The organism is Vibrio sp. 1S139 (genome assembly GCF_041439475.1).
GTDB classification, from domain to species: domain Bacteria; phylum Pseudomonadota; class Gammaproteobacteria; order Enterobacterales; family Vibrionaceae; genus Vibrio; species Vibrio crassostreae_C.
This window is the reverse complement of the sequence record NZ_JBGOOD010000004.1, coordinates 1-115343: the sequence shown is the minus strand read 5'-3', so window position 1 is coordinate 115343 and position 115343 is coordinate 1. Positions and strand designations below refer to the sequence as shown.

Genomic DNA, 115343 nt, shown 5'->3' with positions numbered 1-115343 from the left:
GGCAGCTATGAAGACTACGCTGGTTTGGCGCTAGAAACCCAGTTCTTACCTGACTCTCCTAACCACCCAGAGTGGAAGCAGGACAGTTGTATTCTCAAGCCTGAACAAGAATATAACTACAGTACCTGTTACCAGTTTGAATTTTCGGGGGATTCTTCAAACTAGTACGCTCTAGCTCAAAGCGGTTACGTCAATATCTTTTGTTTGTGAATAGGACGATGTGAATTATCGCGTTGTTCTTGGGGGATGAGCAAAAGTGGCGATCAACAAGAGTGCGGTTTATTAAGCGCGATTGTTGAGTATCTGAGTAAGGTAGGAAAGCCCTAACAGAAGCGATTCTGTTAGGGCTTTTTTTGTTTATTGCTTGATGAGTCGACCAGAACCTAGACTTTCTCTACCGAATTACGGCGTACCAGAGTTGGAGAGAACATCATTGGTTCAGTTGAGGTGTTTTCACCTTTGGCTAAGTGCAACGCGAGTCGTGTCGCTTTCTCTGCCATCATCTGAATCGGGTAGCGAATAGTGGTGAGCTTTGGATGAACATAGCGGGCAATCAAACCATCATCGAAACCGATGATCGACATTTTGTCTGGCGCTTGAATACCGTTTTCATCAAGGACAGACAAAGCACCAGCTGCCATGTAATCGTTGTACGCCACAATGCCAGTGATTGGCAGTGACTTAGTCAGAAGGTTAGTCATGGCGTATTCGCCACCGTCACTGGTCGGCGCTGAGTATTCAATATAGCTGTCAGAGAGCGCTATTTTGTAATCTGAGAGTGCCGCAAAGTAACCTTGGATACGCTCATCGGCATCTTCAATGCTATGCGATGAGGCGATACAGGCAATGTTCTTATGGCCATGGCGGATCAGATATTCCGTCGCAAGATACGCACCTTTTTTGTTGTCTAAGAAAATACAGTGGTTGGCAATCTCAGCAATATAACGGTTGATCAGTACTAAGCCTTTGACCTCTTTTGCATAGGCAATCAGTTCTTCGTCGGTGAGGCCTTTAGAGTGGATCACCAGGGCGTCACAACGGCTGTTAATCAGCAATTCAATCGCTTGTCTCTCTTCTTCACGATCGTGCGAGCCATTACCGACAAGGATATGTTTTCCGTTCTCACGAGCGACATTGTCGACAGCCTTAACCAGCGTGCCAAAAAAGGGATCGGAGATGTCACCGACCAATACACCAACAGTGTTCGTGCTTTGGCTTACCAGCGCTCGAGCATTGGCATTCGGTCGATAGCCAAGTTTAGACATCGCTTTAGTTACAGACTCTACCGAGCTTGCACTCGCCTTGGGAGACTTGTTGATCACTCGAGATACGGTTGCAACAGAAACACCAGCTTCCTTTGCTACATCTTTAATTGTTGCCATTTTTAACCTCTATACATTGCTTCATCTATTTAACACCGACAATGATAGTAAGGCAACGAAACTCTCATTTTACTTCCAGTAATGAGATCTTTACCGCTTGTAATTATTAGGCTTAATGCTAGTGTAAACATTTACATTTTACTTAATTTTAGTAAATGATTTAATGAGTGAAAATAAACCAATATAGGAAGTGAGAAATGGATACTGTCTCTTATGGTGACTTTGCTAAGTTAGAAATGCGTGTGGGTAAGATCATTGAGGTTGTGCGTCATGAAAACGCCGACAAGCTTTACATAGTGCAAGTGGATGTTGGTGACAAGACACTGCAAACGGTGACCAGCCTAGTCCCTTACTACACAGAAGAAGAGTTGATGGGTAAGCAGGTTGTTGTTTTGTGCAATCTAGCGAAGGCGAAGATGAGAGGCCACACTTCTGAGTGCATGTTGCTTTGTGCAGAAACGGAAGATGAATCTGAAAGTGTATTGCTAACACCTGAACGTGCGATGCCAGCAGGTATTCGTGTCGTTTAAGCTCACTTTAGGTTGGTGAGTCAATGTGTTCACCAACCTAAATCAACTAGCTGCGTACAGTTAGTATCAAGCCATCAATCACACTGTGATGGTGATCGGAAACCCCAGCAAGGTTGCCGTATTTAGGCTGGTGGCGATCATTTTCTAATGGGTGATGCCAACCTTGTGTGTGTTTAACGAAGTGCGCCGCAAAGCTTTCAGACACCTCTAAACATCCTGCCAATACCGTATCGACATAGGTTTGGACGATAGGGCTGTTTTCGCAAGGTGCTTCAATCTCGTCTTTGATGTAAACCCAGATCGGTTGATCCTGTTTGAACTCATCTTGGCTTTCTATCTGAGAGGCCTTTAACTCGATTCGGTGATAACCACGCTCACGGCGATCAAACTCAGCCAGTGCAATATCATCCACCTCAAGCAACACACCATTCACTTGTCCCTCGCCGAGATTGACGATCAAAGGTGATAACACATAGCTGTCATCGATCTTGCTCCAATGGCGAATTAAGCCATGAACAATCGCAGGGATCGCTTGCCCTGTCTGACCGGTAAGCTGGCGTGAAGATGAGTTGATTAAACTGCCATAACCAAAAATATACATCGCATTCCTTGTCTGAGTTGTTCCATTTAAGTCTAGTCTTACTATATGTGGCGAGATACCAAAAGTCAGTAAGTTTCTATTTATACATCTATATGTCTTTATGACTCTTTTGGTTGTGTTTTTTTGACTTGTTTATTGGCTAGTGAATCTCGTGAGTCGCTGTTTTTACTGGTTTTATCTAATTGGCGCGTTTCATGCAGTGTTATCTGCATATTGCATCGGATTTGATGCATACAAAATTTGGTTTAGGTAATACCTTGGCCGCTTATCTGAGAATTAGGAGCGAGTTTGTTAAATATCACAGATAAAAGTGTAGAAGACGCGATTCCAGCCTACCTGCGTTTAGGCTTTCGACCTTTCTTCTTTTTAGGCAGTCTCTATGCCGTGATTGCGATTGTAGCTTGGGTCATCATGTTCCAAAACGGTCAACCTGAGATTTTAAAAGTTCCCGCACTGTGGTGGCACGTGCATGAGATGCTGTTTGGTTTTTCGATGGCGATTGTTGTCGGCTTTGTGCTCACTGCCGTGCAAACCTGGACGGGTGTCAATGGAACCAAGCACTATCGGTTGGCAATTCTTGTGGGCTTTTGGCTCGCACCTCGTATTCTGTTTTGGACCCCCGCTCCGTTATGGCTGATCTCGTCGGTTGAGGCGCTGTTCTTAATCTTCGCCGCCTACGAAATTGGTTTTCGAGTCGTGAAGTCGAAAGGCTGGAAGAACCTGTTTTTTGTGCCGCTGTTTATATTGGCTATCGTGGCGAACTCTGCTAGTTACGCGACCATTAAGGGAATGCCTCCATTTCCATCGTCTGCGGTATGGCACGCAATGTTATGGTGGTTTACCTTGCTGCTATCAGTGATGGGTGGGCGAGTTATTCCATTCTTCACTGCGCGTCGCTTTGATTTTGAAAAAGCACAACCACTAGTTTGGTTAGAATGGTTAGCGAATCTACCTTTGGTTGGCTTATTTGTATTGAGCTTCTTCCCATTGACCTTTGCTCAAGTCGGCAATGAGTTGATTGTATTTGCAGGTGTGACTCAGTTGGTGCGCTTTATCCGCTGGAAGCCTTGGACTACGTTATCTGAGCCCTTGGTGTGGTCGCTGCATGCGGCTTACCTATGCATCCCTTTAAGCTTGCTGCTACGAGGTTTATTAGACAACCCGTTCGCAAGCCACAACATGCTGCACTTGTTTGCGATTGGCGGTTTGAGTGGATTAATTCTTGCGATGATTACGCGCGTGACAATGGGGCACACGGGTCGTGCAATCTATAAAGGGCCAAGTATGGCGTTAGCGTTCTCGGCTATTTTTATCGCGGCTTTGGTTCGCAGCGTAGGTGTGACTTTCTTCCCTGCGTATTTATTTGAGATGGTGAACATCAGCGCGGGTTTATGGACGTTAGCGTTCGGTCTATTTATCTGGAAATTTGGGATGATGCTGTTAACGCCAAGAGTGGATGGTCACCCGGGCTAAGCCAATTAGTTATCTATTGATATAGATAGGGAAGCTCAGAGCTTCCCTTTTTGATCTTGATAACTCATTAAGTACTCGCAGCAAGGTATTGGCGTACCTGTGTGATGAGATCTTCCTTGGCGTGAGGCGAGATAAAACTGGCTTCGATGGCATTAATACTGAACTGCGCCAATTCGTTTTTGGTCACTGGGTGAGCATTGGCGACGGCGAGGAAGTTATCATTCATATAGCCGCCGAAGTAAGCCGGATCATCGGAATTGATGGTGACGCACAGCCCTTTTCTCAGCAACTCGACGATGTTGTGCTCTTGCATGGTCTCAAACACCTTGAGCTTGGTATTCGACAGCGGGCAGACGGTCAGTGGTGTACGTTTTGCTATTAGCTGTTCCATCAACTCTTCATCTTCTACACAGCGAACGCCATGATCAATTCGGGTAATGCCTAGCAAGCTCAGTGCGTCGCTAATATTTTGTGCTGGGCCTTCTTCTCCGGCGTGCGCGACAGTCAGAAAGCCTTGGTTGATCGCTTCTTGGAATACATGTTTAAACTTCTCTGGTGGATTGCCCTGTTCTGATGAATCTAACCCAACGGCAATGATCTTATCTTTATAAGGAAGGGCTTGTTTGAGTGTTTCAAAAGCGCTGTCTTCATCGAGATGACGCAGAAAGCACATGATCAGTTGGCTGCTGATACCAAGCTCTTGCTCCACTTGATTCAAAGCTCGAGTAATCCCGCCAACGATGACTTCAAAGTCAATGCCGCGTTCAGTGTGAGTCTGAGGGTCGAAGAAGATCTCAGTATGAACCACATTATCTTGCTGACACTTCAACAGATAAGCCCACGTCAGGTCGTAGAAATCTTGTTCATGAATCAGTACGTTTGCACCTTGGTAATAGATATCGAGAAAGGATTGAAGATTGTGGAACTGGTACGCGTCTCGAACTTGGTCTGGGGTCTCAAAGGGAATCGACAGGTTATTACGCTTGGCGAGTTGGAACATCAGCTCTGGCTCTAATGTGCCTTCTATATGTAAGTGCAGCTCAACTTTGGGTAAATTTTTGATGAAGCTATCCATAGCAACTCCTTAGCTATTTTAATTATGAGCGGAGTAGGTGAGACAGTAGAGTCTATAAACCTGAGCAAGCAGGTATCTCTTTCATTTATCTCTGTTTGAGCATAGTTCATTTCATTGTTATCGATAAAATAGGATAGAAGTTGATGGTGAACCGAGAGTTATGAACCGATTGAAATTAGGCGCAAACGATTTGCAGCATTGGAGTGTGATCCGCTGCAAATATTTGCAGCAATATTCATTGATTTGTGCTCTAATACCGCGCTTACCAAGGGATGGTGTTAAAAGATGCTCACTTAGATGGAGTTATCAAAGTTGACCGATCCCTTAATGATCTCCCTTAGGAAAAAATAGAACATGTCTAAGAACAAAAAATTTGATATCCGCCTTACAGAAAAACGCAACGGTTGGTGTGCAGAGATTACTCGTCAAGTAACGTCTCGCAGCACTACAGTATCTAAGCGTGAGTCTGGTTTCGAAACTGAAGCTCTAGCACAAGAGTGGGCAGAGAAAGAGCTAGCATCTTTCATCGCTAACCAAGCTGAACGTAACGAGCGTAAATCAGAGCAACGTAAAGAGCGTGACGAACTACGTCACACTAAAGAGCTTAAAGCTGAGCAAGCACGTGAAGCGCGCGCTAAAGCTCGTGCAGAAGAGCAACAAGACGCTGAATAATTCAGTGCATGACTAATTTATAGATCCCTTAATTTTAAGATAAGGGATTTGTGAAAAAAAAGCCCCGATACAACTTTTTTCTTTCGAGTTAAAAGTGTTTTGGGGCTTTTTAGTTTGTGGAGTTCTGTTTTATTGTGTTTAAGAGCTCGGTTTGGCTTCTCGCTTTTAACGTCGAGCTCTTAAACTGTTAAGCATTGTCTGATCAGTTATTCAGTGCAGTTAGCCAATCGTCTTCTGCCACTTCTTCAATGTAGCTTTCTACTGATTGTCCTACTTCTTCATCGTCTTGCTTGAAGTAAGCGATGTGGAACACAGCATCACCTTCGTTGACCAAAGGCAGAGTTTGCTGACCAATCACGATACCGCCTTTGGTTGTGATCACTTGGCCTTCTTGGTGACCCAATGGAGAGCTGATGTAAGCAAGGGTTTGTCCTGCTTCAACCTGTTCGCCAAGTCTTACCATGTTACGCAAAATACCGTCTGATTCAGCGCGGATCCAGCTGGTGGATTTACTCAATACTGGCTCTGGTAACTTCTTACGGTTAGGGCGCAGCATGCCGATTTCTTTCATCACTTGATGCACGCCAAGGTAACCCGCACGAATCGCGAGGTGATCAAAACGCAGCGCTTCACCACCTTCGTAAGTTAATACAGGAATACCCAGTTTTTCCGCTTCGCTGCGCAGTGAACCATCACGCAGTGGAGAATCTATGATCACGGGTGTTGCGAACGCTTTTGCGATGCGCAGTGTTTCAGGGTTCGACAGGTTTGCACGGATCTGTGGCAAGTTAGTACGGTGAATCGCACCCGTGTGAAGATCCAAAATGTAATCACAGTGCTTCGCTACGTTCTCAAAGAAGGTGTGAGCGATGCGTGATGTCAGTGATCCTTTCTCACTTCCAGGGAAGCAACGGTTCAGGTCACGACGGTCTGGTAGGTAACGAGACTTATGGATAAAACCAAATACGTTAACGATAGGCACAACAAGTAGTGTTCCTTTCAGTTTCTTTGGATCAATCGCATTGGTCAGCTGTCGTGCAATCTCAACACCGTTTAATTCATCTCCGTGGATCGCCGCGTTTACCATCAGTGTTGGGCCCGCTTGGCGACCATGAATAATTTCAATCGGGATTGAAAGTGGAGAATGCGTGTAAAGCTGAGCCGCTTGCAGTTCAATCTCCATTCTCTGTCCTGGCTGAACAGTATAACCAAGTAATTCGAAGGGTTGATTAGGTTTTAGTCTTGCCATTTAGGTTGTTCTCAACATGGTGATAATTCGTTAACACGGAATGTATCAATCGTTGATTTTTAGTACGAATCAATCGCTTTACGGTGACGACAAAACTTTTTTATGGAGGCGTTTCTTAATTGGTTTCTGTTTTTGATTTGGCTAGTTAGAAGGGGTTTAGAATTGTGAATTTCCTGACAATACATTGATTTAACGCTGATATTTATTGTTCGGTTGGTTGGTATTATTCATCGCCATTTTTTGGCGGCCAAATTCATATATCGAGATAAAAATGAAAAAAACAATTTCAAAAGTCGTTGCACTGGCGGTGGTTTCTGTCGCTTTATCTGGCTGTGTTGGTAGTAACGCAGTAACCGGTTACCTAATGAAGTTTAACGTTAAGGCTGTTGATAACCGTTACGCACGTGGTGGCTTGAACATGCTACTAGCGCCTGCTTACGGCCTAACAGTTGCTGCCGATTACCTGGTATTCAACTCACTAGAGTTCTGGACTGGTAGCAACCCACTAACTGGTTCTCCGCACATCTTTGATACAAAGACTGATACTTACCTAGACATCAACCACCAACTTGATCCGTCTCTAACGGAAGCGCCAGTGGGTCCTATCACGAGTGCAGATGTGATCGAAAAAGGTCAAATGCAGCAGATTGATGAAAACACGATCCAAATGGACATTACTTACCAGTCTGGTGAGCGTGCGACGTTAATCGGTGTTCGTGATGGCGAGATGGTGACGTACTTCATCGATGGCGAAGTTGTGGCACAAACTTCAATTGATGAGCTAGAAAGCTACGCGGCTTCACGCGCTTAATTGTTTATTTAGTCACAAGTAGTAGCTACAAAGATTAGATACAAAAACAGGTACTCATTGAGTACCTGTTTTATTTTGTCTCAGATAAACGGTGTTTACTGTAAAACACCATTTACTGAACAAACATAGCTTATCGAATTAAGCTTTTTCTGGGATCGCTTCAAGCAATGCAACCATTTGGTTCCAGAATAGCTCAACGGTGTCGATCTTCACTTTCTCATCAGGAGAGTGCGGAAACTTGATGGTTGGGCCGAAAGAAACCATATCCATGTTCGGGTAAGGTTCTTTGAATAGACCACACTCAAGACCAGCATGGATAACCATGATGTTTGGCTTGTGACCGTAGATACCTTCGTACATGTCACGGAAGATATGCATGATTTCTGAATCTGCGTCTGGTTTCCAACCTGGGTAAGCACCAGAGAACGCGATGTTAGCGCCTGCTAGTTCAGCAACAGAGTGAAGCATGCTTTCTACTTGGCTACGACCTGAATCGATAAGAGAGCGGATCAGGTAAAGTACTGTGATTGAGTTCTCTTCTGTTGTGATAACACCTACGTTTAGAGACGTTTCCACAACACCTTCAATCTCGTCACTCATACGAATCACGCCGTTTGGACATGCGTTAAGTGCCGCGATAAAGCGAGCTTGGTCTGCTGACGCAAGTGCGCCCATTTCTACAGAAGCTTCTTCATTGAAAGTCACGATGCTGTCTTCTACTTTACCTAGCTCTGTTGAAAGCAGCTCAGTGTAGTAGTTGTATAGTGAAGCCAGTTTTTCTTGGTTTGCCGCAGGAACAGCAACCGTTACGAAACCTTCACGAGGGATCGCGTTACGAAGGCTACCACCTTTGAATTCGACGATGCGAAGGTCTAGCTCTTTTGCGTGACCCGCTAGGAAGCGAGCAAGCAGTTTGTTTGCGTTTGCACGACCTGTGTGGATGTCACAACCAGAGTGACCGCCTTTTAGGCCTTTTAGCGTTAGCTTACGTGTTACGAAGTCAGCTGGAATCGCATTACGAGCAATTTCAAATGTCATTGCGCCGTCGATACCGCCAGCACAACCCATGTACACTTCGCCTTCTTGCTCTGAATCGGTGTTAAGAAGGATATCGCCTTCTAACCAACCCGCTTCAAGACCGAAAGCACCAGTCATGCCTGCTTCTTCATCTACTGTTAGTAGAACTTCGATAGGGCCGTGCTGAATTTCGTTTGAAGCAAGAACCGCTAGGCAAGAAGCCATGCCCATGCCGTTATCAGCGCCAAGCGTTGTGCCTTTAGCTGTAACCCACTCACCATCAATGTATGGTTGAATTGGATCTTTAGCAAAGTCATGAACTGTGTCTTCGTTCTTTTGTGGAACCATATCGATGTGAGCTTGTAGCACTACACCTTTTTTGTTTTCCATACCCGCCGTTGCTGGCTTTTTGATGAATACGTTACCCGTTGGGTCACGACGTACATCTAGGCCTTGCTCTGTTGCCCAAGCAATAATGTATTGAGCAAGCTCTTCTTCATGCTTAGAAGGGTGTGGGATTGAGCAAATCTTATCGAAGAACTGCCAGATAGGGGCAGGGGATAATTTACTGATCTCAGAATGGAATTCAGACACGGATGACTCCTTTTTTATTTAATAACCATATATTTAGGTTTTGTATGGGGAAAAACCTAGAACAAAAATCTAAAATATGGGTCTGTTTTGATGGCAACAGCATACCACTTGAGCGTTTTGACGAGTAGCGGTTCTAAACCTCAAATAGCTCAAATTTTGAAAGCGATCTTGTCCATCTGATCACAGCTAAGCGCCTTGATGCTTATAAATGGAGCAGGCAAACGTTTGTTTAATTCTATTCTGTAATTTTATTACAAAAATAAGTTTGCAAAATAACCGTAAATGGCCAAAAATGTGACGTATAGCAAAAAATACTTGTAATCTTTTTTCTTTAGGGTATATTAATAACCAACTTCTGAGATGAAGAGTAAATGCTCAAAGGATGAGTCCGTTTTATCGCCTCCAAGGAACCGAGAAATCAAATTCGTTTTTTATTGATTTATTAAGGTGATAGTTATGAAAGGTTTACCATCTGCAATGTTCTGGATTAACAGCTCTGTTTACACTAGCAACTTTGCATACCCTACAAGCTTTGGTTACTAATACCGTAAGCATGTAACTCGAACAGTTTTGTTCACCCCTATATATTGGAATTCTTTTACAGCCCTTTTGGTTGACAGATTCTACCGCCACTCAGTTTTGAGTGGCGTTTTTTTTGCCTGCTACTTTTCCAAACCGCTTTCGCTTGTCACTTTCCTTGCTGTTCTGCGTGGTTGTTTTTTTAACGCCGAAATATCAATTTGCGCCTTATTACTGATCCTGTTGAAAAATACATAACTATTGTGAGTTTGAATTCAGAATTTACTGGCTAGATTATCAATGAAAATAACCGATGGTAGAAAAAACAACCAACTAGTTTTAGTGAGTCTATTGTTGTTAATTGTTTGTTTTTAATGGTTATTTATCGATGATATCTTCATTTTTAATCGCTTTGTTTCATACGGCATTCTGATAAATATCGATTAGAGCCTTAATTCTATCTGGAATTTGTTATTTGATAACTTTATAATCCACAGCCAATCGATTACGCAACCGTTTACTTTTTACCCTTATAGGATTCGATAATGTTCGAAAAGCTATTCAAACTCAGTGAAAATGGCACCAATGTGCGCACTGAAATCATCGCAGGTCTAACAACCTTCCTAACAATGGCTTACATCATTTTTGTAAACCCAATGATTCTAGCTGATGCTGGTATGGACCATGGCGCTGTATTTGTAGCAACCTGTTTAGCGGCTGCTATTGGCTGTTTCATCATGGGCTTTGTTGCTAACTACCCAATTGCTCAAGCTCCAGGCATGGGTTTGAACGCATTCTTTACCTACGCTGTTGTAATGGGTATGGGTTATACGTGGCAAGTTGCTCTGGCAGCGGTTTTCGTATCAGGCGTAATCTTCATCTTCTTAAGCATCTTTAAGATCCGTGAATGGATTATCAACTCGATCCCTATGTCTCTGCGTGTTGGTATCTCTGCAGGTATCGGTCTTTTCCTAGCGTTTATTGCGCTTAGCAATGCAGGCATCGTTGTTTCTAACCCAGCAACTAAAGTTTCACTGGGCGACATTACCGCGATTGCTCCTATCCTAGGCTCAATTGGTTTCTTCCTAACGATTGCTCTTGTTCACCGTGGCGTGAAAGGGGCAGTAATGATTGCGATTCTAGCTATCACAGCTCTTGGCATTGTTATTGGTGACGTTCAATACGGCGGCATCATGTCTACACCACCAAGCCTTGCTCCTACATTCATGCAGCTTGATTTCTCTGCTGTATTTGAAATCGGTATGATTTCAGTGGTATTCGCGTTCTTGTTCGTCGATTTGTTCGATACAGCGGGTACTCTGGTTGGTGTTGCAACGAAAGCAAACCTAATCAAAGAAGACGGCAAACTACCTCGCTTGAACAAAGCACTGCTTGCTGACTCTACAGCAACATCTATTGGTGCACTGCTAGGTACATCAAATACTACTTCTTATGTTGAGAGTGTTGCGGGTGTTGCTGAAGGCGGCCGTACCGGTCTAACGGCTGTTGTTGTTGGTATCTTATTCCTACTGGCTCTTTTCTTCTCGCCACTTGCAGGTATGATTCCGGCTTACGCAACATCAGGTGCACTTTTCTATGTAGCAATTCTGATGATGTCTGGCCTAGTTGGCATTGATTGGCGTGATCTTACGGAAGCAGCACCAGTCGTGGTAACATGTCTGCTTATGCCGCTGACGTACTCTATCGCTGAGGGTATCTCACTAGGTTTCATCGCTTACGCTGCAATTAAGCTGCTAAGTGGTAAAGGTCGCGACGTTTCACCTGCTGTGTGGGTAATGTCGGCTATCTTTATTCTTAAATACATTTTCGCTTAATCGTCTAGATTTCTGCTTAATCGCTGAAGAGGCTATGTTTGAAATAGCCTCTAATAATATGACAAAATTATTAGGTTTTATACTATGAGCAACAAATTCGTTATCACTTGGGACAACATGCAGACTTACTGCCGTCAACTTGCTGAAAAGCAAATGCCAGCAGAGCAGTGGAAAGGCATCTGGGCAGTAAGCCGTGGTGGTTTGGTTCCTGGTGCAATCTTGGCTCGCGAACTGGGTATTCGTCACGTAGATACGATTTGTATTTCTAGCTACGACCACGATCACCAACGTGATATGACAGTCGTTAAAGCACCTGAAGGTGACGGCGAAGGCTTCCTAATCGTTGAAGATCTTGTTGATAGTGGTGATACTGCACGCAAGCTTCGCGAAATGTACCCTAAAGCGAAATTGATCGCTGTATGTGCTAAGCCATCTGGTGCTGATTTACTAGACGAGTACATTGTTGATATCGCTCAAGACACATGGATTGAGCAACCTTGGGATACTAGCCTAAGCTACGTAGAGCCAGTAAATCGCAAGTCAAAATAAGCGTAAACTTAGTTTTTTGAGAAATGACCCTTTATAGGGTCATTTTTTTTTATATTATTAGTGACAACCATTTCTTATTAAGTATCCCAATGTCTGAACCAGAAGAAACGAGCTCGAACCTTTCGGAAACTTTGTTTGTAAAGCACAAGCAAGCGAAAGAGACCTCAATGTTGACACAATACATGCCAAGCTCTGAAGCGCTATTGGATGAGAAACGTGAACAGCAAAACTCATCATGGTATCGAAACCTAAGACGTCTTCAGTGGGTATGGCAAGGCGTTAATCCAATAGAGCAGGAAGCGGTATTGGCTCGCATCGCGTCATCAGATAACTCTCGTACAACCGATGAGTGGCTTGATACGGTGATGGGCTACCGCAGTGGTAACTGGGCATACGAATGGACCAAGCTGGGTATGCAGCATCAAAATCGTTCTAATGAGAAGAATGGTGAAGAGATGGCTGAAGAGCTATTTTCCGCATCGTTGTGCTTCAGTATTGCGGGTTACCCACACCTCAAGAACGACAACTTGGCAGCTCAGGCTCAAGTGTTGGCCAACGCAGCGTATTCTGAAGCGATCAAGCACACTAAGTTGATCGTCAAGCAGATTGATATTCCATACCAAAACAAGAAGATCAAAGCGAACTTGCATCTAACCAAGACAGATAAACCACAACCGGTTGTGATTGTCAGCGCGGGTCTAGATAGCTTGCAAACCGATATGTGGCGCCTGTTTAGGGATTATTTAGCACCTAAGAACATTGCTATGTTAACGGTAGACATGCCATCAATAGGGCACAGTGCACATTGGCCGTTAACAGAAGACTCATCTTGTCTTCACCAAGCAGTGCTGAATGAATTGCCTAACATCCCATGGGTCGATCACCACAAAGTCGGCTTGTTTGGTTTCCGCTTCGGTGGCAATGCGATGGTGAGATTATCTTTCCTCGAGCAACATAAGATTAAAGCGTGTATTTCTTTAGGCGCGCCAATTCACGATATCTTTGTTCATGCAGACAAACTTAAGCAGATGCCTAAAATGCATCTAGATGTGTTGGCTTCGCGCCTTGGTAAAGGGGCGGTCGATATCAATAGCCTTTCTGGGCAGTTGATGGCGTGGTCACTCAAGGTACAAGGTTTGCTGTCAAACAGTAAAACCAGTGTTCCTATCTTGGCATTGGCTCTGGAAGGCGACCCGGTTTCACCGCCAATGGATAATCAACTGGTTGCTATTTACAGTGATTACGGAAAAGCGAAGAAAATCAAAGCTAAGTCAATTACACAAGGTTATGAGCAATCCCTCGAATTGGCGATAAAGTGGCTTGAGGATGAATTATTTAGATGACATTTCTCCTAAATTAGTTAAGCATGAAAAATGTACAAACTAAGTACCTGATACTCAGAGGTCATTTATAAAATCCAAATGCGTAGTTTCTACGTATAACAGTCTGAGTAACGTCATTCTTAACATTGAAAATGGAGATTCAATATGTCAGAAGTGACACAACAACCTACGCATTACCGCTTGTTGAATGTTTTAAAGGCGATCGGGCCTTACTTAAGGGAACCGCAATCAGAAGAAGGCCACTATATCTTTGATTGCTTGTCTGTATGTGTGAACGATAAAAAATCACCAGAAGAACGCGAGTTCTGGGGCTGGTGGCTGGAATTGGATAAGTCGGAAGAGGGATATTCGGCGAAGTACAATATCGGCAAGTACAACATCGATGGTAACTGGGATTCTTTGCCGTTACCTAAAAAGGCGGTCGCTGAGGTCTCTCGAACTCAAGAAGCCTTCCACAAGAAACTGGTTGATGAACTTCAAAGTAAGTTTGAAATCAGTATCCAATTAGACGAAGAGTCTGTCGAATTCGTCTAATTTTAAAGGTTACTCTTCTATATAAAGCAAAAAGGTGCGATTTCGCACCTTTTCTGCTTGTGAATTCCCCTTTTGATTGCTAAAACATCACCTCTTATTTGTTTTATCCATAAAAGACTTCATGACAACAAATCATCAAAGCGGGACAACAACACAGCGTAAAACTGTCGTTGTTAAACTGGGTACCAGTGTCTTAACTGGTGGAACATTGGCATTAGACCGCGCTCATATGGTTGAGCTGGTTCGTCAATGTGCTGAATTAAAAAAACAAGGCCACTCTGTGGTTATGGTTTCGTCTGGTGCAATTGCAGCAGGACGTGAGCACCTTGGTTACCCCGCACTTCCCAACTCAATGGCGAGCAAACAGTTGCTTGCGGCAGTTGGGCAAAGTCAGTTGATTCAAGTTTGGGAGTCTTTGTTTGCTATCTATGGCCTTAAGATTGGCCAGATGCTACTGACTCGTGCTGATCTCGATGATCGCGAGCGTTTTCTTAATGCACGTGACACGATCAACGCACTGGTTGAGCACGATATTATTCCGGTAGTAAACGAAAACGACGCAGTAGCAACCAACGAAATTAAAGTGGGCGACAATGATAACTTGTCGGCCTTAGTGGGTATTTTGTGCGGTGCTGATAAGCTTTTGCTACTAACAGACCAAAAAGGCCTGTTTACGGCTGACCCTCGTAAAGATCCAAATGCTGAGCTCATCAAAGAAGTGAAAACCATTGATGACACGCTGCGTAAGATCGCAGGTGGCAGCGGTACTACGTTGGGTACTGGCGGCATGGCGACAAAACTGCAGGCGGCTGACATTGCTCGTCGCGCAGGCATCGAAGTGATTATTGCTGCGGGCAGTGCTGAAAATGTGGTGTTTGATTCACTGAGTGATAACCCACAAGGCACACGTTTCTTGCCTTTAGCGGAAGCGCTTGAAAACCGTAAACGCTGGATTTTAGCGGGCCCTGCTTCAGCAGGTGACATCGTGGTTGACGACGGCGCAGTAAACGCAGTCAACACCAAAGGCAGCAGCTTGTTGGCGAAAGGGGTTGTTCGAGTTAAAGGCGAATTCTCTCGTGGTGAAGTTACCCAAGTCACAGACAGCAAAGGCAAAGTAATTGCGCGTGGTATCGCCAGTTATTCAAGCCAAGACCTAGCAAAAATTGCAGGCAAGCACAGTAAAGATATTGGCGACATCCTTGGATACGATTATGGGTCAGAAGTCATTCACCGTGACGACCTAGTTGTAATCCAAGAGTAGCTCGTGATGATAAGGTGAATCACCTTTTTGCATCCAAAGACAGACAGAATTTAGGGAGAGTTAAACGTGGATTTAACTAACATGGGTATCGCAGCAAAAGACGCTGCTTTCCACCTAGCGACCGCATCTACGGCGCAAAAGAATAAAGCATTGGCGATTATCGCTGATGAGCTAGAAGCAAACGCAACAACGATTTTAGAAGCGAACGCGAAAGACATCGAACTGGGTCGTGAAGCGGGTTTAACTGACGCACTGCTCGATCGTCTACTTCTTAACGAAGAGCGCTTAACCGGTATCGCTAACGATGTTCGTAACGTGATTAGCCTGAATGACCCAGTTGGCAGCGAAATTGACAGCAAAGTACTAGAAAACGGTATGTCACTGTCTCGCCGCCGCGTGCCACTTGGTGTGGTGGGTGTTATCTATGAAGCGCGTCCGAACGTAACCATCGATATTGCAGCTCTGTGTCTGAAGACAGGTAACGCAAGCATTCTACGTGGTGGTAAAGAGACGTTTTTCTCGAACATGGAACTGGTTAAGGTTATCCAGTCTGCATTAGAGAAAGCGGAGCTTCCAGCCGCTTCTGTTCAGTACATCGAGAAGCCTGATCGTGAACTCGTTTCTCAACTGCTTAAACTGGACGACTACGTGGATATGATCATTCCTCGTGGCGGCGCTGGTCTGCACAAGATGTGTAAAGAGAACAGCACCATCCCAGTAATCATCGGCGGCTTTGGTATCAGTCATATCTTCGTTGATGAAAGCGCTGATCTTGAGAAATCTGTCGATGTGGTCGAAAACTCAAAAGTTCAACGTCCATCGGCGTGTAACTCGTTAGATACACTGCTAGTGCATGAAGCGGTTGCTGAAGCTTTCCTAACTAAGCTGAAACAGCGTTTAGCCGGCAAGGTAACCTTAGTTGCTGATACCAGTGCAAAATCGCTGCTAGCGGGTTTTGAAGACCAACGTGATGCGGTTGAAGGCGACTTTGACACTGAATGGCTAAGCTACACGCTAGGCGTGAAAGTGGTAGCGGATGTGGCAGAAGCGATTGACCACATGCGTGTACACAACGCGAGTCATTCAGATGCGATCATGACCAATAGCTTAGAGAGCTCAGAGCGTTTCATTAACTCTGTTGGTTCTGCAGCGGTTTATGTGAATGCATCAACACGTTTCACTGATGGAGCACAGTTTGGTTTAGGTGCTGAAGTTGCCGTGTCTACTCAGAAATTGCATGCTCGCGGCCCAATGGGCTTAGAAGAGCTGACAAGCTACAAATGGGTAGGTAAAGCGAACTATTTAGTCCGCGGTTAACGCTGGTCGTTAATTTTACTCCTCAGCTCATTTTTGAAATGGCGGTCGAGTAGCAATAATCAATGAATCACCACACAAAAGGGCCTTAATTGGCCCTTTTTCTTTCCTAACGTTTGGCAATTCCGTTACACTGATATTCAATTATTTGGAGGTGATATGCATTGTCCTTTTTGTTCAGAGAACGACACTAAAGTAATCGATTCAAGACTGGTAGCCGATGGCCATCAGGTTCGTCGTCGCCGTCAATGCCTTGCATGTAGTGAACGTTTTACTACGTTCGAATCGGCAGAACTTGTGATGCCTAAAGTCATAAAGTCGAATGGAAACCGCGAACCATTTAATGAAGATAAAATGGTGGGTGGTGTACAGCGCGCCCTAGAAAAACGCCCAGTGAGTGCTGACGCGATTGAACTTGCGATCAGTACGATTAAGTCACAACTCCGTGCAACTGGTGAGCGTGAAGTACCAAGCGAGATGATTGGTAATCTTGTGATGGGCCAATTGAAAGAATTGGATAAAGTGGCGTACATTCGTTTTGCCTCTGTTTACCGCAGCTTTGAAGACATCCGAGAGTTTGGCGAAGAAATCGCTAAATTAGAGGATTAACTCCTCAATCATGTCAAACTTTACTCCCCTAGATTTTCAAATGATGTCGCGTGCTATTCAGTTAGCAAAACGCGGCATTTACACTACTGCGCTAAACCCTAATGTGGGTTGTGTCATTGTACAAACCGACGGTCAGATCGTTGGTGAAGGTTTTCATGCCAAAGCTGGCGAACCTCATGCTGAAGTACATGCCATGCGAATGGCAGGCGACAAAGCAAAAGGTGCGACGGCTTATGTCACGCTAGAGCCTTGTTCTCATTACGGTCGAACGCCGCCTTGTGCTGAAGGTTTGATTAAGGCTCAAGTAGCCAAAGTGATTTGTGCCATGCAGGACCCAAACCCAAAAGTCGCAGGTCGTGGTATCAAAATGCTACGCGATGCGGGTATTGAGGTTGAAATCGGTTTGCTAGAGCAAGACGCTCTCGACTTGAACCCTGCATTTATCAAGCGTATGCAAACTGGCATGCCATTCGTTCAGTTAAAGATGGCCGCTAGCCTTGATGGGCAAACGGCATTGGAAAATGGCCAAAGCCAGTGGATCACATCGCCAGAAGCACGTCGTGATGTTCAGAACTACCGAGCAAAATCAGGCGCTGTGTTGTCAACTAGCCAGACGGTGATTGAAGACAACGCGTCGTTGAATGTTCGTTGGGCAGAGTTGCCAAGCAGTATCAAAGGTCATTACGCTGAAGACGAGCTGCGTCAGCCGATTCGCGTGATTCTTGATCGTCAAAACCAACTGCGTCCTGAACTCAAGTTATTCCAGACTCCAACATCGGTGTTGAGAGTTGCCGAAGCATCTGCTGATATTGAAGTCGCAACCACAGATGCAGGTCAGCTCGATTTGCACGATCTGATGCGTCAATTACCTGCCAATCATATCGACCATATTTGGGTCGAAGCGGGCGCAACATTGGCAAAAAGCTTGATTGAAGAGCAGCTGGTGGATGAGCTAATCCTTTATTTAGCACCTAAACTTATGGGCAGTGACGGACGAGGTTTGATGGGTGCATTAGGGCTCACTTCAATGTCTGACGTTATTGACCTAGAAATTAAAGATGTTCGACAGGTTGGTGTGGATATTCGCATCGTTGCGAAACCCGTATTTCGAAACAGATAGTAACGAAACCACAGTTGAAATAGTTACTCCAACTACATACGTGTCGTTGACAACAAAAAGAGTTTTAAAATGTTTACAGGAATTGTAGAAGCCGTAGGTACATTGAGTGCAATCACTCCCCGCGGAGAAGACATCACCGTAACGGTTAATGTTGGTAAGCTTGATATGGCTGACGTTAAGTTAGGCGACAGTATCGCTACCAATGGTGTGTGTTTGACAGTTGTTGAATATAACGACCACAGCTACAGTGCAGATCTTTCGCTTGAGACCCTGAAAAAAACGGGTTTTGTCGATTACCAAGCGGGCGATAAAGTTAACCTTGAGAAAGCAATGTTACCAACCACGCGTTTCGGTGGACATGTAGTGTCTGGTCACGTTGATGGCGTGGGTGAGATTGTTGAACGTAACCAAGTTGGCCGTGCGATTGAATTCTGGGTAGAAATGCCAGCAGAAATCTCAAAATACGTGGCTCAAAAAGGCTCAGTAACAGTTGATGGCATTAGCCTGACTGTGAACGATTTACGTAAGAACGCATTCAAGCTGACTATCGTTCCTCATACTTCTTCAGAAACCACCATCGACCAATTCAATGTCGGTCGTAAAGTGAATCTAGAAGTTGATGTATTAGCACGTTACATGGAGCGTTTACTGCAAGGTCAGCAACAAGAATCTGAGCCTGAATCTCGATTAACGATGGAATTCTTACAGCAGAATGGTTTTGCCTAACCGTTGATACAAAGTGCGTTAAGCGAGACTTTGTAAAGCGAAGCAATATCATCAGGTTTAAATAGTGTCGGTTCTAGGAAGCAGAACCATTTCAAAGGATATAGAACAATGCCAATTAGTACTCCTCAAGAAATTATTGAAGACATTCGCCTAGGAAAAATGGTTATCCTGATGGATGATGAAGATCGCGAAAATGAAGGCGATCTGATCATGGCAGCAGAACATGTGACGCCAGAAGCGATTAACTTCATGGCGATGTACGGCCGTGGTTTAATTTGTCTGACGCTAACCAAAGAGCGTTCAAACCGCATGGGTCTAGCGCCTATGGTTCAAGATAACAACGCACAGTACACCACTAACTTTACTGTTTCGATTGAAGCGGCAGAGGGCGTAACAACGGGTATCTCTGCATCAGACCGTGCAGTGACGGTTCAAGCGGCAGTGGCGAAAGATGCGAAAGCGGCTGATCTTGTTCAACCTGGTCATATTTTCCCACTGACAGCGCAAGATGGCGGTGTTCTGACTCGCGCAGGACACACAGAAGCAGGTTGTGATTTAGCACGCCTTGCAGGCTGCGAGCCAGCATCGGTTATCGTTGAGATCCTTAACGACGACGGTACTATGGCTCGTCGCCCTGACCTTGAAGTGTTTGCTGAAAAACACGACATCAAGCTAGGTACGATTGCTGACTTGATTGAATACCGCAACAACACAGAAACAACGATTGAGCGTGTAGCACAATGCCATTTACCAACAGAGTTTGGTGATTTCGAGCTGGTGACTTACCGCGATACAATTGATAACCAGATCCACTACGCGATGCAAAAAGGCGACCTATCTGAAGGTGCTCCTTTGGTACGTGTTCACCTGCATGACACGTTCACCGATCTGCTTCATTCAGACCGTGGTACTGAACGCAGCTGGTCGCTAGATAAAGCGATGAAGCGTATTGGCGACGAAGGCGGTGTGTTGGTTATTCTTGGCAACGAAGAGTCGTCTGATTCTTTGATTCACAAAGTGAAGACATTCGAAGCGCAAGACAAGAACGAGCAGCCAACTATGGCGAAGAAGCAGGGTACCTCGCGTCGTGTTGGTGTCGGTTCTCAGATTCTTCAAGATCTAGGTGTGCACGATATGCGTCTGCTTTCTTCAAGCACTAAGCGTTACCACGCATTGGGTGGTTTTGGCCTTAACGTTGTTGAGTACGTTTGCGAATAAACCATGCGTTAGCAAGCAGACGTTTCTCCGTTTGTAGCAACATAATTTACCGATGATTTCAGTGGCTCTTTTGGTGATAAATCTTGCCAAAAGAGCAAAGTAGCCAAGTCCGACTCAAAACGTGTTCAACACACAAACTTGGTTACTCGCTGTTCCTATATGCTTGGGATCAGCGCTGCATTATCATCTTTACATTGCCGGTGTCTGTTCTTCTAAATTACCATTAGATATTGCTCACAGTTTTGTGCTAGAATCCGGCGATTCTCACTTGATGAAAATAGTTAAAGGAAGGCTTATGAAAGTGATCGAGGGTGGCTTCCCAGCGCCAAATGCAAAAATTGCTATCGTTATTGCTCGTTTCAACAGTTTTATTAACGAAAGTTTACTTTCTGGTGCAATCGATACTTTAAAGCGTCATGGACAAGTAAGCGAAGACAACATCACTGTTGTTCGTTGCCCTGGTGCAGTAGAACTTCCACTTGTAGCGCAGCGCGTTGCAAAAACAGGTAAGTTCGATGCGATTGTATCTCTTGGTACAGTAATTCGTGGCGGTACACCTCACTTTGACTATGTTTGTAGTGAATGTAATAAAGGTTTGGCACAAGTGTCTCTGGAATATTCTCTTCCAGTAGCGTTTGGTGTTCTTACTGTTGATACGATCGATCAAGCTATTGAACGCGCAGGAACCAAGGCTGGTAATAAGGGTGCAGAAGCAGCACTTAGCGCACTTGAGATGATCAACGTTCTTTCTGAAATCGATTCCTAATGGGGGCCAGTGTGAAACCAGCCGCACGTCGTAACGCACGTCAATTTGCTCTACAAGCAATTTATTCTTGGCAAATTACTAAAGAAAATATTGCTACCGTTGAAGAACAGTTCTTATCTGGTGGTAAGTATGATGAAGAAGAGCATCATGCTGCAGAGCCTGCTCTTGCTATGCCAGAAACAGACGTTGCATACTTCCGCGACCTACTAACTGGTGTTGCTCTTAGCCACATGGAACTTGATAGCAAGCTTCGTCCATTCGTATCTCGCCCTATGCAAGATCTGGATCTGATGGAACTAGCGCTTCTACGTTTAGCTATGTACGAGATGACTCGTCGCGAAGATGTACCATACAAAGTGGTTATCAACGAAGCTATCGAGCTTGCAAAAGTATTTGCAGCAGAAGACAGCCATAAGTTTGTTAACGGTGTGCTTGATAAAGCTGCACCGCACGTTCGTAAGAAATAAGACGTTCGTATATTGAATCTAAAGGTCAGCTTTTATGCTGGCCTTTTTTGTAACTAAATTTCTGTAATATCCATGATTACGGCGATTTTTATGAGACTAAAGATAGGGCATGTGATGTCTGGCGAATTTAACCTGATTGAAAAATATTTTGTAAATCGACAACCACAACGTAAAGACGTTCTTCTAGCTGCTGGCGATGATTGTGCTTTGGTCAAAGCGCCGGGCAATGTTGAGATAGCGATCAGCACGGACACCTTAGTGGCTGGTACCCATTTCTTAGCTGAGGCGAATCCGGCTTGGGTGGCGCACAAGGCGTTGGCTTCCAATATCAGTGATCTTGCGGCTATGGGAGCAACGCCTGCTTGGGTTTCATTTGCGTTAACTATGCCAGAAGTCGATGAAGAATGGCTTGCTCCCTTCTGTGACTCCTTCTTCAAGCTCGCTGACTACTTTGGTATTCAGTTAATTGGCGGTGATACAACCAAAGGGCCACTGAGTCTGACATTGACTGTACAAGGTTTTGTGCCAGAAGGTCGAGCACTGCGTAGAGATGGCGCTAAAGTGGGCGACTGGATTTACGTAACGGGTAACCTAGGTGATAGCAAAGCCGGCCTAGAAGTATTGCTTGAGCCAGAACAGAACAAAGTCAAACCTTATGCTCTTGAGCTTGAAGAAAGGCACTATATGAGCGTTCCTCGAGTATTGGCTGGTCAAGCGCTAGTGAACCTTGCTTCGTCTGCTATTGATATCTCTGACGGTGTTATTGCTGATTTAAAACATATCCTTAAGCGTTCTCAGGTTGGTGCGAGCATTGATGTGAGTGCGCTGCCAATTTCTCCAGAACTACGCCAGTTCGCATCTGATATTGCTTCGGCTCAACAGTATGCGTTGACCAGTGGTGAAGAGTACGAACTGTGCTTTACTGTGCCGGAAGAAAATAAAGGCTCATTGGAAAGTGCTTTGTCACACACTGGAACAAAAGTCACCTGCATTGGCCAGATAAGACCTGTAGAATATTTTGAATTACACAATAATGGTGAACCACTGAGTTGGAACTTAACTGGTTACGATCACTTTAAGGTTAATTGATGACAAACCCACTTTCTCTTATTTCTCTTAAAAATCCTTGGCATTTCTTAGCAACGGGTTTTGGCAGTGGCTTATCGCCTATTATTCCCGGCACAATGGGCACGCTTGCGTCAATTCCGTTGTACCTATTGTTGGTTCAGCTACCGTTTCCTGCTTACGTTGCCGTGGTGGTGGTAAGCTGCATTATTGGTATTAAGATCTGCCAAGTAACGTCTGATGATATGGGCGTGCATGACCACGGTTCTATCGTTTGGGATGAGTTTGCGGGCTTTTGGATCACCATGAGCTTAGTGCCTATGCTGAATATCCCTGCCGATGACTGGAAATGGCTTCTGACTGGTTTTGTGCTTTTCCGCTTCTTTGACATGGTAAAACCTTGGCCGATTGGTTGGCTAGATGCGCGAATTCACGGCGGCTTGGGTATCATGATTGACGATATTGTAGCGGGTATTATGGCGGCTATTTCGTTGTATGCCGTGGCACATTTCGCAGGTTGGTTAGTGTGAGTTAACTGAAGGGCTAAGGTTTAGTTGGCGATACACCAAACTAATTAGCAGATACTAAAAAGGTTGACCCTAGGGCCAACCTTTTTTGTTTGCGGAGCTTACGAGCTTACGTATTAAAGCTACTTGGCAAGATAGTCAGTGATAGACTTCTCAATGCCTTTCGCGTCCAAACCAAGCTCTTCATGCAGTTCGCCTTGCGTACCTTGAGCAATGAACTTGTCTGGTAGGCCAAGGTTCAATACTGGCATCAGCAGTTTCTCTTGCATCAAGAATTCAATCACACCTGCGCCCGCACCACCTGCAATCGCATTCTCTTCGATAGTTACCAGAACATCGTGGTCAGCAGCAAGTTGTTTGATCAGAGCTTCATCGAGTGGTTTCACAAAGCGCATATCTGCAACCGTCGCATCGATAGCGTCAGCGGTTTGAAGTGCGCTCTCAAGAAAAGTACCGAAGCTTAGAATAGCGACTTTCGAGCCATCTTTTGCTTTTTCGCTTTCGCGAACGATACGACCTTTACCAATCTCAAGCGCGGTAAATTTATTTTGTATCTCAGTACCCATACCATTACCGCGAGGGTAACGAACGGCACTTGGACCTGTATGCTGGTGGCCAGTGTAAAGCATTTGGCGACATTCGTTTTCGTCGCTTGGCGCCATGATCACCATGTTTGGAATACAACGCATAAAGCTTAAGTCGAACGCACCTTGGTGTGTTTGACCATCAGCACCGACAAGACCTGCACGGTCAATAGCGAACATGACCGGTAAGTCCATGATAGCCACATCGTGGATCAGTTGATCGTAGCCACGTTGTAGGAAAGTCGAGTAGATAGCCACAATTGGCTTATCACCGGCAATCGCCATACCGGTTGCTAGCGTCACAGCGTGTTGCTCAGCAATTGCTACATCAAAGTACTGTTCTGGATACTCTTTCGAGAAACGCACCATACCAGAACCTTCACGCATTGCAGGCGTGATCGCCATTAGCTTAGGATCTTGCGCCGCCATATCACACAAGAAATCGCCAAAAATCTTAGAGAAAGTTGGTTTAGAGCTGGTGCTCTTCGGCAGACTTGAATGTGCAGGGTCGAATTTAGGTACGCCGTGATAACCAATTGGATCTTTCTCAGCTGGCTCGTAGCCTTTGCCTTTCTTCGTCATGATATGTAAGAACTGAGGACCTTTAAGATCTCGCATGTTCTTGAGCGTTTTAATCAACTCATTCACATCGTGACCATCGATTGGACCAATGTAGTTGAAACCTAACTCTTCAAACATAGTGCCAGGGACAACCATACCTTTTAGATGTTCTTCTGTACGACGGACCAACTCTTTTATCGGCGGAACGCCTGATAGCACTTTCTTGCCACCCTCACGAATTGACGTGTAAAGACTGCCAGAAAGAACTTGAGCTAGGTGGTTGTTTAGAGCTCCTACATTTTCAGAGATCGACATCTCGTTATCATTAAGGATAACCAACATGTCATTGTGAATATCACCCGCATGGTTCATGGCTTCGAAAGCCATACCTGCGGTAATCGCGCCATCACCAATCACACTCACGACTTTACGATTCTTACCTTCTTTCTTCGCACTGATCGCCATACCAAGTCCGGCGCTGATCGATGTTGAAGAGTGACCAACAGAAAGGGTGTCGTATTCGCTCTCTTGTCGCCATGGGAATGGGTGCAATCCATCTTTTTGACGAATAGTCGACAAGCGGTCGCGACGACCAGTAAGAATTTTGTGCGGGTATGCTTGGTGGCCAACATCCCAAACCAATTGGTCAAAAGGAGTGTTATACACATAGTGCAGAGCCACTGTTAGCTCTACTGTACCTAAGCCTGACGCTAAGTGGCCACTTGACTGGCTCACTGAGTTAAGAAGATAGGTGCGTAATTCATCACAAAGCTGTGTTAGCGTCTCTTTCGGAAGTAGACGCAAATCCTCTGGCTTATCAGCCAAAGCAAGAGTTGGGTACTTTGATATATCAAGAGTCATAGGTAATGCGCGCTTATTGTCTTAGTTCTTGCGCTCGATGACGTATCGGGCGAACTCTTCGAGTGACTGGGTATTGTATGGGATTGCAGCCAAAGCTTGAAGCGCTTCCTGTAGCAGAGTTTGCGCTTTTTCTTGAGCGCCCTCTAAACCTAACAAAGAAGGGTAGGTGCTTTTGTTTAATTCTTGGTCAGAACCCTGTGGCTTACCCAAAGTTTCCGTGTCGCTGGTGATATCCAAAATATCATCTTGAACTTGGAAGGCTAACCCGATGGCATCGGCGTACCTATCTAATTGAGGCATTACTTCTAACGCTTTTTCACCAGCAGCGAGTGCACCTAATCGAATGGCACTCTTCATTAAAGCGCCCGTTTTATTTCGGTGAACTTCTTCTAATTCTTCTAGCGTAACAGCGCGGTTTTCGGCTTCAATATCAAGCGCCTGACCAATACACATACCTTGAGCACCAGAGGCTTCAGCTAAGCGTTGAATCATTCGAACGCGATTGCTTTCCCCATCAGCACTTAACGTGCCTTCCGCAAGTATAGTAAACGCGAGAGTTTGTAGTGCATCGCCCGTTAAAATAGCGGTCGCTTCATCAAATTTGATGTGACAAGTCTGATGACCACGGCGCAGTTCATCGTCATCCATCGCCGGAAGGTCGTCGTGAATCAGAGAGTAGGCATGAATACATTCGATTGCAGAAGCTGGAGTATCGAGCTCTTCAGCCGTGCACCCGAGCATTTCCCCTGTAATGTAGACAAGAAATGGACGCGCACGTTTGCCGCCTAAAAGCAATCCATAACGCATTGCGTTGATAAGATTTTGATTTTGGTGTGGCAGGCGATCAAGCCAAAGGTTCAGTTGCTCGTTATTACGTGCTTGATAAGACAATAAAGTCTCGATCATAGGGGATCTCATACAATTCGTTATTCTGGTTGTGGGTTAAAGTCACTAAGTTCTGCATTTTCATCATTTTGCAGTAGGATGCTAACACGCTGTTCAGCATCGTTTAGTTTGCTTTGACCGGCACGAGCGAGGGAGATGCCTCGTTCGAACTTTTTCAGCGCATCATCTAAAGCTAGATCACCATTTTCTAGTTGATCAACCAAGCCATCAAGCTCTTCGATTGCTGCTTCAAAGCTCATATTTTCAGGTTTCTTAGTAGCCATAATAAATCTGCGTTTGGAAAGATGAACGAACGTTACCCTAGGCCGCTGAGATGGTCAAATGTAACCAAGAAATTTTGCTAGAAAGTTCGTTTTTAAGGGGCTTGAATGCACTTTGCTTGAATAACCTTAGCTTTATCGAGTTTATGCGCTACGTATAAGAGCAAAGTAAGCCAATAGTTGGGATTCAAAAACGAAAAGTGTGATACTTAGGCCAAGAATTTACTAAAAGATCTTATAGTCTTGCCGATACAAAGATTATCGTCGACATAGAGCTACAAAAAAGCATGAGGAGTGCTCAGTGGATTTAGCAACCCTAATAGGTTTGATTGGTGGATTTGCCTTTGTAATTATGGCAATGATCCTAGGTGGAAGCCTCGGGATGTTCTATGACACGACATCCATTTTGATCGTAGTTGGGGGCTCAACCTTTGTTGTTCTAATGAAGTTCACCATGGGACAGTTCTTTGGTGCGACTAAAATCGCAGGCAAAGCTTTTATGTTTAAAGCGGATGAGCCTGAAGATCTTATTGCGAAAGTTGTAGAGATGGCTGATGCGGCTCGTAAAGGTGGTTTTTTAGCACTGGAAGAGATGGAAATTAACAACAGTTTCATGCAAAAGGGCATCGATCTTTTGGTGGATGGCCATGATGGAGATGTAGTTCGTGCTGCACTGCAAAAAGACATCGCATTAACCACAGAGCGTCATGAGCAGGGCGCGAAGGTGTTCTCTGCATTTGGTGATGTAGCACCCGCGATGGGTATGATTGGTACCTTGGTTGGCTTGGTTGCCATGCTTTCTAACATGGATGATCCAAAAGCGATCGGCCCTGCGATGGCGGTGGCACTTTTAACCACCCTATATGGTGCGATTCTTTCGAACATGGTGTTCTTCCCAATTGCCGACAAGCTTGCGCTGCGTCGTGACCAAGAGACACTCAACCGTCGTTTGGTTATGGATGGCGTACTCGCGATTCAAGATGGTCAGAACCCACGAGTAATCGATGGTTACCTGAAGAGCTACCTAAACGAAGGTAAGCGTACGATTGATGGTGAACCTGCGTAAGAGGAGTTGAAGATGGATGAAGAAAATCCATGTAAATGTCCTCCTCCGGGATTGCCTCAATGGATGGGGACATTTGCTGACTTGATGTCACTGCTGATGTGTTTCTTCGTACTGCTGCTCTCATTCTCTGAGATGGACGTACTGAAGTTCAAACAGATCGCTGGCTCGATGAAATTTGCGTTTGGTGTACAAAACCGCTTGGAAGTGAAAGACATTCCTAAAGGCACCAGCATCATTGCACAAGAGTTTCGACCTGGTCGTCCAGAGCCGACACCGATTGATGTGATCATGCAGCAGACGATTGATATTACGCAGCAAACGCTTGAGTTTCATGAAGGTGAATCTGAGCGTGCTGGCGGTACCATGCGTGATCAAGGCAAGATGACCGGAGGCAAGTCGCCAGAGGTTTCGACTCACGACAATCAAAACTCTGAGTCAGACCAACAGCAACAACAAGCTGAAGCTCAATCGCAAGAGATGGAAACCTTGATGGAAAGTATCAAGAAAGCGTTGGAGCGAGAGATCGACCAAGGCGCGATTGAGGTGGAAAACCTTGGCCAGCAGATCGTCATTCGAATTCGTGAGAAGGGTGCATTCCCATCGGGTTCTGCTTTCCTACAGCCTAAGTTCCGACCTTTGGTGAGACAGGTTGCTGAGTTGGTGAAAGATGTTCCGGGTATCGTTCGAATCTCAGGGCACACCGATAATCAACGTCTTGATTCCGAGCTTTATCGATCTAATTGGGACTTGTCATCACAGCGAGCAGTGTCTGTTGCTCAAGAGATGGAAAAGGTGCGTGGTTTCTCTCATCAACGCTTGAGAGTACGCGGCATGGCGGATACCGAGCCAGTCGAGCCGAACGATACTGAATGGCAACGTAGCCTCAACCGCCGCGTTGAAATCAGCATCATGCAGGGCGAGCCGCTTTACAGTGACGAAGTGCCTGTTATTAATGAATAGCCGATACGTGTACACACGGTAACATGCAGATAGCATCGAAAGCCCAACCTTATAATGAGGTTGGGCTTTTTGTTTGCTGGTCTTCAATGGTTCTCTCTGCGGCATTTATGTCGTTTCGAAACCTGCTACTGTTAATAACAAGCGGTTTAATGATGGTGTTACAGCAAGCACTCTTTTCCTTGCTTCACTTTCTCATGTATAATTCGCGCCCTTAGATTTAGATATGATCTATTCTTGCTTCAAGTGCTGTGTAAATTCTCTAATTTACTTGGCGATGAGCGTTTTCAAAATTTTGAACATTAATGTTGTGAAAGTACTATGAAATTTATTGTTAAGCCCCATCCGGAAATTTTTGTAAAAAGTGAATCGGTGCGTAAGCGCTTCACAAGGATTCTAGAGTGCAACATTCGTAACGTTATTCAACGTCGCTGTGAAAGTGTTGCGGTATTCAACCGTCGCGATCATATTGAAGTGACGTCTGAGAGTGACCAGTACTACGCAGAAGTGTTAGAGGCTCTGACTCACACTCCAGGTATTCACCACTCTCTTGAAGTTCAACAGTCTGAATTCAAAGACTTGCACGATATTTACGAGCAAGTACTAGAACGCAGCCGTGCTGACATTGAAGGCAAGACTTTCTCTGTACGTGCTAAGCGTCGTGGTAAGCATGACTTTACCTCTATTGAACTTGAGCGCTACGTAGGCGGCGGTCTAAACCAAGCAGTTGAGTCAGCGAAAGTTCGACTTAAGAACCCTGATGTAACCGTTAAGGTTGAAGTGGCTAACGACAAGCTAAACCAAGTTCTAGCTCGTCACAAAGGCCTCGGTGGCTTCCCTCTTGGTACTCAAGAAGATCTACTGAGCTTGATCTCTGGCGGCTTTGATTCTGGTGTTTCAAGCTACCTGCACATCAAACGCGGCTCTAAGGTTCACTACTGTTTCTTCAACCTTGGTGGCCCAGCGCACGAGATTGGTGTTAAACAAGTGGCTCACTACCTATGGAATAAATACGGCTCATCTGCAAAGGTGAAGTTCATTTCTGTAGACTTTGAACCTGTGGTTGCTGAAATCCTTGAGAACGTAGAAGACGGCCAAATGGGCGTTGTTCTTAAGCGTATGTTCATGCGTGCTGGTGGTATGGTTGCAGACAAGTTCAAGATCGAAGCGTTGGTTACTGGTGAAGCACTAGGTCAGGTATCAAGCCAAACGCTAACTAACCTGCGTCACATCGACAACGTGACAGATACTTTGATTCTTCGTCCGCTTATCAACTGGGATAAAGAAGACATCATCGACCTTTCTCGTATCATCGGTACTGAAGACTTCGCTAAGGTAATGCCTGAGTACTGTGGTGTTATTTCTAAGAAGCCAACAGTGAAAGCGAAGAAAGGCAAACTGGAAGCAGAAGAAGCTAAGTTTAACTTTGAAGTGCTGGATCAAGTGATCGAGAACGCTCGTGTTATGGATATCCGTGACATCGAGAAAGAGAGCCAAGAGCAAGCGCCTGAAGTTGAACAAGTTCAAGCTGTTGCTGAGCACGCTATCGTTCTTGATATCCGTAGCCCAGAAGAAGAAGACGAAAGCCCATTAGAGATCGAGGGTGTTGAAATTAAACACATCCCATTCTTCAAGCTTTCGACTCAGTTTGGCGACCTAGACCAAGCGAAAGAGTACTTGCTGTACTGTGACCGTGGTGTAATGAGCCGTCTACAGGCACTTTACCTACAAGAGCAGGGCTTCCATAACGTTAAGGTTTACCGCCCATAGTGGTGTGTTGACCAAGCGTTAATCATTTTGCAAAGCCGTTTACTGAAAAGTAAGCGGCTTTTTTATTTTCTATTGTGAATGATTTACAGTAGTCAGACAGAGGCGTGAGTTTGGGCGTGCTATCGTCATGCTCAGCTTTGAAATTTTTGATTGATAGAAAGAGTGTGTTCTAAACGGGTTTATAAGTACCGAAGAAGTGTGAGTATCTTGAAGTATTCTGTTACTTTTTAGTGCAACTCAATGGTGCTATTTGTATGTGTTCAGTTGATTATTTGAGTGGGTGTCTGATTCTGTGATTGGCGATGAAAAATAATAAAGATTAATTAGCACAGCTATTGATAAACTTGTTGTTACATTTCTTTGCACATAAAAAAACACCGCCCATAAGGCGGTGTAAACAAATTTGACAGACAGGTCAAAATAAATACAGGAAGTACATGCCTCGTTTCAGTATAAACTGCAACAAAACATTTGGTAGAACTCTACCCAACTCGAAAAGAACGAGTTTGCAAACACAACATCGCAGGAGCTAAGCCAATTGATTCTAGAGAGAATCAAGCCGTTCAGGCTAGCTGCTGCGGGATGAAATATAGAATTTCTCTGGCTGCTAGGCAATGGACAAATTATAATGTTTCAGATAAAAAAAACTAATGCTTATTTAGAGAGTAACTATGTCTCGTCGATTACCCCCATTAAACTCGCTAAGAGTGTTTGAAGCTGCAGCTCGACACTTGAGTTTTACGCGTGCTGCAGAAGAGTTGTTTGTTACTCAAGCGGCAGTCAGTCATCAGATCAAAGCGCTTGAAGAATTCTTATCTTTGAAGCTGTTTCGCCGAAGAAACCGCTCTTTGCTGCTAACTGAAGAAGGTCAAAGCTACTTCTTAGATATCAAAGATATTTTCACATCACTAGCAGAAGCGACAGACAAAGTGCTGGAGCGAAGTGAGAAGGGCGCATTGACCATCAGTTTACCGCCGAGTTTTGCTATTCAATGGTTGGTACCAAGGCTCGCTGACTTTAATCAGCAAGAGCCTGATATTGATGTAAGAATCAAAGCCGTTGATATGGATGAAGGCTCGCTAACCGATGATGTAGACGTCGCTATCTATTATGGCCGAGGTAATTGGTCGGGGCTTAGAGCCGATAAGCTTTACCAAGAATACTTGATCCCTCTTTGCTCACCTTCCGTGCTGCTAGGAGTAAAACCATTAGAATCTCTCAGTGATTTAGCATGTCATACGCTATTGCATGATACTTCTCGAAAGGATTGGAAACAGTTCGCTAAGCAAAATGGTATCGATGGGGTAAACGTTAATCACGGCCCTATCTTCAGTCACTCAACCATGGTGCTGCAGGCAGCGGCTCACGGCCAGGGCATTGCTCTGGGTAACAACGTGTTGGCGCAGCCTGAAATCGAAGCGGGTCGTTTGATTGCGCCTTTTGATGAAGTGTTGGTGAGTAAGAACGCCTTCTATGTGGTTTGTCATGAGAAACAAGCCGACATGGGTCGTATTGCTACCTTCCGCGACTGGATGCTAGCGAAAGCGCAAAGTGAACAAGAGGACTTACTTGATGAATAACCTCATCATTGATGGTGAAGACAACCCAATAACCTTTATCTTTGCACATGGTGCTGGCGCAGGTATGGATCATGAGTTCATGCAGTCGGTAGCAAAAGGGTTGGCGTTTAAAGGGATACGAGTGATTCGTTTTAATTTCCCTTACATGATCAAACGTGCTGAAGATGGTAAGCGTCGTCCACCTGATCGAGCCCCTAAACTGCTCGAAGCTTACCAAGATATTATCGGACAGGTAGATGCCGATAAGCTTGTGATTGGCGGTAAGTCGATGGGAGGACGTATGGCGAGCCATTTGTCTGAAGTTGATAAGGTGGCTGCAATGGCCTGTTTAGGCTTTCCTTTCCATCCGCCAGGCAAACCAGAGAAATACAAAGGTGAGCACTTGGCTGAGTTAGCAAAGCCGTGTCTTATTCTGCAGGGTGAACGTGATACCTTTGGTAAGCGAGAAGAGTTTGCTGATTTCGACCTGTCGGATTCGATTCGTGTTGAGTTTATTCCTGATGGCGATCACAGCTTTAAGCCTCGTAAGAGCTCTGGCTACACCGAACAGCAGAACATAGCGTTAACCGTTGAGAAACTATCGGCGTTTATCAAAGAGGTGCTTAATGAGAAGTAAGTATTTACTCACTTTTGCAGGTATCTCTGGCGCAATAGCCGTAATGCTAGGTGCCTTCGCCGCTCACGGGTTAAAAGCTGTCTTGCCAGAGTATCTGCTAGGCGTGTTTGAGACAGGTGTTCAGTACCAGTTTATCCATACACTAGCAATATTGGCGTGTGGTGCTCTGCTACAGATGAAACTTGGTGCTAAATCACAAAAATATTTTTTCATTGCGGCAATTTGCTTTATCATCGGCATCCTTTGTTTTAGTGGCAGCCTTTATGGCTTAGCACTGACAGGAATAAAATGGTTTGGCCCTATAACACCGTTTGGTGGTCTACTATTTATCATTGGTTGGGGAGTCTTCTCCTTCGCTGCTTTGAATATAAAAGAGGTAACTCAGTGAAACACGTACTACTTTATTGTCGCTCTGGTTTTGAAAAAGAATGTGCTGGCGAAATTCAAGACAAGGCAACACAACTGGAAGTGTTTGGTTTTCCTCGCTTAAAGAACAATACAGGCTTTGTATTGTTTGAATGTTATCAAGCAGGCGAAGCCGATAAACTGGTAAAAGAGATCGACTTCCAATCGTTGATCTTTGCTCGTCAAATGATCGCGGTAGCGGTTGAAATCAAAGATCTGCCGACTGATGATCGTATTTCTCCAATTCTTGAGGCGCTTTCTGAGAAAGAAGGTTTCCCACGTTGTGGCGATATCCGTATTGAAACACCAGACACTAATGAAGCGAAAGAGCTTTTGAAGTTCTGCCGTAAGTTTACTGTTCCGATGCGTCAAGCGATGCGTGGTAAAGGCCTGATGACAGCGAAAGATAACGCTAAGAAGCCTGTGCTTCATTTATGCTTTATCGCTCCGGGTCACTGTTTTGTCGGTTACTCCTACCCAACGAACAACTCACAGTTCTTTATGGGTATCCCTCGTCTGAAATTCCCATCAGATGCGCCAAGCCGTTCTACATTGAAGCTAGAAGAAGCATTCCACGTATTCATCCCTCGTGATGAGTGGGATGAGCGTCTGGCTCCAGGCATGTGGGGTGTTGATTTAGGAGCGTGCCCAGGTGGTTGGACTTACCAATTGGTTAAGCGCTCGATGTTCGTTCACTGTGTTGATAACGGCATGATGGCAGATAGCCTAATGGAAACGGGTCAAATTAAGCACCACATGGTGGATGGCTTTAAGTTTGAACCAGACCGTAAGAACGTAACTTGGATTATCTGTGACATGGTTGAGAAGCCAGCTCGTGTTGCACACCTTATGGGTGAGTGGATCATTAAAGGCTGGGCGAAAGAAGCACTGTTCAACCTTAAGCTGCCTATGAAAGGCCGTTACGATGAAGTACTGCAAGATATCGAGAACCTAAAAGTGTTCCTTATTGAGAACAAAGTGAAGTTCAAGATGCAGGCTAAGCACCTTTACCACGATCGCGAAGAGATCACGGTTCATATTCAGGCGCTTTCAAACATCTCACCGCACTAATACGCGGTTAATGAACATAAAAAAACGCTCCTTGTTAGGAGCGTTTTTTTGTATCAATATTATCGAGTCACAGCGACTTAAGCGTTTGCTTCGTAACGAATATCTTGCAGGTTGAACCCTAAATCAATATCGGTTTTGAGTGCCGATACTTGCTTACATACACGAGCGGATTCGATGTGTTCGTCGAACTTCTTACGATATTTTTTCGGCAGATCTTCTGCTTGATAGGCCGCTTCGATATCTGGGTAAGTGGTCAATATCTCTTTGGCTGCTTTTGGCCCGATACCTGGGATGCCCGGTACTTGGCTTGAGCTTACGCCCGTTAATCCCCAGTAATCCGCCAGTTGTTCAGGTTTAACGCCAAACTCAGCTTCGATAAAGGGTTTATCTAACCAGCGGTGCTGGAAGTAATCTCGGATCTGAAGCGTTGGTGACAACAGTTGGCAGTAGCCCTTATCCGTCGAGACGATGGTGACGGTTTCTCCGTGGTCAGCCACTTTCTTTGCCAGTGTTGCGACGAGATCATCCGCTTCATCGCCATCAGACAGCAGTGAATCAATGCCTAACTCCCACCAAGCTTGTTGAATAGCATCAAGGCCTTTCATCAATGGTTCTGGCATGGGTTTACGATTCTGCTTATAAGCAGGAAGCACATCTGCGCGCCAGCCACGGTCTTGTAAATGGTGATCAAATACCGCGATGATGTGGGTGGGCTTTGATTCATTCAGAATCTTATTGAGAGTGCGAATTGTGGTGGTAATGGTTCTTGCTATATCGGTTGGATCCGGCTGAACAGAGTGCACGCGTCGGATGAGGTTTAAGGCATCGATAATAACAAGATGGATAGACATAAGTTTCCACTAAATAGGCAATAAAAAAGGGGCTGCTAGCCCCTTATAGTAACGTATCACTTGGTGAGTTGAAACGTTGGTAACGTAAACGTCATAAGCTGATTAACGTTATGCCTACCAATTGGTTATCACTCACTTAGCTACTCGTTAATGAGTGTGCCTATTCGCTCGGTGCGATTTTATAGCAAGGCACGTAATCAGAGCCGCCAGGTAACTTCATTCGATGTTGCTCAACAAAGTCATTCAGCAGTTGGTCCATCTTGGTCATTAGCTCTTTGTCGCCATCAATTAGGAATGGGCCGTGCTTCTCGATCTCCAGAATACCCTCTGCTTTGACGTTACCAGCCACAATGCCTGAGAACGCTTTACGTAAATTAGCGGCTAGGCTTTCTGTTTTTTGGTCCATATGAAGATCAAGCGCCGCCATAGATTCGTGTGTTGGGTCGAATGGCAGTTGGAACTCAGGCTCAATATGCAGTGACCAGTTGTAGCTGTAGGCATCACCGGTCTCTTTACGGTGAGAACGCACATCTGGCATCGCTTGTTTCATGATTTTCGCAGCGCGTGCTGGGTCATCAATCACGATCTCGTAATGTTTCTGAGCATCAGGCCCTAGAGTTTCCCCAATGAACTTATCGATTGAGCGGAAGTAAGCCTCACTCTCTTTCGAGCCCGTTAACACAATCGGCATTGGCTGTTCGGCGTTATTCGGGTGCATCATGATCCCTAAGATGTACAGCAGCTCTTCGGCCGTGCCGGGGCCGCCTGGGAAAATGATGATGCCATGTGCCATACGAACAAACGCCTCAAGACGCTTCTCAATATCTGGCATGATCACCAGTTCGTTGACGATTGGGTTTGGTGGCTCAGCCGCAATGATCGAAGGCTCGGTAAGCCCAAGATAACGATGATCGGTGTAACGCTGCTTCGCGTGACCAATGGCAGCCCCTTTCATTGGGCCTTCCATTGCACCCGGTCCACAACCGGTACAGATATTCAGTTCACGGAGGCCGAGCTCATTACCGACTTCACGAGTGTATTGGTATTCGCTGGCATTAATAGAGTGACCACCCCAACATACAATCAGGTTAGGCTCGATGCCTGGCGTCAACGCACCTGCATTTCTCAAGATACCAAACACAAGGTTAGTAATGTGAGTGGCATTAGTCAGGTTGAGCCTTTGGTTATCGGCTAAGTGCATGTTGACGTAAACAATGTCACGCAGCACTGAAAATAGGTGCTCTTGAATACCCTTGATGATTTCACCATCGACAAAGGCATGCTCTGGTGGGTTGCTTAGTTCGAGCTTAATACCACGCTCACGGCGAACGACTTCGACATCGAACGACAGATATTTGTCGAGCAACTCTTTGGAGTTGTCGGTATGGCTACCCGAGTTCAGGACCGCTAACGTACAGTTGCGATACAGTTGGTACAGATCACTAGACGCGGTTTTCTTAAGACGCTCAACCTCAAGTTGAGAGAGTAAATCCATGCTACCGGCAGGGCTGATATGAGTGATCATAGTGCCTCCTTGTTGAAAAGAGCAGGGGACGTTGAAGTGACCCTCTGGCTCGAGAGTGAGAAGCAAACGTTGAAAGTGTTTGGTTAAAGGTAGGAGAGAGTTAACCAGACGAAACGGATACGACAGCGTTGCTTGCCAATAATGCTTGTTAAGCGAATGTTAATCATTAGCTTAGCAAACATTGAGGGAAATGGTATGTGATAAGTATTTGAAAAAATGAAATAAATTAAATCTAGGGCTGGCCTAGTGCCAAACAAGTTGGTTGTTACCGCGTTGTTTTGCTTTATTTAGCGTTGTATTGAGTCGCTCTAACACTTCTTCCGGTGTATCTGACTCTTTAAACTGAGTACTTGCCGCGCATAAAGTAATCGTGATTTGTTGGTCACGGAACTTAAAGGGTAAGCGGCTTACTTGAGTTTGAATGTTTTGAATCACTTGGTGACAATATTCATCGGTTTGCTCTGGCAATAGTAAGACAAATTCTTCACCTGAAAAACGCGCCACAGTATCGGTCGTGCCTGCTTCTTTGGTGATGGTTCTTGCGATGATCTTAAGCGCTTTATCGCCGGCGGTATAACCAAAGCTATCGTTAATGGCTTTGAAGTTGTCGATGTCCAGAAGTACTACGCGCAGTGAGTGTTGTGCGCGGATCCAGCGGCGATACTCAAGCTCTAAGCGATCAGTAAAGGCAGTGCGATTGTAAACCTTGGTTAGAGGATCAAGCAGCATACGCTGAGCCTGATCTTCCAAGCGCTTACGGTAATCTTGCGTCACTTCATAGAGTGAATCTAACTGAGTCTTTCCGTAACTCATTCTCTCTATCAGAGCTTGTTCTTTTTGCTCTGCGTGGTTCAGCCTTTCCGAAAGAGAGGCGATTTCACTGAGTAGCGGATTAATCGACAGCTTTAAACTATCAATATCTTTCGCTTTATCTACCGAGCTTTGGCTTCTAGTGACTAGTTCATTTAACTCAGAGTTTAGACCTTGTCGGTGCTCAAAGTAGCTCTGGCTCTGGTCGGCATTTTGGTCTGCCGTTTTGATGCTGGACGCTAAAGAAGAATTAAGCTGATCGATGAATTGTTCAGACTTCTTACGTTCTAGGTTGGTGCCTTCAATAACCAGTTTGAGGATCTGAAGTGTTAGCTCAAGTAGGTTTTGTGTGGAAACACCAAGCAGCAGCTTCGCTCGAATATCGGTAAGCAGATCACCCGATTCACCCTCGAAGTCGAGTTCAGTGATCAGATGTTGTAGTTCGTTTGATAGGTCGGAAAGGAGCTCTTGTTCCGGAGAGTGCGCAGCGTCAGCAAAATGGGTGCGTGAGTTATTCGCCATAATCTTTATGGCACGCTCATAAATACCGAGAAGTTTCATGGCGTGGTCGACTTTCTGACTGCCATTGCATTCGGAGAAGCTAAGTAAGTTTCGTAGGTCGCGTTTGAGCTGTGCTGGAAGGCCAGTTATGCGCTGCAGCGTTTCCCCACTGTGCTTAATGCTATCGTCCAGATACCCGTTCTGTTTATCCATAGCCAACGTTTTCTGCTTAAGCATCCTTTCTAATACTGCCAGTTTTGGGATCATTGAGCTAATGTCTTTTTGCTTTTCTAGCTCTTCCCTAAGGGCAATGAGGTTTTCATCTAAATGGCTGTTACTACCAACACATGCATCACTTAAAGACGTGACGATACGCTTTAGAACTTTCTGTTCTCTAATAAACTTGAACGAGGTGTCTCTTTGCGTCAAACGGACCTGCTCCAACTGAGATTTCAGCTGGTGGAGTTGCGCCTGAATGTCTTTTTCAAGAATGCCCATAGATGTATTTATTAGCGCCGCGTAGACCGATCTCGATCATTTTGATGAAATTCCGTTACATCGATAATAACAAAACTAAAAATAAGGTCACGACTTGCTGCTCTTAACCGCTCGCAAATCAGTCATCTTTTAGCATTTTTTTGATGTTGTCCTCATTCTGGTACGAGGATTGTATTTTTATTAACCCTTGATTAATCGCATGTTTACACGCTTCTCTTATGTTACCAGTTGCAAGGCTCGCTGCTGGTGCATTATCGATAGCTTTTAGATAGACCCATTGGCTACTGCGCTCTTTGAGACTGATCTCACGGGCGAGATTGGTCGACATCAACAATACGTCGAGCAGCTCTTGATCGTTAATTGCGGTGTAAGCGCGTGGCAAGAATGGGTAGTCAGCGATGCCCATACGGACCGTTCGGTTGATGTTTCGCTCTGTTTCGAAGTCATTCACCCAAGACTGAATCTTTCTGAACATGTCCTCAGGCGACAAATCACGGTCCGCGTTTGGCTCGATATAAAGCAGGTTCGCATCCGAGAAGTGGTAGACACGAGCTGGGCCTTCAAGCTTAGATTTTAGGAATTCACCGAAAGCGTCTTCCAGTTCTAGACCGGCTTTGTAACCGTTCTGCGTGTACATATTGCGTAAGAACGGTAAATCAATCATCACGAAGCGTAAGCGGTCGTTGAGTGGCTCATGAATCAATTCGCCAAGTTGCCACTGTTCGAAGGTCTGGCTGGTTTGTTCCAGCGAGTTAGAGAGCTTCGCATTGAGCATTCTTAAGTTCGGAAGCTTTGAACGTGAGTGCGTAAATAGGTCGGTGCGCAGTGAGTCCACTTCTTTGGCTAAGGTTTGAATGAGATAGCCACGGCGCAGAACAAAGAAGAACAAGACAATGCTGAACAGGAATAGGGCGAACGATATTTTTTGGAACTTACGATGCTCCAGTTTGTATTGCTCTAGCTCTTGCGCTTGGCCTGCGTAGTGCAGGGTTTGTTCGGCAAATTCTTTCTGTTGACGGAACGCGTCTTCGCCAACACGGTTGAGTTTTTGCTGCTCTAGAGAGACAAGGCTGTTGTATTGCTTGAGGTTTGCCAATGCTTGCTGTGGACGACCTGCCTGTTCATAACCCAAAGAAAGTAAGTAGTACGAGCGTTGTGAAAGGCGCATGTTCTCTATCTGGCGTGAGATCTCAAGTGCACGTGTCGCATGCTTTATCACGTCTTCGCTTTCTTGTAGGTGATACGCTAACCCTGCAGCACGGCCTTCCAGCTTTGGAATGTCGGTATATTCCAGCATCTCAAGGGCACGGGTTAGGTACTGTTCTGCTAGAGGGTAGTTATAAAGGCGTAAGTAGGTCGCCGATAGACTTAGTCGGATATCAATGACTTGGTGGATATCTCGGTCAGTGCTTTCGTGATCAAGAACGTTGAAGAAGTGTACCAAGGCAAGGTTATATTTCCCTTGATAGAAGTACACATCCCCCATTTTCTTAAGCACTTGTGCTAAGACAGGCGAGTTTTCAAAGTTGTCATAGAAATCAGCGGCTTGAGATAGGTGTTCTAACGCTTTATCCAACACTTGGCGCTCAAAGAAAAGCTGCGCAAGTAGGCGGTTGACCTTGGCCAAACGTGAACTTAGATTGCCCTCTACTGATTTCCAGTAGCCATACAACAACTCGGATAACGCGTGGTTGTACTCTTTGTGAGTCAGATAAAACTCGCCGACGGAGATATGGTAGTCGATGGTGACTTTTTCAGAGTAACGCTGATCGAGATAGGTTTTGGCTTCTTGATAGAACTTTTCGGCTTCATCGATCTTGTTGTCGTAAGAGGCGATGTCGGCTTTCAACATGATCAAGCGATAGGTAATGCCTTCCGTTAAGCGTAAGGTTTTATTCACCGACTCTAGATTTGTTTCAATGTTAGTGAGCTCTGATTTTGCTTTGGCTGATTTTCTATCACTCAGCCAAAGTAAGCGAACTTTTAGGATCTGAAGATCTATTTTTAGGTAATCAAGCTTATAGGTTTGCGCTAGCTCGGAGGCTTTGTCGATGTGCTGAATCGCAATACGCATATTGCCAAGGTTGTATTCCGCTTTGGCTAAGATCTTATACGCATCGATACTGCTGTTTGGTGTTCGAATCGAGGAGTCTGTCTCTTCGCGAGAAATAGCTGAAGGGCTTTTCTCGCGTTGATCAGAAAGGACACGCAGCGTTAGGTAGCTGTTGGCCATTTGTTTTGCTTGGCTCGGCTCGATCTCAACCAAATTATTGGCTTCATTGAGTAGCGCCGACGAATAAACCGACGCATTGACCGATGTGCTTAAGCTTAAAATAAATAGACTAACAACGTATAACCAACGCATTTCAATGTCCCTTTAAAGATTTGGTAGGTTCAAATAAGTGTGGGTGGTTCTCGCCTGATTATTGGCGAGCCATACGCTTATTGTGGCTTGGTCTATCTTGCTCTGTTGAACGGTATGGGTTGATATCCAGACCACCACGACGTGTGTAACGTGCGAACACAGTTAGCTTCGAAGGTGCACAGTATTTCATGATGTCAGTGAAGATACGCTCAACACATTGTTCGTGGAATTCATTGTGCTCACGGAAAGAAACTAAATAGCGTAGCAGAGCTTCACGGTCAATTTGCTTACCAGAATATGCGATCTCAACGCTGCCCCAATCCGGTTGATTGGTGATCAAACAGTTCGACTTCAATAGGTGGCTGTGCAGTGTTTCTTCAACGTCTTGTTCGCCAGCAGCGCCTTCAAGCAGCGACGCTTCAAAGTCGTAGCTAGTGATTTGGATGTCTTGGTTGTCGATACAGTCACCTTCCATCGTCACGATAGGTTGGTTAGTGTAGTCGGTTACTGAGTTTACATTCACAATCACCGTTTCGCCTGCACATGCCGACAAATCTTGGGTCAGGCGCTCGGTTACTTGATCCCAGTTTTCAAATTGAGTCTGGTTGTAGCTGTTCAGGTACAGCTTGAAAGATTTTGATTCAATTAAATTTGGGCTGGTTGCTGGGATGAAAACTTCACCGACAGCCACTTGTGGTAGACCATTGGTGTTTAGCCACGAAAGCTCGTACATCGTCCAAATATCATGACCAACAAAAGGCAGCTCGCCGTTTAGCGCAAGATCATCGCGATTAAGGCTACGAGGCACTGGTTGCAATAAACTTGCATCGTATTGGTTAGAGTACTCAGTTTTTTGGCCAAGGGTTAAACCCGCTAGCTCTTTTGCGTCAGAATATTTGCTCATACTTTCGTTTCAAATTCGATTAGAATGGGGGCGATTTTACTGAATCCCCCTTACCCTGTCATTAAGTCATCGCTTAATCGGCGCGGAAAGGGCTCGGATTCTATTTATTATTTTGTGTTTAGGAGATTTTCATGACTCAACGTGCTCAAGACGCACTACTTTCTTTTAGTCAGCGATACGTTGACGCGTGGCAGCAGAAACACCAAAGCTTACCTCGTAATGAGGAGTTGGTGGACATCGTATCGCCATGCGTAGAAGAAAAGAGTGGCGATGCCGTGTTGTGGAAGCACTATCCACGTGAGCAATTCGCGGATTTCACCAACGTTGAAACCGGTATTGAGTTGACTCTGCATGAAGACATCAAAACTTTCTACGGCGCACAATTCAGCGCAGATATGAACGCAACTTTCGATGGTAACGAATTGACTCTGTTACAGATTTGGAGTGATGAAGACTTCGAATGCCTACAAGAAAACATTTTGGGTCACCTAGTAACTCAGCGTCGCTTGAAGCTAAAACCAACGGTTTTCATTGCCGCGACCGATGCTGAGCTGGATGTTATCTCTATCTGTAACCTAACGGGTAACGTGATTTTGGAGCGCTTAGGTACCAAAAATCGTGATGTGCTCGCCGAGACATTGGCAGAATTTTTAGAAAAGCTACAACCAGCGGTATAAATAGATGTACGTACTAGAACTTCAATTTGAGTGTTTTGATAACACAACGGTAAGCGCTGTCGACAAGGCGGTTAATGGCTTAATGGATGCACTTCGTTATAACGGACAAGTGTTAGGTCGTGAGTTCCCAATCGTGATGGGCGATGGGGAATTCTATGTTCGCGTTGTGTGCCCGGAGCAAGATAGCTTGCACCCGCGGAATCACTCAGACTTTGTGAAAGTGTGTTTTGATCGCTTGTCTAACGCGAGCCTACTAGCGCCTAAAATGCGTTTGCTCGGTCGAGATCTGAACTCAGAAGAAGTGGCAGAAGATGAAACACCAAGCTGGCAGGTGTTATACACGACATTCGTGCACACCTGTTCACCGCTGCGTAGTGGCGATAGCTTGCTACCAATCCCTTTGTATCGCAATCCACCTACCTTCAATGGCGACCATAAAGCCGTGTTGAAATGGCAGACCGAATGGCAAGCCTGTGATGAAGTACAAATGGGTGGTGGTTGTCGCGCGGAACATGCAACGCTAACCGAGATCAGTGACACGAAGAGTGTGCTGTTTAAACGCGGTTGGGGTCTAAGAGGGCGCATTGAGTATCTGACTAAGGTTCCAACCTACTACTACTTATACCGTGTCGGTGGGATCAGCCTGAAAGATGAAAAAGAGCGCAAATGCCCGCAATGTGGTGGTGAATGGCTGCTAGATGCGCCTATCCACGATATTTTCTATTTCAAGTGTGATGACTGCCGATTGGTGTCAAACATCTCTTGGGATCACCTGAAGTAATCGACTTTGTTTCGCTTAAATCTGAGATGCTTTACTTTCTAGCAAATCTTTATCATTAAAAAAGGGGCTGACGTTATGTCAGCCCCTTCGGGTATCTATACAGTGCTGTCGTTTAGTTGATTACCAACCTTTAACGACGCCACCTTGGAAGATGTCAGAAGCTGCGTTGTACACTTCTTCAGTTTGGTAAGCTTTAACGAAGTTTTGTACGTTTTCAGCGTTTAGGTTGTCTTCACGAGAAACGATTAGGTTTACGTAAGGAGAATCTTTGTCTTCAACGAATACGCCATCTTTTTGTGGAGTCAGGTTGATAGAGCTCGCGTAAGTTGTGTTGATGATAGATAGAGCAACATCATCAAGAGAACGTGGCAGTTGAGCTGCGTCTAGTTCAACAATCGTTAGGTTCTTAGGGTTACCCACGATGTCGCGAACTGTAGCTAGAAGACCTGCGCCTTCACGAAGTTCAAGAAGACCTTGTTGCTCAAGAAGAAGTAGAGAGCGACCTAGGTTTGTAGGGTCGTTTGGTACAGCAATACGAGCACCGTCTTGGATTTCGTCTACAGATTTCACTTCTTTAGAGTAACCCGCAATTGGGTAAACAAACGTGTTACCAGCGATAGTTAGCTTGTAGCCACGGTCAGCCACTTGCTGATCTAGGTACGGTGCGTGTTGGAATGCGTTGATGTCGATAGAACCATCATCTAGAGCTGCGTTTGGTGTTACGTAATCCGTGAAAGTAACCAGTTCAACGTCTAGGCCGTATTTCTCTTTCGCTACTTTAGCTGCCACTTCAGCAACTTGCGCTTCTGCACCTGCCATTACGCCAACTTTTACTTTAGAAGTATCCACTTCTTTATCGCCACAACCTGCTAGAACTAGCGCTGAAGCTGCTGCTGCGATAGTTAGTAAACCTTTAAGGTTAAATTTCATAATAATCTCCTTTTAATAAATCTATTTAATTAGGTTCAGACGACTCTAATCTTTATGTGTGAGTCTTTATCTGTGGTCAACGCGGCGAACTAATGAATCACCGATTGATTGAATAATTTGTACCAGCACAATCAACATCACTACTGTCACAGCCATGATGGTCACATCGTAGCGGTGGAATCCGTAACGAATCGCGACATCACCTAGGCCACCACCGCCTACAGTACCGGCCATTGCTGAGTAGCTCACCAGAGTCACTAGCGTAATCGTTACTGAGTTGATGATAGTCGGTAGTGCTTCTGGAAGCAGAACCTTATTGATGATTTGTGTTGGTGTTGCGCCCATTGATTGGGCCGCTTCCACTAGACCTGTTGGTACTTCAAGTAGTGCACTTTCGATAAGTCGAGCCACGAATGGGATAGCGCCAATCGTCAGTGGAACAATCGCTGCTGTTGTACCGATGAAGGTACCAATCAGCATCTTAGTCAGTGGAATAATCGCAACCATCAAAACTAAGAAAGGTACTGAACGACCCACGTTCACAATCGCACCTAGAATCTTGTTTACTTTGGTGTTCTCTAACAGGCCACCTTTTTTAGTCGTATGCAGAATCACGCCTAGTGGGATACCGACCGCGAAGCCAACAATGCCTGCAACAGCAACCATGTAAAGCGTTTCGCCTGTTGCGCCTAATAGAAGGTTACCGTTAAGGCTGATCCAGTCAGCAATCTCGTTGAAACTAAAGGACATAACCAAGCACCTCTACTTTTACATTGTTGTCGCGTAGGAATTGGATAGCAGCATTATCATCTGCTTCATTACCGAACAGTTCAGCGACCATCATGCCGAACTTCACGCCACCGGCGTAATCAAGGTCAGAACTTAAGATGCTGACATCGATATTGAATTTACGTGCGATTTGCGTCATTAGCGGAGCATCAACCGTTGCACCAGTAAACTCAAGACGCACCAGCGGGTAGCTGCTGTTTACGCGAGTCTCTTGCAAACGTGCTTGGTAATCTTCAGGGATCGTCAGATCCAACGTTGAGCGAATAAACTGATGCGCTAGCTCTGTCTTCGGATGAGCAAAGATGTCACCGACTGTACCTTTCTCTACCAATTCACCGCCGCCAATGATCGCCACTTCGTGACAAATGCTTTTAACCACATCCATCTCGTGTGTAATAAGCAGGATAGTGATGTTCAGCTTGCGGTTGATTTCACGCAGCAGCTCAAGGATAGATTGAGTTGTTGCTGGATCCAATGCGCTGGTGGCTTCATCACATAGCAGTACTTTCGGGTCAGAGGCCAGTGCGCGAGCAATCGCCACACGCTGCTTTTGACCACCACTTAGGTTTGCCGGGTAGGTGTCACGCTTATCAGCAAGGCCAACCAGTTCAAGTAACTCGCTGACTTTCGCTTCAATAATCGCTTTATCTTTACCAGCAAGTTCTAGAGGCAGTGCTACATTGTTAAATACAGTACGAGAAGACAGCAGGTTGAAGTGCTGGAATATCATGCCGATGTTACGGCGCGCTTCGCTAAGCTCTGATTTGCTGAGTTTTGTTAGGTCGATACCATCAACAATCACTTCACCCGAAGTCGGGGCTTCCAACATATTTACACAGCGGATTAGGGTACTTTTGCCTGCACCTGAAGAGCCGATGACTCCAAAGATTTGACCTTGAGGAATGTGGAGGTTGATATCAATTAAGGCATTGATTTCTTTAGTGCCTTGATAAAAAACCTTATTGACTTGATTCACTTTAATCATAGAGAAACCCGTGCAGGTAGAACAGAATAATATGTCGATAGCTCGCTCGATTTACAGACGATGCTATGGTGTTCTATGATCTAAGTCAATAGATATTTTTACGTCTAGACGGCTAAACGTCGATTGTATGGCTAAGCTAGAAACAAATCGTTAACGAACGCAAAACTAAATAGATAGTGATGAAGCAAATAAAGCGTGTAATAATTAATGATTAATAGAGAGTTGATAGAGAACAAAATTTTGTCTAAACCTGCTGTTTTTTTAGATCGTGATGGAGTGATTAACGTTGATCACGGCTACGTACATGATGAGCATGACTTTGAATACATCGATGGTGTGTTTGAAGCGGCGAAAGCGTTTAAAGATATGGGTTATTTATTGGTGCTAGTGACCAACCAATCTGGTATTGCTCGCGGCATGTTTAGTGAAGACCGTTTTCTTTCTTTAACGCAGTGGATGGATTGGAACTTTGTTGATAATGGTGTCGAGCTCGATGGCATTTATTACTGTCCTCACCACGCTGAGCACGGTATTGGTGACTACAAGCAAGATTGTGAATGTCGTAAGCCAAAGCCAGGCATGTTCATTTCTGCTCGTGACTTTCTGAAGATTGATATGGCTAACTCGGTCATGATCGGCGATAAAGCGGAAGACATGATGGCTGCAGAAGCAGCAGGTGTTGGTACTAAAGTCTTGGTAAGAACGGGTAAACCCATCACTGAAAAAGGTGAAGCGTTGGCTAGCGTGGTACTTGATAGCATTAAAGACGTACCCGCTTTCTTAAAAGGCTAAACGTTTTATTTATCACTAAGGTATGGACCTATCATTAGGCACTTACATTAGGTTTGTTCGAACCTGTGAATAGGCTAAGTGTCGTTGACTATATAAAGATGAGGAACGAAGTATGAAAGCTATGTTGGTAGCATCTCTATGTACAGTAGCATTGGTTGGGTGCTCTAAATCAGCAGCCCCTGAGACTGATAGCGCAACATCGAATGATCAATTCGCGACTTATCAATGTGAGTCTGACGTCTCGTTTGATGTGTCTTACCTTGATAATGAAAAAGCGGTACTACGCTTGCCTGATAATGAATACCGCCTGACTCAAGTTCCAGCGGGCTCAGGAACCAAATACATCTTAGATGATGGCACTTCAGAGACGATTAACAGCATCACTTTGCGCACGAAAGGTGACAATGCGCGTCTAGAACTTGGTCGCGTAGTCTATCGAAATTGCCAAAAGTAAGTCATAGTAAGAACTGCTAGTATTTACAAACAGTTAAGTGAGGGAATCTACCCTCACTTTTTCTTCTCTTCCCTTTAACGTTAGACTTTTTATGAGCAAAAAACTCACTATTCTTGATATTGCAAAGCTGTCCGGTGTTGGTAAGTCAACCGTATCACGCGTTCTGACCAATGATCCAAAAGTGAAACCTGAAACCCGTGAAAGGGTGGAAAGAGTAATTCAAGAATCTGGGTACACGCCTTCAAAATCTGCGCAATCGATGCGCGGTGGCAGTCAAAAAGTCATCGGCGTAATCATTTCTCGTCTGGACTCTCCTTCTGAAAACAAAGCGGTAAGTACGATGCTGGCCGAGTTGTATCGAGCGGATTACGATGTCGTGATCATGGAAAGCCAACTTGATAGAGATAAAGCCAATGAGCACCTGCAAGTTCTAAAGCGTCGTAACGTTGATGGCATTATTGTATTTGGTTTTACTGACTGCGATATTCCGGCAATCGAAGCTTGGGAACACAAAGCGGTGGTGATTGCTCTGGATACCGAGAACGTGACGTCGATTAACTATGATAACCAACAGGTGATCAATAGTGCGTTGGTGCATTTATCGGATCAAGGGATCTCTGACGTTGGCTTTATCGGGGTTGATCCTAGTGATAAATCAACCGGTGAACTGCGTCTTAAGGCTTATCTCGATTGGTGTGAAAACACAGGTTCAGTGGCAAACTATCGTACTGGTCAACTTCATCACGAAAGTGCTTATCAGCTGGTGGATGAGGTGTTAACTCCCGCGACTCAAGCGATCGTTTGTGCCAGTGATACGCTGGCTCTTGGTGTAATCAAGCGTCTGCAAGAACTACAACGTGAAGATGTGGTCGTCACTGGCGTTGGTGGTAATGATCTTCTCTCTTTCTTATTCCCACGAGTATTTAGCATTGATCCTGGTTACCAATCTGCAGGTAAGTTGGCTGCTAATCTATTGATCTCTCAGCTTTTAGGCAATTCAGAGATCTCTCATCATACGCAATCTCCTATTCTATAATCCACTCAATTAAGCGAAATTGAACGGCTTAGATTAAAATTAGAGTGTGATCTCTTTCAATTAATGGGATTGTTCCCATTTTAATTTATCATTCATACGGGCATTATAATAACCGTAATTGGGAATGTTCCCATAAATCTAAGTCTGAGTGATTATAGCTTGCATGGTTTAGATGAGTAATTGAATGAAACCAGGGTGGGGTAGTATGAGTAAGATAGCGAAGCAAGACGTTGCGCGTCTTATCGAGTTAGTCGGTGGTAAAGAAAACATTGCGAGTGTCAGCCACTGTCTGACTCGACTGCGTTTTGTATTGAACGATACAGAGCAGGCCAACAAAGCTGAACTCGAAAAACTGAAGCTAGTAAAAGGCTGTTTTACTAATGCAGGCCAATTCCAAGTTGTGATTGGCACTGAAGTTGATGAAGTGTACGCACTTCTGATTGAACAGACAGGTAAAGAGGCATCATCAAAAGATGAGGCGAAGCTGGCTGCTCGTCAAAACATGAACTTCCTTGAGCGTGGTATCTCCCATTTAGCCGAAATTTTCGTACCACTGCTGCCTGCCATCATTACAGGTGGTTTGATTCTTGGTTTCCGTAATGTGATTGGCGACATTCGCATGTTCGACGGCAAAACCCTCGTTGAAATCAGTCAATTCTGGGCAACCGTTCACTCTTTCTTATGGTTGATCGGCGAAGCTATTTTCTTCTTCCTACCGGTTGGCGTGTGTTGGGCTACGGTTAAGAAGCTTGGCGGAACCCCTATTTTGGGTATCACGCTCGGTGTGACCTTAGTTTCACCACAACTCATGAACGCATACATGATAGGTAAATCGGTACCTGAGGTATGGGATTTTGGGCTGTTCGTGATTGAGAAGGTCGGTTATCAGGCTCAGGTGATCCCAGCGATGTTAGCGGGTGTGGCTTTGGCGTTCATTGAAACCAATCTTAAGCGTATCGTCCCTGCTTACTTGTACCTAGTGGTTGTGCCATTTGTATCGATTATTTTGTCTGTGATTTTAGCGCACGCTTTCATTGGCCCATTCGGTCGTATGTTAGGCGATGGTGTGGCATTCGCGGCTAAAGCTGCAATGACAGGTGATTTTGCGATTCTTGGTTCAGTGGTTTTTGGTTTCCTATACGCACCTTTGGTTATCACGGGTATTCACCACACCACCAACGCGGTGGATCTGCAACTGATGCAAGACTTAGGCGGGACACCAATTTGGCCTTTGATTGCACTATCAAACATTGCACAAGCTTCAGCGGTTGTTGGCATCATTATCTTAAGTAAACGCGAAGGTGAACGAGACATCTCGGTTCCAGCTGCAATCTCTGCCTACTTAGGTGTGACGGAGCCTGCGATGTACGGCATCAACCTTAAATACAAATTCCCAATGCTGAGCGCAATGATCGGCAGTGCTGCAGCGGCTGCAATCTGTGGTAGTGCAGGTGTGATGGCGAATGGTATCGGTGTTGGTGGCTTGCCGGGTATCTTATCGATTCAACCGCAATATTGGTCTGTTTACTTAATTGCGATGCTGGTGGCGATTGTACTACCCGTCACGTTAACACTGTTCTTCTATAAACGAGCACAGATGAAAGGCGAGCTAGAAAACGCGAACGCGTAATGCATTAAATAAGCGATGACTCCAAAGTGAGCCATCGCTTTTTCTCTTAGTTATAGCTTTTTCTTTTAGTTATAACGGCTATTCGACCATGATTTGCATGGTGGTTTTTATTTTATATTTTCTGGTAAGTGAGTGTTAGAGATGGCGATGACTGAGCATGATGAAAGTTGGTGGAAAACCGCAACCATCTATCAAATCTACCCAAAGAGCTTTTGTGACAGTGGCAGTAAAGGTACTGGCGACATCAAAGGGATCATTTCGAAACTGGATTACCTCAAACATTTGAGTGTCGATGCGATTTGGCTAACCCCGGTTTACGCATCTCCTATGATCGATAATGGTTACGATATCTCAGACTACTACGCGATTAATCCTCAATTCGGCACCATGGAAGACTTCGACTTATTGCTGTCTGAAGCGCACCAACGTGGTATCCGTATCGTGATGGATATCGTGGTAAACCACACCTCGACAGAGCATGCATGGTTTCAATCTGCTTTGGGCGACAAAAACAGCTCTTACCGCGATTACTATATTTGGAAAGATCCCGTAGATGGTCAAGCACCAACTAACTGGCAGTCTAAGTTCGGTGGTAATGCGTGGGAACTAGATGAGGCGACTGGGCAATACTTCCTACACTTATTCGCCAAAGAACAGGCTGACCTCAACTGGGAGAACCCGGTTGTACGTGAAGAAGTGAAAGACGTTATCAGCTTTTGGGCAGAAAAGGGCGTTGATGGTTTCCGCTTGGATGTGATCAACCTGATTTCGAAGCAGCAAGACTTTCCTAATGATGATATCGGTGATGGCCGTCGTTTCTATACCGATGGTCCACGTGTACACGAATACCTGAAAGAGATCAGCGAAGCCGTATTTCAGAAGTACGGCAGCGTGACCGTAGGCGAGATGTCTTCAACCACGTTGGAACACTGCCAGCAATACTCAAACGTTGATAACAGTGAGCTATCGATGGTGTTTAACTTCCACCACCTTAAGGTCGATTACACCAATGGTGAGAAGTGGACCAATGCGCCGTTTGATTTCTTACAGCTCAAATCGATCTTTAACCACTGGCAAACGGGATTGAATGGCAAAGGGTGGGGCGCACTATTCTGGTGTAACCACGACCAACCAAGAGTGGTGAGTCGCTTAGGTAACGATCAGCAATATCGCGTTGAATCAGCCAAGATGCTCGCCGCTTCTGTCCACATGATGCAGGGCACACCTTATATCTATCAAGGTGAAGAGATTGGCATGACTAACCCTAGCTATACTGAAATTAGCCAGTATCGTGATGTTGAGAGTACCAATATGTACGACATCATGGTGAACCGTGATGGTGTGGCTCATGAAGATATGATGGCGATTTTGGCGCAGAAGTCTCGTGATAACTCTCGTACACCAATGCAATGGAACAGTGAGCCTTACGCAGGGTTCTCACAAGCTCAGCCATGGCTTGATGTAGCGAATAATTACCCTGGGATTAACGCTGAGCAAGCACTGGAAGACAAAGACTCTGTTTTCTATTTCTATAAGAGTTTGATTGAGTTACGTAAACAAGTGCCAGTGATTACAGATGGCAGCTATCAAGATCTATTGCCTGATCACTCATCCATTTTTGCATATGCACGTGAGAACGAAGGGCAAACCTTGCTGTGTATTAACAACTATTATGGTGAAGAGGCGGAGTGCGTTTTACCGGAACGTTTTGATATGACTAAGGCGAAGAGTCTGTTGTCTAACTATCAACAAGCGAACACTTCAGTTGCATTACATCATCAAGTCTTACGTCCTTACGAGACTCGTATTCTCTTGATTGAAGGTTAACCTTGTTTCATTTTAAGAAGCTTGATTCTTATTCCCCTTAAAGGATTGGGCTTCTACAAAGGCTTTGGAGTGCTCCCCAAAGCCTTTTTTGTTTTAGTGATGGCTGGAATATCGTGCCTCGAGTCTACTTGCGAGAAGTTTGAGCATCGAGTGCCAGCAACGACAGAGCAGGTAATGAACTCTAAGACGCGTAATTCACCGAGTAGCGAGTTGGTTTGTGGTTCATTGCCAATACGATGTTCAATACTGCGGTGCCTAATACAGAAACGGCAATCACCCAAGGTGACACGAAGAAGAACGATGCAAACAGAATACATGCATCAATACCCATTTGTGTTTTACCTACCGAGATACCGTAGCGGTCTTGGATAAACAAGCACAGTACGTTGAAGCCACCCAGACTTGAGCGGTGACGGAATAGGATTAGCATACCTAAGCCCATTAATAAGCCGCCGGCAACAGCACAATAGATCTCGTTATGAACTTCTAGCGAGATAACTAAGTATAAATGATCGGCAAACACAGATACTAAAGCACCAGAAATCGCACTGCTAATAGCAAAGCTACGGCCGAATCGTTTCCATGCTAATAAATAGAATGGACAATTGGCAACAAAGTACAAAATACCAAAGGTTACAGGCAAGAATTGACTCAAAAGCAGAGCCAAGCCAGTAGTGCCCCCGGTAAGCAGGTTCGCTGACTGTAAAAAGAAGACGCCTAACGCCACTAAAAACGTGCCAGTGAGAATCGCTACCCAATCTTCTTTACGTGAGTGTTTTTCCATCGTTTTTATAATTACCTAACCAATAAAGGCGTGCATAGTAGAGAAAAACCTTAGCTTTCGGTAGCTTGAGGGGCAAAATTAAGGTAAACCTATGTAATCTGCGTTTTACAGGGTGTAAAGCGTAAAATTGACAGTAAGCGCCATCTTTGGTTGGATAAGCCAAATAACCATGATGAATCTTATTTGTGATTATGAAAAAACTGCATGATAAAATTGCAATTAGCTCTTTATGACCTAGATCAAATTATGTAGAATGCGTCACATCAAAACGGTGACGGAAACGTTTGCTTTCGGTCGTTGTGTGGTTTTTTTGAAACTTTCAGTACAATCTGAGTCAGGAGATACAGATGCTTAAGCGTGACATGAACATTGCTGATTACGATGCGGATCTATTCGCAGCTATCCAAGAAGAAACTCTTCGTCAGGAAGAGCATATCGAACTTATCGCTTCAGAAAACTACACAAGCCCACGTGTAATGGAAGCTCAAGGTTCTCAGCTAACAAACAAATACGCTGAAGGCTACCCAGGCAAGCGTTACTACGGTGGTTGTGAGTACGTAGACAAAGTTGAAACTCTAGCAATTGAACGTGCATGTGAACTATTTGGTGCAGAGTACGCAAACGTACAGCCTCACTCAGGTTCTCAAGCAAATAACGCTGTATACATGGCACTACTAAATGCAGGCGATACGGTTCTAGGTATGAGCCTAGCACACGGTGGTCACCTAACTCACGGTTCTCCAGTAAACTTCTCTGGTAAGCTTTACAACATCATCCCTTACGGTATCGATGAAGCGGGTCAAATCGATTACGAAGAGATGGAAAAGCTGGCTATCGAGAACAAGCCTAAGATGATCATCGGTGGTTTCTCTGCTTACTCTCAAATCTGTGATTGGAAGCGCATGCGTGAAATCGCTGACAAAGTAGGTGCTTACCTGTTCGTAGATATGGCTCACGTAGCAGGTCTAATCGCTGCAGGCGTTTACCCGAACCCAGTGCCACACGCTCACGTAGTAACTACAACGACGCACAAAACGCTTGCGGGTCCTCGTGGTGGTCTAATCCTTTCTAACGAAGGCGAAGATCTTTACAAGAAGCTGAACTCAGCAGTATTCCCAGGCGGCCAAGGTGGTCCTCTAATGCACGTTATCGCTGGTAAAGCAGTAGCGTTCAAAGAAGCTCTAGAGCCAGAGTTCAAAGAATACCAAGCACGCGTTGTTGCTAACGCAAAAGCAATGGTTGCTGAATTCCTAGCTCGTGGTTACAACATCGTTTCAGGTTCTACAGAGAACCACCTGTTCCTAGTTGACCTAATCAACAAAGACATCACAGGTAAAGAAGCAGATGCAGCACTAGGTGCAGCAAACATCACTGTAAACAAGAACTCAGTACCAAACGACCCACGTAGCCCATTCGTTACTTCAGGTATCCGTATCGGTTCTCCTTCTATCACTCGTCGCGGTTTCTCAGAAGCAGACGCGAAAGAGCTAGCAGGTTGGATCTGTGACATCCTAGATAACATGGGTGATGAGTCTGTTATCGAAGCGACTAAAGCAAAAGTACTAGAGATCTGTAAGCGTCTACCTGTTTACGCTTAATTTTTCTGGCTCAAATAGCTTAATTTCTGTGTCAAAGGTGCTCATTTACATTCGTAAACTCCGCGCCTTTTCCTTGAACTAAAGCTATTTGATTGAAAAATACGATTTGAAAGGCTCCTGTTGGGAGCTTTTTTTGTTTTTTTTGGGTATTACGTTGTCGAGCATGCTCACTTACATTCGTAAGCTCCGCGTGCTCTCCTAGAATTTCAAACAACTACTTTGAAAAATATTGATACTAGAGGCTCCTTAATAGGGGCCTTTTTTGTACTTGGAAGTTTTAAAATTGTTGTCGAGCATGCTCACTTACACCCGTAATCTCTGCGTGCTCTCTTAGAATTTCAAACAACTACTTTGAAAAGCAATGATACTAGAGGCTTCTTTAAAGGAGCTATTTTTTGTATCTGGTGGCTGGTGGATTTGGGATTAAGAGTAAAGAAAAGCGGGTATTAAAAAGGGTTAATGCTTTCACATTAACCCTTTGGTATTTGGTAGTGTCGATTCTACTTTTTGATGCTAAGTAGGGTGCCTGACTTACACTTGAAAGAGTAGTAGTGGCGGCTTTCACTGAACTTACCTAGGCCTTCGCCATCACAGTAGTCGATGTTGATGTCACGCATCACTTCTAATGTGTCTTCGCTGTTCAAAGCGAATTTAGAGCCATCAGAACAGACGATACGAACTCGTTCATCATGGCTTACAGAGTAAATATCGACTTCAGTATTACACAGCTCAAAAGAGGCTTCGCGAAAGTTGTCTTGCTGAGTATTTGAAGCGCAACCTGCGGTGAGTGCGGCTGCGATAACGGCTAAAAGTCCGAGTCTTTTCATTGTTAATCCTTCACTATCATCAAGTTGAGTGATGAGTTTTATATGCTAGTTTAGGTAGCCTATACAACAATACGCTTTGGTTCAAGGCGCGTTCGTTGACTCTAAGATATAAAAGTATAGGTGCATACAGATAATTTATAATGGGTTTGCTGCGTGTTTCCTTATTACGTATCACCAACAAAAAAAGACCAACACAGAGGTTGGTCTTTAAATAGGAAGATTTTTTAAACGACTATCGAAACTGTTTAGCTTCTGGAAGATACTCAAAACCAGCAGACGCGAGCTTAGCGATTAAGGCTGCTTTGTCGATTTCGTAGAAGTTGACCACTCGATCTAAATCACCGCCGAAGTCGTCACGAAGCTTCATGTTGACGATGCTCATCAACATCACTGGATCCATTTTTTCAAAGTTAGCGAGGTTCATATTAGTCCTCGAAATCTGAAATCAGTAAGTTAGCAGCGGCAAAGGCTGCACGTTCACGAGCTTCTTTAGGAAGAGACTCATCGGCAGCAAGGTCATTCAATGTTTTTACTGCGCAGGTGATCGCTTTAGGGATATAGCCTTGGTCGCCACTGCCAATTTGAGAATACAGTTCACGAACCAAATCACAACAATCGTATACTTTCATTTTTATACCTAACCAAATGATAACTGATCTCAATATACACATAGAGATAAGCAAAAACAAAGTGGATCTGATCAAGTTCAGAGTTAGTTTGTCCTTGCTCAATATCTCACTTGGTTAGCTCGCTGCTTAGGCCGTTCTTTACGGCTTCGTTTGGTACTTGCCGATTAGCCAGAGACTTGTTGTTCAAGTTGATAGGTGACTTCATCAGCAAGATTGAGCTGTTTCGCGAGCTCTTTCAGGTACGCCTTTTCCATGAAATTCTGTTCGTCGGCCACAATCAAAGAGGCTAAGTAGATCTCACTCGCCTGTTGAGGTGACGTTGCCAGTTGAGCGATTTCGCTTGGGTCGAGTGGCTTATGCAGTTCTTCAGAGACCAATTTAGTCAGTTGATAATCAGCGCCCATATTCTCGACGGCTTGCTCTATCTTAGCCATCTCTTCTTCATCAACATGGCCATCAGCTTTAGACGCGGCAATCATCGATCGTAGAATCAGCACGCTGTGGTTTGCATCATTTTCATCAAACTGAGCCTGTTCGGCGTTAGGTGTCTGGCCTTGTTTGGATTGGTAGTCGTTGTAGACTTTATAAGCCAAAGCGCCCAGTGCTGCTGCGCCGCCAATCCCAGCCGCTTTCTTACCCATTTTCTTAGTCTTCTTAGAGCCCATTAACGCACCTAACAGTCCTCCGCCAACTGCGCCTGCACCGAAGGCTCCGAGTGTACTTTTACTGCTACTCTTGCTATTGCTGCCTTGAGAAAGGCCACTTAAACTTGAAGACCCTTGTGAAAGTTTCTGAGTACCTTGTTTTACGAGATCTGATTTAAGTGCTTGGTTCAGTAAGCTTTTGATATCCATCGATACCTCCAATGGTGAGCATGTCCAAAAAGTTGATGACACCAATATACGGATTTAAAGATGAACAGGGGATTAACTTACGTTATTTACTCTACTGATAAATAGAAGGGAGTTTGAAGCGAAATGACAGGCACAAAAAAGGCCACCTAACGGCAGCCTTTCAATGTTTATCTAGTCAGTAATCGGATTACTAAGCTAGTTTAGCCTTAAGGTGCTCGATAACCGTGTCCATTGCGATAGCTTCTTTATCACCAGTACGACGGTTTTTGTATTCGAAGTTACCTTCGTCCATGCTGCGATCGCCGATAACGATAGTGTGAGGGATACCCACAAGCTCGATATCTTTAAACATAACACCAGGGCGCTCTTTACGGTCATCGAATAAAACTTCGATACCCATAGCTGTTAATTCAGCGTATAGCTTCTCAGCTGCTTCTTTAACGCGCTCAGATTTGTGCATGTTCATTGGTACGATAGCAACTTGGAACGGCGCTAGTGCGTCTGGCCAAGTGATACCGAATTTATCGTGGTTTTGCTCGATAGCAGATGCAACAACACGTGAAACACCGATACCGTAACAACCCATCTCTAGGATTACGCTCTTACCATCAGGACCAAGCACGTTACAGTTCATTGCTTTAGAGTAAGTATTACCCAGTTGGAAGATGTGACCCACTTCGATACCACGCTTAAGCTGGATAGTACCTTTACCACATGGGCTAAGGTCACCTTCAACTACGTTACGTAGGTCTTCAACTTGAGCAAGCTCAACGTCACGACCCCAGTTAATTCCGAAGTAGTGCTTACCGTCTACGTTTGCACCAGCGCCGAAGTCACTCATTACAGCAACTGAGCGGTCAACGATGAATGGTAGCTCTAGGCCAACAGGGCCAAGTGAACCAGGACCAGCGCCAACAAGTGCACGGATTTCTTCTTCAGAAGCCATCTCTAATGGAGAAGCAACCTGTGGAAGGTTTTCTGCTTTCACTTCGTTAAGCTCGTGGTCACCACGGATGATTAGAGCAATGATATCTGCTTCTACTTCATCAGATGCTTTAACGAATAGAGTCTTAACTGTCTTCTCGATTGCTAGACCGTGTTGCTCTACCAATTCTGCGATAGTTTTCGCATTTGGTGTATCAACCAGTTCCATCTCTTGAGTTGGTGCTGCTGCATCTTCAGTAGGAGCAAGTGCTTCTGCTTTTTCGATGTTTGCTGCGTAATCTGACTCAGTTGAGAATGCGATTAGGTCTTCGCCGCTTTCAGCAAGAACGTGGAACTCTTGAGAGCCGCTGCCGCCGATTGCGCCAGAGTCTGCCAATACTGGACGGTATTCAAGGCCCATACGGTCGAATGCTTTACAGTAAGCATCGTGCATCGCTTGGTAAGACTTTTCTAAGCCTTCTTTGTCGATATCAAAGCTGTACGCATCCATCATAGAGAATTCACGTGCACGCATTACGCCAAAACGAGGGCGGCGCTCATCACGGAATTTAGTCTGGATTTGGTACAGATTTAGAGGTAGCTGTTTGTAAGAGCTGATCTCGTTACGTACTAGACTCGTTACCACTTCTTCAGCTGTTGGGCTAAGAACAAATGGACGAGAGTGACGGTCTGTGAAACGAAGTAGCTCAGGCCCCATCTTTTCAGAACGGCCAGTCTCTTCCCAAAGCTCAAACGGTTGAACTACGGGCATCAAGATTTCAACGGCACCTGCATTATCGATCTCTTGGCGAACGATATTTTCGACTTTACGCAGTACACGTAGACCAGTAGGTAGCCAAGTATATAAACCTGAAGCTAGCTTACGGATCATACCTGCACGTAGCATCAGCTGGTGGCTGATAACTTCTGCGTCGTTTGGAGTCTCTTTCAGAGTAGAAAGAAGGTAGTTACTGGTACGCATTCTATGGTATCCGTTTCATCATTGATAAAAGAAAACTTGCTGTCGTTCGTAACCACAGCAAATCTGATATAGCCGCATATAATATCAGCCTATTTGGGATCTCAAAAGCGTTCAATGTCAGTTACATTGATGAAAAGCGTTTCAACCACGAATTTCACGTTAAGATTGAACAAATTTACCGCATATTCCTTGTTGTCAGGCTTACCTTTCTTATAGGCAGGGCGAGGATCTTGGCCTAATACTTCTTTGATCACCTGAATGATATGGCGCGCTTGTGGATGGCTTGCGAGCTTACTTTGCGCTTGCTGCGAAAAGTTAACGTCGAGCACTTCTGGTTCGTCGGCGGCGAACCCTCCCAATGCATCCGGAATCGAATCTGAGTAGGGGATATAAGGCTTGATGTCGATGATCGGTGTACCGTCTACTAAGTCGACGCTGCCGAGATCCAACCAAGTCTGTCCTTTCTCTTGAGACACACCTTTTAGTTCAACCGCAGACATGCCAATTCCATTTGGTCTGAATGTGGCACGTGACGCGAATACACCAATACGTTCATTCCCGCCAAGGCGAGGTGGCCTCACAGTTGGTTTCCAGCCTGCTTCAAGGTTCTTGTCGAACAGAAATAGTAACCAAACATGGCTAAATTGCTCTATATCACGAACAGACTCAAGGCAGTTTGCTGCATCAACCAACCTGACTCTTGAGGTGGATGTGGGTACCAACCTGGGCTGCCTTGGCACAGCGAACTTCTCTTTATAAGGAGACTCAATAAAGCCAACAGGTTCAATGGTGTACATAGTTGGGTGTTCTCTGATTACGATTAAGACGGAAAAATATCATAAAATCGCTTGTTTTTCTTTTGATAATAATTATCATTTGCAATGTTATAACATATCAAAATTAGTTATTTAAGGGAAATACAATGAAACCGAATATCCATCCAGATTACCGTCCCGTGGTTTTTCATGACACCAGTGTCGATGAGTACTTCTTAATCGGCTCAACGCTAAAAACAGACCGTACTATCGAATGGGAAGACGGCAATACTTATCCTTACTTCACGATTGAGGTGTCGTCAAAGTCGCATCCTTTCTATACGGGTAAACAACGAGTGCTACATAAAGAGGGACGTGTTGCGAACTTCACTCGTCGTTTTGGTCAATTAGGTAAGGGAGCGAAATAGAATGAAAGTTGTGAAATCACTTAAAAGTGCGAAAAGTCGCCATCCTGATTGCCAGATAGTAAAGCGCAGAGGTCGTCATTATGTTATCTGCAAAACCAATCCGAGATTCAAAGCGGTTCAGAAATAGTCAGTCAAATTGATGTGACGCGAGTGTAAAAACGAGGGGAAAGTCAAACTTCATTCATTTGTCTGTTTTTCTTTTCCCTCGAGAAGAACCTGACAGAATATTGCGTATTAACTTAGAGTATGGCGTGTTTTATTTTCAAGTAAATCAATGGCTTATATTATCAGTTATATTTGTAGTGAATGTGTATTTGTGAATTATAAATCTAGATTTTGTATTTAATGTAGATTTATTTGCTAATTAATTGTTCAAATAGAGTTAAAAATCGTCGTTTGTTACACATTTTGTAACATTTTGAATTTCTAATTGATAATTTTGTCGCGTACCCTTCGCTGGCAATTTGAACATTTTTGTCACAATTGCATAGGAATCACTACAAGGAGGGAACTGATGAGTTCATCAGCTTCAATAAAAAACAACTCGCCAAAGAAACCTATTTTTACCCGTTTTCTCGATGGTGTTGAATATTTGGGGAACCTATTACCCCACCCGATCACTCTTTTCGCAATCTTCTGTGTCGCTATTCTAGTTACTTCAGGTATAGCTGGATATTTTGATGTGTCTGTTATGGACCCTCGTCCAGAAGGTGCTCCAGGTCGTGCTGCTGACGGCATGATCTACGTTGTAAGCTTACTTAATGCTGAAGGCTTACAGCTCATTGTTACTAATCTAGTGACAAACTTTGTTGGCTTTGCGCCATTAGGTACCGTGCTTGTTGCAATGCTAGGTGTAGCGATTGCTGAGCACTCAGGTTTATTATCTGCGGCGATGCGTGGCATGGTAATGGGCGCATCTAAGCGCATGGTTACGGTAACCGTAGTTTTCGCAGGTATTATCTCTAACACGGCTTCAGAGCTTGGCTATGTAGTACTTATCCCGCTTGCAGCAATGCTTTTCCACTCTTTGGGTCGTCACCCATTAGCAGGTCTAGCGGCAGCATTTGCTGGTGTATCTGGTGGTTACTCTGCAAACCTTCTAATCGGTACGGTTGACCCACTGCTTTCTGGTATCACAGAAACAGCAGCACAAATGATCGACCCGACTTACAGCGTTGGTCCTGAATCAAACTGGTACTTCATGTTTGTTTCTACTTTCTTCATCGCGATTACAGGTGCATTTGTAACTGAGAAGATTGTTGAACCAAAACTGGGTAAATACAATGACGAAGAAGCGTCTGAAGATTTATCAAATGATTCAATGGGCAAGCTAACAGATGTTGAGAAGAAAGGCCTTAAGCTTGCGGGTATCGCAGTGCTAGCGGTTTCAGCGCTTCTTGCTTGGACGATTGTTCCAGCTGATGGTGTTCTACGTTCAGCAGCAGGTACGGTTTCAGGTTCTCCATTCCTGAAAAGTATCGTAGCGTTCATCTTCGTATTCTTCGCAGTTCCTGGTTTTGTTTACGGTAAAGTTACCGGCACAATGAAAACAGACCGTGATGTAATCAATGCAATGTCTAAGTCTATGTCTTCAATGGGCATGTACATCGTACTTGTGTTCTTCGCTGCTCAGTTTGTTGCTTTCTTCAAGTGGACTAACTTCGGTCAAGTATTCGCAGTTGCAGGTGCTACTTTCCTACAGGATATCGGCCTAACGGGTCCAATGTTGTTCTTCGCATTCATCCTAATGTGTGGCTTCATTAACCTTATGATCGGTTCGGCTTCTGCTCAGTGGGCAGTAACAGCGCCAATCTTCGTTCCAATGCTAATGTTAGTAGGTTACGCACCTGAAACGATTCAAGCGGCTTACCGTATCGGTGATTCAACAACCAACATCATTACGCCAATGATGAGCTACTTTGGTCTTATCCTAGCTGTAGCGACGCGTTACATGAAGAACCTAGGTATCGGTACTCTGATTGCAACTATGCTTCCATACTCAATCGTATTCTTGGTTGGTTGGAGCTTAATGTTCTACGTTTGGGTATTCGTATTTGGCCTACCAGTAGGTCCAGGTGCTGCAACGTACTACACGCCTTAGTTGTAGAGTAGGGGAAACCTTCTTCTAATTGATATTAAAAAAACCTGCATTGTTTGCAGGTTTTTTGATTTTTTATGGAGAGATAGAACTAGGTTAAGCTCGGATGAGCCAGCTAGCGTTTGGCTAGAATTCTATCTAAGTGGTTGGCAAACTCACGACGGTCGGTTTGAGAAAGGGCACTTGGTCCACCCGTTTGGATGCCACTTGAGCGCATGGTATCCATAAAGTCACGAATGTTCAGACGCGCTTTAATGGTCTCTTTGGTGTAAAGCTCACCACGAGAGCTGAGTGCTTGCCCACCTTTAGTGATCACTTCGTCAGCCAGAGGGATATCGGATGTAATCACAAGATCGCCGGGTTCAGTGCGCTTTACGATTTCATCATCAGCAATATCAAACCCGCTTGGCACTTGAATTGAGTGAATGTTATTGCGTTTAGGAACGGGAACCAGGTGGTTTGCCACAAAGGTACATTCAACCCCTGTGCGCTCAGCTGCGCGTACGATTGTTTCTCGGATAACCTTTGGACAAGCGTCCGCATCAACCCATATCTTCATAGTGTTCTATTTCTCTGTTAGCTTATTTATCGGTCAACTTATTGCTCAGTTGCCTTATTGATCAGTTAGTTTAGCTTCAAGCATGGCAACGCGAGCAGTGAGTTCAAGGATTTGCTTTTCCAGTTGGCTAACACGATCAAGTGCTGGCTCTTCTTGTGTCGCGACTTCAACTTTAGGAACACGATTTGCGCTTTTCCAGCTCTTGATGGTCGTGATTAAAGCGGGCATCGGAACGGATGTGCTCATACGAGCCTTAACTAAAGCAACTGTCGGCTCTTTCCCTTGCGCTTGCAGTCCTTCAAGCACTGATTTCAACTCTTCAGAAACATCTTTTGTCAGCATGTTGATCTCCATTTTTAGTCTTTAGTCATTTTACTCGCTCTGGTGAATGATAGCGAATCATAAAACCGCCCATGGCTTGTGAGAGATCTCTTACAAAGGTTGTGAGATAACACGAATACATCGCTAGAGAGATTGATGTGCACATGGTTAAGGTGTTGAATTTTAATTGTTTTATATAATTAACAACTTTCTTGAATTCAAAATGTGATGCAAATCTATTGTCCGAAATCCTAAATCGCGTAAATTAAACCTTGTCGGAAGGATTCTGACACGGAACAGGAAAACACCAAGGATTTGGTTATCTTCAGGATGAAGATTTGGTTACTTAGGATTGAGTGATCAAGCATGGAGCGTAAGGACATTGTAGGGATACAGTCAGTTAACAGGAAGTTAGCTGCAACGGAATGACAATGGACACCTTTAGGATTAAAGGGTTGGATTAGCATCAGGACGATGTAAAGGACACCGCTCACGGAACAAGTGATGTGCGCTAACTAGGATTGTTAGCTTTCAGGATGATTGGACACCGCTAGGACGGCGAAGTAAAGGAAAGAGCTGAAGGATTACAGCCACTATTATGGATGATGCATGGAGCATTAATTAGTAGCCGGACTGCTGCGAGTAAGACCCTAGCCCTGACACTTCGGTGTCGGGGCTTTTCTTTTCCTAAGGCTTTTTCTCTATCTAGGGGCTCTCTTTAATTCAGGAGCTTTTATCTAAGCACGCGACATCTGCTTTTCTGCTAATGGTCAACACAAGGAGTGTTTTATGACGATAGCAACCTCAAGAACGCTGTTGGTACCTTATACCGAGCAGTTAGAACATGACTTTATCAAGTTGAATTGCTGCCCCATCAATCGTGCTGAAATGAACGGGCCGCATTCTATTGCCTCTGCAAAACACCTATTTCAAGAAATACTGAACGACAACGTTGGTTTTTGCCGAGCCATTATCCACAACCAAACCCGCGAATACCTCGGGCATTTGTTTGTTTCGTCTGAAGAAGGGAAGCATGAACTGGGATTTATTCTGGACAAGGAGTTTTGGAATCAAGGCCTTGCTAGTGAAGTGCTAAAACCTTTCTTTAGTTTGGTTTGTTTTGAAGAACACCTAACGAATGTTGTCGCGACCGTTAATGTTGGTCATAACCCATCAATTAAGTTACTTGAAAAGTTAGGCTTTGCATTTAAAGAGACCAAACAAGATCAGTTTGGCCCTTATCATGAATATAGTTATACCGCGTATTGCGACGTTACATTCTATGAGGCTGTAGCTCAAACCGCATAGAACGGAAGCCCACCATGGTCAGTTTCCCTTGGTACAGGTCATCACCTAACGCTGAAAACTCAAATTGATACACGGTGTGCCAGCGCCAAATGGTGGTGAGCTCATGGCGCATCTTAAGTTTATGACCACTAAAGGCAACACTTAATAGCTGTAAGTCGAGCTCTTTACATTTTCTCGCAATGGCAGCTTTCGCAAGCTCGGATTGCCTGCGCTGCTGCCAAAAGAAAAAGCAAAAGAAGCACAGCATCAAAATAGCCAATAAGTTATCTATCATTTAATCCATACTTCCTTTTATCTCTATTCCAATTGTCATTACAGCGTATTTCAACGAGCTATAGAGCAAACCAGTTCTTGGGTTAGTCGTCAGTCCGTTATTGAGACTTAGCCGCTTGTTGTAACTCAATCAATGCGTTGGCAAGCTCAGGTGATGGGTTCGAATTCAACAAGGGTAAAAATACCATTCTTAGTGTCGGAATCATCACTAAATCTGCAAATAACTGATTGAACAGGTTTTGATTGCCTGTTTGTGCGAGACGCAGCAAGAATTGCTCAGCAATCGCAGGGTCTTGTAGCGCATGCCAGCTGCGGCCCGCTAAACCAATCAACACTTCTTGGTGGCTCAAGCGTGGACTAGCGAGAACTTGGTTAATGATGTTATTCGCGATCCCTTGTTCTGCACCGGAAAGGGCACGAATCAAAGCTGAAAGTAAGAACAAATCAGGCTCTTTGCTTGCGATCTCATTCTCCGCAAGCTCTTGTAAGCGTTGCGCGAGTTTGTCATTGATTTGTGTATGCTCAAGCGCACCTAGCGTCGCGTATAGCGGTTCTGATGGCAGCTTATTGATGGCTTTACGAATCGCAACACCGTTTTGTTGGTTACCTAGGCGAGCACACATATCAGTGATGCCTTGTAGTCCAACCGTTTTCCAGTTATCCCAGCCTAGCTCGCCAGTGAAGTAATGCTGAGCGTGCTCGTAATATTGGCTCGTCGCGAGGTCTAAACCTGCTCTTACTTGGCTATGAAATACAGCCATTTTGTCTTCAGAAGGTTTGAAGGTATAAGGGTTGTTTGACAGCTTTTGTTGTTGCTCTTCGCTGATATCGCCGTTCAAACGCGTGCCCATTGCTTCGATAACAAACTTAAGAAAATTACCCACATCGCCTTGATGCAGTAGGCCTCTTTCGTCTAGCTTGAATTTTAGAAACCAAATCCATGGCTGTTTGTGTTCGTTCCAGTAGCTAATGGCTAAGTGAGCTTGTTTCTGAAGTGGAAACGGGTATGGCTGTTTCCCCTGCTCAACATCAGAGAATAGGGTGTTGTCGATTTTCTGGATACGACGACCTAGGTCGTAGATGTCGTATTGGCAACCGCTATTCTTTAGCAACTGAGTGAGCGTGTGAATGGTTTCCATAGTAATAAAGCTCCTAACTTTCTTTCCTAAATAGATGGTACTCTATGCCCCAATTTCAAGGTCACTAGATAAATAACTTGGTGAAAAATGACAGCAGCCACAAAGTTACCTCTTTTACTTCAACAATTAGAACAACAAATGCGCCAATGTTCTCTATGGGGGGCTCTTCCGCCTTCGGATCAAGCTCTGGCGAGCGTTGAACCTTTTGCGATTGACTCGCTACAGCCAGAAGAGTGGTTGCAGTGGATCTTCATCGTTAAGATCAATGCAATGATGGATGCACAAATGAGCCTACCTAAAGGCTTTGCTATTCATCCTTATTTTTGTGAAGTGTGGAAAAATGAGGCAGATAAAGCTGAACTGCTAGTGACGATTCTAAGCATTGATGAGGTATGCGCGTAATGTTAGAGATCATTTATCAAGATGAGTACTTTGTCGCGGTGAATAAGCCAGCCGGCATGCTAGTACACCGCTCATGGCTCGATAAACACGAGACTCAATTTGTTATGCAGACACTACGAGATCAAATTGGTCAGCATGTATTTCCATTGCATCGCTTAGACAGACCGACATCTGGTGTGTTGGTGTTTGCGTTGTCGAGCGAGGTTGCTTCACAGGTGATGCCGATGTTCGCTAACCATGAGATGCAAAAAACCTATCATGCGATTGTTCGTGGTTGGATAGAAGAGGGCGACACGCTCGATTATGCACTCAAGGTCGAGTTGGATAAGATCGCAGACAAGTTTGCAAAAGAAGACAAAGAACCACAAGAAGCCGTCACCGTTTACGAGCCGTTAGCGAAAGTCGAAGTGCCGTATTCAACAGGCCGTTTTCCTACCAGTCGTTATTGCTTAGTTGAGATGATGCCTAAGACAGGACGTAAACATCAGCTGCGTCGTCACATGGCTCATCTAAGACATCCAATCGTTGGCGATACTTCACATGGTGATGGTAAGCACAACCGACTGTTCCGCGATGATTTAGATTCGCACCGTTTGTTGTTGCACGCTTCTGAGTTGCGTTTCATTCATCCTTTTACAAAGAAAGAATTAGTAATGAAGGCCAGCCTAGATGAAACGTGGCTAAGGTTGTTTGAAACCTTTGAGTGGGATACCAGCTTGGTGAATGCTGAAGTACGGTCGTCTAAGTAAACGCACACGTGTCTAGTCAACGTAGACAGAAGAAAAAATAAAGGGCTGATAGTGATATCAGCCCTTTTTAATGTCTGTGCAATTTGAACGGGTAGTTAACATTTAGTTGTTACCAGTTCATAGCTAACCGTGAATCGCGGGATCATTTTAGCTTTTCTAGATCCGCTTCGATCTCTGCGATCTTGCTCGATACCACTTTCTCTAGGTGACGTAAGTCAGTAAGAATTTTCTGTTTCACATCGACTTCTGCAGTTGGAATCGGCTTGGTGATCTTATTGAGCTCATCAATTACAAGTGTGAGATTACGGTTAATCTCGGTCACTTCTTTGTATTGATTGTTGCCACCGCTAACAAGCACACTTTTTACTTGTCGTGGATACTTAAACTTAACGCTTTTCGCGAACAGTTCGCCTTTCTGTTTACGGAAGTAAATCTTAAGAATATCTTTGTGAGCTTCTTGGCGAAGGGAGTAACGTTCAATCTGTTTAGGTTCGTGGATACCTAAGCCAGTGAGGTTTGGATACATAAGCGACCTCTAGTTTATGAATGTAATACTTTTATGTAATTGACTTGATCAATGTAGCAGCCTAACGACGAGCTAGATAGTTGATATATGGGAATTGATTGTAAGTTGTGGGCAAGATCGCTCTCTATCTTTGCCCACACTTATTTGGTTATTAAACCTGTTTTTAGACTGAATTCGCTTTCTAAGGTGCGAGTTCAGAAACGTGCTCGGTTAATCGTTCTCTTAGTGCCTGTTCTTGTTCTTCAGACAGCCTTCCTCCCGCTTCACTGGTCAGAATAAACAGATCCTCTGCTCGCTCACCTATGGTGGTGATTTTGGCACCGTGCAAGTTGATGTCTAGCTCCGCAAAGGTTGCACCGACTTGAGCCAATAACCCCGGCGTATCAAGAGCTCTTAACTCCATCAAGGTACGTTTCTTGCTCTTGGTTGGTAGGAACTCAACTAAGGTTTTGACCTTAAAGTGTTGCAAGTTACGTGGCGTGCGACGCGTCTTAATCTTAGTCGGGCGGCCATCAGTCAATACATGAGTCAGATGTTTAGCAACGGCTTTGTGTCTTGCTTCATCAATCGCTTCGCCGTGCTGGTCTAGTACGATAAAGGTATCCAAAACATGACCATCTTTGCTAACCATGACCTGCGCGTCATGAACGTTAAAGTTACGTCTGTCGAGTTCGGCAACCACGGTCGCAAACAGTGCTGCTTGGTCTTTACAATAAACGAACACTTCTGTGCCACCGCGCGTCGCTTTCTTACTGATCAGCACTAACGGTTGGCTTGGGTCTTCTAGGCGAAGTAAGTGCTCACAGTGCCAAGCGATTTGTTTATGTGTGTGACGCAAGAAATAATCGGCCTTAAAGCGTTGCCACAACACTTCAATCTCACGAGCGGTGAAGCCTTCTTTACGCAGCAGTGCTGATGCCATTTGTTGGTTGTGACGAATACGGTCTCTGACATCGACAGGGTTTTCCAAGCCGCGGCGCAGTGCTCGCTGCGTTGAGTGGAACAGCTCAGCTAACAGGGTTCGTTTCCAACTGTTCCATAGCTCAGGGTTAGTCGCACAGATATCGGCAACGGTTAAACAAACCAGTAGCTCGAGTGATTCTTCATCACGCACTTTTTTGGCGAATTCGGTGATCACATCTGGGTCGTAGATATCACGACGTTGAGCCGTTACTGACATCAATAGGTGATTTTGTACCAACCACGCGACTTGTTTGGCTTCAGGCTTCGATAGCCCGTGTTCAATACAGAAAGAGTAAGCCTCAACCGCACCTATCTCAGAGTGGTCTCCGCCGCGGCCTTTGCCGATGTCATGGAAGATAGCGGCAAGGATCAGCAACTCTTTCTTCTGTACTCGAGGATAGACTTCACAGCAGATAGGGTGCTTATCGTGGTTTTCGATTTGACCAAAGCGGTTGATGTGCTTGAGCAGGCGGATACTGTGCTCATCCACGGTGTAAACATGGAATAGGTCAAACTGCATCTGACCAACGATCTGGCTCCACTGCGGTAAGTACGCAGAGAGCACGCCCAATTTGTGCATTAAGCTAAAGGCTTTGTGCAGGGCATTAGGGTGGCGAACTAGATCCATGAACTTGTCACGAGCTTCAGGAATGGTATGCAGGAATCGGTTCAATCGACGGCGTGCCGTACGCAGTTGTCGCAATGTTGGTGGACTTACCCCTTCGATAGTCGAGTCATTGGCGATATGGATGAACATATCGAGAATGGTTTCTGGTCTTGCTTGGAATAGGGCAGGCTTGCGCGCTTCGATCAACGAACCTCGACGTTGGAAATCACTATCGAGAATTTCAGCGTCTTGGGTTTGACCGCCATTGATGATCGCTTGATCGAACAGCTTAAGCAGCATCTTATTCAGTTCAGCAACACGACGAAGGGTTCGGTAGAACTCTTTCATCATCATCTCAACACCACGGTTTCCTTCACCCGTATAACCCAGATGTTCAGCGACTTGAGCTTGATGCGCGAACGTTAAACGGTTGTCGTAACGGCGCAGTTCAATATGCAATGCAAAGCGAACACGCCATAAAAAATCTTGGCACTCAACGAGCTCACGATATTCAGCATTGGTCAGAAAGCCGTATTTGCTCATCTCTAACAAAGAGGTCGCGCCGAAGTGGCGACGCGCAACCCAGCTCAGGGTATGGATGTCTCTGAGCCCTCCCGGAGTCGATTTGATGTCCGGTTCTAAATTATAGGTGGTGTCGTGGTAGCGAGCATGACGCTCTCTCTGTTCTTGAATCTTGGCTTTGTAAAACGTCTCACTTGGCCAAAATGAATCGGAATGAATCTTCAGTTTTAGTTCTTGGAAAGTGTCTTCACTACCACATAACAATCGCGACTCTTGTAGGTTGGTCGCGACGGTTAAATCATCGGTGCCGATATCGAGACACTCAGTAATAGTTCGCACAGCATGGCCAACTTCGAGCTTTAAATCCCAAAGTAGAGTAATGAATTGACTGACCTTTTCACCAAGAGCTGGTGGTAGTGTTTTTTGCGAGACAATGAGAATATCAATGTCAGACAAAGGATGCAGTTCGCCACGACCATAACCACCCACTGCGACAAGTGAAATATGAGGCAGTTTGTTGAATCCGAAATTTTCCCACAAACGATTGAGAAGTAAATCCATGTATTCGGAGCGCAGTAGAACCAAATCGGTGACGGGATGGTGGTTCAGAAATTCATTTTTTTGATACTGCGTGAAGATCTCGAGCTGATTTTTTAATTCGCAGATTTCAATTTGTTCGTCATTGAACGTAAGAGGGCATTGATAAGGCATAGTCTGCTATCCGTGCAAGCAAATGAGAATAGTAAACAATTTAACAGAAGCTGATGGAAAATCGAAATTGAGTGGATAAAAAATATCCTCGACAATGCGAGGATATTTTTAAAAGGTTGATGCGCTCAGTTCGGTGAACTAAGCGTTCTTCATGATACGTGGGATTGTATCATCGCTGCGCAGTGTTAGTACTTCACAACCAGTATCAGTTACAACCAGAGTGTGCTCCCATTGAGCCGAGTTCTTGCTGTCTGCTGTGTATACTGTCCAGCTATCTTCGTCATCAAGACGACAGCCAAACTTACCCGCGTTGATCATTGGCTCGATAGTAAAGCACATGCCTGCTTTTAGCACGGTGCGATCGCTGTTCTTGTAGTGAACTACTTGTGGATCTTCGTGGAATTCAGAACCAATGCCGTGACCACAGTAATCTTTAACAATAGAGAACTTAGCGCGTGGGTTGTTCTTGTTGTTTGTTTTGATGTACTTCTCGATAGCAGTACCGATTTGACCAAGTTGAACACCTGGCTTAACTTGGCGCATGCCTTCGTAAAGTGCTTCTTGAGCAACCATGCACAGACGCTTGTTTGCAGGTGAAACCTCACCCACTAGGAACATCTTAGAGGTGTCACCGTGGTAGCCTTGAGGGCGAGTACTAAGATCGGCATTTGCGTCATCAGGGATGATAACTGTGATATCAACGTTCAGAATGTCGCCATCTTTGAGTACCGCAGGTTTGAATTGACCTGTGCTACCCGTCTCGTCTTGTGACGCGGGAATGCCGTGACACACAATATGATTGATAGACGTACAGATAGACTTAGGGAAACCGTGGTAATCGAGTGGCGCAGAGTATGCACCTCTTTCTAGAGCGTACTCATGACAAAGCGTATTGAGCTCTTCCGTCGTGGTACCCACTTGGATGTGAGGTTCGATCATCTCAATAATGTCAGCGGCCAGCTTGCCGGCGACGCGCATTTTTTCAATTTCTTCAGCAGTTTTAATTTTTACAGCCATTGCATATCTCTTAATTTGGTAGCACCTAAGTGTGCATATTGGGGCTATTCTATCAGTGCAGCAATTTAGCGCAACATTACCATGTCCGTACAATACTGGAGGATACTGTTAACGTGATTAAATAATGTTCGGTTAACAGATGCAGAACCTGCTTGATATAGACACTATTTTATAGAGAAAATTTACCTTTAGAGATCAGTATAGCAGTCGCCATTTTTAGAATTTTTTCTAGCCATAGATAGACAAAATATGGTATAAAGCGCGCCGGACATCAGGACTGTTTTCTCCAATTGGCGAAACAAGCTTTATGTCCACTAACTTATTTCTTTAAATCACACACATTCCGACACATGTTCCGGGGTGCCTCAACAACACAGATAACGGCTGAAAAGTGGTTAGTTGTTAGGGGTCGGATTCATGGGGGATGTGGAGGCCTAACCCCATAGAGGATTTTAAAATGGCAACTGTATCAATGCGCGATATGCTTAAAGCTGGTGTTCACTTCGGTCACCAAACTCGTTACTGGAACCCAAAAATGAAGCCATTCATCTTTGGTGCTCGTAACAAAGTACATATCATCAACCTAGAAAAAACTGTACCAATGTTCAACGAAGCTCTAGCAGAAATCGCTAAAGTTGGTGAGAAGAAAGGTAAAGTTCTTTTCGTTGGTACTAAGCGCGCTGCATCTGAAGCTGTTAAAGAAGCTGCTGTAAACAGCAACCAGTTCTACGTTAACAACCGCTGGTTAGGCGGTATGCTAACGAACTACAAAACTGTTCGTCAGTCTATCAAGCGTCTGAAAGAACTTGAAGCGCAAGCTCAAGACGGTACTTTCGACAAGCTAACTAAGAAAGAAGCTCTAATGCGTACTCGTGAAATGGAGAAGCTAGAGAAGTCTCTTGGTGGTATCAAGAACATGGGCGGCCTACCAGACGCTCTATTCGTAATCGATGCTGATCACGAACACATCGCAGTTAAAGAAGCAAACAACCTAGGTATCCCAGTTTACGCTGTAGTTGATACTAACTCTAACCCAGACGGCGTTGACTTCGTTATCCCAGGTAACGACGATGCAATCCGTGCAGTACAGCTTTACCTAAACGCTGCTGCAGACGCGGTTAAAGAAGGTCGTAACAAAGACGTTGCTGCTGTAGCTGCTGAAAAAGATGGTTTTGTAGAAGCTGAATAATAGCGGCTCTGAATCACGCTTGGCTTAGCTAATATAGATTTTGAAATCTTTATTAAATGTAAGCTAAGTTATAGTTAGATCGGGGGCCTCATTTTGGCCCCTGATTTTTACCTTATTTTCGAATCAACCGAGGAATAGAGAATGGCAACTGTAACTGCTGCTCTAGTTAAAGAACTTCGCGAGCGCACTGGCGCTGGCATGATGGAATGTAAGAAAGCGCTTGTAGAAGCAAACGCTGACATCGAACTAGCAATTGAAAACATGCGTAAATCTGGCGCAGCGAAAGCAGCTAAGAAAGCTGGTAACGTTGCTGCTGAAGGCGCAATCATCATCAAAGAAGAGAACGGTGTAGCTGTTCTTCTTGAAGTTAACTGCCAAACTGACTTCGTAGCAAAAGATGCTAGCTTCACTGCGTTTGCAGAAGAAGTTGCAGCTGCAGCAGTAGCTTCTAAAGCTTCTGTAGAAGAGCTACAAGCACAGTTCGAAGAAACTCGCGTTGCTCTAGTTGCTAAAATCGGCGAAAACATCAACATCCGTCGCGTCGCTTACGTTGAAGGTGCTGCACTAGCTTCTTACCGTCACGGTGAGAAAATCGGTGTTGTTGTAGCTGGTGAAGGCGAAGCTGAAACTCTTAAGCACGTTGCTATGCACGTTGCTGCTTCTCGTCCTGAGTTTGTTAACCCAGAAGACGTACCAGCAGACGTAGTTGCTAAAGAGAAAGAAGTTCAAGTTGAAATCGCTATGAACGAAGGCAAGCCTCAAGAGATCGCTGAGAAAATGGTTATCGGCCGTATGAAGAAATTCACGGGCGAAATCTCTCTAACTGGTCAAGCTTTCATCATGGAACCTAAGAAAACTGTTGGCGAAATCCTTAAAGAAAAAGGCGCTGCAGTATCTAACTTCGTACGTCTAGAAGTTGGTGAAGGTATCGAGAAAGCTGCTGAAATGAGCTTCGCTGACGAAGTTGCAGCGGTACAAAAAGGTTAATCCTTAGCGTATTGTTTGAAAAAAGACCGTGGCAAATGCTGCGGTCTTTTTATGAATAGTGAACTATTTTTGAAGGCAACGTTAGTGGTTATGAATGCAAACTGACTTACTCAGTTTTTATCCATGACTGTTAATCATCAACTCTTTGGAAGGTAAACTCCATGACTACGAACCCTAAACCAGTGTATCAACGTATTCTGTTAAAACTTAGCGGTGAAGCGCTACAAGGCGAAGAAGGTTTTGGTATTGACCCAACGATCCTTGATCGTATGGCTCAAGAAGTAAAAGAATTGGTTGAACTAGGCGTTCAAGTTGGTGTTGTTATCGGTGGCGGTAACTTGTTCCGTGGTGCTGGTCTTGCTGAAGCTGGCATGAACCGCGTTGTTGGTGACCACATGGGTATGCTTGCAACAGTAATGAACGGCCTTGCTATGCGTGACGCGCTGCACCGTGCTTACGTAAACGCACGTGTAATGTCTGCAATTCCTCTAAAAGGCGTGTGTGACGATTACAACTGGGCAGACGCAATCAGCCAACTACGTCAAGGTCGCGTTGTGATCTTCTCTGCTGGTACTGGTAACCCATTCTTCACTACTGACTCTGCTGCATGTCTACGTGGTATCGAAATCGAAGCTGACGTAGTTCTAAAAGCGACAAAAGTAGATGGTGTATTTACTGCTGACCCAGTAGCAAACCCAGACGCAGAGTTGTATGATACGTTGTCTTACAACACGGTTCTTGATAAAGAACTTAAAGTAATGGACTTGGCTGCATTTACGCTAGCACGTGATCACAAAATGCCAATCCGTGTATTTAACATGAATAAACCAGGCGCACTACGTCGCGTGGTTATGGGTGAAACTGAAGGTACATTAATCAGCGACGCTGACTAATTTTTCGGGCTTACTGAGGTGTTGTACCTTGGTAAGCTTATCCTTATCACTCCAAATAAAAAGCTTTCTTGAAGAAAGAACATAATCAAGGTGAAATTGTGATTAACGAAATCAAAAAAGACGCTCAAGAGCGCATGGTAAAAAGTGTTGATGCACTAAAAAACAGCCTGCAAAAGATTCGTACAGGCCGTGCGCACCCGAGCCTACTTTCTGGTCTTACTGTTGAGTACTACGGTGCTCCAACGCCTTTGACTCAAGTAGCTAACGTTATCGCTGAAGATGCACGTACACTAGCTATTACAGTGTTTGATAAAACGCTGACTCCTCTAGTTGAAAAAGCAATCCTGACATCTGACCTAGGCCTAAACCCTATGTCTGCGGGTACAGTTATCCGTGTTCCACTTCCACCGCTAACGGAAGAGCGTCGTAAAGACCTAGTTAAAATCGTTCGTGGCGAAGCTGAAGGTGGCCGTGTTGCTATCCGTAACATCCGTCGTGACGCGAATGGCGATCTAAAAGCACTTCTTAAAGATAAAGAAATCTCTGAAGATGAAGATCGTAAAGCACAAGACGAAATTCAAAAGCTAACTGACGCTGCGGTTAAGAACGTAGACGAAGTTCTAGCTGTTAAAGAAAAAGAGTTGATGGAAGTTTAATTTTCCATATTCTTTTCTTTCCGGAAAAACGCTGTACTCACGGTGCAGCGTTTTTTTATGCTACTCTGTTCGACTATTAGAATTTGATTCACTCTTTTATGCATAATTCTCAAGCGTTCACAGACTCTCTTCCTAAACACATTGCTATCATTATGGATGGTAATGGTCGCTGGGCAAAAGCTCAGGGCAAGCCTCGCGTCTTTGGCCATAAAAACGGTGTTCAAGCCGTTCGTAAAACTATCTCTTCTGCAGCCAGACTTGGCATTAAAGCCGTTACTCTTTTTGCATTTAGTAGCGAAAACTGGCGTCGTCCTGAAGAAGAAGTCGGTATCTTGATGGAACTGTTTATTTCAGTGCTGTCGAGTGAAGTTAAAAAGCTTCATAAAAATAATCTACAACTTCGTGTTATTGGTGATAAAAGTCGTTTCAATGATCGACTACAAAAGAAGATAGAAGAAGCGGAAGCTTTGACTAGCACCAATACGGGTATGGTTATTAATATTGCAGCTAACTACGGCGGTAAGTGGGATATTCAGCAAGCAATGACCTCTATTGCTCAACAGGTAAAGTCTGGTGATATTAATGTAGATGACATTGATGAAGCTATGATTACACAGCACCTGACAATGGCAGATATTCCTGAAGTCGATCTACTTATCCGTACCAGTGGCGAATGCCGCATTAGTAATTTTATGCTTTGGCAGTTGGCTTACGCCGAAATGTATTTCACTGAACAATTCTGGCCAGACTTTAATGAAGACAGCTTAGTAGAAGCTGTGACTTGGTTTGTTAACCGTGAGCGTCGTTTTGGATGCACCGGTGAGCAAATTAAAGCTCTGATGGACAGTTAATAAGGATTTTTTGGTTTGAAACAACGGATTATTACGGCGTTGATTTTAGCTCCCCTAGTTATTCTAGGTATTTTCGAGTTATCACTTCCTACATTTATTCTTTCACTAGCGGTAATCTCGCTATTGGGTTTTTGGGAGTGGACTCAGTTTGTTGAAAGCAAATCACGTTATGTAGCGTTGATTCCAACGGTTGTGGTAAGTGCTGCAAGTTTTGCTTTTATCCCTTTTGATGCATTTAGCCTTAATAACTTGTCTACTGCTCACTACGCCATTCTAACGATTGGCTCGATTTGGTGGGTAATCGCGAGTGGCATGGCGGTGACTTATCCTAAGTCTATGCCTGCATGGAAAGCCTCTTCTCTTCTTCGTCACGCCTTTGGTGTGCTGACTCTGCTGCCATTCTTCTGGAGTGTGGTTATCCTGCGTGCTAACGGTATCGATGCTGATCCTTACCACGGTGCTAAACTGGTGATGTTTGTTTGCTTGCTTGTTTGGGCTGCAGATAGCGGCGCATACTTTTCAGGAAAGAGTTTTGGTAAGCGTAAAATGGCACCAGCGGTAAGCCCTAATAAGACGATTGAAGGTCTTATCGGTGGCATTATTACTGCGGTGATCGTGGCTTGGATCTTTGCTGACTTGTTTGACATCCAATTCACAAGCCCACTTCACATGATTGTTATTACCCTTGTGACCGTTGTTATTTCTGTTCTAGGTGACCTTGTTGAAAGCATGTTTAAGCGTGTTTCTGGGGTGAAAGACAGCAGTAATCTGATTCCTGGTCATGGTGGTATACTAGATAGAATAGATAGCTTAACGGCTGCATTCCCTGTCTTTGCTCTGCTTTATTTAGCATTCTAATAAAAAAGGGCAGTGATTCTGCCCTTTATTACATTTCTACGGTCATATGTGATGCGAAATCTAACTATCCTTGGCGCTACCGGCTCAATTGGTGCAAGTACACTAAAAGTCGTTGAGCAAAACCCAGATCTCTATTCAGTGGTTGCACTGGCTGCAGGCTCGAATGTTGAAAAGATGCTGGCGTTAGTTGAAAAGTGGCAACCAAGCTATGTTGCTATGGCTTGCTCTGATGCAGCGTCTCAACTGACTGAAGTGTTGTCCGTGAGTTACCCTAACGTAAAAGTACTTTCAGGCACTGAAGGCATGTGTCAGGTTGCTTCTCTAGAGGAAGTGGACACGGTAATGGCCGCGATTGTTGGTGCCGCTGGTTTACTTCCTACTATGTCTGCGGTTAAAGCGGGCAAGCGTATCTTGCTTGCAAACAAAGAAGCTTTGGTGATGTCTGGGCAGTTGTTTATCGACGCCGTGGAAAAATACGGTGCAGAGCTGCTTCCTGTCGATAGCGAGCATAATGCTATTTTCCAATGCCTTCCGCAGAACGTACAAACTAACCTAGGCCGCTGTAACCTTGAAGAAAACGGCATTAGCCATATTCTTCTGACTGGTTCTGGTGGTCCTTTCCGTTATACCGATGTGGCTGAACTCGAATCAGTGACTCCTGAACGCGCAATTGCACACCCTAACTGGTCTATGGGGCCTAAGATCTCTGTCGATTCTGCGACTATGATGAATAAAGGGCTAGAGTACATTGAAGCGAAATGGCTATTTAATGCTTCTCAGGAGCAGTTAAAGGTCATCATTCACCCGCAGTCTGTGATTCACTCGATGGTTCAGTACAAGGATGGCTCTGTGCTTGCTCAAATGGGCGAACCAGATATGGCAACGCCAATCGCTTTGACGATGTCTTACCCTAATCGTACCGAGGCGGGTGTTAAGCCTTTAGACTTTGCTAAAGTGGGTGAGCTTACCTTCTTAGAACCAGATTTCAGTCGTTACCCGTGTTTGAGGTTAGCGATTGAAGCGTGCTACTTAGGTCAGCATGCGACAACAGCCATTAATGCAGCAAACGAGATCGCGGTCGATGCTTTCTTGAACAATCAGGTGAAGTTTACCGATATTGCTGTCATTAACGAACACGTTATGAGCAAAGTATGTGAACAACATAACTCTGAGGGCTTAGATAGCTTGGAAAGCCTTCTCGAGCTCGATAATATGTCTCGTCAAATAGCCATTCAATTTATTAAAGAGCAGCTAGCATGAGTGGAATTCTGTGGAACTTCGCATCTTTTATCATAGCGCTTGGCATTCTGGTCGCGGTTCATGAGTTTGGACACTTCTGGGTTGCTCGTCGTTGCGGTGTAAAAGTTGAAAAATTCTCGATTGGTTTTGGTAAATCGATCTGGAGCAAAGTAGGCCGAGATGGTACGGAATACAGCTTGTCCGTGATTCCATTGGGCGGTTACGTAAAAATGCTCGACGGTCGTGTCGATGACCTATCAGAAGATGAGCAGCAGTACGCGTTTGATAAAAAGCCATTGTGGAAGCGAACCGCGATTGTTGGCGCTGGACCAGCGTTTAACTTCATCTTTGCTGTGTTTGCATATTGGTTAGTATTTTTGATCGGTGTGCCTGCAGTTAAGCCCGTGATTGGTGAGGTAACTCCACAATCTATTTCTGCACAAGCCGGAATTGAAACTGGAATGGAACTTAAATCTATTTCGGGAATCAAAACCGCAGATTGGGAATCAGTCAATATGGGTTTGATATCGCATATTGGTGATCAATCGATGACAGTAACGGTGTCTTCGCAAGACGATATCGGCTTTGAGCAGCAATTGACGTTGGATATTTCAGACTGGTCATTCAACCCAGAAACTGAATCTGCAATGACAACGCTGGGCTTTAGACCATATTCTCCAGAGATATCGACAGTGCTCGCTCAAGTCATTGATGACGGTGCGGCATACGATGCAGGGGTAGAAGCTGGCGACAAAATTGTTGAGATTAATGGGCAGCCTATTGAACAGTGGCAGTCGGTTGTTGAGTTAATTCGTGCTAATCCAATGACATCATTGGACTTGGTCGTATTGCGAAATGGTGCCGAGCAGTCATTGGTTATGACACCAAAAAGTCGAGAGCTTTCTGATGGTTCGACAATCGGCTATGCAGGTATTGCTCCGGAAGTCGCAGAATGGCCAGAAGATTATCGCTTTGAGTTACAATTTGGTGTAATTGAGTCTGTAGGAAAAGCATTTGATAAAACAGGTCAAATCATTGGATTGACACTGACAATGCTTAAGAAGCTCATCGTTGGTGATGTTGGCTTAAACAACTTGAGTGGCCCTATTTCAATCGCTAAAGGTGCAGGTACAACCGCCGATTATGGTCTGGTTTACTTCTTGGGCTTTTTGGCTCTGATTAGTGTTAACTTAGGGATTATTAATTTGGTTCCGCTGCCTATGCTTGATGGCGGACATTTGCTGTTTTTCGCTATTGAGGCCGTTACTCGTAAACCGGTACCTGAGAAAGTTCAGGAAATGGGATACAGAGTGGGAGGGGCAATCCTCTTCTCATTGATGGCTCTGGCAATATTTAACGATTTTACTCGTCTGTGAATGGTTTCTCACAGGCATTGGTAGTAGCAAGGAATAATTAGAATAAGTATGGCGATTAAGCAAATTCTGTTCGCAAGTCTATTGGCCACTAGTGTGGCTGCGAACGGAGCACAAAACTTTGTAGTTCAAGATATCAAGATCGAAGGTTTACAGCGTGTTGCACTTGGTGCAGCTCTACTGAAAATGCCAGTACGTATTGGCGATGAAGTAGATGAAAGCGATGTGTCTGAGATCATTCGTGCATTGTATGCTTCGGGCAACTTTGAGGACGTTAAAGTACTTCGTGATGAAGGTGTATTGATTGTTCAAGTTCAAGAACGACCGACCATCGCAAGCATCTCATTCTCTGGTAATAAAGCGATTAAAGAAGAACAGCTTCAGCAGAACCTAGATGCGTCTGGTGTTCGTGAAGGTGAAGCCCTTGACCGTACTACGCTGAGTAACATTGAAAAAGGCCTTGAAGATTTTTACTACAGTGTTGGTAAGTACAACGCGACAGTAAAAGCGGTTGTGACACCTCTGCCACGTAACCGTTCTGACCTTAAGTTTGTGTTTACTGAGGGCGTATCCGCTAAGATTCAGCAAATCAACTTTATCGGTAATGAAGTCTTCTCTGACTCTGAACTGCTTAGTCGTTTCAATCTGAATGTTGATGTTGCATGGTGGAATTTCCTTGCGGATGAAAAATACCAAAAGCAAGTATTAGCCGGTGATATCGAAGCGCTGAAATCTTACTACCTTGACCGTGGTTACCTTAAGTTTAAGGTTGACTCTACGCAGGTGGCGATCTCTCCAGACAAAAAAGGTGTTTACATCACGCTTGGCCTCGATGAAGGCGAAGCCTACACCGTTAAAGATGTCTCTTTCCGTGGTGAATTAATCGGTCGTGAGGCTGACTTCGAAGCGTTAGTGCCATTCGAAGACGGCGATACGTACAACGGTTCTTCGGTAACGTCTTTGGAAGAGAACGTAAAACGAATTCTTGGTGAATCTGGCTACGCGTACCCACAAGTTCGCACGATTCCTGAATTTGACGATGAGACCAAAGAAGTGTCGTTGGTTATCAATGTAGAAGCGGGCAGCCGTATCTATGTTCGTGATATTCGATTCACGGGTAACAACTCAACGAAAGACGAAGTACTGCGTCGTGAAATGCGTCAAATGGAAGGCAGCTGGCTTAACTCTAAGTCCATTGATACCGGTAAGAGCCGTCTTAACCGTTTAGGTTTCTTTGAAACGGTTGATGTACAAACAGTGCGTGTTCCTGGCAGTGAAGACCAAGTTGATTTGGTTTACAACGTTAAGGAAGCGAACTCAGGCAGTATCAACTTTGGTGTCGGCTACGGTACTGAATCTGGTGTGAGTTTCCAAGTTGGCCTGCAACAAGACAACTTTGCGGGCTCTGGTAACCGTGTTGGCGTAAGTGCCATGATGAACGATTACCAAAAAAACGTGAGCTTAGACTACCGTGACCCATACTGGAACCTGGATGGTGTGAGCTTAGGCGGTAAGATCTTCTACAACGAATTTGAAGCCTCTGAAGCGGGCATCGTCGACTATACCAACCAAAGTTATGGTACGAGCTTAACCTGGGGTTTCCCTATGGATGAGCTGAACCGCATTGAGTTCGGTGTTGGCTATACGCACAACAAGATCGGTAACGTACCGACTTATATCCAGGTTGAACAGTTTGCGAGAAGTATCGACCAATACGGTGATGAGCACATCTTAACTGATGACTTCGATATCAATATCTCTTGGACGCGTAACAACTTGAACCGTGGTTTCTTCCCAACAGAGGGTAACCACCAACGTGCTTTCGCTAAAATGACGGTACCAGGCTCTGATGCTCAGTACTTCAAAATGCAGTACGATGTAAAACATTACATCCCGCTGACCAAAAAGCATGAGTTCACACTATTGATGCGCGGCCGATTAGGCTATGGTAATGGTTATGGTCAAACAGATGGTAACGATAACTTGTTCCCATTCTACGAGAACTACTACGCAGGTGGTTTTACAACCCTACGTGGTTTTGGCTCTAACTCAGCTGGCCCGAAAGCCGTTTACGGCAGCAGCACAGGTAATAACCCAACCTATGATACCGCTACTGATGATTCAGTGGGTGGTAACGCGGTTGCCTTAGCAAGCTTAGAGTTAATTGTACCAACGCCGTTTGCTTCTGATGAAGCGCGCAGCCAAATTCGTACCAGTGTCTTCTTCGATATGGCAAGTGTATGGGATACCGAGTTCGTAGACCGTGGCGCACCTAACAGTGGCGGCCAGTACTACTACGATTACTCTGATCCAACAAATTACCGTTCATCTTATGGTGCCGCTCTTCAATGGATGTCACCAATGGGCCCACTGGTTTTCTCTCTAGCGAAACCAATTAAAGTTTACGAAGGTGATGATGAAGAGTTCTTCACATTTACCATTGGTAGAACTTTCTAATATTTAAAGGACAATATTTTGAAAAATATGATTAAAGCAGCAGGTTTAGGCCTTGTAGTTCTTAGCTCTTCTTTCTTTGCAACAGCTGCTGAAGCTGCGCAAAAAGTGGGTTATGTAAACACTGCACAAGTATTCCAGGCTCTACCTCAGCGTGAAGTTGTTCTTCAAAAAATGCAGGAAGAGTTCAAAGATAAAGCGGCTGAGCTACAGAGCATTCAAGCTGAAGCGAAAACCAAGATTGAAAAGCTTAAGCGTGATGGCGAGCTACTAGGTCCTGAAGAAGTTGAGAAGCTTCGTATCGAAGTTGGCCAACTAGACAGCAAGTACAAAATCAAAGCTCAAGCATTAGAAAAAGCAAGCCAACGTCGTGAAGCACAAGAGAAGCAGAAGCTGTTCAAAGTGATTCAAGATGCTGTAACTAAAGTTGCAGAGAAAGAAGGCTACGACATGATCGTTGATATTCAAGCTCTACAATACGGTAAGCCTGAATACAACATCTCTGAGCAAGTAATTAAATCACTGAAATAAGTTTTATGAAGAACCTGACTTTAGCCGAATTGGCAACGATTACTGGGGGAGAGCTACACGGAGACGGTACGATTACCGTCTCAGCAGTCGCTCCTATGGATAAAGCGCAAGAAGGTAACATTACGTTCCTTTCTAACGTGAAGTACAGCAAGCACCTAGGTGACTGTAAAGCGTCCGCTATTATGGTTAAAGAGAGTGAGCGTCAACTGTGCAAGACTAACGTGATTGTGGTTAATGACCCTTATGTTGCTTTTGCTAAAGTTGCTCAAGCGCTTGATACTACTCCTGCTCCCGCAGCGGCTATTGCTGATTCTGCTTCAATCTCTAGCGAAGCAACCATTGGACAAAATGTGTCTATTGGCGCGAACGCTGTGATTGAGTCTGGTGTAGTACTTAGTGATGATGTGATCATCGGTGCTGGTTGCTTTATTGGTAAAAATGCAAAAATTGGCGCAGGCACTAAGCTGTGGGCTAACGTAAGTGTTTACCATGAAGTTGTGATTGGTGAAGGATGTCTGATCCAATCAAGTACTGTTATTGGCTCTGATGGCTTTGGCTATGCGAACGAGAAAGGTGAGTGGGTTAAGATCCCGCAAGTGGGTTCTGTTCGCATTGGTAACCGCGTAGAAATTGGCGCGTGTACTACCATCGACCGCGGCGCATTAGATGACACAATCATCGAAGACAACGTTATCCTAGATAACCAACTCCAGATTGCTCACAATGTTCACATCGGATATGGTTCAGCTCTTGCTGGTGGTACTATCATTGCAGGCAGTACGACGATAGGTAAGTACTGTATTATTGGTGGTGGTTGTGTGATTAATGGTCACATTGAAATCGTTGACGGCGTTACAATCACCGGTATGGGGATGGTAATGCGCAGCATCACTGAGAAAGGCATGTACTCTTCGGGTATTCCTTTACAGCCAAATAAAGACTGGCGTAAAACAGCGACGCGAGTTCATCGTATTGATGAAATGAACAAGCGTTTGAAAACCGTTGAAAAACTTATTGAGAAGAGCGCGGAATCATAATTCCAGCATTTCTAATAAAAGGCTCGCGTACAGCGAGTCTTTTTCGTTTATAATCCTTCTAATTAAATAAAGAATATACATAGGAATACGACTTTGACTACTGAACAGACAACGATGAACATTACTGAAATTCAGGAACTACTACCTCATCGCTACCCATTCTTAATGGTTGATCGTGTGACTAGCTTTGAAAAAGAAAAAACACTGACCGCAATTAAGAATGTTTCTGTTAACGAACCTCAGTTCACAGGCCACTTCCCACAACTTCCTGTATTCCCAGGCGTGTTGATCTTAGAAGCAATGGCACAAGCAACAGGCCTTCTAGCATTTAAATCTTTTGGTGCGCCTTCTGGCAACGAGCTTTACTACTTTGCAAGTGTTGATAAAGCAAAATTCCGTAAGCCAGTAGTACCTGGTGACCAACTGGTTATCGAAGTTGAATTCTTAAAAGAACGTCGTGGCATCGCATCGTTTAATGGTGTTGCTAAGGTTGACGGCGTAGTTGTATGTTCAGCTGAACTTAAATGTGCTCGTAGAGAGTTTTAATATGATTCATGAAACAGCGAAAATTCACCCGGCAGCAGTAATCGAAGGTGATGTAACTATCGGTGCTAACGTGACGGTTGGGCCTTTCACTTACATTGCTGGTAACGTGACAATTGGTGACGACACTGAAGTGATGTCGCACGTTGTGATCAAAGGTCACACAACCATTGGTAAAGAAAACCGTATCTTCCCACACGCTGTTATCGGTGAAGAAAACCAAGATAAGAAATACGGCGGCGAAGACACAACAGTTGTGATCGGTGATCGCAACGTAATTCGTGAAGCGGTTCAAATCCATCGTGGTACGGTTCAAGACAAAGCAACCACAGTGATTGGTGATGACAACTTACTTTGTGTTAATGCTCACGTAGCGCACGATGTTATTGTTGGTAACCACACTCACATTGGTAACAACGCTATTCTTGGCGGTCATGTAACGGTTGGCGACTACGCTGGTGTTATGGCACTTTCTGCGATTCACCCATTCTGCTCAATTGGTGCTTACGCATACATCGGTGGCTGTTCTGCAGTTGTTCAAGATGTACTGCCGTACGTGCTTGCACAGGGTAACCACGCGGCTCCATTCGGCCTTAACCTAGTAGGCTTGAAGCGTAACGGATTTGAGAAACCTGAAATTCGTGCACTACAGAAAGCGTACAAAGAGCTATACCGTTCAGGTAAAACACTTGAAGAAGCGAAAGCGGCTTTAGTGGAAATGGCAAAAGAGTTTACTTCGGTAGTTCCTATGCTTGAAATGCTAGAGAACTCTGAGCGCGGTATTATTCGTTAATACTCGATGTGGTTATGTACCAATCCGCGTAAGTATGACAATAATTACTTAATCAGATTGGTATAACAAAAAGATCGCTAATCATTAGGCGATCTTTTTTGTTTTAGGCAAGAAGGGAATTGGAAAACTATGGCACAGCAAGAAACAGCAACCAACAGCACGGACTTTGTTTCGAATGAACCACTGCGCGTAGGTATCGTTGTCGGAGAACTCTCTGGTGACACGCTTGGCGAAGGTTTTATCAAAGCAATCAAATCGCAGTACCCGAACGCTGAATTCGTGGGTATTGGCGGACCAAAAATGAAGGCGCTTGGTTGTGAGTCTCTTTTCGAGATGGAAGAGCTGGCTGTCATGGGCTTAGTTGAAGTACTTGGCCGTTTACCTCGCTTATTAAAAGTGAAAGCAGAGCTGGTAAAGTATTTCACTCAAAACCCGCCAGATGTGTTTGTGGGTATCGATGCGCCTGACTTCAACCTAAGACTTGAACTCGATCTTAAGAACGCCGGCATTAAAACGGTTCATTACGTGAGCCCTTCCGTGTGGGCTTGGCGTCCTAAACGTATCTTTAAAATCGACAAAGCAACCGACTTGGTTTTGGCCTTCCTGCCATTTGAGAAAGCGTTTTATGATAAATACAACGTTGCCTGTGAATTTGTTGGTCACACGTTAGCTGATGCTATTCCTTTAGAACCAAGCAAACAAGATGCACGTGAGCTGTTAGGCTTAGATCAAGACAAGCAATGGTTAGCTGTATTGCCGGGTAGTCGTGGTGGTGAGATGGGTTTGATTGCTCAACCATTTATCGAAACTTGCCAACGTATCAAGCAGAAGTATCCGGATATCAATTTTGTTGTTGCGCTCGTTAACGAACAGCGTAAAAAGCAGTTTACTGAAATCTGGCAATCGACCGCACCTGAGCTTGAATTCACGTTAGTCGAAGATACGGCAACCAACGTGATTACCGCCGCTGATTCTGTGCTCTTGGCTTCAGGTACCGTGGCTCTTGAATGTATGTTGCTTAAACGCCCTATGGTGGTTGGTTACAAAGTAAATAAGCTGACGGGTTACATTGTTAAGAAGTTGGCGATCACTGAGTTTGTGTCACTGCCGAATATTTTGGCTGGTGAAGAGATCGTGAAAGAGCATATTCTTGAAGAGTGCCACCCAGACTTTTTGTTCCCGTCTGTCGATAAAATGCTATCAGCCGATAACAGTGCCTTGATCAAACGCTTTACCGAGATGCATCACTGGATCCGCAAAGACGCAGACAAACAAGCCGCTAACGCAGTATTGAAATTGATTGACCGACCTTTTGTTGAAGCATAAAGCGCTTATTTACAGAACATTAAGAGATTAGTTATGGCAGTAAAAGAAAAAAAAGAGCTTCCTCCATTTGAATACCCGCAAGGTTACCAGCTGTTTGCTGGCGTGGATGAAGTAGGGCGTGGCCCTTTGGTTGGCGACGTGGTGACCGCTGCGGTTATCCTTGATCCAAACAACCCAATCGAAGGCTTGAACGACTCAAAGAAATTGTCTGAGAAAAAGCGTCTTGCGTTACTTCCTGAAATCAAAGAGAAAGCTTTGGCGTGGTCTGTCGGTCGTTGTTCTCCACAAGAAATTGATGAGTTGAATATTCTGCAAGCGACGATGGTTGCTATGCAGCGAGCTATCGCGGGGTTGAGCGTTCAACCTGATATGGCGTTGATAGATGGAAACCGAGTCCCAGAACTGCCGATGGATGGTCTTGCGATTGTGAAGGGGGACTTGCGAGTGGCTGAAATCAGTGCGGCGTCTATTATCGCAAAAGTCGTTCGTGACCAAGAGATGGAAGATCTTGATAAACTTCATCCAGAGTTTGGTTTTGCTAAGCATAAAGGTTACCCGACCAAAGCGCATTTCGAAGCGATTGAAAAACATGGTGTAACCGAGCATTACCGCAAGAGCTTTAAGCCAGTAAAACGTATTCTTGGTATAGATTAGAGCTTTACGTTAACTAGAGCTTAGCATCGAATAAAGTTGCTAACTTGTATTAGAAAAAAATAGAATACACACAGTTGTAATCCTAGGCTCAAACCTAGAACTCAGGAAAAATAATGTCAGATCCAAAATTTGTTCACCTACGCGTACACAGTGACTTTTCGATGGTGGATGGCCTATCCAAGGTGCCACCATTAGTTAAAAAAGTCGCTGAAATGGGTATGCCTGCTCTAGCATTGACCGACTTTACCAACCTGTGTGGTTTAGTGAAGTTTTACGGTACTGCCCATGGGTGTGGGGTTAAACCTATTATTGGTGCTGACTTCTTGATGCAGTCTCCGGAATTCGGTGACGAGTTGACCAAGCTCACCGTTATCGCAACGGACAATAAAGGTTATAACAACCTAACGTTACTCATCTCAAAAGCTTACCTTCGTGGTCATGTTCAACATCAGCCTGTTATTGATAAAGAGTGGCTAATTGAGAATGCAGAAGGCCTGATCATTCTATCGGGCGCCAAAGAAGGTGAGATTGGTAAGGCGTTGCTGAAAGGTAACCGTGACTTGGTTGCAAGCAGCGTCGAGTTTTACAAAACGTACTTCGCCGATCGTTTTTACTTGGAACTGATTCGTACCGGACGACCAGATGAAGAGTCATACTTACACTTTGCGTTAGAGCTTGCTGAACAGGAAGACCTGCCTGTTGTCGCAACCAACGAAGTGGTTTTTCTAACTGAAGACCTGTTTGATGCTCACGAAATCCGCGTGGCGATCCATGATGGTTTCACTATGGTCGATCCTCGTCGCCCTAAGAACTACAGCGCGCAGCAATATCTACGTAGTGAAGAAGAGATGTGTGAGCTGTTCTCAGACATTCCTGAAGCACTTGAGAACAGTGTTGAGATTGCTAAGCGTTGTAATGTAACGGTTCGTCTGGGCGAGTACTTCCTGCCTAACTTCCCAACGGAAGGTTTGGCGATTGAAGACTTCTTGATCAAGAAATCTGAAGAAGGCCTTGAGCGACGTCTAGCGTTCCTATTCCCAGATGAAAAAGTGCGTGCTGAGCGCAGACCGGAATACGATGAGCGACTCAAGATTGAGCTCGAAGTTGTTAACAACATGGGTTTCCCAGGTTACTTCTTGATCGTAATGGAGTTCATCCAGTGGTCAAAAGACAACGATGTGCCAGTAGGTCCTGGCCGTGGTTCTGGTGCCGGCTCTCTAGTCGCTTACGCCTTGGATATCACCGATCTCGATCCACTTGAATACGATCTACTTTTCGAACGTTTCTTGAACCCAGAACGTGTATCCATGCCCGATTTCGATATCGACTTCTGTATGGATAAGCGTGACCAAGTTATTGATCACGTGGCTGAAATGTACGGTCGTGATGCCGTTTCTCAGATCATCACCTTTGGTACCATGGCGGCAAAAGCGGTAATCCGCGATGTAGGCCGTGTACTGGGTCACCCGTTTGGTTTCGTCGATCGAATTTCAAAGCTTGTACCGCCAGATCCGGGTATGACGCTAGAGAAAGCATTCCTTGCTGAACCTGCATTGCCAGAGCTTTACGATGGCGATGAAGAAGTTCGTGAGCTGATCGATAAGTGTCGCATCCTTGAAGGTTGTACGCGAAATGCCGGTAAGCACGCGGGCGGTGTTGTTATCTCACCCACCACGATCACCGATTTTGCGCCAATCTATGCCGATGCAGAAGGTAACTTCCCAGTAACGCAGTTCGATAAGAATGACGTTGAAACCGCCGGTTTGGTTAAGTTCGACTTCTTGGGTCTACGTACTCTGACCATCATCGATTGGGCGTTAGGCCTTGTAAACCCTCGCCTGAAGAAAGAAGGCAAAGAGCCGGTTCGTATCGAGTCGATTCCTCTTGATGACCAAGCGTCATTTAACCTATTACAAAATTCTGAAACCACCGCGGTATTCCAGCTGGAATCGCGTGGTATGAAAGACCTTATCAAACGTCTACAGCCCGACTGTTTTGAAGATATTATCGCATTGGTAGCCCTGTTCCGTCCGGGTCCTCTGCAATCAGGCATGGTAGATAACTTTATCGACCGTAAACACGGCCGTGAAGCGGTTTCTTACCCTGATGAAACGTGGCAACACGAATCGCTGAAAGAGACGCTAGAACCTACGTACGGCATCATCCTGTATCAAGAGCAGGTAATGCAAATCGCACAGATCCTTGCTGGCTATACGCTTGGTGGAGCGGATATGTTGCGTCGTGCGATGGGTAAGAAAAAGCCAGAAGAGATGGCAAAGCAGCGTGGTACCTTTAAAGAGGGTGCTGAAGCCAATGGTGTTGATGGCGAGCTGGCCATGAAGATCTTTGACTTGGTAGAGAAATTTGCGGGCTACGGCTTTAACAAATCTCACTCCGCAGCATATGCACTGGTTTCTTATCAAACGCTATGGCTGAAAACGCACTACCCAGCGGAATTTATGGCTGCGGTAATGACAGCGGATATGGATAACACCGAGAAGGTTATTGGCCTTGTTGATGAATGTTTCCGTATGAAGCTCAAGCTTTTACCACCAGATATCAACTCAGGTTTATACCGTTTCAATGTGGATGAAGATGGCGCGATTGTTTATGGCATCGGTGCGATCAAAGGGGTCGGTGAAGGCCCTATTGAAGCGATCATTGAAGCGCGAAATAAAGGCGGTTACTTTAAAGACTTATTCGACTTCTGTGCACGCCTTGATCTGAAGAAGGTCAACAAACGTGTTATCGAAAAGTTGATTCTATCCGGAGCCTTAGATAGATTAGGTCCTCACCGAGCGGCAATGATGGCATCTTTGAAAGATGCGGTGAAGGCGGCGAGTCAACATCATCATGCCGAGTCTTTTGGTCAATCTGATATGTTTGGCGTGTTGACCGACGCTCCGGAAGAGGTTGAACACAAGTATACCCAAGTGCCTAAATGGCCTGAGAAGGTTTGGCTTGAAGGTGAACGTGAAACGCTTGGTTTGTATTTAACGGGTCACCCGGTTAACGCTTACATCAAAGAGTTAGCGAAATACACCAGCTGTCGTTTGAAAGATGCCACGCCAACGCGTCGTGACCAATCACTAACAATTGCAGGCTTGGTGATTGCTGCGAGAGTGATGACGACGAAGCGCGGCACGCGAATTGGTTTGATGACACTTGATGACCGTTCGGGGCGAATGGAAGTGATGTTGTTCTCGGATGCGCTCGATCGCTACGCAGAATTGCTCGAAAAAGACAAAATTGTGGTCGTTTCCGGACAGGTCAGCTTTGATGATTTCAATGGCGGGCTTAAAATGTCCGCGCGCGAGGTCATGGACTTAGGAAGCGCCCGTGAGAAATATGCTCGTGGGGTGTCGATATCTATCGACCAATCCCAAATTAACGGTCAATTTTTTGAACGCTTTAGTCAAATCTTAGAACCTTATAGAGCCGGAACGGTCCCAGTCAATGTATACTACCAGCGTGCCGACGCTAGAGCGCGGTTAACATTGGGCACAGAATGGCGCGTGACGCCAAGTGATACATTACTAGACGAATTAAAACAGCTGCTTGGAAATAGCCAAGTAGAACTCGAATTTAACTAAAATTTAGCTTCGCGAATGCGGAGCTGAATCAACAAGGATTCATAGATGAGCCTGAACTTTCTAGAATTTGAAAAGCCTATCGCTGAACTTGAAGCAAAAATCGAAGCGCTACGTGACGTTTCGCGTCACGGTGGTGACACAGCGGTAGATCTAGACAAAGAAATCGAACAACTAGAGAAAAAAAGCTTAGAGCTTAAACAGAAAATCTTTAGTGACTTAGGTGCATGGCAGGTAGCTCAACTTGCTCGTCACCCTCAACGTCCTTACACCAAAGATTACCTGGAGCATGCCTTCACAGAATTTGAAGAGATGGCGGGCGATCGCGCTTACGCTGACGACAAAGCTATTGTGGGTGGTATGGCTCGTCTAAATGGCCGTCCTGTTATGGTTATTGGTCACCAGAAAGGTCGTGAGACTAAAGAGAAAGTGATCCGTAACTTTGGTATGCCAAAGCCAGAAGGTTACCGTAAGGCGCTACGTCTAATGGAAACTGCTGAGCGTTTCAACATGCCTATTATTACTTTCATCGACACAGCGGGCGCATACCCAGGTGTTGGTGCTGAAGAGCGTGGTCAATCTGAAGCTATCGCTAAAAACCTAAAAGTGATGGCTGGCCTTTCAGTTCCTGTTATCTGTAACGTTGTGGGTGAAGGCGGTTCTGGTGGCGCACTAGCGATTGGTGTTGGTGACTACGTGAACATGCTTCAGTACTCTACGTACTCAGTAATCTCTCCAGAAGGTTGTGCTTCAATCTTATGGCGCGATTCAGATAAAGCACCACAAGCAGCTGAAGCGATGGGCCTGATTGCTCCTCGTCTTAAAGAGCTTGAGCTTATCGACGAAATCATTCCTGAGCCTCTAGGTGGCGCGCACCGCGACCCTGCACAAACCGCTCAAAACATGAAAGACATGTTAGTTAAACAGCTAGAAGAGCTAGAGCAGTTTGATAACGAAACGCTGCTTGAGCGTCGTTACCAGCGTCTAATGAGCTACGGCTACTGCTGATAACTTGCCTTAGCGATAAGGCTAGCTATACGAACAAATGATGAAAGGGTTGGACTCAGTGCCAACCCTTTTTTATTATTAAAACATTATCCCTTAAAACACGATCTCTTGGTTTATTAGCCTCATGACACACTTAATTGATACCTTCACATCTGTACTTGATCAAAGCGCGCTTAAGCCTTGTCGGTTGATCGTCGCTTTCAGTGGTGGTGTCGATTCACGAGTGTTGTTGGAGTTGGCTGCCCAATTCGCTAAGTCCCATCACATCGATTGCTGTGCGGTACATGTTCACCACGGCTTAAGCAACAATGCTGATTATTGGGCAGAGCAGTGCAAAACATGGTGTGATGCTTTGTCGGTATCCTTGTTCATTGAACGAGTCTCGCTAGATATTAGCCGTGGAGAAAGCGTTGAAAAGCTGGCTCGAGACGCGCGATACCAAGCCCTTAAAAAGCATATTAGACAAGGTGATGTGTTAGTGACAGGCCAGCACATCGATGACCAAGTCGAGACCTTCTTGTTAGCTCTTAAGCGTGGCAGTGGTCCGAAAGGGCTCTCTTCAATGGCGAAAGTGATGCCATTTTCAGGTGCTCATATCGTTCGCCCACTGCTGTCGGTGACGAGAACGGATATTGAAGGGGCGGCGCGCGATATGGCTTTAACTTGGGTAGAAGATGAGAGTAATCAAGACGTTCGCTTTGACCGTAATTTTATTCGTCATCAAGTCACTCCGACACTGACCGAGCGTTGGCCTAGTTTTCGAGAATCGGTCAGTCGTAGTGCTCAGCTATGTGCAGAGCAGGAGTTGCTGTTGGATGAGTTGTTAGAATCTCACTTACAACAAGCTTTGACTGAGAAGCACAGCTTAAGTATTGAGGTATTATCTCAGTACTCTGATTTACTGCGTGCACGCTTATTAAGAATGTGGCTGAGCCGCTGTAATCAACCGATGCCGAGCCAAAAGCAGCTCAAACTTATATGGGATGAGGTGGCATGTGCTCAGGCAGACGCCAACCCTAAGCTGGTGTTGAATGAGGTTGAGGTTAGACGTTTTAATCATCAGCTCCATGTCGTAAAAGAGACCAAAGACTTGTCGAACTGGCAAAGTGATATCTCGATGGAAGAGAGCTTAGTTTTGCCTGACGGTTTAGGGGAACTACACTTAACTTCAGCGGCGAGTGATGGTGTATCTAACCACTGTGATGCGCAACATTTTAGTCTCAACACAACGAGAGGAACACTGCGAGTGATATTTAACCCTGAGGGATTGTCAGCACACCCTGTTGGGCGCGGTCATAGCAGGAAGCTTAAGAAGTTGTTTCAAGAGTACCAAGTACCCAGTTGGTTAAGACGCAGAACGCCGATATTAATGGATGGCGATCGAGTGATCGCTGTTTTAGGCTTATTCGTAGATAAAAACTACGAAGGTCAAGATTGTGAAGCGCTTTGGAACAAGTAGAAAAAGTTTATGTCACAATTCACCGTCACTTTAATAAAAATAATTAATGGAATATGCAATGAAGAAAATTACACTAGGATTAGTTCTTGGATTTGGACTATTGAGTGGTAACGCTCTGGCGGCTGATGTTGCTGCGGGTCAAGCTAAAGCAGCAATCTGTGCGGCATGTCATGGTGCAGACGGTATCGCAGTGATCCCTGGCTATCCAAACCTTAAAGGTCAAAACGAGCAATACATCGCTTCATCAATTAAGGCCTATAAGAATGGCCAGCGCACCGGCGGTTTGGCCGCTGTAATGCAGGCTCAAGCTTCAATGCTGAGTGATGAAGACATCGCGAATCTAGCCGCTTACTACGCAAGCCTTAAGTAAAACCTTCTCAAAGCGCTGATTAAACAAGATGATAAATTTCGAGCCAGAGCTTTAAAGCTCTGGCTTTTTTCATTGAATGTTTACTATAGCTAACCGATAATGAGCCATTCGCACAGTTTAAGGGATGAACATGAAAAAGATTGAAGCCATTATCAAGCCATTCAAACTTGATGATGTACGTGAAGCACTTGCAGAAGTGGGTATTACGGGTATGACAGTATCTGAAGTTAAAGGCTTTGGACGTCAAAAAGGTCATACTGAGCTATACCGCGGCGCAGAGTACATGGTCGACTTTTTACCTAAAGTGAAACTAGAAATCGTTGTGACCGACGAAGTGGCTGACCAATGTGTTGATACCATCATTGAGACGGCTCAAACAGGTAAAATTGGTGACGGTAAGATCTTCATTACTGAAGTTGAACGTGTGGTACGTATTCGTACTGGCGAAGAAGACGAAGACGCCGTATAAAAAAACTATTACCCTAAAAGGAGCGTTTATCGCTCCTTTTTCATCTCTGGTAGGGTGCTGTATGTTTAAGAAAGCCATCATTGTTATCACGTTATTGATAACGCTTGCTGTCGTTAGTTTTCATTTTATCTTCGTGATCCCGAATAAACCCAACCTGATCATTTCCTCTCAAAGTACCAGTAACGACATCTACAGTTGCTACCAAAACTCTGCACCGAAAGCGATTGATGTGTCTGATGGCTTAGACATTACGGTGTGGAATATCTACAAGCAAAACCGAAATAATTGGCAGAGTGAGTTAAATAAGCTGTCGGCAGGTAGCGATTTAGTCTTGCTGCAAGAAGCTAGTATGACAGAAGGACTTCGCCAATGGGTAATGAGCGGACAGTGGGGAAGCACACGTGTTAATGCGTTTGAGGCCTTTGAGCAAAGTGCTGGGGTACTCAACCTAGCAACCCATTTACCGATTGAAGCGTGTGCTTATACTCATGAAGAACCTTGGCTTCAACTGCCTAAATCGGCGCTTTGGTCGCGTTACCAACTAAACAATGGCGAAGAGCTGGCTGTGATTAATATCCACGCTGTGAACTTTACCTTTGGTACGGAAGATTACGAGGCTCAGCTCAAGAGCTTAACTGACAATCTGCAAAAGTATCGTGGGCCGGTTATTTTTGCTGGGGACTTTAATAGCTGGAGTGAAGCTCGCTTTGCTGTATTGAAAGATGCGTTGGAGAAGGTTGGTTTGACGGAAGTTGCCTTTGAGCCAGATAACAGAACTCAGTTCATTACAGGACTGGTGCTCGACCATGTGTTCTATCGAGGGCTAGAGGTAGAAAAAGCAAAAGCGCCCATTACGGACGCTTCTGATCATAACCCTATGCGAGTGACCTTTAAGGCTAAATAGTGATTAGCTATTAGTCATTGGAACTTAACCATTCGCACGGTGGTTACCTTGGGAAATCTAACGGAACAATAGGCTAGAGAGTCTTCGCTAGCCTTATCTCTTCTACTTAAAAGATTAAAATGTAGAGCGCCCAGATTAGGTAGTAGCCAACCCATGGTAAGCCTGAAATCACAAGCGCTTGCCCGCGTTCAAACTCAGTCCACGTTAATACCGCAGCATAACCTAGCACGATGTACCATGGCAGAAGCAGTGGTAATGAGCTAGCAAACTGTGACCAATCATTAGTTAGCGGTAACTTGATCAAGCCATTTAAGCTGTTCAAGTCGGCAGCGTAGTTCATCACATGTCCATGCTTGAGTATCAGGCTTGCGTAGCTTGCTACATCACCTAAAACAGCTGGGAATATAACAACCGATGCCGCTGCAAACCATCGCCAAAAGCTGTGCTGATGTTGGCTTGGCTTGGCTTGGTTGCTAGGTTAAACCAGAATGCCAATAGAACGATGGTTAATGTTCGGCCAAATACGTCGCTGATGATTTCACTTGCGAGTAAGGTATTGCGGTCAAGTAACGCCAATTGGTCAGGGTTCGTTTGAGCCAGTTGCTGCGAGAGCTCTGCACTTAACCATGCAAAATCTACATTCGAAAAATAAGCACCCCAAAACAAAAATGGGCTGAGCATTAATACGACGTAGGGTTGCCATCCCCAAGCACTTCGTTGATAAAGCGCTAAGAAACAAGCTGTTGGCGAACGGAATATATCCAACAGCATGACGAGTGGGTTACTTGACGGGTTCATACACTTACCTTAGTTACATCAACATACAGCTTCAGTTTTTGTCCTGGCTGTAGGTATTTTTTGTTCTGCAAAGTGTTCCATTTTACAACATCTGTACTTTTTACTTTGAACTTTGATGCAATACCGCTGACTGTGTCACCTGATCTTACGTTATAAAAGATCGTACGAATGATGGCGCCGTCTGAGCCATTTTTCCAAATGACCAGTTCTTGACCAACTCTAAGCGTGTCGCGTGGCCCCATACCATTCCACTTAGCCAGTGATTGGTGAGAAACCTTATTTGCGCGTGCAATCGTCCATAGGCTGTCACCACTTCTTACAGTATGGCTGAGCTTATATTGACCACGACTCTTCGACTGTGTGCTTGCTAGGCGGTTTGAGGCGCTTAGGGCGTATGTCTTGTCGTCTTTGGTGGATGTTGGGATAAGTAAGTGCTGGCCAATACGAATATTGTTGTTGCTCAAACCGTTTGCAGAGCGGATCACTTTGCTGGTGGTGTTATATTTGCTTGCCAGTACGCTAATGCTGTCACCAGATTGAACCTTGTAACGCACCAACTTCATGCCTTTGCCTTTATTGGCAGCGACTTCTTTGTTGAATTTCTCAACTGAATCTAAAGGAAGTAATAGTTGTTGGTGTTTCTCTGGTGCCGTTGCCCATTGGTTGTAAGCCGGGTTGTAACCTTGAAGTTCTTTGACAGGAATGCCTGCGTAGTTCGCAGCAATGGCTAAATCGAGCTGTTCTTCAGGGTTAACCAGAGTCAGCACTGGCTTATTCGGGATCGCCGGAATATCGATGCCATACTTTTCTTGGTTGGCAATGACATCTGCTAGAGCAAGCAGTTTAGGTACATAGCTGCTGGTCTCTTTTGGTAAGTCCAAAGAGAAAAAGTCGATTGGCTTGCCAAGCTTCTTGTTCTTGCGGATTGCGCTGTTTACTCGACCACCACCACTGTTATAGGCAGCAATCGCATGATTCCAGTCGCCATCGAAACGTCGGTTAAGATCTGAGAGGAAGTCCAATGCGGCGTCGGTAGAGGCGGCAACATCGCGGCGGCCGTCATACCAAAAGTTCTGTTCAAGCCCGTAGTCTTTGCCAGTGCCTGAAATGAATTGCCATAGACCAGCAGCACTGCCATGAGAGTAGGCAAACGCATCGAAAGAGCTTTCTACAACGGGTAGTAGTGCCAATTCTAGTGGTAAGCCTTTTTCTTCAATCTTAGTCGTGATCAGATACAAGAAAGGTTCAGCACGCTTTGATACTGTTTTTAGATGACTCGGGTGCTTGAGATACCAAGTTCGGTAGTAGTCGACCTTCTTTTGGTCTGGCACTTCCATTTCAAGTTGCATCGCAATGCGTTTCCAAACATCTTCTTGTGTTTGTGGAGTAACGACAGGTGCTTCAACTTTTTGATCTTCTTTGGCTGTTGCTTCTGATGAAACGTTCGCTTGAGAAACTTCTTTAGTAGGAGATGTGTTGGTTTGCTCGGAAGCTTGGTCTGGATTCTCTGACTGAGTTAATTGGCAACCAGAAAGTAGTAATACCAAAGCCCAGCTGTACTTAACTCGCATGTTACAGCCTTTTTAATTAACGGCCGATGATAATACTTGCCACCCCCTATGAGTGACAAGTCTGTATTTGTTAAAATTCGTTCTTCCACGCACGTAAAGCGGTGAATACCGATAAAGGATCGGTCTGCTCGGTGCGATTAGACACTGATTTCACTACACTTGGCTCGGTATAGCGCAGGAAGGGGTTCACAAACTTCTCTTGTCTCAAATTTGTGGGGATGGTCGACTTATTTTGAGCGCGAAGTCGGTTCACTTGGTCGCGATATTGCTGCAAATGTTGGTTATCAGGCTCTACGGCTAATGCGAAAGCGATATTGGCTGCAGTGTACTCATGTGCACAATAAACTTCGGTTTCTTGAGGCAGAGCCGTGATCTTATTCAGTGCATCGAACATCTGTTGTGGTGTGCCTTCCATGATTCGGCCACAGCCCGCAGAGAACAACACATCACCACAAAACAGTTTGGCATCGCCCACATAACCAATATGACCCGCAGTATGGCCACTGAGCCCTAGGACGAGGAATACTTCGCCAAACAGTTCTAATTGATCACCATCATCGACCGGATGAGTTAAGGTAGGGATAGGTTCATTCCTTGGACCGACAACATCCACGCCGGGAAATTGTCTAACGAGTTCTGGAACACCACCAATGTGATCGTGGTGGTGGTGTGTAATCAAGATTGCATCTAAAGTTAGCTCATGGTGTGCCAAGTACTCTAATACTGGAGCTGCATCGCCGGGGTCGACGACAGCACAACGGCGATCGCTATTTTGAATCAGCCAGATGTAATTGTCGTTAAATGCAGGTATGCTTTTGATATGTAACATTATTGGTTCTCCAGTCACTATTAGTGCGACAGAATAAGTGAGACAGATTATTGATGAAGCCAGCACGTAGCAGAAAGAAGTTTGAACGTCCTTACACTTGGGCGCAATTGCACAATGGAGACTGGTTGAGAGAATCTATTCAAACTCGACTCGATGAGTGGTGCCCAAAGCTATTTGGTTACCATATGCTCAAGCTCGGTGGCCTCAGTAGTGAGATTTCTAGCTGCACATGCAACATTCAACATCAAGTAAACCTAGATATCCAGAACCCATTACATAATGTGATAGCGGATGGCTATAATTTACCCTTTTTGGAGAAAAGCTTTGATGTTGTAGTGTTGAGTCATCAGTTAGATTATAGCAATGACCCGCATCGATTATTGAGAGAAGTCGATCGAGTGATGATGGACGATGGCTATATCATTATCACGGGCTTCAACCCAATCAGTGTCACTGGGCTTGCCAGTTTGATGCCTTGGCGAAAGAACAGCTTACCCTGGAGTGGGCGTATGTACACGCCAAGTCGAATTAAAGACTGGTTAGGTGTACTTAACTATGAAGTAATTCATTGTGACACCTACGCGCTGTTTCCGATGAGTAAGTATCAAGCGATGTGGACGTGGTTGGAGAACAGCTTAGGTGGTTGTGCATCCTTCGCCGGAAGCCAATACTTTATTGTTGCTCGTAAGCGTACTTACCCGCTAAAACCCATCAAACCACATTGGCACCTTAAGCGACGTTTCTCGCCTGTTGGGGCAAGTTTTAGAACCAATACGCGCCGTACAATGGATTCAGCCAAAGCGTCATATCCGCTAAAAACAGAAAAAGCCGATTAGTTGTCGGCTTTTCATCTATCAATTCGATTGAGAAATTGTCAATTAGTTTAAGAAATTATAAATCGCTTTCTGAAATGTGCGTCTAATTAAAAAGACGATTAGCTTGGTTGATAGCCCGTATCTTCTAGAGTCGGATTCTCCGCTGCATTTCGCGCTAAATCATCACACATTTCGTTTTCTCTGTGTCCCGCGTGTCCTTTTACCCAGCGCCAATCAACGCTATGGCGAGCGGTTTCTTTATCGAGCCTTTGCCACAGATCGGCATTTTTAACCGGTTTCTTGTCGGCTGTTTTCCAGTCACGCTTTTTCCAGTTATGAATCCACTGTGTGATGCCTTGACGCACGTATTGGCTATCTGTGGTCAGAATCACAGAGCAAGGTTCTTTGAGGGCTTGGAGAGCAACGACAGCGGCGAGCATTTCCATACGGTTATTGGTTGTTAGCGTGAAACCTTCTGCTAGCGTCTTCTCGACTTTTTTGTAGCGAAGTACGATGCCATAGCCGCCGGGACCAGGGTTGCCTAAACAAGAACCATCAGTGAAAATTTCAACTTGTTTCGTCATGATTTGATACTATTACCTCAAGCACATTATCGGCATAGTCTGACACAGTTATCCTTATGAATACCAGTAGCACTCCAGAACAAAGCACGAACGAAAAAAACAGTTCGAACGAAAATAAGCGCATTGTTGTACTCGATACCGAAACCACCGGTATGAATACAGAAGGTGGCCCTCACTATATGGGTCACCGCATCGTTGAAATTGGTGCAGTAGAGATCATCAACCGTAGGCTGACCGGGCGTCATTTCCACGTCTACATCAAGCCCGATCGTGCGATTCAAGAAGAGGCGATTGGCGTTCACGGTATTACCGATGAATTCTTGATTGATAAGCCTGAATACCAAGACATTCATAAAGAGTTTCTCGACTTTATCAAAGGTGCGGAGCTGGTGGCTCATAACGCGCCCTTCGATACGGGCTTCATGGACTATGAGTTTGAGAAGCTCAACCCAGCGATAGGTAAAACGGATGACTACTGTAAAGTTACCGATACCTTGGCAATGGCGAAGAAGATATTCCCAGGTAAAAGAAACAACCTAGATATCTTATGTGACCGTTACGGTATCGATAACTCGCACCGTACTCTCCACGGCGCATTGCTCGATGCGGAGATCCTAGCCGACGTCTACTTATTGATGACGGGTGGTCAAACTTCGCTGCAATTTAACGCTGGTCAACAGGAAGGCGAAGCCGAAAGCATACGAAGAGTAGAAAGTGGTCGAAAATCCCTAAAGGTTTTACGAGCTACGGCCGATGAAGTAGAAGCGCATCAAAGTCGTTTAGATCTCGTCGAGAAAAGCGGAAGCTGCCTCTGGCGTCAGTAGGGAGAAAGTATGTTAAGGGTATTGGCTACCGGTTGCTTATTGCTGTTAAGTTTTGGCTTACATGCAGCAACAGAATCCGTTATGAGTTTATTGGACAACCGTTTTAGAGTTGATCCCAGTATTGAACAAGTCACCTTTGTGATTTATCGAGCCGATAACTCTAAACCTGTCGTTTTGGTTCGCCCTGATGGCAAGAAATACTACTCTTGGCGCAATGCTGATAATGTCCGTTGGTACGAAGAATCGTCCATGGACATTATCTCTATCGACAATCCGATGCCCGGCCCTTGGCAAGCGATAGGTAAAGTTTCCCCTAAGAACAATATCAAGCTGCTGTCTCATCTTGTTTTGGATGCTAATGAGTTCCCAGATAAGTTGTATCAAACAGAGCGCATCAAATTTACCGCTCGACTGACTTCTGATGGCAAGCCGCTGGTGCTGCGCGATTTTCTCGATCGCGTGAAGCTTAAGGTTACCTTTACTAAGTTTGTTGAAAACGAAGAGTCTTTGGTGAGAGAAGCGCGCCCGGTGCCGGTTGTGATGGGCGAGTTTGCCGATGATGGCGCTGATCTTGATGAAAAGGCCGGAGATGGTGTGTTCACTGTCTCTTTGCCAATTGATATCGAGCCCGGTAAATACCGAGCGCGTATTACCTCTGGTAATGGCGTGTTCCTGCGAGCGCAAGAGCAAGAAGTCTTGGTTTACCCAACACCGATCACTAGCACCTTCATTCAATCACGAAAAGAGGGTTTACCTCATACTATTGTGGTGTCTGGTGAACAGGGGATGATCGCACCGAGCTCGTTAGCGGTTCATGTTGAGCACAAGGCTCCTGATGAATATGTGATGTACAAGCAGGGGCAAGCTGAAGTCGACGCAATGAAAGTCGCTTTAGAGGTGCCTTATAATGGCGATTTAGGAATTTATAATTGGTCAGGGATGGTTTATGCCACTGATGCTTCAAGTCAGCGCCCGCTGATTTTTCCAATTACCGAGCAGTCGTACAGCGTTGTTGAAGATATCGACTTAGCAGAGTCACGACGTCTTCAAGAAGAAGCTCTTGCTGAACAGAAGCGTATCGCAACAGAGTTGATGATCCTTCAAAAACGTGAAGATGACAGACAGCGCAGTATGATCATTATTGCGGTGGGTAATGTGGTCGCTATTCTATTGGGCTTATTGATTTGGTTTGTGGTTCGTAAGGTCAAGGCGAAGAAAAAAGCGTTACCTGAGATGCAGCTCAAGGCGCCCAAGTAACTCGCTTAGATGATTAGATTGTCTAGAGAGAATAAGCTGCTAGATAAAGCATTGGAATTTGTGGCAACGAAATCATGAACAAAAAAACGGGACTCATAGTAGTCCCGTTTTTGTTTCTTTTTCTGGCCTTAAGCGACGTTATCAATCGATTGGTCTGGGTACTGAGATTTTGCTGCAAGCTCCTCTGGTGAGAAGTCATCCACGTTAATCGTGTACAGTCTATGTTCCTCAGCGCTAATCAGAAGATTTGCTTCGTCTTGCGTTAAGATACCTTTCTCAAGTCCCAACTGAGCAACAAGATCAAGTCGTAAGAAGGCACGTTTTTGATGTGTCTCTTTGCAGACTTTGTCGAACAGAGGTTCAGCTTGAAGAATCACTTCTAGCGCTTTTTCAATCTTACCTACTGGGTTGTATTCCGTCGCTTCTAGGTATTGGCCGCGACCTATACGAGAGCGTGTTTCGCTTGGTGTTTGTAGAATGTGCGCAACTTTGCTATCGAGCTTGTCGTTTGGAGCACGACGGATACGACCAAATGGCATTAGCACAACACGAAGCAGACGACCAATCACAGGGTTAGGGAAGTTCGCTAAGAATTCATCAATCGCCACTTCAGTCTGACGTAAGCTATCTTGCATCCCCCAATGTACTAACGGTAGATCTTCAGCGTGGCTGCCTTCACTTTCAAAGCGCTTCAACGTTGCTGAACCGAGGTAAAGTTGACTTAAGATATCACCCAGTCTTGCTGATAAACGTTCTCTACGCTTCAGTGATCCGCCTAGAACTGCCATTGAAATATCAGACAGTAGCGCTAGGTTTGCACTGTAGCGGTTTAGCTGTTGGTAGTAACGCTGTGTCTGTTTATCTGTTTTATTTGAAGGTGTTGGCGCATCAGAACCACGACCATCGGTTAAACCAAACCACAAGCTGCGGACTAGGTTGCTCATCGTAAAGCTAACGTGCCCTGCTAACGCTGAATCAAACTTATCAAGCGCATCGCTGCTTTCAGAATAAGCCGCTTCCATTTCGTTCAGTACGTAAGGGTGACAGCGAATCGCACCTTGACCATAGATGATCATTGAACGAGTCAGGATGTTTGCGCCTTCAACCGTAATCGCGATAGGCGAGCCTTGGTAGCCACGAGCTAGGAAGTTCGATGGGCCTAAACAAATGCCTTTACCACCGACGATATCCATCGCATCAATGATGCTGCGCTGGCCACGGTGAGTACAGTGGTACTTAACGATTGCAGAGATAACCGAAGGCTTTTCACCAAGGTCGATGCCCGCAACGGTTAGGTTACTTGCAGCGTCCATTACATAAGCGTTACCTGCAAGGCGTGCAAGTGGCTCTTCAACCCCTTCCATGCGGCCAATAGGCTGTTTGAACTGACGGCGGATACGAGCGTAAGCGCCAGTTGCAAGCGCGGCAGACTTGATGCCACCAGTTGAATTTGAAGGCAGTGTGATACCACGACCAACCGACAGGCACTCAACCAGCATACGCCAGCCTTGACCGGCCATTTTCTGACCGCCAATGATGAAATCGATAGGCACGAAGATATCGTCGCCTTGCGTCGGGCCATTTTGGAAAGGTACGTTTAGTGGGAAGTGGCGGTTGCCAATCTCTACGCCTTTTAAATCCGTTGGGATAAGCGCACAAGTGATACCAAGATCTTTTTGATCACCAAGCAGGCCATCCGGGTCACGAAGTTTAAAAGCTAAGCCTAATACCGTCGCGACAGGCGCGAGAGTGATGTAACGCTTGTTCCAAGTTAGGCGCATGCCAAGTACTTCTTCGCCTTGCCAGTCGCCTTTACATACCACACCGTAATCTGGGATAGAGCCTGCATCTGAACCGGCTTCTGGGCTAGTCAGAGCAAAACAAGGGATCTCTTTACCTTCCGCTAAGCGAGGCAGGTAGTGGTTTCTTTGTTCTTCTGTTCCGTAGTGTTGTAAAAGTTCACCAGGGCCTAATGAGTTAGGTACGCCAACCGTCGATGACAATACACTAGAAACGCCCGTTAGCTTCTGTAGAACCAAAGATTGAGCGTAAGCTGAGAACTCTAAGCCGCCGTATTTTTTCTTGATGATCATGGCGAAGAATTTATGGTCTTTCAGGTATTGCCATACTTCTGGTGGCAAATCAGCAAGCTCATGTGTCACTTGGTAATCATTGACCATTTCACACACGGTATTTACTGGGCCATCTAAAAACGCTTGCTCAGCTTCAGAGAGCTTCGGATCAGCAATGTTCTGAAGCTTCTTCCATTCAGGTTTGCCTTTGAACAGCTCTGCTTCCCACCATACTGTGCCAGCTTCTAGTGCTTCTTTTTCTGTCTGAGACATCGCCGGTAGAACTTTCTTAAATAAAGAGAGTGCTTTTTGGCTGATCAGTGTCTGACGAATGGTCGGTACAGCAAAGATCGCAACGGCTAATAGATAGCAAAGCCAGCCAGTAACAGCCACGCCGCCAAGCAGTGTTAATGCTACCATTGCGCCGGTTAATACAACTAATGCACGTACCAGACTAACTCTATGGTAAAGACAGACGCCTAAGATGGCGGTCATGCCGAGTAGGGAGAGCAATATGTTCATGATCGATTTCCTTTTCAGAGATCACTTATTGTTATTAAGTTTTAGGTAAGAGGTCTAACCAGTTAAGTGTAAACAAAATATTAAATATTTGTAAAACTCCAAAGTGAGTAAAAAGTGATCTCAATAGAGTTAAAGTTCTAATTGTGAGAGGTTGGTGGCGAATATTTGGACGGATCGGCAGTGAGACCCTAATAAAGGTGGCAATCTTTGGGCTTAAGTGTCGACACTATTTCATGTTTGTGGGTAAACTCAGTTATAAAGAGGGGAAAACCCTCAGTTCTCATTTCACGCACTTTAAGTTGCGTTAAAAAAAATAAGAGATAAGCCTTATGTACCAAGACCTAATCAAAAGTGAATTAAACGAAGCTGCTGACGTTCTTAACAAGTTTTTGAGTGACGACCATAACATCGCTCAAATTGAAGCGGCGGCAAAACTGATTGCTGACTCATTCAAGCAAGAAGGCAAGGTGCTTTCTTGTGGTAACGGTGGCTCACACTGTGATGCAATGCACTTCGCGGAAGAGCTAACAGGCCGATACCGTGAAAACCGTCCAGGTTACGCTGGTATTGCGATTTCAGATCCAAGCCACTTGTCTTGCGTGAGTAATGATTTTGGCTACGACCACGTATTTTCTCGTTATGTAGAAGCGGTAGGTCGTAAAGGTGATGTGTTGTTCGGTCTGTCGACTTCAGGTAACTCTGCCAATATTCTAAAAGCGATTGAAGCTGCTCAAGCTAAAGGCATGAAGACGATTGCATTGACGGGTAAAGATGGCGGCAAAATGGCGGGTTGTGCTGATATCGAAATCCGAGTGCCACACTTTGGTTACGCAGATCGCATCCAAGAGATTCACATTAAGATCATTCATATTGTGATTCAGCTTGTTGAAAAAGAGATGGAATAATAGTTTTACAGACATTTGGAGCCCAGCTTAGGCTCCATTGGTTTTAATAGGGAGTAGATTAAACCATGTGTGAATTGCTCGGTATGAGCGCGAATGTGCCAACTGATATTTGTTTTAGCTTTACTGGTCTTATGCAGCGTGGAGGCAATACTGGCCCGCACCGCGATGGCTGGGGTATTACCTTCTATGAAGGAAAGGGTTTTCGTACATTTAAAGATCCTAACCCTAGCTGTGAATCTAAGATCGCTGAGTTGGTTCAAAACTACCCAATTAAAAGCCAAGCCGTTGTCAGTCATATCCGTCAAGCGAACCGTGGTGGTGTTAATCTAGAAAATACACACCCTTTTACTCGTGAGCTTTGGGGGCGATACTGGACCTTCGCTCACAATGGTCAATTAACGGATTACGACGATCTGATCAGTGGTCGTTTCAGACCGGTCGGCGAGACAGACAGTGAGCTCTCTTTCTGTTGGTTACTCAAACAACTCGAAGAGCGTTTTCCTGAGCCACCTCAAGATATGGAAGGTATGTTTCGCTTTGTGGCTGAGTGTTGTGACAAGCTGCGTGAGAAAGGCGTTTTCAACATGTTACTCAGTGATGGTGAGTATGTGATGACCTTCTGTACCAACCATTTGTACTGGATAACAAGGCGCGCACCTTTTGGTAAAGCGAGCCTGATTGATGAAGATGTTGAGATTAACTTCCAAGAAGAAACTACACCTAATGATGTGGTTACAGTGGTGGCAACCCAGCCTCTAACAGACAATGAAGAGTGGTTTAGAATGAAGCCGGGCGAATATGCGCTGTTTCATTTTGGTGAGCTGATAGGCAACAATCATAAAGCATTGGAAGATGTCGCTTATGCGCCGAAGAAGGTAGCAAGCCAAGCGCCAACTGAACCATTGAGCTGAGCTAAGTATCCCGAATAGTATGATTTGAACCTCATAAAAAAGACCGCTTACTGAACTAATGAATCAGTAAGCGGTCTTTTTTTGGATTTGATTTAGTTTCTGAAGAATTACTCTTCTGCGTAACCGTGTTTACCTAATGCCTTACCGTCTAAGACAGCTTGCCCATTTAGCATTGATAAACGATCTTCGGCGAACCATTTACAGACCATAGGGTAAATGCAGTGTTCTTGAGTAAGCACTCGGCTTGCCAACATATCAGCATCATCATCTTCAAATACCGGCACCTTAGCTTGCAAGATCACAGGGCCGCCATCGAGCTCCTCGGTAACAAAGTGGACGCTAGTACCGTGTTCTTTGTCTTGCGCATCAATGGCACGCTGGTGGGTGTGTAGGCCTGGGTATTTCGGCAACAGAGAAGGGTGGATGTTGACCATTTTCCCTGCATAGTGACGAACAAACTCTGAACTCAGGATTCGCATGTAGCCAGCGAGTACGATTAAATCTGGCTGGTAAGCATCGATCTGAACCATCAATTCATGGTCAAACTCTTCACGTGAACCAAAGTCTTTTGGATTCACTGAATGAGCGTCAACACCTGCGGTTTTCGCTCGTTCTAATCCAAAAGCCTCTGCTTTGTTTGAGAAGACAGCTTTAACCGATGCATCAATCATATCGCTATCGCAGGCATCTAAAATAGCCTGTAAGTTACTTCCGCTTCCTGAAACTAACACAACGATGTTTTTCTGGGAGTGACTGGTTTTATTTGAGTGATTGTTTTTCATAGAGTGGGTCATACGATTGATTAACTGAATTGTTTACAATGTACCTACATAAACTAAGGTTTTCTGCGGGCTAAATAGCAAAATGAGGACCATTAGGTCCTCATTGATTAACTAAGTAAGTGAGCGTATCACTTATTTAATTTCAACTTGCTCTTCGCCAGCTTCAGCGTTTGCGATCTCACCGATAACCCAAGCGTTTTCGCCTTCAGCTTTCAGTAGTTCAACAGCAGCGTCTGCTTGATCTTTAGGTAGAGCAACAACTAGGCCTACACCACAGTTGAAAGTGCGGTACATTTCAAATGTTTCCACGTTACCTTTCTCTTGTAGCCAGTTGAAGATAGCAGGCCATTCCCAGCTCTTGCCATCAATGACTGCTTTAGTACCTTCAGGAAGTACGCGTGGGATGTTTTCCCAGAAACCACCACCTGTGATGTGTGAGATAGCATGAATGTCATGCTCTGCAATCATCTTAAGTGCTGATTTGATGTAAATCTTAGTTGGTTCTAGTAGGTGCTCACCGATAGTGCGACCTTCTAGTTCTTCACTCTTATCAGCACCAGAAACTTCTAGGACTTTACGAATTAAAGAGTAACCGTTTGAGTGTGGACCACTTGAGCCAACAGCGATAAGTGCGTCGCCTGCTGCTACTTTAGTGCCGTCGATGATGTCAGCTTTTTCTACAACACCAACACAGAAGCCAGCTACATCGTAGTCGTCGCCTTCGTACATGCCTGGCATTTCAGCAGTTTCACCACCGATTAGTGCACAGCCAGCTTGAACACAGCCTTCAGCAATACCAGAAACAACGTCTGCTGCTGTATCTACATCTAGCTTACCTGTTGCGTAGTAGTCTAGGAAGAATAGCGGTTCACCACCTTGAACGATTAAGTCGTTCACACACATTGCCACTAGGTCGATACCAATGGTGTCGTGTTTTTTCAGATCCAAAGCAAGGCGAAGTTTAGTACCAACACCATCAGTACCTGAAACAAGTACCGGCTCTTTGTATTTCGTTGGAAGTTCACATAGGGCGCCAAAGCCACCAATACCGCCCATTACTTCAGGGCGACGAGTGCGTTTAACAGCACCTTTGATACGGTCTACTAGTGCATTACCTGCGTCGATATCAACACCAGCGTCTTTGTAGCTTAGAGAAGAAGTATTACCACTCACGGGATAGTCCTCGAACTTAAGTTGGATGTGAAAACGGCGCTATTCTAACAGGGCTTGAATATGAAGAGCAAACGTTTGCGCGGTTTTTTTTATTAGAATAAAGATTCTGAAATAACCCTAGAGTTCGTGTATAATCTACAGGTTTGTTTAAATATTGCCGGAGTTGGAAATGAAAGTTGTTGAAGTGAAACACCCGCTAGTAAAACATAAAATTGGCCTGATGCGTGAAGGTGAGATTAGCACTAAGCGTTTTCGTGAGCTAGCGACAGAAGTGGGTAGCCTTCTAACATACGAAGCGACATCAGACTTTGAAACTGAGCGTGTGACGATTAACGGTTGGAACGGTCCAGTAGAAGTTGACCAAATTAAAGGTAAAAAAGTAACGGTAGTGCCAATCCTACGTGCTGGTCTAGGCATGATGGACGGCGTTCTTGAGCACATCCCAAGTGCACGTATCAGCGTTGTTGGTATTTACCGTGACGAAGAAACACTTGAGCCAGTACCATACTTCAACAAGCTTGCATCTAACATCGACGAGCGTATTGCTCTAGTGGTAGACCCAATGCTTGCGACAGGTGGTTCTATGATCGCGACTATCGACCTAATGAAAGAGAAAGGTTGTAAGCACTTTAAGATTCTTGTGCTTGTTGCTGCTCCTGAAGGTATCGCTGCTCTAGAAAAAGCGCACCCAGATGTTGAGCTTTACACGGCTGCAATCGATGAGAAGCTAAACGACAAGGGCTACATTGTTCCTGGTCTTGGCGATGCTGGCGATAAGATCTTCGGTACTAAGTAATTCGGTTTCAGCTTAAGTGACTCTAAACAGTTCCTTAACTCGCTGAATTAACCGTATTAATAAAAAGGGAGAGCATTCGATGCTCTCCCTTTTTTGATCTTGTTAGGTTGTGATTCTTTGGAATCTAGCCTTACCGACTCATTAATCGATTTGAGCTTTATCTACCACAGTGTTGTCACCTAGCTCTTCTGGAAGTACTAGGTTAAGTAGAATCGCAACGATACCGCACAAGCTTACGCCCTGTAGGCTAAAGTCACCGATACCAAAGGCCATGCCGCCAATACCAAAGACTAAAGTAATGCCCACAATCACAAGGTTACGTGATTTATGCAGGTCAACGTTGTTCTTGATGAGTGTGTTAAGGCCCACTGTTGCGATAGAGCCAAACAGTAGAATCATGATGCCACCCATTACAGGAACCGGAATCGTTTGAAGTAGTGCGCCTAGCTTACCAACCAATGCAAGAACGATAGCAGTAACAGCAGCCCAAGTCATGATCACTGGGTTGAATGCTTTCGTCAGCATTACTGCACCTGTTACTTCACTGTAGGTTGTGTTTGGCGGAGCGCCCAGCATAGAAGCTGCGATTGTAGCCACGCCGTCGCCTGTGATAGTACGGTGTAAACCTGGCTTTTTAAGGTAGTCTTTACCGGTTACGTTAGAGATAGCAAGCATATCACCTACGTGTTCAACGGCAGGTGCAATCGCGACAAATACCATAAAAAAGATAGCGTTGATGTTGAACTCTGGCGTTGTGAAGTTTGGCAGTGCTAACCAAGATGCTTGCGCTACTGGAGTGAAGTCTACCGCGCCGTATACCAAGCTGGTGATGTAACCCGCAACAATACCACCGAAGATTGGCAGTAGCTTAAGGAAGCCTTTTGAAAACACACTGATGACAATCGTCACTAACAGTGAAATTGAAGAGATCCACAGGGCAGCGTCTGCATCAACAAGCTGAACCGCACCATCGCCTGTCTTACCTAGCGCCATGTTAACTGCAACAGGTGCAAGACCTAAACCGATAACCATGATCACAGGGCCAACAACGACGGGTGGAAGCAGTTTATGGATGAAGCCAACGCCACGAACTTTAATTAACGCGCCCATTAGTACATACACAACACCCGCCGCCATCAAGCCGCCCATGGTTGCACCAACACCCCAAGTTTGAATACCAAACATGATAGGCGCGATGAAAGCAAAAGAAGATGCTAAGAAGATTGGCACTGAACGGCGTGTAATAAGTTGGAATAAAAGGGTACCGATACCTGCGCCAAAGAGTGCAACGTTGGGATCGAGTCCAGTCAGTAGCGGCACTAATACAAGCGCACCAAATGCTACAAACAGCATTTGCGCACCTTGCAGAGCATTTTTCATGTTATGTCCTTAAAAATGGTCGTTATATGAAAAGCGAAAAATAAAATTCGCGGGATTCTATCACTTGGCAATCGATTGCTACACTAAATAGATCAAATTTATTTATCTTAGTGATGTTTTATATCCATCTAAGCCCTAGAAATTCAGTTTATAAGTGAGCGATTTATCATGGCCAGGTGATATTTTGTGGTTATTAAACACAGTGGGCGCTATCGACCTTGCCCCTCAATCCATAGTTGCTTATCATCTAGGCACAAGATTTGAATATTAGGATCAGTATGCGCTACATAGCATTGTTGTTGATGGGACTATTAGCCTCTCCGAGTTATGCCTTAACTCAAGTAGATATTTTTAGTGCTGAAGTTGCGATTAACGCTGAAGACAAACAGCCAGAACAAGTGGCAAGAAATACAGGTATGGAGCAGGTATTGATACGTGCGACTGGCCAAACTGATGTCGCTTCGAATGAGACGATTCAAAAGGCGATGCGCAAGAGTTCGCAGTACATGTCTCAAATGAGTTTTGGCGAAAGCAATGACCAATCAACATTGCGTATGCGTTTTAACGGTGCTCAAATCCGTTCTCTGTTGACTCAAGCACAGTTACCTTACTGGCCTGACACGCGTTCAAACATCCTTGTTTGGCTTGTGGAAGAGGACAACTACGACAAGAACATCGTATGGGAACACTCTAACTCACAGTTAGCAGCTAGCTTACAAGCGAACGCAAAAGAGCGTGGCTTGCCTCTAACGCTGCCTGTGGGTGACTTTGACGATATTACGGGTATTGCGACTTCTGATTTGTGGGGTAGCTTTGTTACGCCAATCAGTAAAGCGAGTCAGCGTTATCCTGTTGATGCTGTGTTGGTGATAAAGGCTCAATCTTCAGGCCTACGTTGGGCTCTATACGATCAAAAGCCAAGTCAATTGACGAGTGCACCAACATCGCCTGTAAGTGGTTCACTATCGGGTAACAGCGACACGACTTCTAAGAAGTTAGTTGACCAAATCAGTAACTACTACGCAGGCAAAAGTGCTGTGACGGTAGCGAGTGAGTCATCAGAATCGATTTTAACGCAGTTTATTAGCCTGAATAATGCTCAAGACTTCTTCCAGTTAGAGAACGCACTTAAGCGTCTAAACTCGGTGGCAAGCCTAGATATTCTGAAGATTCAGAACAACGAAGTCACTTTCCGAATTCACTTATTGTCGACTCAACAAGAGTTTGAGCAAGAAGTAGCAAGTATTCGCCAAGTTGCGAAGGTTGAAGAATCTTACATTGAGCCTGAAGTGAGCCCTGAATTTGAAACTCAAGACAACACAATGTCTGTAGGTGATGATTCAACAGACGCTGCTGAAGTCGTTGGTGACGAAACTGACTCAGGCGTACAAGTGATTAAGGGCAACGAGGTATCTGAGGATGCTGAGCTAACGAATACGCCTGACACAACGTTAGAGGATTCTAGTACAGAAGATCTAACCATCACTGCGCCAGTACATGCTAAGCCAAGCTTGGTATACGAGTGGGTTCGCTCATAATTGTCAGCTGACATGACTGATTGAAATGAAAACTTGAAAAAAGCCCTGCAAGAGCAATCTCGCAGGGCTTTTTGTTTGTAAGCGGTCAGTTTAAAAGCATGGGCTCAATATTATTGCTCGAACTTAGCTTTCTCTCTCTTTTCTACTTCGGAAAGGCGCTTCAACTTGATGCCTAACTCTTTGGCTCTAAAGCGAGTAAATAAGATATTGCCCGCGAAACCTAGAGTCGTCAGAAGCAGTTCTACAGCCGCTAATAAACGTTCACCATCGTCTACATACAAGATAGTTAATGCGTGTAGGAAATAGAGCATCAAGACGAAATTTGCCCATGCGTGCGTATAAGGTTTTCCTGCTAAAATGCCCGGTAATGGCAATAACAGCGGGATAGCCCAAGCAATCGCCAGTGTGACATTACTGAGATGAGGGTGCGGTGAAAGCGTCATCTGCCAAGCCACCACCCAGAATAACAGTGACAAGTTGCCCGCTAAAGCAAGGTAGCGAAATAGCTTGGTTTTGGGAGACATAGCCTTCTCTGGCATATACATCATTGAGAAATTCCCTTCTGATTTATTGCGATGCGCGCTAGGCGTTTACCTAGGTTTTGCGCCAACTCAATCTCTTCTTTGCTAAGTGAAGCGCTCTCTCCAGTACTGCTTGCACCATAAGGCGTACCACCAGTTTGAGTGGTGTGCAGCGCCGGTTCTGAGTAGGGGATGCCCACGACTAACATGCCGTGATGAAGCAGGGGCAACATCATGCTTTGTTGTGTTGTCTCTTGACCACCATGCAATGATGAAGAAGAGGTAAATACACAACCTGGCTTATCGATGAGATCACCATTGATCCACATTGATGTCGTGCTATCCCAAAAGTGCTTCATTGGCCCGGCCATGTTACCAAACCAAACCGGACTGCCTAGCGCCAAACCATCACAAGATCGAAGTTCTTGTAACGAGGCAATAGGATCGGTTGGTTGATAACGCGAATCAGGCTGCTCTTCTACTGTGTACACGTCGTTCACCGTCCTTAGCATAGCTTCGCAGTTCGGGATGGATTCAACCCCTCGTGCAATCTGCCTTGCTAGAGCTTGTGTGTTGCCGTGGCGACTGTAATAAAGAACAAGAATGTTAATGCTCATATTGGATTACAGAATCTCTAGCACTTGCTCTGGTGGACGACCAATTTTTGCTTTGTTGTTCGCGACAACGACTGGGCGCTCAAACAGTTTTGGATTGGTTGCCATCGCGGCGAAAAGATCTTCATCAGTAACTGAAGCATCGCCAAGGTTTGCTTCTTTGTAGTCCGCTTCTTTGGTGCGCATCATGTCGCGAACACTGTCAAAACCAAGCTGAGTGAACAGTACTTTCAGCTGTTCAACTGTTAACGGAGTCTCCAGGTATTTGATGACCTCTGGCTGTACGCCGTTTTCCTGAAGCACTTCTAGAGTTTGACGGCTCTTTGAGCAGCGTGGGTTATGATAAATCACGACAGACATGGTTCTTCCTCATTATTATTTTTGATTTAGTTGTTTAGCTGAAGCCACCAGGGGTGACTTCTTTTTTGTGTAACGTTGAGCTTTCTTTTTATTCTGGTAACGAGCTGTTACCAGTAAACACTCTATTGTAGCGACAAGAAGCGCTCTCGTTGAATCATTAGCTGATCAATTCGAGCGTCGTAGCGTGCTTGTTTTAGGCTTCCTAATTCTGCGATTTGGCTTGCTTGCGTGTAGTACTGAATCGCTTTGTTCCAGTTGGCTTGCAGTGCCAAAATTTCTGCACGAGCAGCCAGTTCTTCGTCGCTATTACCAAGGCTCGTATTTACTTTTGAAAGTAAGTGCCAGCCATTGGTGTCATTCGGGTTATCGTGCGTGTAACGCTGCAATACGCGAACCGCTTCTTGAAGATCTTCATTTTCAATCAGTGCGTTGGCGTAGTTAATGGTCAGAACCGGGTTGTTTGGTTGACGAACCAGTGCCGATTTAAGTTCTTTAATCGCAATCTCAGGCTGCTTCTTCTCGATGTGCAGATCCGAAATAGCATCTAGATAAAACAGGTTGGTTGGATCGCTGTTAATCAGCTTGTTCAGGATGGGCTCTGCTTTGTCTAATTTTTTAGAGTCTAGGTAAACCAGTGCTTGGCCATATTCTAATGACGGAACCAAAGCTTTAGGGGCTTTCTTTAGCTGACGCTCAAACCAATCAAGAGCAGCATCATTATTAATGCCAGCATAGCGCGCAACAATGCGGGCTCTTGCTAGGTGGTAGTCCAGAGAGGGAGCCAGTTTCAGTGGCGGGTAACTACGAGCACGAGCACGTGAATCGGTAATTCGGTCTTCTGGTAATGGGTGAGTCAGTAGCATTGGCGGTGGTGTGCTCGCATAGCGATATTCATCAGCTAAACGGCCAAAGAAACGTGGCATCGCATTCACATCAAACCCAGCTTTTGCTAGCGTGTTGATACCAAAGCGGTCGGCTTCTTTTTCATTACTACGGGTGTAGTTGATTTGGCTTTGCATATTACCCGCAGTCGTTGCCGTTAGGGCTGCAATGCCGGCTTCAGGAGCTGCAATTGCCAGTAATACAGAGGCTGCTAGCGCTGCAATGGTTGCTGGAGAGCGGCGCGCTTGGTCTTCCATACTACGCGCTAAGTGACGTTGGGTTACGTGCGCGATTTCGTGCGCTAATACAGAAGCTAATTCACTTTCAGATTGTGCATGCAGGAATAGACCTGAGTGCAAAGCAACATAACCACCAAAGAAAGCAAAGGCGTTGATGTTGCGGTCACGGATCATAAAGAACTGGAAAGGTGTCTTTACATCATTTGCGTTCGCGACCAGACGATGGCCAAGAGTATCAATATATAGATTTAGAACTGGGTCGTTTACGATAGGCTGGCTACTTCTGATGATGCGCATGTAGGCATCACCATAGATAAGCTCTTGGTCGATAGTGAGTGTGCCGCCAGCAGCGGTACCGATATCTGGTAGCTCCAAACTATTGGTATTCGCCATAGTTGGGGTGCTTAATGTAGCTGCGATGCATAAGCAAGCAATTGAGCGAGCGCGTTTAAACATATTAGTCAGTAATACTCCGTTTCTTCTGACAGTAAGACAAGTGCAATGGAAATTGGTTCTTTATCTGATTTAACCTTTGCCAAGTGCGTGCGCTATCATGAAGGAGGATGAATGAATGATGGCGCGTTTTCAAAAACAGATTACAATACGACCCTTATAATAAGCATCGAGCTCAAGAATGACACCTAATATTCTAGATTTACGCCAAGAGCGCTGTCCAATGGCGCTATTATTAGCCAAGCGTCACAGTGTAAAGTTAGAAGTAGGGCAGTCATTGTCAATTTATGTGTCTGATAACAGTTCGATGAAAGATATTGTTACTTATTTGTCTAAGCAAGCCTATGACGTCATCACTGAGGTTTGCTCTAATTACCATCATCTCCTCGTCACTAAAAAGGAATTGCAGTCAGATGCTTGAAATGGTCAATCGTTGGTATAAACGACGTTTCTCTGATCCCCATGCTGTCAGTTTGGTTGCCATCATTCTCTTCGGCTTTATTACGATCTACTTCTTTGGTCACCTAATTGCACCACTCTTGGTTGCGATTGTGTTGGCTTATTTGCTTGAGTGGCCTGTTACCCAACTTCAAAGACTCGGTGTTCCAAGAACGCCTTCGGTGATGTTGGTGATCATGATGTTCTTTAGCCTGATGTTGCTGGCGCTGTTTGGTTTAGTGCCTACCATTTGGGAGCAAGTGGGTAACCTCATCAATGATATTCCAAGTATGTATGGCGGCTTACAGAAGTTCATCGCGACGATTCCTGAGCGCTATCCTGAGTTAGCAAACTTGCAGATCGTTGAATCGATTGTGTCTAACGCGAAAAACAAAGCATTAGGCTTTGGTGAAAGTGTTGTTAAAGGTTCTTTGGCTTCTCTTGTGAGCTTGGCTACGCTTGCGGTTTACTTGATTCTTGTGCCGCTGCTGATCTTCTTCTTATTAAAAGATAAAGAAGAGATGATCAGCATGGCGAGTGGCGTGTTGCCTAAAAACCGTCGTCTAGCGACCAAGGTTTGGGTTGAGATGAACCAACAAATCTCGAACTATATTCGCGGCAAGGTCCTTGAGATCTTGATCGTCGGTGGTGTCAGCTACGTGACCTTTGCGATTCTAGATTTACGTTATTCAGCTCTGCTGGCTGTCGCGGTTGGCTTCTCGGTACTGATTCCTTATATCGGTGCGGCGGCTGTGACCGTTCCTGTCGCGATTGTCGGTTTGTTCCAGTGGGGATTAGAACCTCAGTTTTACTGGTTGCTTCTCGCTTACGGTATTATCCAAGCGCTAGATGGTAACGTGCTCGTTCCTGTTCTTTTCTCTGAAGCGGTGAACCTGCACCCAGTGGCCATTATTGTTGCCGTGTTAGTGTTTGGTGGACTGTGGGGATTCTGGGGCGTGTTCTTTGCTATCCCGTTGGCAACGTTAGTTAAGGCGGTTTGGAATGCCTTACCGAGTCACGCATTAGACGATGACCCCGAACATCAAAAGTAATTGATCTTGTTATAGAAAAAGGCCGAACATCCATGATGTTCGGCCTTTTTGCTCTTAGCTTAATAATTAGCTTAATAATTAGCTTAATAATTAGCTTAATAATTAGCTTAATGAGTGTTGCTATTGCCTTAGAAAGTGATGAATCTAAGTCATTAACTCACTCAAATCGCCCTTAAGCTTCTTGATTGAAGTAATCTAGAACCACTTCGTGGTGAGTCTTAGTCTTGAACTTGTTGAAGACATGTTCAATCTGACCTTCTTCATCAATTAGGAAGCTAATACGGTGCAGACCGTCGTAGATTTTACCCATGAAGCGTCACCCTTGGGAAAAATCTATGACGTAAATCTTGACTTTTTTCAGAAAAGTCTTTCTTTAATAGTGGCTTAGGTTAATATCTTTTCTTGTTCAACTACAAATATAGCAGTTGTCATAATTTTTTGTCAATTTGGCTCTATTTACCGATTTTCCAAGTGAAGCCTGTCATAAAAATCTTAGGTAAGTTATGACGTGGAGCCACTAGTATAGATGACAAAGTCGCTTGGTAATTAAGGTACGACATAATCGGTGTTTTTCAAGGTAGTTGTCATCATTTGCTTACTTATTAAGCAGCTTCTCTT

At 44.9% G+C, this 115343-nt stretch carries 111 protein-coding genes and 2 pseudogenes (1 of these 113 running past the window's edge); 70 read left to right on the top strand and 43 right to left on the bottom strand.

The genetic code is table 11. The annotated features are described in order from the left end of the window. Positions 1–165, top strand: partial view of a galactose-1-epimerase gene (gene galM / locus ACED46_RS02840; protein WP_371720858.1) — the 3' end only. The gene continues 915 nt to the left of window position 1, outside the view; the window shows 165 of its 1080 coding nt (coding positions 916–1080); the start codon falls outside the window, past its left edge; it ends in the stop codon at positions 163–165. 218 nt (positions 166–383) lie between these two features. Here galM and ACED46_RS02835 read toward each other — a convergent pair whose 3' ends face one another. Continuing rightward, entirely contained in the window at positions 384–1382 is a 999-nt protein-coding gene (locus ACED46_RS02835) for a substrate-binding domain-containing protein (protein WP_371720857.1), read from the bottom strand. A 197-nt stretch (positions 1383–1579) separates the two neighbouring features. Here ACED46_RS02835 and ACED46_RS02830 point away from each other — a divergent pair, with 197 nt between their 5' ends. Next, positions 1580–1912, top strand: a complete 333-nt coding sequence (locus ACED46_RS02830) for a tRNA-binding protein (protein WP_017060796.1) — start codon at positions 1580–1582, stop codon at positions 1910–1912. 46 nt (positions 1913–1958) lie between these two features. Here ACED46_RS02830 and ACED46_RS02825 read toward each other — a convergent pair whose 3' ends face one another. Next, positions 1959–2513, bottom strand: a complete 555-nt coding sequence (locus ACED46_RS02825) for a gamma-glutamylcyclotransferase family protein (RefSeq protein WP_017060795.1) — start codon at positions 2511–2513, stop codon at positions 1959–1961. A 288-nt stretch (positions 2514–2801) separates the two neighbouring features. Between ACED46_RS02825 and ACED46_RS02820 the strand changes: the two genes are divergently transcribed. Continuing rightward, the gene (locus ACED46_RS02820) at positions 2802–3986 is read left to right on the top strand and encodes an NnrS family protein (protein WP_371720856.1); all 1185 of its coding nucleotides are present in this window, start codon (positions 2802–2804) and stop codon (positions 3984–3986) included. 67 nt (positions 3987–4053) lie between these two features. Here the strand turns inward: ACED46_RS02820 and ACED46_RS02815 are convergent, their stop codons facing one another. Beyond that, positions 4054–5061: an adenosine deaminase gene (locus ACED46_RS02815; RefSeq protein WP_017069510.1), complete on the bottom strand. Its 1008-nt coding sequence runs from the start codon at positions 5059–5061 to the stop codon at positions 4054–4056. 354 nt (positions 5062–5415) lie between these two features. Here ACED46_RS02815 and ACED46_RS02810 point away from each other — a divergent pair, with 354 nt between their 5' ends. Continuing rightward, positions 5416–5733, top strand: coding sequence for a DUF3622 domain-containing protein (locus ACED46_RS02810; RefSeq protein ID WP_017069509.1), 318 nt, complete (start codon positions 5416–5418; stop codon positions 5731–5733). A gap of 202 nt (positions 5734–5935) precedes the next feature. Here ACED46_RS02810 and ACED46_RS02805 read toward each other — a convergent pair whose 3' ends face one another. Then, entirely contained in the window at positions 5936–6982 is a 1047-nt protein-coding gene (locus tag ACED46_RS02805) for a succinylglutamate desuccinylase/aspartoacylase family protein (protein ID WP_371720855.1), read from the bottom strand. A gap of 271 nt (positions 6983–7253) precedes the next feature. Between ACED46_RS02805 and ACED46_RS02800 the strand changes: the two genes are divergently transcribed. Next, entirely contained in the window at positions 7254–7793 is a 540-nt protein-coding gene (locus ACED46_RS02800; protein WP_017066819.1) for a DUF3332 family protein, read from the top strand. 138 nt (positions 7794–7931) lie between these two features. On the opposite strand, the gene ACED46_RS02795 is transcribed toward ACED46_RS02800, so the two are convergent. Beyond that, a complete protein-coding gene (locus tag ACED46_RS02795) occupies positions 7932–9404 on the bottom strand; it encodes an aminoacyl-histidine dipeptidase (protein WP_371720854.1) in 1473 nt (490 codons plus the stop codon). A 1064-nt stretch (positions 9405–10468) separates the two neighbouring features. Here ACED46_RS02795 and ACED46_RS02790 point away from each other — a divergent pair. The 14 genes from ACED46_RS02790 (at position 10469) to pgpA (ending at position 23260) form a co-directional block, all read left to right on the top strand. Next, positions 10469–11758, top strand: coding sequence for an NCS2 family permease (locus ACED46_RS02790; RefSeq protein WP_017066820.1), 1290 nt, complete (start codon positions 10469–10471; stop codon positions 11756–11758). An 84-nt stretch (positions 11759–11842) separates the two neighbouring features. Further along, positions 11843–12307 carry an oxytetracycline resistance phosphoribosyltransferase domain-containing protein Tet(34) gene (gene tet(34), locus ACED46_RS02785; protein ID WP_009847475.1) on the top strand — a complete coding sequence of 155 codons (465 nt, stop codon included), beginning with the start codon at positions 11843–11845 and terminating at the stop codon, positions 12305–12307. Positions 12308–12396: 89 nt separating this feature from the next. Continuing rightward, entirely contained in the window at positions 12397–13650 is a 1254-nt protein-coding gene (gene frsA / locus ACED46_RS02780) for an esterase FrsA (RefSeq protein WP_017060788.1), read from the top strand. Positions 13651–13794: 144 nt separating this feature from the next. Then, positions 13795–14184, top strand: coding sequence for a sigma factor-binding protein Crl (gene crl / locus ACED46_RS02775; RefSeq protein WP_017060787.1), 390 nt, complete (start codon positions 13795–13797; stop codon positions 14182–14184). A gap of 76 nt (positions 14185–14260) precedes the next feature. Further along, complete coding sequence (proB, locus tag ACED46_RS02770; protein WP_012604650.1) at positions 14261–15445, top strand: glutamate 5-kinase; 1185 nt, start codon at positions 14261–14263, stop codon at positions 15443–15445. A gap of 66 nt (positions 15446–15511) precedes the next feature. Then, positions 15512–16762, top strand: coding sequence for a glutamate-5-semialdehyde dehydrogenase (locus ACED46_RS02765; protein WP_017060786.1), 1251 nt, complete (start codon positions 15512–15514; stop codon positions 16760–16762). A gap of 156 nt (positions 16763–16918) precedes the next feature. Further along, complete coding sequence (nrdR, locus tag ACED46_RS02760) at positions 16919–17368, top strand: transcriptional regulator NrdR (protein ID WP_004734394.1); 450 nt, start codon at positions 16919–16921, stop codon at positions 17366–17368. Between the two features lie 40 nt (positions 17369–17408). Next, the gene (gene ribD, locus ACED46_RS02755; protein ID WP_371720866.1) at positions 17409–18488 is read left to right on the top strand and encodes a bifunctional diaminohydroxyphosphoribosylaminopyrimidine deaminase/5-amino-6-(5-phosphoribosylamino)uracil reductase RibD; all 1080 of its coding nucleotides are present in this window, start codon (positions 17409–17411) and stop codon (positions 18486–18488) included. A 69-nt stretch (positions 18489–18557) separates the two neighbouring features. Continuing rightward, the gene (locus ACED46_RS02750) at positions 18558–19214 is read left to right on the top strand and encodes a riboflavin synthase (RefSeq protein ID WP_371720853.1); all 657 of its coding nucleotides are present in this window, start codon (positions 18558–18560) and stop codon (positions 19212–19214) included. A gap of 108 nt (positions 19215–19322) precedes the next feature. Beyond that, the gene (gene ribBA / locus ACED46_RS02745; RefSeq protein WP_017060784.1) at positions 19323–20432 is read left to right on the top strand and encodes a bifunctional 3,4-dihydroxy-2-butanone-4-phosphate synthase/GTP cyclohydrolase II; all 1110 of its coding nucleotides are present in this window, start codon (positions 19323–19325) and stop codon (positions 20430–20432) included. Positions 20433–20727: 295 nt separating this feature from the next. Further along, positions 20728–21198 carry a 6,7-dimethyl-8-ribityllumazine synthase gene (gene ribE / locus ACED46_RS02740; RefSeq protein WP_004741508.1) on the top strand — a complete coding sequence of 157 codons (471 nt, stop codon included), beginning with the start codon at positions 20728–20730 and terminating at the stop codon, positions 21196–21198. Then, a complete protein-coding gene (gene nusB / locus ACED46_RS02735; RefSeq protein WP_004734399.1) occupies positions 21198–21665 on the top strand; it encodes a transcription antitermination factor NusB in 468 nt (155 codons plus the stop codon). Before ribE ends, nusB begins: the two co-directional genes overlap by 1 nt. A gap of 114 nt (positions 21666–21779) precedes the next feature. Beyond that, positions 21780–22754, top strand: coding sequence for a thiamine-phosphate kinase (thiL, locus tag ACED46_RS02730; protein ID WP_104215029.1), 975 nt, complete (start codon positions 21780–21782; stop codon positions 22752–22754). Continuing rightward, positions 22754–23260: a phosphatidylglycerophosphatase A gene (pgpA, locus tag ACED46_RS02725; protein WP_017060782.1), complete on the top strand. Its 507-nt coding sequence runs from the start codon at positions 22754–22756 to the stop codon at positions 23258–23260. The genes thiL and pgpA overlap by 1 nt, the downstream gene beginning before the upstream one ends. Before the next feature lie 119 nt (positions 23261–23379). Here pgpA and dxs read toward each other — a convergent pair whose 3' ends face one another. The 3 genes from dxs to xseB are packed head-to-tail and all read right to left on the bottom strand — an operon-like array spanning position 23380 to position 26432. Beyond that, positions 23380–25263, bottom strand: a complete 1884-nt coding sequence (gene dxs / locus ACED46_RS02720; protein ID WP_136973731.1) for a 1-deoxy-D-xylulose-5-phosphate synthase — start codon at positions 25261–25263, stop codon at positions 23380–23382. Between the two features lie 21 nt (positions 25264–25284). After that, positions 25285–26169 carry a (2E,6E)-farnesyl diphosphate synthase gene (gene ispA / locus ACED46_RS02715; RefSeq protein WP_010436376.1) on the bottom strand — a complete coding sequence of 295 codons (885 nt, stop codon included), beginning with the start codon at positions 26167–26169 and terminating at the stop codon, positions 25285–25287. 20 nt (positions 26170–26189) lie between these two features. Beyond that, positions 26190–26432 carry an exodeoxyribonuclease VII small subunit gene (xseB, locus tag ACED46_RS02710; RefSeq protein WP_004734405.1) on the bottom strand — a complete coding sequence of 81 codons (243 nt, stop codon included), beginning with the start codon at positions 26430–26432 and terminating at the stop codon, positions 26190–26192. Between the two features lie 298 nt (positions 26433–26730). Here xseB and pomA point away from each other — a divergent pair, with 298 nt between their 5' ends. The 7 genes from pomA (at position 26731) to rlmM (ending at position 33894) form a co-directional block, all read left to right on the top strand. Continuing rightward, a complete protein-coding gene (pomA, locus tag ACED46_RS02705; RefSeq protein ID WP_017060778.1) occupies positions 26731–27495 on the top strand; it encodes a flagellar motor protein PomA in 765 nt (254 codons plus the stop codon). Between the two features lie 12 nt (positions 27496–27507). After that, positions 27508–28455, top strand: coding sequence for a flagellar motor protein MotB (locus ACED46_RS02700; protein ID WP_017060777.1), 948 nt, complete (start codon positions 27508–27510; stop codon positions 28453–28455). A 318-nt stretch (positions 28456–28773) separates the two neighbouring features. Further along, complete coding sequence (gene thiI, locus ACED46_RS02695) at positions 28774–30222, top strand: tRNA uracil 4-sulfurtransferase ThiI (RefSeq protein WP_029235325.1); 1449 nt, start codon at positions 28774–28776, stop codon at positions 30220–30222. A 671-nt stretch (positions 30223–30893) separates the two neighbouring features. After that, the gene (locus tag ACED46_RS02690) at positions 30894–31802 is read left to right on the top strand and encodes a transcriptional regulator GcvA (RefSeq protein WP_012604639.1); all 909 of its coding nucleotides are present in this window, start codon (positions 30894–30896) and stop codon (positions 31800–31802) included. Next, complete coding sequence (locus ACED46_RS02685; RefSeq protein ID WP_017069501.1) at positions 31795–32418, top strand: alpha/beta fold hydrolase; 624 nt, start codon at positions 31795–31797, stop codon at positions 32416–32418. Before ACED46_RS02690 ends, ACED46_RS02685 begins: the two co-directional genes overlap by 8 nt. Then, positions 32408–32806, top strand: coding sequence for a DUF423 domain-containing protein (locus ACED46_RS02680; RefSeq protein ID WP_017069500.1), 399 nt, complete (start codon positions 32408–32410; stop codon positions 32804–32806). The genes ACED46_RS02685 and ACED46_RS02680 overlap by 11 nt, the downstream gene beginning before the upstream one ends. Then, on the top strand, positions 32803–33894 hold the full coding sequence (gene rlmM, locus ACED46_RS02675; RefSeq protein ID WP_017060773.1) for a 23S rRNA (cytidine(2498)-2'-O)-methyltransferase RlmM: 1092 nt from the start codon (positions 32803–32805) through the stop codon (positions 33892–33894). The genes ACED46_RS02680 and rlmM overlap by 4 nt, the downstream gene beginning before the upstream one ends. A gap of 77 nt (positions 33895–33971) precedes the next feature. On the opposite strand, the gene xni is transcribed toward rlmM, so the two are convergent. From xni to queF, 5 genes are all read right to left on the bottom strand, one after another. Continuing rightward, the gene (xni, locus tag ACED46_RS02670) at positions 33972–34745 is read right to left on the bottom strand and encodes a flap endonuclease Xni (protein WP_017069498.1); all 774 of its coding nucleotides are present in this window, start codon (positions 34743–34745) and stop codon (positions 33972–33974) included. A gap of 160 nt (positions 34746–34905) precedes the next feature. Beyond that, positions 34906–36270 (bottom strand): nucleotide 5'-monophosphate nucleosidase PpnN, encoded by a 1365-nt coding sequence (gene ppnN / locus ACED46_RS02665; protein ID WP_048612241.1) that lies wholly within the window; start codon positions 36268–36270, stop codon positions 34906–34908. 243 nt (positions 36271–36513) lie between these two features. Next, the gene (locus tag ACED46_RS02660; RefSeq protein ID WP_081229491.1) at positions 36514–38079 is read right to left on the bottom strand and encodes a GGDEF domain-containing protein; all 1566 of its coding nucleotides are present in this window, start codon (positions 38077–38079) and stop codon (positions 36514–36516) included. 118 nt (positions 38080–38197) lie between these two features. Continuing rightward, complete coding sequence (locus ACED46_RS02655; RefSeq protein ID WP_371720852.1) at positions 38198–40444, bottom strand: tetratricopeptide repeat protein; 2247 nt, start codon at positions 40442–40444, stop codon at positions 38198–38200. 58 nt (positions 40445–40502) lie between these two features. Then, positions 40503–41348, bottom strand: a complete 846-nt coding sequence (gene queF, locus ACED46_RS02650; RefSeq protein ID WP_017060768.1) for an NADPH-dependent 7-cyano-7-deazaguanine reductase QueF — start codon at positions 41346–41348, stop codon at positions 40503–40505. 131 nt (positions 41349–41479) lie between these two features. On the opposite strand from queF, the gene syd reads away from it, so the two are divergent. Together syd and ACED46_RS02640 are read left to right on the top strand one after the other, a co-directional pair. Further along, positions 41480–42025, top strand: coding sequence for a SecY-interacting protein (gene syd / locus ACED46_RS02645; protein WP_050633962.1), 546 nt, complete (start codon positions 41480–41482; stop codon positions 42023–42025). Between the two features lie 4 nt (positions 42026–42029). Then, positions 42030–42806 (top strand): Zn-ribbon-containing protein, encoded by a 777-nt coding sequence (locus tag ACED46_RS02640; RefSeq protein WP_017060766.1) that lies wholly within the window; start codon positions 42030–42032, stop codon positions 42804–42806. A gap of 120 nt (positions 42807–42926) precedes the next feature. On the opposite strand, the gene ACED46_RS02635 is transcribed toward ACED46_RS02640, so the two are convergent. The 3 genes from ACED46_RS02635 to metN form a co-directional block, all read right to left on the bottom strand. Continuing rightward, positions 42927–43736 (bottom strand): MetQ/NlpA family lipoprotein, encoded by an 810-nt coding sequence (locus ACED46_RS02635; protein WP_017060765.1) that lies wholly within the window; start codon positions 43734–43736, stop codon positions 42927–42929. Positions 43737–43802: 66 nt separating this feature from the next. Further along, positions 43803–44486, bottom strand: coding sequence for a methionine ABC transporter permease (locus tag ACED46_RS02630; RefSeq protein WP_017060764.1), 684 nt, complete (start codon positions 44484–44486; stop codon positions 43803–43805). Further along, positions 44476–45510 (bottom strand): methionine ABC transporter ATP-binding protein MetN, encoded by a 1035-nt coding sequence (metN, locus tag ACED46_RS02625; RefSeq protein ID WP_017060763.1) that lies wholly within the window; start codon positions 45508–45510, stop codon positions 44476–44478. The genes ACED46_RS02630 and metN overlap by 11 nt, the downstream gene beginning before the upstream one ends. 207 nt (positions 45511–45717) lie before the next feature. On the opposite strand from metN, the gene gmhB reads away from it, so the two are divergent. The 5 genes from gmhB to treC all read left to right on the top strand — a co-directional run bounded on the left by gmhB (position 45718) and on the right by treC (position 51249). Further along, a complete protein-coding gene (gmhB, locus tag ACED46_RS02620) occupies positions 45718–46302 on the top strand; it encodes a D-glycero-beta-D-manno-heptose 1,7-bisphosphate 7-phosphatase (protein ID WP_017060762.1) in 585 nt (194 codons plus the stop codon). 112 nt (positions 46303–46414) lie between these two features. Beyond that, complete coding sequence (locus ACED46_RS02615) at positions 46415–46756, top strand: MliC family protein (RefSeq protein WP_371720851.1); 342 nt, start codon at positions 46415–46417, stop codon at positions 46754–46756. Positions 46757–46847: 91 nt separating this feature from the next. Further along, on the top strand, positions 46848–47792 hold the full coding sequence (gene treR, locus ACED46_RS02610) for a trehalose operon repressor TreR (protein WP_017060760.1): 945 nt from the start codon (positions 46848–46850) through the stop codon (positions 47790–47792). 205 nt (positions 47793–47997) lie between these two features. After that, complete coding sequence (gene treB / locus ACED46_RS02605; protein ID WP_371720850.1) at positions 47998–49422, top strand: PTS trehalose transporter subunit IIBC; 1425 nt, start codon at positions 47998–48000, stop codon at positions 49420–49422. Positions 49423–49563: 141 nt separating this feature from the next. After that, positions 49564–51249, top strand: a complete 1686-nt coding sequence (gene treC, locus ACED46_RS02600; protein WP_029235475.1) for an alpha,alpha-phosphotrehalase — start codon at positions 49564–49566, stop codon at positions 51247–51249. Between the two features lie 181 nt (positions 51250–51430). Here the strand turns inward: treC and ACED46_RS02595 are convergent, their stop codons facing one another. Then, positions 51431–52033, bottom strand: a complete 603-nt coding sequence (locus ACED46_RS02595) for a YitT family protein (RefSeq protein ID WP_017060757.1) — start codon at positions 52031–52033, stop codon at positions 51431–51433. Between the two features lie 347 nt (positions 52034–52380). Between ACED46_RS02595 and glyA the strand changes: the two genes are divergently transcribed. Continuing rightward, the gene (gene glyA, locus ACED46_RS02590) at positions 52381–53631 is read left to right on the top strand and encodes a serine hydroxymethyltransferase (RefSeq protein ID WP_017066387.1); all 1251 of its coding nucleotides are present in this window, start codon (positions 52381–52383) and stop codon (positions 53629–53631) included. 500 nt (positions 53632–54131) lie between these two features. Here the strand turns inward: glyA and ACED46_RS02585 are convergent, their stop codons facing one another. The 6 genes from ACED46_RS02585 to tsaA all read right to left on the bottom strand — a co-directional run bounded on the left by ACED46_RS02585 (position 54132) and on the right by tsaA (position 58644). Beyond that, entirely contained in the window at positions 54132–54458 is a 327-nt protein-coding gene (locus ACED46_RS02585; protein ID WP_017072003.1) for a hypothetical protein, read from the bottom strand. Between the two features lie 232 nt (positions 54459–54690). Beyond that, positions 54691–54882: a DUF4250 domain-containing protein gene (locus ACED46_RS02580; RefSeq protein WP_004738555.1), complete on the bottom strand. Its 192-nt coding sequence runs from the start codon at positions 54880–54882 to the stop codon at positions 54691–54693. 1 nt (position 54883) lies between these two features. After that, positions 54884–55087 (bottom strand): YaeP family protein, encoded by a 204-nt coding sequence (locus tag ACED46_RS02575; RefSeq protein WP_008222923.1) that lies wholly within the window; start codon positions 55085–55087, stop codon positions 54884–54886. Positions 55088–55251: 164 nt separating this feature from the next. Continuing rightward, positions 55252–55941, bottom strand: coding sequence for a tellurite resistance TerB family protein (locus tag ACED46_RS02570; protein WP_017060754.1), 690 nt, complete (start codon positions 55939–55941; stop codon positions 55252–55254). Between the two features lie 190 nt (positions 55942–56131). Next, complete coding sequence (locus ACED46_RS02565; protein WP_371720849.1) at positions 56132–57847, bottom strand: proline--tRNA ligase; 1716 nt, start codon at positions 57845–57847, stop codon at positions 56132–56134. Positions 57848–57948: 101 nt separating this feature from the next. After that, entirely contained in the window at positions 57949–58644 is a 696-nt protein-coding gene (gene tsaA / locus ACED46_RS02560; protein WP_017063354.1) for a tRNA (N6-threonylcarbamoyladenosine(37)-N6)-methyltransferase TrmO, read from the bottom strand. Positions 58645–58769: 125 nt separating this feature from the next. Between tsaA and ACED46_RS02555 the strand changes: the two genes are divergently transcribed. From ACED46_RS02555 to ACED46_RS02545, 3 genes are all read left to right on the top strand, one after another. Continuing rightward, entirely contained in the window at positions 58770–59030 is a 261-nt protein-coding gene (locus tag ACED46_RS02555) for a type B 50S ribosomal protein L31 (protein WP_009847432.1), read from the top strand. A 1-nt stretch (position 59031) separates the two neighbouring features. Then, positions 59032–59157: a type B 50S ribosomal protein L36 gene (gene ykgO, locus ACED46_RS02550; protein WP_004734365.1), complete on the top strand. Its 126-nt coding sequence runs from the start codon at positions 59032–59034 to the stop codon at positions 59155–59157. 387 nt (positions 59158–59544) lie between these two features. Further along, a complete protein-coding gene (locus tag ACED46_RS02545) occupies positions 59545–61131 on the top strand; it encodes an AbgT family transporter (RefSeq protein ID WP_048606691.1) in 1587 nt (528 codons plus the stop codon). Between the two features lie 112 nt (positions 61132–61243). On the opposite strand, the gene ACED46_RS02540 is transcribed toward ACED46_RS02545, so the two are convergent. Next, positions 61244–61687 carry a YaiI/YqxD family protein gene (locus tag ACED46_RS02540; protein ID WP_017063355.1) on the bottom strand — a complete coding sequence of 148 codons (444 nt, stop codon included), beginning with the start codon at positions 61685–61687 and terminating at the stop codon, positions 61244–61246. A gap of 54 nt (positions 61688–61741) precedes the next feature. Further along, on the bottom strand, positions 61742–62029 hold the full coding sequence (locus ACED46_RS02535; RefSeq protein ID WP_017069390.1) for a hypothetical protein: 288 nt from the start codon (positions 62027–62029) through the stop codon (positions 61742–61744). 768 nt (positions 62030–62797) lie between these two features. Here ACED46_RS02535 and ACED46_RS02530 point away from each other — a divergent pair. After that, on the top strand, positions 62798–63316 hold the full coding sequence (locus ACED46_RS02530; protein WP_017060749.1) for a GNAT family N-acetyltransferase: 519 nt from the start codon (positions 62798–62800) through the stop codon (positions 63314–63316). Here ACED46_RS02530 and ACED46_RS02525 read toward each other — a convergent pair. Further along, the gene (locus ACED46_RS02525; RefSeq protein WP_371720848.1) at positions 63282–63590 is read right to left on the bottom strand and encodes a DUF3301 domain-containing protein; all 309 of its coding nucleotides are present in this window, start codon (positions 63588–63590) and stop codon (positions 63282–63284) included. The genes ACED46_RS02530 and ACED46_RS02525 overlap by 35 nt on opposite strands. Before the next feature lie 97 nt (positions 63591–63687). Next, positions 63688–64728 carry a DUF3549 family protein gene (locus tag ACED46_RS02520; protein ID WP_108118389.1) on the bottom strand — a complete coding sequence of 347 codons (1041 nt, stop codon included), beginning with the start codon at positions 64726–64728 and terminating at the stop codon, positions 63688–63690. 87 nt (positions 64729–64815) lie between these two features. On the opposite strand from ACED46_RS02520, the gene ACED46_RS02515 reads away from it, so the two are divergent. Together ACED46_RS02515 and truC are read left to right on the top strand one after the other, a co-directional pair. After that, the gene (locus ACED46_RS02515; RefSeq protein ID WP_182795755.1) at positions 64816–65130 is read left to right on the top strand and encodes a YqcC family protein; all 315 of its coding nucleotides are present in this window, start codon (positions 64816–64818) and stop codon (positions 65128–65130) included. Continuing rightward, positions 65130–65879 carry a tRNA pseudouridine(65) synthase TruC gene (truC, locus tag ACED46_RS02510; RefSeq protein WP_004734355.1) on the top strand — a complete coding sequence of 250 codons (750 nt, stop codon included), beginning with the start codon at positions 65130–65132 and terminating at the stop codon, positions 65877–65879. The genes ACED46_RS02515 and truC overlap by 1 nt, the downstream gene beginning before the upstream one ends. A 142-nt stretch (positions 65880–66021) precedes the next feature. Here truC and ACED46_RS02505 read toward each other — a convergent pair whose 3' ends face one another. The 3 genes from ACED46_RS02505 to map all read right to left on the bottom strand — a co-directional run bounded on the left by ACED46_RS02505 (position 66022) and on the right by map (position 70225). Continuing rightward, positions 66022–66405: a DUF3461 family protein gene (locus tag ACED46_RS02505; RefSeq protein WP_017107178.1), complete on the bottom strand. Its 384-nt coding sequence runs from the start codon at positions 66403–66405 to the stop codon at positions 66022–66024. Positions 66406–66586: 181 nt separating this feature from the next. Beyond that, entirely contained in the window at positions 66587–69208 is a 2622-nt protein-coding gene (gene glnD / locus ACED46_RS02500) for a bifunctional uridylyltransferase/uridylyl-removing protein GlnD (protein ID WP_371720847.1), read from the bottom strand. A 138-nt stretch (positions 69209–69346) separates the two neighbouring features. Next, positions 69347–70225 carry a type I methionyl aminopeptidase gene (gene map / locus ACED46_RS02495; RefSeq protein WP_017060743.1) on the bottom strand — a complete coding sequence of 293 codons (879 nt, stop codon included), beginning with the start codon at positions 70223–70225 and terminating at the stop codon, positions 69347–69349. 457 nt (positions 70226–70682) lie between these two features. On the opposite strand from map, the gene rpsB reads away from it, so the two are divergent. The 21 genes from rpsB (at position 70683) to ACED46_RS02390 (ending at position 93409) form a co-directional block, all read left to right on the top strand. Continuing rightward, complete coding sequence (rpsB, locus tag ACED46_RS02490) at positions 70683–71414, top strand: 30S ribosomal protein S2 (RefSeq protein ID WP_032546326.1); 732 nt, start codon at positions 70683–70685, stop codon at positions 71412–71414. A gap of 141 nt (positions 71415–71555) precedes the next feature. Next, positions 71556–72401, top strand: coding sequence for a translation elongation factor Ts (gene tsf / locus ACED46_RS02485; protein ID WP_017063361.1), 846 nt, complete (start codon positions 71556–71558; stop codon positions 72399–72401). Positions 72402–72562: 161 nt separating this feature from the next. Next, positions 72563–73294, top strand: a complete 732-nt coding sequence (gene pyrH, locus ACED46_RS02480; protein ID WP_017063362.1) for a UMP kinase — start codon at positions 72563–72565, stop codon at positions 73292–73294. 98 nt (positions 73295–73392) lie between these two features. Then, a complete protein-coding gene (frr, locus tag ACED46_RS02475; protein WP_017060741.1) occupies positions 73393–73950 on the top strand; it encodes a ribosome recycling factor in 558 nt (185 codons plus the stop codon). A gap of 98 nt (positions 73951–74048) precedes the next feature. Beyond that, a complete protein-coding gene (locus ACED46_RS02470; RefSeq protein ID WP_017063364.1) occupies positions 74049–74801 on the top strand; it encodes an isoprenyl transferase in 753 nt (250 codons plus the stop codon). Positions 74802–74816: 15 nt separating this feature from the next. Beyond that, positions 74817–75659, top strand: a complete 843-nt coding sequence (locus ACED46_RS02465; RefSeq protein WP_371720846.1) for a phosphatidate cytidylyltransferase — start codon at positions 74817–74819, stop codon at positions 75657–75659. Between the two features lie 51 nt (positions 75660–75710). Beyond that, positions 75711–76919 (top strand): 1-deoxy-D-xylulose-5-phosphate reductoisomerase, encoded by a 1209-nt coding sequence (gene ispC / locus ACED46_RS02460; RefSeq protein ID WP_371720845.1) that lies wholly within the window; start codon positions 75711–75713, stop codon positions 76917–76919. Continuing rightward, on the top strand, positions 76916–78274 hold the full coding sequence (gene rseP / locus ACED46_RS02455; RefSeq protein ID WP_371720844.1) for a sigma E protease regulator RseP: 1359 nt from the start codon (positions 76916–76918) through the stop codon (positions 78272–78274). Before ispC ends, rseP begins: the two co-directional genes overlap by 4 nt. Before the next feature lie 48 nt (positions 78275–78322). Then, complete coding sequence (gene bamA, locus ACED46_RS02450) at positions 78323–80728, top strand: outer membrane protein assembly factor BamA (protein ID WP_017069384.1); 2406 nt, start codon at positions 78323–78325, stop codon at positions 80726–80728. A 27-nt stretch (positions 80729–80755) separates the two neighbouring features. Next, on the top strand, positions 80756–81256 hold the full coding sequence (locus tag ACED46_RS02445; RefSeq protein ID WP_017063367.1) for an OmpH family outer membrane protein: 501 nt from the start codon (positions 80756–80758) through the stop codon (positions 81254–81256). A 5-nt stretch (positions 81257–81261) separates the two neighbouring features. After that, on the top strand, positions 81262–82293 hold the full coding sequence (gene lpxD / locus ACED46_RS02440; protein WP_371720843.1) for a UDP-3-O-(3-hydroxymyristoyl)glucosamine N-acyltransferase: 1032 nt from the start codon (positions 81262–81264) through the stop codon (positions 82291–82293). A gap of 93 nt (positions 82294–82386) precedes the next feature. Beyond that, entirely contained in the window at positions 82387–82839 is a 453-nt protein-coding gene (gene fabZ, locus ACED46_RS02435; protein WP_009847408.1) for a 3-hydroxyacyl-ACP dehydratase FabZ, read from the top strand. 1 nt (position 82840) lies between these two features. Continuing rightward, positions 82841–83629: an acyl-ACP--UDP-N-acetylglucosamine O-acyltransferase gene (gene lpxA / locus ACED46_RS02430; RefSeq protein ID WP_017069381.1), complete on the top strand. Its 789-nt coding sequence runs from the start codon at positions 82841–82843 to the stop codon at positions 83627–83629. 129 nt (positions 83630–83758) lie between these two features. Beyond that, complete coding sequence (lpxB, locus tag ACED46_RS02425) at positions 83759–84955, top strand: lipid-A-disaccharide synthase (protein WP_017072280.1); 1197 nt, start codon at positions 83759–83761, stop codon at positions 84953–84955. Between the two features lie 33 nt (positions 84956–84988). Further along, positions 84989–85609, top strand: coding sequence for a ribonuclease HII (gene rnhB / locus ACED46_RS02420; RefSeq protein WP_017063371.1), 621 nt, complete (start codon positions 84989–84991; stop codon positions 85607–85609). Between the two features lie 113 nt (positions 85610–85722). Beyond that, positions 85723–89202, top strand: coding sequence for a DNA polymerase III subunit alpha (gene dnaE, locus ACED46_RS02415; RefSeq protein ID WP_048616172.1), 3480 nt, complete (start codon positions 85723–85725; stop codon positions 89200–89202). A gap of 45 nt (positions 89203–89247) precedes the next feature. Next, positions 89248–90207, top strand: coding sequence for an acetyl-CoA carboxylase carboxyl transferase subunit alpha (gene accA, locus ACED46_RS02410; RefSeq protein ID WP_017060731.1), 960 nt, complete (start codon positions 89248–89250; stop codon positions 90205–90207). A 124-nt stretch (positions 90208–90331) separates the two neighbouring features. Beyond that, positions 90332–91666 carry a tRNA lysidine(34) synthetase TilS gene (gene tilS / locus ACED46_RS02405; protein WP_371720842.1) on the top strand — a complete coding sequence of 445 codons (1335 nt, stop codon included), beginning with the start codon at positions 90332–90334 and terminating at the stop codon, positions 91664–91666. Between the two features lie 46 nt (positions 91667–91712). Next, a complete protein-coding gene (locus ACED46_RS02400; protein WP_170791809.1) occupies positions 91713–92036 on the top strand; it encodes a cytochrome c in 324 nt (107 codons plus the stop codon). Positions 92037–92166: 130 nt separating this feature from the next. Next, positions 92167–92505, top strand: a complete 339-nt coding sequence (gene glnB / locus ACED46_RS02395) for a nitrogen regulatory protein P-II (protein ID WP_017063373.1) — start codon at positions 92167–92169, stop codon at positions 92503–92505. Positions 92506–92566: 61 nt separating this feature from the next. Next, entirely contained in the window at positions 92567–93409 is an 843-nt protein-coding gene (locus ACED46_RS02390) for an endonuclease/exonuclease/phosphatase family protein (protein ID WP_371720841.1), read from the top strand. 106 nt (positions 93410–93515) lie between these two features. Here ACED46_RS02390 and ACED46_RS02385 read toward each other — a convergent pair. The 3 genes and pseudogenes from ACED46_RS02385 to gloB form a co-directional block, all read right to left on the bottom strand. Continuing rightward, positions 93516–94207, bottom strand: a pseudogene (locus ACED46_RS02385) (YIP1 family protein). After that, entirely contained in the window at positions 94204–95778 is a 1575-nt protein-coding gene (locus ACED46_RS02380) for a LysM peptidoglycan-binding domain-containing protein (protein WP_017063374.1), read from the bottom strand. Before ACED46_RS02380 ends, ACED46_RS02385 begins: the two are co-directional and overlap by 4 nt. Before the next feature lie 70 nt (positions 95779–95848). Next, positions 95849–96607: a hydroxyacylglutathione hydrolase gene (gene gloB, locus ACED46_RS02375; RefSeq protein ID WP_017060725.1), complete on the bottom strand. Its 759-nt coding sequence runs from the start codon at positions 96605–96607 to the stop codon at positions 95849–95851. Between the two features lie 53 nt (positions 96608–96660). Between gloB and ACED46_RS02370 the strand changes: the two genes are divergently transcribed. Continuing rightward, on the top strand, positions 96661–97443 hold the full coding sequence (locus ACED46_RS02370; RefSeq protein WP_017060724.1) for a class I SAM-dependent methyltransferase: 783 nt from the start codon (positions 96661–96663) through the stop codon (positions 97441–97443). Between the two features lie 98 nt (positions 97444–97541). On the opposite strand, the gene rnhA is transcribed toward ACED46_RS02370, so the two are convergent. Continuing rightward, on the bottom strand, positions 97542–98006 hold the full coding sequence (gene rnhA, locus ACED46_RS02365; protein WP_017060723.1) for a ribonuclease HI: 465 nt from the start codon (positions 98004–98006) through the stop codon (positions 97542–97544). 56 nt (positions 98007–98062) lie between these two features. Here rnhA and dnaQ point away from each other — a divergent pair, with 56 nt between their 5' ends. Continuing rightward, entirely contained in the window at positions 98063–98830 is a 768-nt protein-coding gene (dnaQ, locus tag ACED46_RS02360; RefSeq protein WP_017060722.1) for a DNA polymerase III subunit epsilon, read from the top strand. A gap of 9 nt (positions 98831–98839) precedes the next feature. Beyond that, the gene (locus ACED46_RS02355) at positions 98840–100087 is read left to right on the top strand and encodes a TIGR03503 family protein (RefSeq protein ID WP_017069371.1); all 1248 of its coding nucleotides are present in this window, start codon (positions 98840–98842) and stop codon (positions 100085–100087) included. Between the two features lie 128 nt (positions 100088–100215). Here ACED46_RS02355 and fadE read toward each other — a convergent pair whose 3' ends face one another. Continuing rightward, positions 100216–102681 (bottom strand): acyl-CoA dehydrogenase FadE, encoded by a 2466-nt coding sequence (fadE, locus tag ACED46_RS02350; RefSeq protein ID WP_059019960.1) that lies wholly within the window; start codon positions 102679–102681, stop codon positions 100216–100218. Between the two features lie 329 nt (positions 102682–103010). On the opposite strand from fadE, the gene lpcA reads away from it, so the two are divergent. Both lpcA and ACED46_RS02340 read left to right on the top strand, forming a co-directional pair. After that, entirely contained in the window at positions 103011–103586 is a 576-nt protein-coding gene (gene lpcA, locus ACED46_RS02345) for a D-sedoheptulose 7-phosphate isomerase (RefSeq protein WP_017063379.1), read from the top strand. A gap of 65 nt (positions 103587–103651) precedes the next feature. Continuing rightward, a complete protein-coding gene (locus tag ACED46_RS02340) occupies positions 103652–104497 on the top strand; it encodes a class II glutamine amidotransferase (RefSeq protein ID WP_102333435.1) in 846 nt (281 codons plus the stop codon). A 107-nt stretch (positions 104498–104604) separates the two neighbouring features. Here ACED46_RS02340 and purN read toward each other — a convergent pair whose 3' ends face one another. Both purN and purM read right to left on the bottom strand, forming a co-directional pair. After that, complete coding sequence (gene purN / locus ACED46_RS02335) at positions 104605–105279, bottom strand: phosphoribosylglycinamide formyltransferase (protein WP_102333440.1); 675 nt, start codon at positions 105277–105279, stop codon at positions 104605–104607. Between the two features lie 132 nt (positions 105280–105411). Then, complete coding sequence (gene purM / locus ACED46_RS02330) at positions 105412–106452, bottom strand: phosphoribosylformylglycinamidine cyclo-ligase (protein WP_008222945.1); 1041 nt, start codon at positions 106450–106452, stop codon at positions 105412–105414. 169 nt (positions 106453–106621) lie between these two features. Between purM and upp the strand changes: the two genes are divergently transcribed. After that, positions 106622–107248, top strand: coding sequence for a uracil phosphoribosyltransferase (upp, locus tag ACED46_RS02325; protein ID WP_017060716.1), 627 nt, complete (start codon positions 106622–106624; stop codon positions 107246–107248). 141 nt (positions 107249–107389) lie between these two features. Here the strand turns inward: upp and ACED46_RS02320 are convergent, their stop codons facing one another. Further along, positions 107390–108628, bottom strand: a complete 1239-nt coding sequence (locus tag ACED46_RS02320) for a uracil-xanthine permease family protein (protein WP_017060715.1) — start codon at positions 108626–108628, stop codon at positions 107390–107392. A gap of 278 nt (positions 108629–108906) precedes the next feature. On the opposite strand from ACED46_RS02320, the gene ACED46_RS02315 reads away from it, so the two are divergent. Next, positions 108907–110166 carry a DUF2066 domain-containing protein gene (locus ACED46_RS02315; RefSeq protein WP_102428239.1) on the top strand — a complete coding sequence of 420 codons (1260 nt, stop codon included), beginning with the start codon at positions 108907–108909 and terminating at the stop codon, positions 110164–110166. Between the two features lie 110 nt (positions 110167–110276). Here ACED46_RS02315 and ACED46_RS02310 read toward each other — a convergent pair whose 3' ends face one another. The 4 genes from ACED46_RS02310 to ACED46_RS02295 form a co-directional block, all read right to left on the bottom strand. Beyond that, the gene (locus ACED46_RS02310) at positions 110277–110714 is read right to left on the bottom strand and encodes a DUF2069 domain-containing protein (protein WP_017060713.1); all 438 of its coding nucleotides are present in this window, start codon (positions 110712–110714) and stop codon (positions 110277–110279) included. After that, positions 110711–111304: an NAD(P)H:quinone oxidoreductase gene (gene wrbA, locus ACED46_RS02305; protein ID WP_017060712.1), complete on the bottom strand. Its 594-nt coding sequence runs from the start codon at positions 111302–111304 to the stop codon at positions 110711–110713. The genes ACED46_RS02310 and wrbA overlap by 4 nt, the downstream gene beginning before the upstream one ends. Before the next feature lie 6 nt (positions 111305–111310). Next, entirely contained in the window at positions 111311–111661 is a 351-nt protein-coding gene (gene arsC, locus ACED46_RS02300) for an arsenate reductase (glutaredoxin) (RefSeq protein WP_017060711.1), read from the bottom strand. A 122-nt stretch (positions 111662–111783) separates the two neighbouring features. Next, positions 111784–113238 carry a M48 family metallopeptidase gene (locus ACED46_RS02295; RefSeq protein ID WP_017060710.1) on the bottom strand — a complete coding sequence of 485 codons (1455 nt, stop codon included), beginning with the start codon at positions 113236–113238 and terminating at the stop codon, positions 111784–111786. A 178-nt stretch (positions 113239–113416) separates the two neighbouring features. Between ACED46_RS02295 and ACED46_RS02290 the strand changes: the two genes are divergently transcribed. Further along, entirely contained in the window at positions 113417–113656 is a 240-nt protein-coding gene (locus ACED46_RS02290; RefSeq protein WP_017060709.1) for a sulfurtransferase TusA family protein, read from the top strand. After that, positions 113649–114725, top strand: a complete 1077-nt coding sequence (locus ACED46_RS02285; protein ID WP_017060708.1) for an AI-2E family transporter — start codon at positions 113649–113651, stop codon at positions 114723–114725. The genes ACED46_RS02290 and ACED46_RS02285 overlap by 8 nt, the downstream gene beginning before the upstream one ends. 172 nt (positions 114726–114897) lie before the next feature. Here the strand turns inward: ACED46_RS02285 and ACED46_RS02280 are convergent. Beyond that, positions 114898–115041 (bottom strand): annotated as a pseudogene (locus ACED46_RS02280) (thioredoxin-dependent thiol peroxidase); the annotation flags it as partial. Positions 115042–115343 lie beyond the last annotated feature (302 nt).

Bases quoted from the DNA above. Each gene is read 5' to 3' on its own strand.
- ACED46_RS02835 (WP_371720857.1), bottom strand. From the start codon at position 1,382: ATGGCAACAATTAAAGATGTAGCAAAGGAAGCTGGTGTTTCTGTTGCA.
- ACED46_RS02830 (WP_017060796.1), top strand. From the start codon at position 1,580: ATGGATACTGTCTCTTATGGTGACTTTGCTAAGTTAGAAATGCGTGTG.
- ACED46_RS02825 (WP_017060795.1), bottom strand. From the start codon at position 2,513: ATGTATATTTTTGGTTATGGCAGTTTAATCAACTCATCTTCACGCCAG.
- ACED46_RS02815 (WP_017069510.1), bottom strand. From the start codon at position 5,061: ATGGATAGCTTCATCAAAAATTTACCCAAAGTTGAGCTGCACTTACAT.
- ACED46_RS02810 (WP_017069509.1), top strand. From the start codon at position 5,416: ATGTCTAAGAACAAAAAATTTGATATCCGCCTTACAGAAAAACGCAAC.
- ACED46_RS02805 (WP_371720855.1), bottom strand. From the start codon at position 6,982: ATGGCAAGACTAAAACCTAATCAACCCTTCGAATTACTTGGTTATACT.
- ACED46_RS02800 (WP_017066819.1), top strand. From the start codon at position 7,254: ATGAAAAAAACAATTTCAAAAGTCGTTGCACTGGCGGTGGTTTCTGTC.
- ACED46_RS02790 (WP_017066820.1), top strand. From the start codon at position 10,469: ATGTTCGAAAAGCTATTCAAACTCAGTGAAAATGGCACCAATGTGCGC.
- frsA (WP_017060788.1), top strand. From the start codon at position 12,397: ATGTCTGAACCAGAAGAAACGAGCTCGAACCTTTCGGAAACTTTGTTT.
- crl (WP_017060787.1), top strand. From the start codon at position 13,795: ATGTCAGAAGTGACACAACAACCTACGCATTACCGCTTGTTGAATGTT.
- nrdR (WP_004734394.1), top strand. From the start codon at position 16,919: ATGCATTGTCCTTTTTGTTCAGAGAACGACACTAAAGTAATCGATTCA.
- ribD (WP_371720866.1), top strand. From the start codon at position 17,409: ATGATGTCGCGTGCTATTCAGTTAGCAAAACGCGGCATTTACACTACT.
- ACED46_RS02750 (WP_371720853.1), top strand. From the start codon at position 18,558: ATGTTTACAGGAATTGTAGAAGCCGTAGGTACATTGAGTGCAATCACT.
- ribBA (WP_017060784.1), top strand. From the start codon at position 19,323: ATGCCAATTAGTACTCCTCAAGAAATTATTGAAGACATTCGCCTAGGA.
- ribE (WP_004741508.1), top strand. From the start codon at position 20,728: ATGAAAGTGATCGAGGGTGGCTTCCCAGCGCCAAATGCAAAAATTGCT.
- nusB (WP_004734399.1), top strand. From the start codon at position 21,198: ATGGGGGCCAGTGTGAAACCAGCCGCACGTCGTAACGCACGTCAATTT.
- thiL (WP_104215029.1), top strand. From the start codon at position 21,780: ATGTCTGGCGAATTTAACCTGATTGAAAAATATTTTGTAAATCGACAA.
- pgpA (WP_017060782.1), top strand. From the start codon at position 22,754: ATGACAAACCCACTTTCTCTTATTTCTCTTAAAAATCCTTGGCATTTC.
- dxs (WP_136973731.1), bottom strand. From the start codon at position 25,263: ATGACTCTTGATATATCAAAGTACCCAACTCTTGCTTTGGCTGATAAG.
- ispA (WP_010436376.1), bottom strand. From the start codon at position 26,169: ATGATCGAGACTTTATTGTCTTATCAAGCACGTAATAACGAGCAACTG.
- xseB (WP_004734405.1), bottom strand. From the start codon at position 26,432: ATGGCTACTAAGAAACCTGAAAATATGAGCTTTGAAGCAGCAATCGAA.
- ACED46_RS02700 (WP_017060777.1), top strand. From the start codon at position 27,508: ATGGATGAAGAAAATCCATGTAAATGTCCTCCTCCGGGATTGCCTCAA.
- thiI (WP_029235325.1), top strand. From the start codon at position 28,774: ATGAAATTTATTGTTAAGCCCCATCCGGAAATTTTTGTAAAAAGTGAA.
- ACED46_RS02690 (WP_012604639.1), top strand. From the start codon at position 30,894: ATGTCTCGTCGATTACCCCCATTAAACTCGCTAAGAGTGTTTGAAGCT.
- ACED46_RS02685 (WP_017069501.1), top strand. From the start codon at position 31,795: ATGAATAACCTCATCATTGATGGTGAAGACAACCCAATAACCTTTATC.
- ACED46_RS02680 (WP_017069500.1), top strand. From the start codon at position 32,408: ATGAGAAGTAAGTATTTACTCACTTTTGCAGGTATCTCTGGCGCAATA.
- xni (WP_017069498.1), bottom strand. From the start codon at position 34,745: ATGTCTATCCATCTTGTTATTATCGATGCCTTAAACCTCATCCGACGC.
- ppnN (WP_048612241.1), bottom strand. From the start codon at position 36,270: ATGATCACTCATATCAGCCCTGCCGGTAGCATGGATTTACTCTCTCAA.
- ACED46_RS02660 (WP_081229491.1), bottom strand. From the start codon at position 38,079: ATGGGCATTCTTGAAAAAGACATTCAGGCGCAACTCCACCAGCTGAAA.
- ACED46_RS02655 (WP_371720852.1), bottom strand. From the start codon at position 40,444: ATGCGTTGGTTATACGTTGTTAGTCTATTTATTTTAAGCTTAAGCACA.
- queF (WP_017060768.1), bottom strand. From the start codon at position 41,348: ATGAGCAAATATTCTGACGCAAAAGAGCTAGCGGGTTTAACCCTTGGC.
- syd (WP_050633962.1), top strand. From the start codon at position 41,480: ATGACTCAACGTGCTCAAGACGCACTACTTTCTTTTAGTCAGCGATAC.
- ACED46_RS02640 (WP_017060766.1), top strand. From the start codon at position 42,030: ATGTACGTACTAGAACTTCAATTTGAGTGTTTTGATAACACAACGGTA.
- ACED46_RS02635 (WP_017060765.1), bottom strand. From the start codon at position 43,736: ATGAAATTTAACCTTAAAGGTTTACTAACTATCGCAGCAGCAGCTTCA.
- ACED46_RS02630 (WP_017060764.1), bottom strand. From the start codon at position 44,486: ATGTCCTTTAGTTTCAACGAGATTGCTGACTGGATCAGCCTTAACGGT.
- metN (WP_017060763.1), bottom strand. From the start codon at position 45,510: ATGATTAAAGTGAATCAAGTCAATAAGGTTTTTTATCAAGGCACTAAA.
- gmhB (WP_017060762.1), top strand. From the start codon at position 45,718: ATGATTAATAGAGAGTTGATAGAGAACAAAATTTTGTCTAAACCTGCT.
- ACED46_RS02615 (WP_371720851.1), top strand. From the start codon at position 46,415: ATGAAAGCTATGTTGGTAGCATCTCTATGTACAGTAGCATTGGTTGGG.
- treR (WP_017060760.1), top strand. From the start codon at position 46,848: ATGAGCAAAAAACTCACTATTCTTGATATTGCAAAGCTGTCCGGTGTT.
- treB (WP_371720850.1), top strand. From the start codon at position 47,998: ATGAGTAAGATAGCGAAGCAAGACGTTGCGCGTCTTATCGAGTTAGTC.
- treC (WP_029235475.1), top strand. From the start codon at position 49,564: ATGGCGATGACTGAGCATGATGAAAGTTGGTGGAAAACCGCAACCATC.
- ACED46_RS02595 (WP_017060757.1), bottom strand. From the start codon at position 52,033: ATGGAAAAACACTCACGTAAAGAAGATTGGGTAGCGATTCTCACTGGC.
- glyA (WP_017066387.1), top strand. From the start codon at position 52,381: ATGCTTAAGCGTGACATGAACATTGCTGATTACGATGCGGATCTATTC.
- ACED46_RS02585 (WP_017072003.1), bottom strand. From the start codon at position 54,458: ATGAAAAGACTCGGACTTTTAGCCGTTATCGCAGCCGCACTCACCGCA.
- ACED46_RS02580 (WP_004738555.1), bottom strand. From the start codon at position 54,882: ATGAACCTCGCTAACTTTGAAAAAATGGATCCAGTGATGTTGATGAGC.
- ACED46_RS02575 (WP_008222923.1), bottom strand. From the start codon at position 55,087: ATGAAAGTATACGATTGTTGTGATTTGGTTCGTGAACTGTATTCTCAA.
- ACED46_RS02570 (WP_017060754.1), bottom strand. From the start codon at position 55,941: ATGGATATCAAAAGCTTACTGAACCAAGCACTTAAATCAGATCTCGTA.
- ACED46_RS02565 (WP_371720849.1), bottom strand. From the start codon at position 57,847: ATGCGTACCAGTAACTACCTTCTTTCTACTCTGAAAGAGACTCCAAAC.
- tsaA (WP_017063354.1), bottom strand. From the start codon at position 58,644: ATGTACACCATTGAACCTGTTGGCTTTATTGAGTCTCCTTATAAAGAG.
- ACED46_RS02555 (WP_009847432.1), top strand. From the start codon at position 58,770: ATGAAACCGAATATCCATCCAGATTACCGTCCCGTGGTTTTTCATGAC.
- ykgO (WP_004734365.1), top strand. From the start codon at position 59,032: ATGAAAGTTGTGAAATCACTTAAAAGTGCGAAAAGTCGCCATCCTGAT.
- ACED46_RS02545 (WP_048606691.1), top strand. From the start codon at position 59,545: ATGAGTTCATCAGCTTCAATAAAAAACAACTCGCCAAAGAAACCTATT.
- ACED46_RS02540 (WP_017063355.1), bottom strand. From the start codon at position 61,687: ATGAAGATATGGGTTGATGCGGACGCTTGTCCAAAGGTTATCCGAGAA.
- ACED46_RS02535 (WP_017069390.1), bottom strand. From the start codon at position 62,029: ATGCTGACAAAAGATGTTTCTGAAGAGTTGAAATCAGTGCTTGAAGGA.
- ACED46_RS02530 (WP_017060749.1), top strand. From the start codon at position 62,798: ATGACGATAGCAACCTCAAGAACGCTGTTGGTACCTTATACCGAGCAG.
- ACED46_RS02525 (WP_371720848.1), bottom strand. From the start codon at position 63,590: ATGATAGATAACTTATTGGCTATTTTGATGCTGTGCTTCTTTTGCTTT.
- ACED46_RS02520 (WP_108118389.1), bottom strand. From the start codon at position 64,728: ATGGAAACCATTCACACGCTCACTCAGTTGCTAAAGAATAGCGGTTGC.
- ACED46_RS02515 (WP_182795755.1), top strand. From the start codon at position 64,816: ATGACAGCAGCCACAAAGTTACCTCTTTTACTTCAACAATTAGAACAA.
- truC (WP_004734355.1), top strand. From the start codon at position 65,130: ATGTTAGAGATCATTTATCAAGATGAGTACTTTGTCGCGGTGAATAAG.
- ACED46_RS02505 (WP_017107178.1), bottom strand. From the start codon at position 66,405: ATGTATCCAAACCTCACTGGCTTAGGTATCCACGAACCTAAACAGATT.
- glnD (WP_371720847.1), bottom strand. From the start codon at position 69,208: ATGCCTTATCAATGCCCTCTTACGTTCAATGACGAACAAATTGAAATC.
- map (WP_017060743.1), bottom strand. From the start codon at position 70,225: ATGGCTGTAAAAATTAAAACTGCTGAAGAAATTGAAAAAATGCGCGTC.
- rpsB (WP_032546326.1), top strand. From the start codon at position 70,683: ATGGCAACTGTATCAATGCGCGATATGCTTAAAGCTGGTGTTCACTTC.
- tsf (WP_017063361.1), top strand. From the start codon at position 71,556: ATGGCAACTGTAACTGCTGCTCTAGTTAAAGAACTTCGCGAGCGCACT.
- pyrH (WP_017063362.1), top strand. From the start codon at position 72,563: ATGACTACGAACCCTAAACCAGTGTATCAACGTATTCTGTTAAAACTT.
- ACED46_RS02470 (WP_017063364.1), top strand. From the start codon at position 74,049: ATGCATAATTCTCAAGCGTTCACAGACTCTCTTCCTAAACACATTGCT.
- ispC (WP_371720845.1), top strand. From the start codon at position 75,711: ATGCGAAATCTAACTATCCTTGGCGCTACCGGCTCAATTGGTGCAAGT.
- rseP (WP_371720844.1), top strand. From the start codon at position 76,916: ATGAGTGGAATTCTGTGGAACTTCGCATCTTTTATCATAGCGCTTGGC.
- bamA (WP_017069384.1), top strand. From the start codon at position 78,323: ATGGCGATTAAGCAAATTCTGTTCGCAAGTCTATTGGCCACTAGTGTG.
- ACED46_RS02445 (WP_017063367.1), top strand. From the start codon at position 80,756: ATGATTAAAGCAGCAGGTTTAGGCCTTGTAGTTCTTAGCTCTTCTTTC.
- lpxD (WP_371720843.1), top strand. From the start codon at position 81,262: ATGAAGAACCTGACTTTAGCCGAATTGGCAACGATTACTGGGGGAGAG.
- lpxA (WP_017069381.1), top strand. From the start codon at position 82,841: ATGATTCATGAAACAGCGAAAATTCACCCGGCAGCAGTAATCGAAGGT.
- lpxB (WP_017072280.1), top strand. From the start codon at position 83,759: ATGGCACAGCAAGAAACAGCAACCAACAGCACGGACTTTGTTTCGAAT.
- rnhB (WP_017063371.1), top strand. From the start codon at position 84,989: ATGGCAGTAAAAGAAAAAAAAGAGCTTCCTCCATTTGAATACCCGCAA.
- dnaE (WP_048616172.1), top strand. From the start codon at position 85,723: ATGTCAGATCCAAAATTTGTTCACCTACGCGTACACAGTGACTTTTCG.
- accA (WP_017060731.1), top strand. From the start codon at position 89,248: ATGAGCCTGAACTTTCTAGAATTTGAAAAGCCTATCGCTGAACTTGAA.
- tilS (WP_371720842.1), top strand. From the start codon at position 90,332: ATGACACACTTAATTGATACCTTCACATCTGTACTTGATCAAAGCGCG.
- ACED46_RS02400 (WP_170791809.1), top strand. From the start codon at position 91,713: ATGGAATATGCAATGAAGAAAATTACACTAGGATTAGTTCTTGGATTT.
- glnB (WP_017063373.1), top strand. From the start codon at position 92,167: ATGAAAAAGATTGAAGCCATTATCAAGCCATTCAAACTTGATGATGTA.
- ACED46_RS02390 (WP_371720841.1), top strand. From the start codon at position 92,567: ATGTTTAAGAAAGCCATCATTGTTATCACGTTATTGATAACGCTTGCT.
- ACED46_RS02380 (WP_017063374.1), bottom strand. From the start codon at position 95,778: ATGCGAGTTAAGTACAGCTGGGCTTTGGTATTACTACTTTCTGGTTGC.
- gloB (WP_017060725.1), bottom strand. From the start codon at position 96,607: ATGTTACATATCAAAAGCATACCTGCATTTAACGACAATTACATCTGG.
- ACED46_RS02370 (WP_017060724.1), top strand. From the start codon at position 96,661: ATGAAGCCAGCACGTAGCAGAAAGAAGTTTGAACGTCCTTACACTTGG.
- rnhA (WP_017060723.1), bottom strand. From the start codon at position 98,006: ATGACGAAACAAGTTGAAATTTTCACTGATGGTTCTTGTTTAGGCAAC.
- dnaQ (WP_017060722.1), top strand. From the start codon at position 98,063: ATGAATACCAGTAGCACTCCAGAACAAAGCACGAACGAAAAAAACAGT.
- ACED46_RS02355 (WP_017069371.1), top strand. From the start codon at position 98,840: ATGTTAAGGGTATTGGCTACCGGTTGCTTATTGCTGTTAAGTTTTGGC.
- fadE (WP_059019960.1), bottom strand. From the start codon at position 102,681: ATGAACATATTGCTCTCCCTACTCGGCATGACCGCCATCTTAGGCGTC.
- lpcA (WP_017063379.1), top strand. From the start codon at position 103,011: ATGTACCAAGACCTAATCAAAAGTGAATTAAACGAAGCTGCTGACGTT.
- ACED46_RS02340 (WP_102333435.1), top strand. From the start codon at position 103,652: ATGTGTGAATTGCTCGGTATGAGCGCGAATGTGCCAACTGATATTTGT.
- purN (WP_102333440.1), bottom strand. From the start codon at position 105,279: ATGAAAAACAATCACTCAAATAAAACCAGTCACTCCCAGAAAAACATC.
- upp (WP_017060716.1), top strand. From the start codon at position 106,622: ATGAAAGTTGTTGAAGTGAAACACCCGCTAGTAAAACATAAAATTGGC.
- ACED46_RS02320 (WP_017060715.1), bottom strand. From the start codon at position 108,628: ATGAAAAATGCTCTGCAAGGTGCGCAAATGCTGTTTGTAGCATTTGGT.
- ACED46_RS02315 (WP_102428239.1), top strand. From the start codon at position 108,907: ATGCGCTACATAGCATTGTTGTTGATGGGACTATTAGCCTCTCCGAGT.
- ACED46_RS02310 (WP_017060713.1), bottom strand. From the start codon at position 110,714: ATGATGTATATGCCAGAGAAGGCTATGTCTCCCAAAACCAAGCTATTT.
- wrbA (WP_017060712.1), bottom strand. From the start codon at position 111,304: ATGAGCATTAACATTCTTGTTCTTTATTACAGTCGCCACGGCAACACA.
- arsC (WP_017060711.1), bottom strand. From the start codon at position 111,661: ATGTCTGTCGTGATTTATCATAACCCACGCTGCTCAAAGAGCCGTCAA.
- ACED46_RS02295 (WP_017060710.1), bottom strand. From the start codon at position 113,238: ATGTTTAAACGCGCTCGCTCAATTGCTTGCTTATGCATCGCAGCTACA.
- ACED46_RS02290 (WP_017060709.1), top strand. From the start codon at position 113,417: ATGACACCTAATATTCTAGATTTACGCCAAGAGCGCTGTCCAATGGCG.
- ACED46_RS02285 (WP_017060708.1), top strand. From the start codon at position 113,649: ATGCTTGAAATGGTCAATCGTTGGTATAAACGACGTTTCTCTGATCCC.